Origin of the sequence: Pseudomonas sp. MF6396, from assembly GCF_002018915.1 — a bacterium.
GTDB classification, from domain to species: Bacteria; Pseudomonadota; Gammaproteobacteria; order Pseudomonadales; family Pseudomonadaceae; genus Aquipseudomonas; species Aquipseudomonas palmensis.
Genome location: NZ_MVOK01000010.1, coordinates 1 through 115,343, shown reverse-complemented (window position 1 = coordinate 115,343; position 115,343 = coordinate 1). Strand labels below are relative to the sequence as shown.

Sequence of the window (115,343 nt, the reverse complement as noted above, 5' to 3'; positions counted from 1 at the left end):
CGACATCCCTTACGTGCCGAACAAGCGCGCTGGCGGTTTCTGCTTCGGCTCCAAGATCGCCCCGATCTTCTACAACACCATGGAAGACGCCGGCGCCCTGCCGATCGAATTCGACGTGTCGAACATCCACATGGGCGACGTGATCGACCTGTACCCGCACGCCGGCAAGGTGTGCAAGCACGGTACCGACGAAGTCATCACCACCTTCGAGATGAAAACCCCCGTGCTGCTGGACGAAGTCCGCGCCGGTGGTCGTATCCCGCTGATCGTCGGCCGTGGCCTGACCGAGAAGGCGCGCGCCGAGCTGGGCCTGGGCCCGACCGACCTGTTCAAGCTGCCTGAAGCACCTGTCGACACCGGCAAGGGCTACACCCTGGCCCAGAAGATGGTCGGCAAGGCCTGCGGCCTGCCAGTGGGCAAGGGCGTTCGTCCTGGCACCTACTGCGAACCGAAGATGACCACCGTCGGCTCCCAGGACACCACCGGTCCGATGACCCGTGACGAACTGAAAGACCTGGCGTGCCTGGGCTTCTCGGCCGACCTGGTCATGCAGTCGTTCTGCCACACCGCGGCCTATCCGAAGCCGATCGACGTGACCACCCACCACACCCTGCCGGATTTCATCCGCACCCGTGGCGGCGTGTCCCTGCGTCCAGGCGACGGCATCATCCACAGCTGGCTGAACCGCATGCTGCTGCCGGACACCGTCGGTACCGGTGGTGACTCGCACACCCGCTTCCCGATCGGCATCTCGTTCCCGGCCGGTTCCGGCCTGGTCGCCTTCGCCGCTGCCACTGGCGTGATGCCACTGGACATGCCGGAGTCGGTACTGGTGCGCTTCAAGGGCAAGCTGAACCCAGGCATCACCCTGCGTGACCTGGTTCACGCCATCCCTTACTACGGCATCCAGAAAGGCCTGCTGACCGTCGAGAAGAAGGGCAAGATCAACGCCTTCTCCGGCCGCATCCTGGAAATCGAAGGCCTGGACGACCTGACCGTGGAACAGGCATTCGAACTGTCCGACGCCTCGGCCGAACGTTCGGCTGCCGGTTGCACCATCAAGCTGCCTGAAAAAGCCATTGCCGAGTACCTGAAGTCGAACATCACCCTGCTGCGCTGGATGATCAGCGAAGGCTACGGCGATGCGCGCACCATGGAGCGCCGTGCACAGGCGATGGAAGCCTGGCTGGCCAAGCCCGAGCTGCTGTCGGCCGACGCCGATGCCGAGTACGCCGAAGTCATCGAGATCGACCTGGCCGATATCAAGGAGCCGGTTCTCTGCGCTCCTAACGACCCGGACGACGCTCGCCTGCTGTCCAGCGTCCAGGGCCAGAAGATCGACGAAGTGTTCATCGGTTCGTGCATGACCAACATCGGTCACTTCCGCGCTGCCGGCAAGCTGCTGGACAAGGTCAAGGGTCAGCTGCCAACCCGTCTGTGGCTGTCGCCGCCGACCAAGATGGACGCTCACCAGCTGACCGAGGAAGGCTACTACGGCATCTACGGCAAGGCTGGCGCGCGCATGGAAATGCCGGGCTGCTCGCTGTGCATGGGTAACCAGGCACGCGTAGAGCCGAACTCGACCGTTGTGTCGACGTCGACCCGTAACTTCCCGAACCGTCTGGGCGATGGTGCCAACGTGTTCCTGGCCTCCGCCGAACTGGCTGCCGTTGCCTCGATCCTGGGCAAGCTGCCAACCGTCGAGGAGTACATGGAGTACGCGGCGAATATCGACAGCATGGCTGCCGACATCTACCGCTACCTGAGCTTCGACCAGATCGCCGAGTTCCGTGAAGCCGCTGCGAACGCCAATATCCCGGTCGTTCAAGCGTAAGCTGACTTAGCGTGAAAAGAAGCCCCGCCAATTGGCGGGGCTTTTTGTTGCCTTCTGAAAAGCTTCGCCCCTCAGATCACGAACAGATCCATGAACCGATGCACCGCCGTCGCCTCAAGCCTCGCCTGATCCTTGCACAACGCAAGGATCTCGGCCGAACGCTGCGCAGTAAACCGCGTCGCCAGGTTGGCCTTGAACTTGTCCTCCAGCAGCGGGATGCCCTGGGCGCGTCGGCGCCGGTGCCCGATGGGGTACTCCACCACCACCTGCTCGGTGCTCGACCCGTCGGTGAAGAACACCTGCACCGCGTTGGCGATCGAGCGCTTGTCGGCCTCCAGGTACTCGCGACTGAAACGCGGGTCTTCGACGATCACCATCTTCTCGCGCAAGCGGTCGATGGTCGGGTGCGCCGCATGGAAATCATCTTCGTAATGCTCGGCCACCAGGTTGCCGAAGATCAGCGGCACCGCCGTCATGTACTGCAGGCAGTGGTCCCGGTCCGCCGCGTTGGCCAGCGTGCCGACCTTGGAAATGATGCGAATCGCCGACTCATGGGTGGTGATCACGATGCGCTCGATTTCATGCAGGCGATTGCGCACCTGTGGATGCAGGGTCACCGCCGCCTCGCAGGCGGTCTGCGCATGGAACTCGGCCGGAAAGCTGATCTTGAACAGTATATTCTCCATCACGTAGCTGCCGAACGGCTGCGACAGGCTGAACTCGCGCTTGCCCTCGGGCTTGAGCGCCAGGTCCTTGTTGGTATGGCTGAACAGCACGTCATAGAAGCCCCACTGCGGCGCGGTGAGCACGCCGGGGATGCCCATCTCGCCGCGCAGGGCGATGTCCGCCAGGCGCACCCCGCGACTCGACGCATCACCGGCCGCCCACGACTTGCGCGAGCCGGCATTGGGGGCATGGCGGTAGGTGCGCAGCGCCTGGCCATCGACAAAGGCCTGGGACAGGGCCGCCAGCAACTGCTCGCGATTGGCGCCCATGAGCCGGGCGCACACCGCCGTGGATGCGACCTTGACCAGCAGCACGTGGTCCAGGCCCACCCGGTTGAAAGCGTTTTCCAGCGCGAGCACGCCCTGGATCTCGTGAGCCATGATCATGGCCTCGAGCACCGTGTGCAGGGTCAGCGGCGCGTCGCCGTTGGCCACGCGCTTTTGCGAGAGGTGGTCGGCCACCGCGAGGATGCCGCCGAGGTTGTCGGAGGGGTGACCCCATTCTGCGGCCAGCCAGGTATCGTTGTAGTCCAGCCAGCGCACGATGCAGCCGATGTCCCAGGCCGCCTTGACCGGGTCGAGGCGGTACGCGGTGCCGGGCACCCGCGCGCCATGGGGCACCACGGTACCCTCCACCAGCGGCCCCAGGTGCTTGGTGCACTCGGGAAAGCGCAGCGCCAGCAGGCCGCAACCCAGGGTGTCCATCAGGCAGTTGCGCGCCGTATCCAGCGCCTCCCCCGGCTCGGCCCTGAAGTGCAGGACATAGTCGGCAATGTCCTGCAGGACCCGGTCGTAGTCGGGGCGGTCGTTCAGGTCAACATTGGCACTCATTGTCGTCTCTCTGTTCACATGGGGTGAAAGGAGAGCCGAGCACCGCTGCCTCTAGAAGGTATCGCCAGGTACGCGTACCCAACCCTCCATCAGCACGCGAGCGCTGCGGCTCATGATTGCTTTGGTAACGGTCCAGTCGCCATTCACCTGGCGCGCCTCGGCGCCCACGCGCAAGGTGCCCGAGGGGTGACCGAAGCGCACGGCGCTGCGCTCGCCGCCACCGGCAACAAGGTTGACCAGGGTGCCGGGGATGGCCGCCGCGGTGCCGATGGCCACCGCTGCCGTACCCATCATGGCGTGGTGCAGCTTGCCCATCGACAACGCACGCACCAGCAGGTCGATATCGCTCGCTGCCACGGTCTTGCCGCTGGAGGACTGGTAGTCGGCCGGCGGTGCCACGAACGCCACCTTGGGCGTGTGCTGGCGCTGCGCGGCCTGCTCGACGTGCTCGATCAGGCCCATGTGCACGGCGCCGTGGGCACGGATGGTTTCGAAACGCGCCAGGGCCTCGGGGTCGCCGTTGATTGCGTCCTGCAGCTCGGTGCCGGTGTAGCCCAGGGCCTGGGCGTCGATGAAGATGGTCGGGATGCCGGCGTTGATCAGGGTTGCCTTGAAGGTGCCGACACCGGGCACCACCAGGTCGTCGACCAGGTTGCCGGTGGGGAACATCGAGCCGCCCGCGCCGTCTTCGTCGGCGGCCGGGTCGAGGAATTCGAGCTGCACCCCGGCGGCCGGAAAGGTCACGCCGTCGAGTTCGAAGTCGCCGGTTTCCTGCACTTCGCCTTCGGTGATCGGTACGTGGGCGATGATGGTCTTGCCGATGTTGGCCTGCCAGATGCGCACCACAGCCACACCATTGCGCGGGATGCGACTGGCGTCGACCAGGCCGGCGCTGATGGCGAACGAGCCGACTGCCGCCGAGAGGTTGCCGCAGTTGCCGCTCCAGTCGACGAAGGCCTTGTCGATGGCGACCTGGCCGAACAGGTAGTCGACGTCGTGCCCGGGCTTGATGCTGCGCGACAGGATGACCGTCTTGCTGGTGCTGGAGGTGGCCCCGCCCATGCCGTCGATCTGCTTGCCGTAGGGGTCGGGGCTGCCGATAACCCGCAGCAGCAGCGCATCGCGCGCGGCGCCGGGGAGCTGGGCGGCTTCGGGCAGGTCTTCGAGGTTGAAGAACACGCCTTTGCTGGTGCCGCCACGGATGTAGGTGGCGGGGATTCTGATCTGGGGTACGTGTGGCATGGAAATCTTGTCCTGTAATGTGATCGAGCCACCTGCTCTGTGGCAGCGGGCTCGACCCGCGATGCAAGCGATGCGGTTACAGCCAGTACCGCGTCGCCTGCATCGCGGGTCGAGCCCGCTCCCACTAGGGCGAGGCAAGCTGAGTCTTTTATGCCACCGACGACTCGAGGAAGTCCTGGGCAAAGCGCTGCAGTACACCGCCCGCCTCGTAGATCGACACCTCTTCCGCCGTGTCCAGACGGCAGGTCACCGGCACCTCCAGGCGCTCGCCGTCACGCCGCGTGATCACCAGGGTCAAGGTGGCCCGCGGTGTCCGCTGCCCCACCACGTCATAGGTCTCGCTGCCATCGATACCCAGGGTCTTGCGGTCGGTGCCCGGCTTGAACTCCAGCGGCAACACGCCCATGCCCACCAGGTTGGTACGGTGGATACGCTCGAAGCCCTCGGCCACGATGGCCTCGACACCGGCCAGGCGCACGCCCTTGGCCGCCCAGTCGCGTGACGAGCCCTGGCCATAGTCGGCACCGGCCACGATGATCAGCGGCTGCTTGCGCTGCATGTAGGTCTCGATGGCCTCCCACATGCGCGTCACCTTGCCCTCCGGCTCGATACGCGCCAGCGAACCCTGCTTGACCTTGCCGTTCTCCTGCACCATCTCGTTGAACAGCTTGGGGTTGGCGAAGGTTGCGCGCTGTGCGGTCAGGTGGTCGCCACGGTGGGTGGCGTAGGAGTTGAAGTCCTCTTCGGGCAGGCCCATCTTTGCCAGGTACTCGCCTGCGGCGCTGTCGAGCATGATCGCGTTGGACGGCGACAGGTGGTCGGTGGTGATGTTGTCCGGCAGCACCGCCAGCGGGCGCATGCCCTTGAGCGAGCGCTCGCCTGCCAGCGCGCCTTCCCAGTACGGCGGGCGACGGATGTAGGTGCTCATGGCGCGCCAGTCGTACAGCGGGTCGACCTTGGGTCCGGTGTCTTCGTGCACGGCGAACATCGGGATGTACACCTGGCGGAACTGCTCCGGCTTGACCGCAGCCTTGACCACTGCATCGATCTCTTCGTCGCTGGGCCAGATGTCCTTGAGGCGGATTTCCTTGCCGTCCACCACGGCCAGCACGTCCTTCTCGATATCGAAACGGATGGTACCGGCAATGGCGTAGGCCACCACCAGCGGCGGCGAGGCCAGGAAGGCCTGCTTGGCATACGGATGGATACGCCCGTCGAAGTTGCGGTTGCCCGACAGCACGGCGGTGGCGTACAGGTCGCGGTCGATGATTTCCTGCTGGATCACCGGGTCCAGAGCGCCGGACATGCCGTTGCAGGTGGTGCAGGCGAACGCCACGATGCCAAAGCCCAACTGCTCCAGCTCATCCTCCAGGCCCGCCTCTTTGAGGTACAGGGCCACGGTCTTGGAGCCTGGCGCCAGCGACGACTTGACCCACGGCCTGCGCGTCAGCCCCAGCCTGTTGGCATTGCGCGCCAGCAGCCCGGCAGCGATCACGTTGCGCGGGTTGCTGGTGTTGGTGCAGCTGGTGATGGCAGCGATGATCACCGCGCCGTCAGGCATCTGCCCCGGCACCTCTTCCCATTGCCCGGCAATGCCCCTGGCAGCCAGCTCGCTGGTGGCCACCCGGGCATGCGGGTTGGACGGGCCGGCCATGTTGCGTACCACGCTCGACAGGTCGAACTGCAGGCCACGCTCGTATTCGGCATTGACCAGGCTGTCGGACCACAGGCCGGCGACCTTGGCGTAGGTTTCCACCAGCTTGACCTGGGCGTCTTCACGACCGGTGAGCTTGAGGTAATCGATGGTCTGCTGGTCGATGGAGAACATCGCCGCCGTCGCGCCGTATTCGGGGGCCATGTTGGAGATGGTCGCGCGATCGCCCAGGGTCAGCGCACGGGCGCCCTCGCCGTAGAACTCGAGGTAGGCGCCTACCACCTTGGCCTTGCGCAGGAACTCGGTGAGCGCCAGCACCACGTCGGTGGCGGTGATGCCTGGCTGCGGCTTGCCGGTGAGCTGCACGCCGACGATTTCCGGCAGGCGCATCCAGGACGCACGACCCAGCATCACGTTCTCGGCCTCCAGGCCGCCGACGCCGATGGCGATCACGCCCAGGGCATCCACGTGGGGGGTGTGGCTGTCGGTACCGACGCAGGTATCGGGATAGGCCACGCCCTGCTCGGCGTGGATCACCGGCGACATCTTCTCCAGGTTGATCTGGTGCATGATGCCGTTGCCGGGCTGGATCACATCGACGTTCTTGAACGCCTTCTTGGTCCAGTTGATGAAGTGGAAGCGGTCTTCGTTGCGACGGTCTTCGATGGCGCGGTTCTTCTCGAACGCCTGCGGGTCGAAGCCGCCGCACTCCACGGCCAGCGAGTGGTCGACGATCAGTTGCACCGGCACCACCGGGTTGACCTGGGCCGGGTCGCCGCCCTTGTCGGCGATGGCGTCACGCAGGCCGGCAAGGTCAACCAGTGCGGTCTGGCCAAGGATGTCATGGCACACCACGCGGGCCGGGTACCAGGGGAAGTCGAGGTCGCGCTTGCGCTCGATCAGTTGGCCGAGCGAGGCATCGAGGGTTGCCGGATCGCAGCGGCGCACCAGGTTTTCGGCCAGTACGCGGGAGGTATAGGGCAGCTTGTCGTAGGCGCCGGGGCTGATGGCGGCGATGGCGGCGCGGGCGTCGAAGTAGTCGAGCGTGGTGCCCGGCAGGTGCTTGCGAAATTCAGTATTCATGGACGCGGGACTCAATCACGGATAAGTCGGCGGTGCGCAGCAACGATGGGAAACCTGTAGGAGCCGGCCTTGCCGGCGAAACGGTAGAAGAGACACCGCAGTGCTTCCTTCGCCGGCAAGGCCGGCTCCTACAACAGCAACGCCGGCCTCTCCAAAGGCAAGGCCAGCGCCTTGATCGGTACTGCACGCCAGTCTCAGCGTTGTTCGATTGGCACGAACTTGCGCTGTTCGACGCCGGTGTATTCGGCGCTCGGGCGGATGATGCGGTTGTTGGCACGCTGCTCGAACACATGCGCCGCCCAGCCGGTCAGGCGCGAGCAGACGAAGATCGGGGTGAACAGCTTGGTCGGGATACCCATGAAGTGGTAGGCCGAGGCATGGTAGAAGTCGGCATTGGGGAACAGTTTCTTCTGCTCCCACATGGTCTTGTCGATGGCTTCGGACACCGGGTACAGCACGGTGTCGCCCACCTCGTCGGCGAGCTTCTTCGCCCAGCCCTTGATCACTTCGTTGCGCGGGTCGGACTCCTTGTAGATGGCATGCCCGAAGCCCATGATCTTGTCCTTGCGCTCGAGCATGCCGAGGGTGCCGGCAACGGCTTCCTGCGGGGTCTTGAAGCGCTCGATCATTTCCATCGCGGCCTCGTTGGCACCACCGTGCAGCGGCCCGCGCAGCGAGCCGATGGCCGCCGTCACGCACGAGTACAGGTCCGACAGGGTCGAGGCACACACCCGGGCAGTGAAGGTCGAGGCGTTGAATTCGTGCTCGGCGTACAGGATCAGCGAAACGTTCATCACCTTGACGTGCAGCTCGCTCGGCTTCTTGCCGTGCAGCAGGTGCAGGAAGTGCCCGCCCAGGGTGTCTTCGTCGCTGGTGCAGTCGATGCGCACGCCATGGTGGCTGAAGCGGTACCAGTAGCACATGGCCGCCGGGAACAGCGCCAGCAGGCGGTCGGTCTTCTCGTGCTGCAGGCCGAAGTTGAGCTCCGGCTCCAGGGTGCCGAGCACCGAGGAGGCGGTACGCATCACATCCATCGGGTGGGCGGTGACCGGAATGCGCTCGAGCACTTCCTTGAGCGCCTGGGGCAGGTCGCGCAGCGCCTTGAGCTGGTGCTGGTACTCGCTCAGCTCGGCCTGGGTCGGCAGCTCGCCGTACAGCAGCAGGTAGGCGACCTCTTCGAACAGCGCGTGCTCGGCCAGGTCGCGAACGTCATAGCCACGGTAGGTCAGGCCGGCGCCGGCCTGGCCCACGGTCGACAGTGCGGTTTGCCCGGCCACCTGACCACGCAGGCCGGCACCACTGAGTACTTTTGCTTCGGCCATTGGTTTTCTCCACTTTTGAATTTGTTATGGGAATCGGCTAATTGCGGTGTGCTGCGGTTCAGCTCTTCTTCTGAGCGAACAGTGCGTCGAGCTTCTGCTCGAACACGTGGTAGTCGATGGCATCGTAAAGCTCCATGCGAGTCTGCATGGTGTCGATGACGTTTTTCTGCGTGCCGTCGCGGCGCAGCGCGGTGTAGACGTTCTCGGCCGCCTTGTTCATGGCGCGGAACGCCGACAGCGGATACAGCGCCAGCGACACGTCGGCCGAGGCCAGCTCTTCGGTGGTGTACAGCGGCGTGGCGCCGAATTCGGTGATGTTGGCCAGGATCGGCGCCTTCACGCGGTTGGCGAAGGTCTTGTACATCGACAGCTCGGTGATGGCCTCGGGGAAGATCATGTCGGCACCGGCCTCGATGCACGCCGCAGCGCGATCCAGCGCGGCCTCCAGGCCTTCTACCGCCAGGGCGTCGGTACGCGCCATGATCACGAAGCTGTCGTCGGTACGCGCGTCCACGGCCGCCTTGATGCGGTCGACCATCTCCTGTTGCGAGACGATTTCCTTGTTCGGACGATGGCCGCAGCGCTTGGCGCCCACCTGGTCCTCGATATGAATGGCGGCGGCGCCGAACTTGATCATCGAGCGGACCGTGCGCGCCACGTTGAACGCCGACGAACCGAACCCGGTGTCCACGTCCACCAGCAGCGGCAGGTCGCACACGTCAGTGATGCGGCGCACGTCGGTCAGCACGTCATCCAGGCCGGTGATGCCCAGGTCGGGCAGGCCCAGCGAGCCTGCCGCCACACCGCCACCGGAGAGGTAGATGGCCTTGAACCCGGCGCGCTTGGCCAGCAGCGCATGGTTGGCATTGATGGCGCCGACGACCTGCAGCGGGTGCTCGGCGGCGACTGCATCGCGAAAACGCTGGCCGGGACTGCTTTTCTGACTCATGACTCACCTCGTGGGCTAGGGGCGGTGGCGTCTTTGTAATGACGCTCGATATTGCGCTTGGATGCGCCGATGTGGCGGCGCATCAGTAATTCGGCCAGCTCGCCGTCACGGTCGGCGATGGCATCGAGAATCCGGTGGTGTTCGGCGAACGCCTGGTGCGGGCGGTTGGGCGTGGCGGAGAACTGGATGCGGTACATGCGCACCAGCTGGTACAGCTCGCCGCACAGCATCTGCACCAGGGTGCGGTTGCCGCTGCCCTGGATGATGCGGTAGTGGAAGTCGAAGTCGCCCTCCTGCTGGTAGTAGCCCACCCCGGCCTGGAACGCGGCATCACGCTCATGGGTGTCGAGCACCCGGCGCAACTCGTCGATCTCGGCTACGCTCATGCGTTGGGCAGCCAGGCGGCAGGCCATGCCCTCGAGGGACTCGCGAATCTCGTACAGCTCGATCAGCTCGGCATGGCTCAGCGACACCACCCGCGCCCCTACGTGCGGCACCCGCACCAGCAGGCGCTGGCCTTCCAGGCGGTGGATGGCCTCGCGCAGCGGGCCGCGGCTGATGCCGTAGGTACGCGCCAGCTCCGGCTCGGAGATCTTGCTGCCGGGGGCAATCTCGCCCTTGACGATCGCGGCCTGGATGCGCCGGAAGACGTTTTCGGAAAGCGTCTCCGAATCTTCCTGAAGGGGGGCGGAGGCTTGGGCTGCATCCAGCATATTGTCGACACCTTGAAAATCTGTAGGGCCAAAACTAGCTAATTAAGCCACCCCAGTCAAAGACAAATTCAATATTGTCGACAATCGTCTAAGAACGAACTTCGTGTCTGTCGGTGTTGTCTGACTCCAGCCGCTGGCATCGACACACCAGCGTGGTAGAATGCCGCCGCCTCTGAGGGGGCAAACCCCCACAGCATCGCGTCAGGATTTATGAGACTCACACCCTTTCTACTGTTACTCAGCCTCTGTGGGCTGCCTGCCCTGAGCCAGGCGGCAGACAAGACTGTCTATGGCCTCAATGAATATGCCCGCCTTGTCGATATCGACCTCGAGGTTGCGGCCAAGCTCGACACCGGGGCCAAGACCGCCTCGCTGAGCGCGCGCGATATCAAGCGCTTCAAGCGCAACGGCGAATCGTGGGTGCGCTTCTATCTGGCAATTGACGCAGCCCATTCGCATCCGATAGAACGACCACTGGCTCGTGTCAGCAAGATCAAGCGACGCGCCGGTGACTACAACCCGGACGAAGGCAAGGCCTATACCTCCCGCCCGGTGATCGCGCTGAATATCTGCATGGGTACGGCCCTGCGCAGCATCGAAGTGAACCTGACCGACCGCAGTGCCTTCCAGTACCCGCTACTGATCGGCTCCGAGGCGCTCAAGCACTTCGACGCGCTGGTCGACCCAAGCCTTAAATACGCTGCCGGCAAACCTGCCTGCGCCACTGACGCTCATACCGCAGAGTAATTTCGATGCGCTCTCTTACCCTTCATCTGAAAGTCCTGATCACCCTCCTGGTGTTGCTGGGTGTGTCGATCACGGCGTACCAGATCTTCATGCTCGGCATCCCGGTGACCGAAGACGAAACCGACGACCTGTGGAACATCGATGCCAAGGTCGAGTTCGTCGCCAGCCCCAAGGACCCGATCAAGATCCAGATGTTCGTGCCGCCATTGAGCAACGACTACGTCAGCCTCAATGAGAGCTTCATCTCCAACAACTACGGCGTAAGCGTCAACCGTGTCGATGGCAACCGCAAGGTGACCTGGTCGGCGCGGCGCGCCAAGGGCAACCAGACCCTCTACTACCGCCTGGTACTGACCAAGCGCTACAGCAGCGAAAAGGTCAAGATCAAGGGCCCGACCTTCCGTGACAGCCAGCCGGTCGAAGGGCCGGAGAAGATCGCCGCCGAAGCGTTGATGGCACCTATCCGCCAGCACTCGGCCGACGTCGAGACCTTCGTCAGCGAGACCATCAAGCGGGTCAACAACCCCAACGACGACAACGTCAAGCTGCTGCTGGCCGGCGATGCCTCTTCGCTGAACAAGGCCAAGGTCATCGACCTGCTGCTGTCGATCGCCCACGTACCGGTGGAGAAGGTGCACACCATCCGCCTGCTGGCCGACCAGCCGCAGAGCCCGGAACTGTGGCTGCGCAGCTTCAACGGCAACGACTGGCTGTACTTCAACCCGGACACCGGCGAGCAGGGCCTGCCGGCCGACCGCCTGCTGTGGTGGACCGGCGATGATCCGCTGATCACCGTCGATGGCGGCAAGAAGGTCAACGTCAGCTTCAGCCTGAACAACAGCGAGATGAACGCCATCCGCCTGGCCAAGCTGACCGACGAGAACACCGACGCCGACTTCCTCGAATACTCGCTGTACGGCCTGCCGCTGCAGACCCAGCAGACCTTCATGATCATGGTGATGATCCCGATCGGCGTGCTGGTGATCCTGGTGCTGCGCAACCTGATCGGCCTGCAGACCCTGGGTACCTTCACCCCGGTGCTGATCGCCCTGGCCTTCCGTGAGACTCAACTGGGCTTCGGTATCGCCCTGTTCACGGTGATCACCGCGCTGGGCCTGACCCTGCGCTCCTACCTCGAACACCTGAAGCTGCAGATGCTGCCGCGCCTGTCGGTGGTACTGACCTTCGTGGTGGTGCTGATCGCGGCCATCAGCCTGTTCAGCCACAAGCTGGGCCTGGAGCGCGGGCTGTCGGTGGCACTGTTCCCGATGGTGATTCTGACCATGACCATCGAACGCCTGTCGATCACCTGGGAGGAACGCGGCGGCGGCCATGCCATGAAAGTCGCCATCGGCACCCTGTTCGCCGCCTCGGTCGCGCACCTGCTGATGAGCGTGCCCGAACTGGTGTACTTCGTGTTCACCTTCCCGGCGGTGCTGCTGATTCTGGTGGGCTTCATGCTGGCGATGGGTCGCTACCGCGGCTACCGCCTGACGGAGCTGGTGCGCTTCAAGGCCTTCGTGAAGGCTGACGCCTGATGTTCGGCCTATGGAAAACCTGGAAGGCCCTGGAAGCCCGGGGCATCATGGGTATCAACCGGCGCAACGCGGACTACGTGCTCAAGTACAACAAGCGCAACCTGTACCCGATCGTCGACGACAAGATCATCACCAAGGAGCGGGCGATCAAGGCCGGCATCCACGTGCCGGAAATGTACGGGGTGATCTCCACCGAAAAGGACATCGACAAGCTCGACGAGATCATCGGCGGGCGCAGCGATTTCGTCATCAAGCCGGCGCAGGGCGCCGGTGGTGACGGCATCCTGGTGATCGCCGACCGCTTCGAGAACCGCTACCGCACGGTGTCCGGCAAGATCATCACCCACGAGGAAATCGAGCACCAGGTGTCGAGCATCCTCACCGGGCTGTACTCACTGGGTGGCCATCGCGACCGCGCGCTGATCGAGTACCGGGTAACCCCGGACCAGATCTTCAAGAGCATCAGCTACGAAGGCGTACCGGACATCCGCATCATCGTGCTCATGGGCTACCCGGTCATGGCCATGCTGCGCCTGCCCACGCGCCAGTCCGGCGGCAAGGCCAACCTGCACCAGGGCGCCATCGGCGTGGGTGTGGACCTGGCGACCGGCCTGACCCTGCGCGGTACCTGGCTGAACAACATCATCAGCAAGCACCCCGACACCACCAATGCGGTGGACGGCGTGCAACTGCCCAACTGGGACGGCTTCATGAAGCTGGCCGCCGGCTGCTATGAACTGTGCGGCCTGGGCTACATCGGCGTGGACATGGTGCTGGACCAGGACAAGGGCCCGCTGATCCTGGAACTCAACGCCCGCCCCGGCCTGAACATCCAGATCGCCAACGATTGCGGCCTGACCCTGCGCACCCACGCCGTCGAGGCGCACCTTGAGGAACTGGCCAGCAATGGCATCAAGGAAAGCGTCGAAGAGCGCGTGCGCTTCGCCCAGGAACTGTTCGGCCACATCCCGGCGCAGTAATCTGCCACCGCCCTGGCGCAGCAGCGCACAGGGCGGTCGCCGATCCGCTAGGAGCATCGCCTGCACAGGGCTACAATGCTCGCCCCGCCTCGACAGCTGTTCACCCGAATGCCGACCTGCACACTTCACCCCCTGCCCTACCAGGCCGACCCGGCCGCCTACTTTGCCCGTATCCGCCAGGCACCTGGCGCCGTGCTGCTCGACAGCGCGCGGCCTGGCGCCGTGCGTGGGCGCTTCGACCTGCTCAGCGCCTGGCCATTGTGCACGCTGACCCCGGACGCCGAAGAAGACGGCCAGCACTACCTGCAGCGCCTGCGCGAGCAACTGGCCGGGCTTGGGCGCGCGCACTTGCCGGCAGGTGTCGAGCTGCCGTTCGCCGGCGGCCTGATCGGCTACCTGAGCTACGACTTCGGCCGGCGCCTGGAGCGCCTGCCCGCCATTGCCTGCGAAGACCTGGGGCTGGGTGACGCAAGCCTGGGGCTGTATGCCTGGGCACTGATCAGCGACCATCAGCTGCAACGCAGCCAGCTGGTGTTTCATCCGGCGCTGCCCGCCACCGAACGCGAGCGCCTGGTGGCACTGTTCGAGCACGACGCCCCGACGGCAGCCGGCGCATTCAGGCTTGCTGCGCCAATGCGCGGCGACCTCGCAGCCGAGGATTACCGTCAGGCGTTCGAGCGGGTGCAGCAGTACATCCATGCCGGCGACTGCTACCAGATCAACCTTACCCAACGCTTTCGCGCACCCTGCCAGGGCGACCCGTGGACGGCCTACCAGGCGCTGCGGGCTGCCTGCCCTACGCCCTTCTCCGGCTATCAGGTACTGGCCGATGGCAGCGCGCTGCTGAGCTTCTCGCCCGAGCGCTTCATCAGGGTCAGCCAGGGCGAGGTCGAAACCCGCCCGATCAAGGGCACCCGTGCGCGCAGCAGCGACCCCGTGCAGGATGCCGCCAATGCTGCCGAGCTGCTGGCCAGCACCAAGGACCGCGCCGAGAACCTGATGATCGTGGACCTGCTGCGCAACGACCTGGGGCGCAGCTGCGCTACCGGCTCGGTGCAGGTGCCGGAGCTGTTCAGCCTGGAGAGCTACCCCAACGTGCACCACATGGTCAGCAGCGTGACCGGGCGCCTGGCACCGGGCAAGGATGCGCTGGACCTGATAGCCGGCAGCTTCCCCGGCGGCTCGATCACCGGGGCGCCGAAGATTCGGGCGATGCAGATCATCGACGAACTGGAGCCGAGCCGACGTGCACTGTATTGCGGCTCGCTGCTGTATGTGGACGTGCGCGGGGAGATGGACAGCTCGATCGCCATCCGCAGCCTGCTGGTGAAGGACGGCCAGGTGTGCTGCTGGGGGGGCGGTGCGGTGGTGGCGGACTCGCAGTGGGAGGCGGAGTACGAGGAGTCGATCACCAAGGTCAGGGTGTTGCTCCAGACCCTGCAGGGCCTCTAGAACGCTTCGCCGGCAAGGCCGGCTCCTACAGCGTGCAGGAGCCGGCCTTGCCGGCGAAGGGGGTATTACAGGCTCAACGACCTGTTCGAGGCCTTGATGAACTCTTTCTTCAGCGCCTCGAAATCATGCACCGCCGGGAACTGCGGGAACTCGCGAATCACGTTTTCCGGCGCATGGAACAGGATGCCTGCATCCGCCTCGCCCAGCATGGTGGTGTCGTTGTACGAGTCACCCGCCGCGATCACCCGGTAGTACAGGCTCTTGAATGCCAGCACCGACTGGCGCTTGGGGTCTTTCTGGCGCAGCTGGTAGCCGGTCACACGATCGCTCTGGTCGGTGATCAGGCGGTGGCACAGCAAGGTCGGGAAACCCAGCTGGCGCATCAGCGGCTGCGAGAATTCGTAGAAGGTGTCGGACAGGATCACCACCTGGAAACGCTCGCGCAACCAGTCCACGAACTCGATGGCGCCGTCCAGCGGCTTGAGCGTGGCAATCACTGCCTGGATGTCGGAAAGCTTCAGGCCGTGCTCATCCAGGATGCGCAGGCGCTGCTTCATCAGCACGTCGTAATCGGGAATGTCGCGGGTGGTGGCCCGCAACGATTCGATTCCGGTTTTTTCCGCAAAGGCGATCCAGATCTCCGGGACCAGTACACCTTCCAGGTCGAGACAGGCAATTTCCACAGCTCACTCCTCGAACAACGCTAAAAATGGAAGGCGCACTCTACAGGCGCGCCGTCTAACCCGGCAATTTTTGTTAACATTCGCCCATTACGAGCGCCAAGCGCCATTCAATGACCGGAAGCCGCCTGATGAGCCAACCCTTCGACGTCGCCGCCCTCGCCGCGACCTATGCCAACAAGTCCCCGCAGGACATCCTCAAGCTCGCCTTCGAACACTTCGGCGACGACCTGTGGATCTCCTTCAGTGGCGCCGAAGACGTGGTGCTGGTGGACATGGCCTGGAAGCTGAACAAGAACGTCAAGGTGTTCAGCCTCGACACCGGCCGCCTGCATCCGGAAACCTACCGGTTCATCGACCAGGTGCGCGAGCAGTACAAGCTGCCGATCGAGATCCTTTCCCCTGATCGCAGTGCACTCGACCCCTTCGTGAAGGAAAAGGGCCTGTTCAGCTTCTACAAGGACGGCCACGGCGAATGCTGCGGCATCCGCAAGATCGAGCCGCTGCGCCGCAAGCTGAGCACCGTCAGCGCCTGGGCCACCGGCCAGCGCCGCGACCAGAGCCCGGGCACCCGCAGCCAGGTGGCCGCGCTGGAAATCGACAGCGCCTTCTCCACCCCCGAGCGCACCCTGTACAAGTTCAACCCGTTGGCGCAGATGAGCAGTGAGGAAGTCTGGGGCTACATCCGCATGCTCGAGCTGCCCTACAACAGCCTGCATGAACGCGGCTTCATCAGCATCGGCTGCGAACCCTGCACGCGCCCGGTACTGCCCAACCAGCACGAGCGCGAAGGCCGCTGGTGGTGGGAGGAGTCGACTCAGAAGGAATGCGGGCTGCACGCCGGCAACCTGATTACCAAGGGCTGAACATGCACACCCTGAGCGCAGCACCTCGCCCCACCTGCCAGACATTGCGTCAGCAGTAAGGGCATCGTGGCCAGTGGCTGGGCTACCTGCTCGCGGGGCTATCTGCAGGAGCGCCTTCAGGCCACCGTGCTGGCGGCCTGAAGGCACTGCAAGGGCTTAATGCACTGGCAGTTCGACGCCAGCGAACAGCTCTTCGAGTTCCTGCTTGTTGTGGCACTGGATGGCCTTGGCCATCACTTCACGGGTCAGGTGGGGCGCGAACTTCTCGATGAAGTCGCACATGAAACCACGCAGGAAGGTGCCACGACGGAAACCGATCTTGGTGATGCTGGACTCGAACAGCTCACTGGCATCGAGCACCACCAGGTCGTTGTCGAGCTTGGTGTCCACCGCCATCTTGGCCACGATGCCCACGCCCAGGCCCAGGCGCACGTAAGTCTTGATCACGTCGGCATCGGCCGCGGTGAACACCACCTTGGGGGTCAGGCCGCGATGGCTGAAGGCTTCGTCGAGCTTGGAGCGGCCAGTGAAGCCGAACACATAGGTCACGATCGGGTATTCGGCCAACGCCTCCAGGGTGAGCTTGGGCAACTTGGTCAGGGGGTGACCCTGCGGCACCACCACGCAACGATTCCAGCGGTAGCACGGCATCATCACCAGATCACCGAACAGCTCCAGGGCCTCGGTGGCGATGGCGAAGTCGACGGTACCGTCAGCCGCCATCTCGGCGATCTGCATCGGCGAGCCCTGGTGCATGTGCAGCGCCACTTCAGGGTATTGCTTGATGAACGAACTGATCACCGGCGGCAGGGCGTAGCGTGCCTGGGTGTGGGTGGTGGCGATCGACAGGGTGCCCTTTTTCTCGTTGGAGAATTCCTGGGCGATCTGCTTGATGCTCTCGACCTTGCGCAGAATCTCGCCGGCGGTGGTGATGATGCGCTCACCTGCCGGGGTCACGCGGGTCAGGTGCTTGCCGCTGCGGGCGAACACTTCCACACCCAGCTCGTCTTCCAACAGGCGAATCTGCTTGCTGATCCCCGGCTGGGAGGTATACAGGCTCTGCGCTGTCGCGGAGACGTTGAGGTCGTGGTGCGCCACTTCCCAGATGTAGCGCAATTGTTGAAGCTTCATAGGTATCCCTCAAATCAACTGGGCGTCACCGGCAGCAGCGACGAGTTATAACTATATTAGTGGTTTGAAGAATAAATCTAGAACTATTTCTTCAGCTTTCTTACAACGTCCTACACCGCCTCCCCTATGACTTGCGCCGCCCCAGGTACTGCGCCAGGGGCACCATGTACACAGGCACCGGCGACAGCTGAAGGACGCGTACCGCCGTGCGCCCCAAGGGGATCTCGCTACCGGCGCCCTGGCTGTGGCTGCCGACGATCAGCAGGTCGACGCTCAGGCGCTGGGCCTGCTCCAGGATCACGTCGGCCGGGTCGCCCTGGCGTACCCGCACCGCGCGGATCAGCGCCAGGTCTTCCTTCTCGCCCAGTTCATCCTGAAAGTTCTCCAGCACCCGCTGTTCGATGTTCGCCATCACGGTATTGAGCGCCCGACCGCGCATATGGGACAGGGTATGTTCATCAAGGTAGCTTTCCAGCAGCGATTCGGCGAACTGGCCCATCGGTTCCACGGCATGGACCACGTACAGTTCGGCGCTGAAGCTGCGTGCCAGCGCCAGCGCGTGTTGCATGACATAAGGGGAGTAACAACCGAGGTCGGTGGCACACAGCATCGAACGGATCATTTGACCTCCTAGCTGCCGATACGGCAGGGCAAGGTTCAGCTTAGCAGCGCCAAAACGACGCGCAGAGCCGTCCGGCGCCCTGCCAGGCGGCCTAGCCGGGGGTACGTTCGTTGCTGATGCCGTGGGGCACATGGCCGGTGGCGACCACTGCACTGGCGCGTTCGCAGTGCCCTGCCTGGTCGTCGAAGAACACATCGGCCGCGAACGCCTCGAGAAACGCCGACTTGTCCAGGCCGCCGAGAAACAGCGACTCGTCCAGGCGAATGTCCCATTCGCGCAAGGTGCGGATGACCCGCTCGTGGGCCGGCGCCGAGCGCGCCGTCACCAGTGCGGTGCGAATCGGACAGGCGCCACTGGGGAACTCCTTCTGCAGCACGTTGAGCGCCGCCAGGAAGGCCTTGAACGGCCCGCCGCGCAGCGGCTCGCGGGCCGACTCGCGCTCGCTGGCCTGGAACGCCTCCAGGCCGCCGAGCTGATAGACGCGTTCGGACTCGTCGGAAAACACCACTGCATCGCCATCGAAGGCGATACGCAGCTCCGCGCTGGCCGCACGCCGTGCCCCGCCGGAAAGGATGGTGGCAGCGGCAAAACCGGCGTCCAGTGCGCGGCGCACATCTTCTGCATCGGTGGACAGAAACAGGTGGCAACCAAAGGCGGCCAGGTACGGATACGGACTGCGCCCGCCAACGAAGGCTGCCCGCGAAATGCCCAGGCCATAATGCTCGATGGAATTGAACACCCGCAGCCCGGTGTCGGCGCTGTTGCGTGACACCAGCACCACCTCGACCCGGGCCTGGCCGAGGCTGGCATTGAGGCCCAGCAGCTTTTCCACCAACGGGAACGCATCACCCGGTTGCAGGTATTCGTCTTCGTGCTCGATCTGGTACTGGCGGTAGGCTTCGACACCCTCGGCCAGGAACAGCCGATGGCTCTCGCTGAGATCGAACAGTGCCCGTGATGAAATGGCTACCACCAGTTTGTCGCCAAGGCCTTTGCTCATCGCCGCTCTGCTCCGCACTGCCCTGCATCGGGCGCCATAAGGTCAAACAATCGACACACTATCAGGCCGGGCGCTGCCGCCCGCAACCTGCGAGCGTGTCGGGTGACGGCACTTTTGATCAGAAAAGCCCATACCAATGGGCCAAAGCGGCAGGAAAGCGGGCCCTGCCCATTGTCGAATCACGGTGTAACGCGCTAAGGTTCGGCACCCCGCCGCGTTCAATCATGCTGCTCCGCCGCGCGGGTAGCTGGCGGCCGGCACCCGTGACCTGACGAGTAACACGATGGCTGATTTACCGATCGACGACCTTAACGTTGCCTCCAACGAGACCTTGATCACCCCCGATCAGCTCAAGAAGGACATTCCACTCAGCGCCACCGCCCTGCAGACCGTGACCGCGGGCCGCGAAGTGGTACGCAATATCCTCGACGGCAAGGACCACCGCCTGTTCGTGGTGATCGGCCCCTGCTCGATCCATGACCTCAAGGCCGCACACGAATACGCCGAGCGCCTGAAGGTGCTGGCGGCCGAAGTCGCCGACACCCTGTACCTGGTGATGCGTGTGTATTTCGAGAAGCCGCGCACCACGGTGGGCTGGAAGGGCCTGATCAACGACCCGTACCTGGATGACTCGTTCAAGATCCAGGACGGCCTGCACATCGGTCGCCAGCTGCTGCTGGATCTGGCGGAAATGGGCCTGCCCACCGCCACCGAAGCCCTCGACCCGATCTCCCCGCAGTACCTGCAGGACCTGATCAGCTGGTCGGCGATCGGCGCGCGCACCACCGAATCCCAGACCCACCGCGAGATGGCCTCGGGCCTGTCTTCGGCCGTCGGCTTCAAGAACGGTACGGACGGCGGCCTGACCGTGGCGATCAACGCACTGCAATCGGTTTCCAGCCCGCACCGTTTCCTGGGCATCAACCAGGAAGGTGGCGTATCCATCGTCACCACCAAGGGCAACGCCTACGGTCACGTGGTGCTGCGCGGCGGCAACGGCAAGCCCAACTATGATTCGGTCAGCGTCGCCCTGTGCGAGCAGGCCCTGGCCAAGGCCAGGATCAAGCCGAACATCATGGTCGACTGCAGCCACGCCAATTCCAACAAGGACCCGGCCCTGCAACCGCTGGTGATGGACAACGTGGCCAACCAGATCCTCGAAGGCAACGAGTCGATCATCGGCCTGATGGTCGAAAGCCACCTCAACTGGGGCTGCCAGGCCATCCCCAAGGACCTTGCCGAACTGCAGTACGGCGTGTCGATCACCGATGCCTGCATCGACTGGGAAGCCACCGAAAAGTCCGTGCGCAGCATGCGCGCCAAGCTCAAGGACGTGTTGCCCAAGCGCAACCGCGGCTGAAAGCCATCAACGAAAACGCCGGGCAATGCCCGGCGTTTTCGTTTTCAACAGGGTGTCAGCAGGCTCAGGCCTTGTTGGAATGCTTTTGATGACGTTCCATGTAGCGCTCGACATAGGAGCACGAGGGGATCACGGTGTAGCCCATGTCCTCGGCATAGGCGAGGGCCTTTTCGGTCAGCGCCGCAGCGATGCCTCGCCCACGCAGCGCATTGGGCACGAACGTGCGGTAGATATCCAATGTCTGCTTACCCAGGTCCATGTAGGTCAGGTAGGCACGATGACCGTCCACATTGGTCTCGAACTGATGACCAGCCTGGTCATGGTGGATGGACAACGCCTCGCTCATCACTACTCCTCGCGGGTCTTCTCGTCAGACCCTTACCTTACCGATGTTTGTCCGGCGAAGGAACCTCTACGCCACCCCGTGCCCGTTTGGACAGCGAGAACAGCCTGGTTGTTCTCTGGCAACTGAGCACCCACAAATAGTAGGCGCCCAGTGCACAGATGCTCAAGGTACTTGATCGTAAAAAACCTGCACTTGCAGCATGCGAACACGGCAGCGAGCCACACTGCCAACAGTAGCCGGATGATGTAGTGGTAAGACGAACAATGACACTTGGAGTCACTTTTAGTTCACTACAAAGACGCATTTACAGCGGTGTTTCAGCGCCGCTACAAAAGCGCCTGCATTCTTTTCACACCCCCGCCGGGGCGGCCTGCGCAACCGCGCAATTTTTTTCCGGTTCTTGCGCTCGGTCAGTTTACTTACTACAAGTAATGGGTACTATGTACGCCGGCCAGTTTCTCTTTGTTGAGAGATGGCTCTTTAATAGAAAGTCCTTGAAGGGGAACACGATGAACAACGTTCTGAAATTCTCTGCTCTGGCTCTGGCCGCAGTACTGGCCACCGGTTGCAGCAGCGTCTCCAAAGAAACCGAAGCCCGCCTGACTGCAACCGAAGACGCAGCAGCCCGTGCACAAGCTCGTGCCGATGAAGCCTACCGCAAGGCTGATGACGCTCTGGCCGCCGCTCAGAAAGCTCAGCAAACTGCTGACGAAGCTAACGAGCGCGCTCTGCGTATGCTGGAAAAAGCCAGCCGCAAGTAATAATCCCTCGGGATTGTTAAAAAGCCGACCCACCTGTGGGTCGGCTTTTTTATTGCCTGCAGAACCGTCCTGCGCAAACGACGAGGCCCGCATGAAGCGGGCCTCGTGCAAACACAAGCGGGTTACTGCATTTCGAGCGGAACGCTCGATACCATCGGCGCACTGGCGTCACCCGGCACCGCGATCTCTACCGGGATACCATCTTCGGCCGCCACCACGTCACGCACCATGTCCCAGTTCATGCGCAGGTTGTTGGCCAGGTCTTCGCGCTTGAGCAGGGCATTGATCACTGCCGTGTGCTTGTCGACCACCGACGGGTCGCCCTTGTCATCCAGCGGGGTATGCGCCTCGAGGTAGACCTTGCCACCACTGAGGCCGAACTTGTACGGCTCGTTGATGATGCGCACCGAAGTCCCCACCGGGGCCATGCTCGCCAGTTGCAGCACGTTGTTGTTGAGCATGCGGAAACAGCCATGGCTGGTACGCATGCCGATGCCGAACTTCTTGTTGGAACCGTGGATCAGGTAGCCCGGTACGCCCAGGGTGAACTTGAACGGGCCCAGCGGGTTGTCCGGGCCGGCCGGCACCACGTTGGGCAACGGATCACCGTCGGCGGCGTGCTCGGCCTTGATCGAGGCCGGTGGGGTCCAGGTCGGGTTCGGCGTCTTGGCCGTGACCTTGGTGTTGGCAATAGGCGAACCCCAGCCTTCGCGGCCGATGCCCAGCGGGAAGGTGTGCACCACGTTCTCGCCTTTGGGGTAGTAGTACAGGCGGTACTCGGCAAGGTTGATCACGATGCCTTCGCGCGGGCCCGGCGGCAGGATGAAACGGGTCGGCAGCACGATCTCGGTGCCGGCGCCTGGCAACCAGGGGTCCACGCCCGGGTTGGCCGCGACCATTTCCAGGTAGCCCAGGTCGTTGGCGGTACCGATGTCGGCGAAGGTGTCCTCATACTTGGCCTTGATCACCTGGACCTGGCCGATGACATCCTCGCCCGGCGGCGGCAGGGGGAACTCCAGAGCGGCAACAGGGCCCGCCGCCAGCAGGGCGGCCAGGGACAGGCAACGGGTGACGGCGGGAAAGCGCGGCAACATCCGGGAAATCCTTCGCTAATTCAGGTGGATCAAGCGGGCAATTGTACACCGCCCCCTGCGGGATCGGGAGGCATCCGGGCACAGAACCCTTGCCAAACGTAAAAGATCCGACGTCAGGCCTGCAGCTCGGGCCATACCGGACGCGTGCCGCGCCGCTGCGCCTCGAGGATCGCCCGGCACAGGCGGCACAGGCGCTGGTCACGGTAGATGCTGCGTTCCACACCCGACCAGCGCGGTTGCGCCGGCAACAGGGTGCCACACAGGGTACGGTCGACGGAGCCGCCCAGTTCGAGTTGGCGGGCGATCAGGTGGACGCGACTCTCCTGGCAGGCGAACAGGTCAAGCTGTTCGTCAGGCTCGATCAATTGATAGGCATACAGGGACCAGGCGGGACGCGGCATCGGGGGCTCCAAATCGGGGGCGCAACATTAGCCGAAAGCCGATCAGTATAAAAGCGTCAAAGCAGCGGTTTTATTGATGGCCAGGCATTTTCCAGCAACTGCGCCTGGGCGCCCTGCCCCGGATGGATGCCATCGGCCTGCATCAGCCCGGGCACGCCACCTACCCCTTCGAGAAAGAACGGCACCAGCGGCACGTCCTTTTCCTTGCCAAGATCGGCATACACCTGTGCGAACGCATCGGTGTAGCGCTTGCCATAGTTGGGTGGCAGGCGCATGCCCAGCAGCAGCACCCTGGCACCGGCATCACGGGAGCGATCGATCATCGAGGCAAGATTTTGTTGCAATTGCGCCGGTGCCTGCCCGCGCAGCCCGTCATTGCCACCCAGCTCCACCACCACCAGGCTGGGCTTGTGCTCTGCAAGCAGCGCAGGCAGCCGCGCCTGGCCCCCGGCACTGGTGTCGCCACTGATCGAGGCATTGACCACCTTGTCATCGAAACCCTCGGCCTTGAGCCGCTGTTCGAGCAGGGCAACCCACCCCTGACGGGTATCCAGGCCAAAAGCGGCACTGATACTATCCCCAACGATCAACACCGTTCCTGCCGATGCGCCCTGGGCCATGCACAGCAAGGCCAGGCCTGCACTCAATAACCACACTCGCATTGGATTCTCCATGGGCCCCAGCATCTTGACTGCGCGCAACCTTAGCAAAGTGGTCCCCAGCGCGGAAGGCGACCTGACCATCCTGCACGAACTGAGCCTGGAATTGAAACAGGGCGACAGCCTGGCCATTGTCGGCGCCTCCGGCTCGGGCAAGTCCACCCTGCTCGGCCTGCTGGCCGGCCTCGACCTGCCCAGTGCAGGCTCGGTGACACTGGCCGGGCACGACCTGGGCCCGCTCGACGAAGACCAGCGCGCCCAGGTCCGCGCCGAGCATGTCGGCTTCGTGTTCCAGTCGTTCCAGCTGCTCGACAGCCTCAATGCCCTTGAGAACGTGATGCTGCCGCTGGAGCTGGACGGACGCCGCGATGCCCGCGAACACGCCCGCAGCCTGCTCGAACGGGTCGGCCTGGGCCAGCGCCTGAGCCATTCGCCACGCCAGTTGTCCGGCGGCGAGCAGCAGCGGGTGGCAATTGCCCGCGCCTTTGCCGCCGAGCCTGCGGTGCTGTTCGCCGACGAGCCCACCGGCAACCTCGACAGCCACACCGGTGAACGCATCAGCGACCTGCTGTTCGAACTGAACAAGGAACGCGGCACCACCCTCGTCCTGGTCACCCACGATGAACGCCTGGCGCACCGCTGCGGCCGGCTGATTCGCCTGGAAGCCGGCCACCTGGTCACCCCGCTGGAGCCCTAGATGGCACACCTGTCGTTTCTGCGCCTGCCGCGCCTGGCGTTGCGTCAACTGATGCGCGATGCACGCGCCGGCGAACTGCGCGTGCTGTTCTTCGCCCTGCTGGTGGCCGTGGCCGCCAGCACCGCCATCGGCTACTTCGGCGCCCGCCTGAACGGCGCCATGCTGCTGCGTGCCACCGAGTTCCTTGGCGCCGACCTGGTGCTGCAGGGCAGCGCCCCGGCCACCCCGGAACAGATCCGCAACGGCGAACAGCTGGGCCTGGCCCATGCGAAAGTGGTCGAGTTCTCCAGCGTGATCGCCACCGACAACGGTATCCAGCTCTCCAGTGTCAAGGCTGCCGGCACGGGTTACCCGCTGCGCGGGGAGCTGCGCAGTGCCGCCGAGGCCTACGGGCCGGAGGTGGCCGGCGGTGGTCCGGCGCCGGGCGAAGCCTGGGTCGAGTCGCGCCTGCTGGCGGCGCTGAACCTCAAGATCGGTGACAGCGTCGACGTGGGCATGAAGACCCTGCGCCTGAGCCGCGTGCTGACCTATGAGCCGGACCGCGCCGGCAACTTCTACAGCCTCACCCCGCGGGTGCTGATGAACCTCGCCGACCTGGATGCCACCGGCGTGGTGCAGCCCGGCAGCCGGGTCATCTACCGCGACCTGTGGCGCGGCGAACCCCAGGCCCTGGCAAGCTACACCCAGGCTACCAAGGCGGGGCTTGCCGCCCACCAGCAACTGCGCGACTCGCGTGACGGCAACCAGCAGATCGGCGGTGCACTGGGCAAGGCCGAACGCTACCTGAACATGGCCAGCCTGGTGGCGGTGCTGCTGGCCGGCGTGGCCGTGGCGCTGTCGGCCAGCCGTTTTGCCATGCGCCGCTTCGATGCCAGCGCCCTGCTGCGCTGCCTGGGCCTGTCCCGGCGCCAGGCGCTGAGCCTGTTCTGCCTGCAACTGGCGATTTTGGGTAGCGTGGCAGCCCTGGGGGGCGCACTGCTCGGCTGGCTGGCGCAACTGGGCCTGTTCGCCCTGCTGCAGGGCCTGCTGCCTTCGCAGGTGCCGCCAGGTGGCATCGCCCCGGCCCTGGCCGGGATCGCCACCGGGCTGGTGGCGCTGGCCGGCTTCGCCCTGCCGCCATTGGCAGCGCTGGGCCGGGTGCCGCCGCTGCGGGTACTGCGCCGCGACCTGCTGCCGGTGCCGGCAAGCAGCTGGCTGGTGTATGGCGCAGCACTGTTGGCCCTGGGCCTCATCATGTGGCGCCTGAGCCTGGACCTGCTGCTGACCTTCGCCCTGCTCGGCGGCGGTCTGGTGGCCGCGCTGGTGCTGGGCGGTCTGCTGCTGCTCGGCTTGCGCAGCCTGCGCCGGCTGCTGGCCGGCGCCCCGCTGGCCTGGCGCCTGGGCCTGGGGCAACTGCTCAAGCATCCGCTGGCGGCGGCAGGCCAGTCGCTGGCCTTCGGCATGATCCTGCTGGCCATGGCCCTGATCGCCCTGCTGCGCACCGAGCTGCTCGACACCTGGCAGAACCAGCTGCCCAAGGATGCTCCCAACTATTTCGTGCTCAACATCCTGCCGGACGACAAGGACACCTTCGCCCAGCGCCTGAACGAATTCTCGGTCCATGCCGCGCCGTTGTTCCCGGTGATTCCCGGGCGCCTGACGCTCATCAATGGCGAGCCGGTGCGCGAGATCGTCAGCAAGGAATCCACCGGTGACCGCGCCGTCCAGCGCGACCTGAGCCTGACCTGGGCCGCCGACCTGCCCCAGGGCAACACCTTGAGCGCCGGCCAGTGGTGGCAGGCGCAGCCAACGGCCGATGCCTTGCCCGGCGTGTCGGTGGAGGCGCAGCTGGCCGAGAGCCTCAAGCTCAAGCTGGGCGACACCCTGACCTTCAGCATCGGTGGCCTGGAGCGCCAGGTACAGGTCAGCAGCCTGCGCACGGTCAACTGGGACAGTTTCCAGCCCAACTTCTACATGATCTTCCAGCCCGGCACCCTGCAGGACCTGCCGACCACCTATCTCACCAGCTTCTACCTGGCCCCAGGCCACGACCAGCAGGTGGTGGCCCTGTCGCGAGCGTTCCCGGCAGCCACCATCCTGCAGGTCGATGCGCTGCTGGAGCAGTTGCGCAGCATCCTGGCCCAGGTGACCCTGGCGGTACAGTATGTGCTGCTGTTCGTGCTGGCGGCGGGCCTGGCCGTGTTGTTCGCCGGGCTGCAGGCCACCCTGGACGAGCGCATCCACCAGGGTGCGCTGCTGCGGGCACTGGGCGCCAGCCGCAGCCTGCTGGTCAAGGCCCGGCGCATCGAGTTCGGCCTGCTGGGCGCTGCCAGCGGCCTGCTCGCGGCGCTGGGCACCGAACTGATCAGCCTGCTGCTGTACCGCTACGCATTCGACCTGCACTGGAGCCCGCACCCGTGGCTGCTGCTGTTGCCGGTGATCGGTGCGTTGCTGGTGGGGGGTGCGGGGGTATTCGGCACGCGCCGGGCGCTCAATGCCAGCCCGCTGACAGTGCTTCGCGAGGGCTGATAGACTCGGCGGCTACCTACCCGAGCCTGGAAGCCCATGAGCCGATACCGCCCGCCCCGCACTGCCGGCACCGCACTGATCACCCCACAGGGCGAGGCGCGCATGCGCGCCGAGCTGCATGAACTGTGGCATGTGCGCAGGCCCCAGGTGACCCAGTCGGTCAGTGAGGCAGCAGCGCAAGGTGACCGTTCGGAAAACGCCGAGTACACCTACGGCAAGAAGATGCTGCGCGAAATCGACAGCCGCGTGCGCTTCCTGACCAAGCGCCTGGAAAACCTGAAAGTGGTGAGCGAACGGCCCAGCGACCCGAACAAGGTGTACTTCGGGGCCTGGGTCACGGTCGAGAACGAAGACGGCGAACAATCGCGCTACCGCATCGTCGGGCCCGACGAGCTGGACTTGAAACTGGGCCTGATCAGCATCGATTCGCCCCTGGCCCGCGCCCTGATCGGCAAGGCGCTGGACGCTGAAGTGCGGGTGCAGACACCGACTGGCGAACAGACGGTGTACATCGTCGAGATCGAGTACCCCTGAGCGATCAGGCGCGGGTGATCAAGCCCTGGCGGGCGACGCGGGTCAGGTGGTGGATCACTTCGGCGGCATCGGCCCTCGAGGGCGCCTGCACCACGGCCAGGTCGAAACGGTCGTTACCGAACCGGGCGAGGGTTTCGCAGGAGTCGGCGAACTGGATCAGGAACGCCGTGGCGCGGCCTTTGGGGCGGGGCCAGCCATCGAGGTAGCGCAGCAGGGTCGGCTGGTGTTTGCCGCTCAGCAGAATGCGCGGCGTGCGAGCCGCCTGGCTGGTAGGGAGAGGGGTGAGGCAAACGCTGGTACGTGGGCAACTCATGGTGTACTTCTCTGTGCCTCGCAGATCCCGCTGGGCTGCGGTGCGAGGCGTCACCGAACCAGCGCTTTAGCGGTATTCGGACGACCTGCTGGTGGTCTTCCTGCGCCCCGCAAGTAGCTGTTTAAATCGGCGCAAGCCAGCATCCTAGAGAAGCGCCGGCCCGGCTGTCAACAATGCCATCGTCTGATAAACGACCCGGACGCCGGAAAAACAAGCGAGTTTCTCGCATTCGACGGCGACGCCGGTTCCTGCACCTGTCGGTGCCCCTGAAGGCGCCTGCGTTGCCGCAGAAGCAAGCAGCCGGGTCGGGCACAAAAAAGGGCCTGCAATGCAGGCCCTTTTTTGTGCCACAACGCCAAGGCTCACTTGGCGATCATGCGGTCCACCGACGCCCTGCCCGCCCCTTCCACCAGTACCGCAATCGCGCCACCCAGCAGCGCCAGGGCGAACTCATAGCCGTTGTTGGCCATGAACAGACCGTTGCCGATGTGCACCGAGAAAATCGCCACCAGCAGCAACCCCACCAGCGCCAGGGCCGCCGGGCGTGCCAGCAGGCCGATGACCAGTGCCAGCCCGCCGAAGAACTCGGCACCACCGGACAGCGCCGCCATCAGTGTCGGCGGGGTCAGCCCCAGGCTTTCCATGTACTGCGCGGTGCCTGCCAGCCCGCCGCCACCAAACAGGCCGAACAGCTTCTGCGAGCCATGGGCCATGAAGATGATGCCGATGAAGATGCGCAATACGGTAATGCCCCAGCCGGCACGGGTGAACAATACGGAGTTGATGGCGTTCATGCTGTCTTCCTTAAGCGATGCAGGTGTGTGGTAGAGGTCGCCATCTTAATCATATTTTCAAATGTTAAAATCGCGATTATCTGCACATACAAATCGTAATTTTCGATTACTTGCGTGAGGCCACTTTTCGTCCCCGGGCTTCCAGCGCGTCGCGTTCGCGGTCGAATGCCAGAAAGTACTTGTTGACGCTATTAACATAGCTGACCGGCCCCATTCCCACCTGCTCGAGCGCCACACGCTCTACCTGAAAGAACCACTGGTTGGGGTTCAGGCCGCGTCGCCGCGCCTCGGCCCGCATGGCCTGAACCCGCTCCGGCCCCAGGTTGTAGCCGGCCAGCACGAACGCCATGCGCTCGCGTTCGTTGAGCTGGTTGCTGGAAAAGAACTTGCGCCGGATCAGTGCCAGGTAGCGCGCGCTGGCCTGTACATTGCCATCGACATTGGCGATATCGCTGATCCCCACCCGCTGCGCCGCACCGGGGGTGATCTGCATCAGCCCATGGGCGCCACCTGCGCCCCTGGCCGCCGGGTCGAGGGCCGACTCCTTGAACGCCAGTGCCGCCAGGTTCAGCCAGTCCAGGTTCTGGGCCTGGGCGTGACGCTGCAGCACCGGCCGCAGTTTTTCCAGGCGCTGGCGGTTGGCCTGGGCCAGCGGGTAATGCACCTTGTACAGGCGCCGGTAGATACGCTCGAACGCCACATCCTGATCGGCCGGGGCGTGATACCCCTTGAGGAAGCGATCGACACTGGCGTGCAGCATCGCCGCGTCGCGGCGCACGTACCAATGCATCGCCTCGGGCTGGGCCAGCTGCACCTTGCGCTGCACCAGCAGCTTGGGCATCACCTGCGCCCAGCGCCGGGCAATCGGCTGTTCGACCACGGTCAGGTGGAAGATGCCGGCCTGCACCATCTCCAGCACATCCTCCACCGCAAGGCTGGGGTCCGCCCATTCCACCTTGAGCGGCGCCAGCTTGCGCAGGGCCAGGCGCTGGTTGATTTCGTGGAGGGTATCGCCTGCCGCACTCGAACTGGTCAGGGTCACGGTGCGGCCGGCAAGCTGCTCGACGCGCTGGTAGGTCCGTTCGCCCTTGCGCCCCACCAGCACCAGCGGCACATTCTCCAGCACCGGGTCGCTGGCCATCACCCCGCGGGTGGAACTCAAATCGATCAGCTCGCCGGGCGCCACCAGATCGCCCTCGCCACGCTGCAATGCGCCGATCAACTGGTCCTTGGCCTTGGGGATGATCTTCAGGCGGATCTGCTGACCGTCACGGGCACGCCCGTTGAGGTAGTGCTCGAAGGCGATCATCCGATGGTATTCGATGCCCACCGGCTGGCCCTTGACCTCGCCGGAGCTGTTGCGGCTCTGGTTGACCAGCACGCGCAACACCCGGCTTTCACGGATCTGCGCCAGGTCGCGCACCTTGGCCGCAGGCACCGCCTGCTGCGGGCCAGGCAGGCGTGCGTGGGCCGGGCCGGCGCACAGCAGGCCCACACACAGCAAAAAAAGCCAAAGTGATCGCGTCATCCGGTCTCCGGCAAAGGGCCGCGATTGAGTATTTGACGCCATAATGAGCGGTCGGTCCGTGACAATTGACCGCAAAAGACCGCGACAACTTCTTGAAGTTCTTGGCGTTATTGGTATTTTTCGGCGCTGCCAAGCGCTTTTGCCGCACAACCTGAGGTAGCACCATGCAACTCATCGACATCGGCGTCAATCTGACCAACCCAAGTTTCGACGGCAAGCACGAGGCCATCTTGCAGCGTGCCGAGGCCGCCGGGGTGCATCAGATGCTGGTGACCGGTACCAGCCTGGCCGGCAGCGAAGCCGCGCTACACCTGTGCGAGCAACTCGACCCGCAGGCCCGGCGCCTGTTCAGCACGGCCGGTGTACACCCCCACGATGCCAGCAGCTGGAACAGCGACACCGCGCGCCATCTGCGCGCGCTGCTCGAACAGCCACGGGTGCACGCGGTGGGTGAATGCGGGTTGGACTTCAACCGCGACTTCTCGCCACGCCCGCAACAGGAAAAGGCCCTGGAAGAACAACTGGCGCTGGCGGTGCAGCTGCAGATGCCGGTGTTTCTGCACGAGCGTGATGCCAACGAACGCCTGTTGCAGATTCTCAAGGACTACCGCGACCGCCTGCCCGCCGCCGTGGTGCACTGCTTTACCGGCGAGCGCAGCGCCCTGTTCAGCTACCTGGACCTGGACCTGCACATCGGCATCACCGGCTGGATCTGCGACGAACGTCGCGGCACCCACCTGCACCCGCTGGTCGCCAGCATCCCCACTGGCCGCCTGATGCTGGAGAGCGACGCCCCCTACCTGCTGCCCCGGACCCTGCGCCCCAAACCCAAAAGCGGTCGCAACGAACCGGCCTACCTGCCCGAAGTGCTGCGCGAAGTGGCCCTGCACCGGGGCGAGACACCCGAGCAGGTGGCTGCGCACACCAGCGACTGCGCCCGGCGCTTCTTCGGGCTCCCCGACATAGTTTGACGCATATCAAGATTTGTCTTTGAATTGGCTGGCACACTGATGGCACCTTGCCAAATTGTTTCCGCTCAATCAGAGAAGACCTATCCATGGGTGCCTGGCTCAGCAATATCTCACTGAAGTACAAGTTCTGGGCGGTGAACGCAGTCGCCTTCGTCACAACCCTGTTCGTGGTGCTGTATGCGGTGCACCTGGAAACCCGCGCCAGGGCCGAGACAGCCCAGGCCCGGGTGCAATCCGAAGCCCGCCTGCTGGCCGCCTGGCCCGCCGGCCAGGCCTTGCCGCAGAACGCCACCTGGGTCAGCTTCACACCCGGGCAGGCGCCCACCTTCGATGGCCAGGCGTTGCCGGCCCTGGCCACTGCCCAGGGCTGGGTCGAGCTGAACGGCATGCCGCTGCTGGGCAGCGACCCGCTGATCGGCGCGCAGGTCATCCAGCGCGATGGCCAGCAGATCGCGGTACTGGCCCAGGCCCCGAGCATGGCGCAGGTGTTCACCGACCGCTTCGTCAACTATGCGGTGTGCGTACTGATCCTGATGCTGGCCATGCTGTGCGCCTCGCAGTTGCTGATCCGCTTCCTGCTCAGCCAGCTCAACATCCTCAAGGACGTGATGCTGCACGTCGAGAAGACCGGTGACCTGTCGGCACGGGTGCCGCTGTCCTGCGGCGACGAGATCGGCCAGATGGCCAGCGCCTTCAACGCCATGCAGACCACCTACCACCGCGTGGTCAACACCGTGGCGCGAACCGCCGCGCAGCTGGATGCCGGCGCCGCGCGCCTGGCCGCCAGCATGAACGAGGTGCGCCACGGCATGCTCGGCCAGCAGAGCGAAACCGACCAGGCCGCCACCGCCATCAACGAAATGACCGCCACCGTCTACCACATCGCCCAGCATGCCGGTGCCACACGCGACCTGTCGCAAAGCGCCGACACCCTGGCCGGCAGCGGCAAGGACGTGGTCAGCCGCGTGCAGTCGTCGATCTCGGGGCTCTCCACCGGCGTGCAGCAGACGGCCGAGATGATCCGTCAACTGGCCGAGGACAGCCAGAAGATCAACAGCGTGGTCGGGGTGATTCACAGCATCGCCGAACAGACCAACCTGCTGGCCCTCAACGCGGCGATCGAGGCGGCCCGTGCCGGCGACCTGGGCCGCGGTTTCGCGGTGGTGGCGGACGAGGTGCGCAACCTGGCCAAGCGCGTGCAGAGCTCCACCGATGAAATCACCACCATGGTCTCTGCCCTGCAGGCCGGCACCCGCGATGCGGTGGAGTTCATGACCGAGAGCTCGTTCAAGGCCGACGACTGCGTCAAGCAGGCCCAGGAAGCCGGCGAGGCCCTGGCGGAGATCACCGGCGCGGTGGCGCAGATGCGCGAGAGCAATACCCAGATCGCCGTGGCGGCCGAACAGCAGAGCCAGGTGGCCGAAGAGATGAACCGCGCAGTGGTGAGCATCCGCGACGTGACCGAAGAGACCGTGCAGCAGACCGTCGACTCGGCCACCACCAGCAGCGAACTGGCCACCCTGGCCGGCGAGCTGAACAAGGCCATCGGTCAACTCAAGCTATAAACGCGATAGCCGCGCGCAATTGGCCCCCTGGCGGGGGCCAAACTACGCTTGGGTTATCCGTTTTGCACCTTGAGGAGAACCGTGATGAACAAGCACCTGTTTCACCTGCCCCACTGGCATCACGCCCCTCGTACCCCCACCAACATCGCGCTGCAGCTGATTGCACTGCCGCTGCTGGCCATCGGCGCGCTGCTGGTCTTGAGCGGCGCGCTCGACGCCGACCTGGGCACCCTGGCCGTCGGCGTCATCGGCCTGCTGGCCGGTGTGGCGGTGGAGCGCCAGCGCCAGTGATTCAGGCGAACACGGTCACCGTCTGGCGGCTGATGGCAAGCAAATCACCGGCTCCGTTCCACAAGGCGGCCGCCACATGGCCGTAGCCGTCACGCGCGTAGTCGATCTGGGCGCAGTACTGGCACCAGTCCAGGGGGGTCAGGCTGGCCACCGGCTGCACGAACTCGATGGTCCAGGTCAGGGTGCTGCCGGCAGCGGGCTTGCTCAGGTGCGGCATCAACGCCGGTGGCCAGGCATCGACCAGCGCCAGCAGGTGGGCTTCGGTCACCGGCTCCTCGACCACATCCTCACCGCGCAGGCGCACCCAGCCGCCCATCTCGCGTGACCGGCTACCGCTGAACGGCAAGCCGCCAATGCCCCAGCGCATGGCCAGGTGGCGAATGAACTCGGGGGTCACGCCCTTGATGAAGGGCAACTCGGGGCTGGACTCGCCAAGGCTTTTCATCGGCACCGGCGCCAGCCCTGACACCTGCACCACCGAATCGCGCCCGGCACCGAAACTGCCCTGCACCAGGGTCACCACCTGGCCATTCTGTACCGCGCGCCCCAGCAGCGAGCTGACCGCCTTGCCGTCACGCAACAGCTCCACCTCGAAACTGATCGGCACCCCAGGCTCGGCCGGCCCTACGAAGGTGATGGCCAGCGAGCGCACCGGACGGTCCGGGGCGACCTTGGCGTGCATGGCCTCGTACACCAGCGCCGCCATCAGCCCGCCGAAACAGGCACGCCCCTGGGCCCATTCGGCCGGGATGGTCACCGCCTGGGGCTGCAGGCGCACGGCGGTGAGCAGTTGGGAAAAATTCATCGGGACCTCGACCAGTGGGCAAATGTGGCGATGTTAACCAGCCGCCGCGCCGCGCACAGGCCGCATTTGCGCCAAACACGCGACTTATCGACGTTGGATTTCGCTCAGCAGTGTCTCCAGCGTGCGGTCGGCACGTTGCTCGGCCGCCGCCTGTTGCGCCTGCCAGTGCGCCACGCAGGGCGCCAGGCCAGGCTGCTGCTCGGCCTGCAACAGCCACTGCAACAGGTCGTGCCAGTCGCCCAGATCGCCCTGGGCGCGCTTGAGCCCGCGGCGCAGGGCCGGGCGCAGGCGTTCGAGCTGTGGATAGGCCTCGGCGCCATAGCGCACCCGCTTGATCAGCAGGCGCAGGCGGTGGCGGTCGTGCGCCGGGTCGTTCATGGCAGCCTGCAGGTTGCGCCACTGCTTGTGCAGGCGCTTGCCCACCCGCGCCTCCAGGCGGCGTACCAGGCCCTGGCGCTGGGCCGCGCGCAGGAACATCGGGAAGGCATCGATGATCGCCAGCAGCCGCGCAAGCTCGGCGCTGGCCGCCACCCGGGCAAAGGTGCGGGCCGGGTCGCCAAGCTGCTGGCGGGCCACCTCGGGCAGCCCGCGTTCGAGCAACTGCGCGGCCAGCACCTCGCGATCGCGCAGCGGCGTGGTCAGGCGCCCCAGCTCGGCGGCAGCATCCTCCAGCTTGTCCACCCCCGGCAGCCCGCGCAGGGGCCGCAGCAGGCTGCGCAGGCGACGCACGCTGGTACGCAGGTCATGCAGCGCCTCACTGTCGGTATTGGCCGCCAGGCGCGCCTGGCAGGCCAGCAGACGCACGTGCAGGGTCAGCACCTGGGCGATCACATGGTCGAGCATTGCCGACATGCCTGGTCCTCCCTCAGCGCCCGGCGCGCGATTCACGGATGTAGAAGCGTGCCTTCTCGGCCTTGTTGCTGCAGCCTTCGAAGGCTTCGAACTGCTGCTGGGTCTTGGCGCCGGTCAGCAGCGACAGGGCCTTGGAATAGCTGACCGTGCCGGCGAAGCCCTCGGCCTTGGCCAGGTCCAGCTCCTTCCAGGCCGAATCCAGCTGATTGGCGCAGCTGTCCCGGTACGCCGTCTTGCCGGCGCAGCCGCTCAGTACCAGGGCAATCAGGGGCAGGCAGATCCAGGCTTTCATCGGTGTTACCTCAAAAGGAAAATGTTCGGGGTGGCACTTCGACGGCACGCACGCTGAAAAGTGCCCTGCTCAGCGTAGCCCAGCGCTTGTCACGATTGAAGCACAGCCCTGAATGGGTGCATTGTTAGGCCCACGAGCAGAACAGCCGCAAGGAACGACCATGAGCAAACGCGTAGCACTGGTGCTGGGGTCGGGGGGCGCCCGAGGGTATGCACACATCGGCGTGATCGAGGAGCTGGAGCGGCGCGGCTACGACATCGCCTGCATTGCCGGCTGTTCGATGGGCGCGGTGATCGGCGGCATCTACGCCGCCGGCAAGCTCGACGACTACCGACGCTGGATCGAGAGCCTGGATTACCTGGATGTGCTGCGCCTGGTGGACGTGAGTTTCAGGCTGGGCGCGATTCGCGGCGAGAAGGTGTTCGGGCAGATCCGCAAGATCGTCGGCGAGGTCAACATCGAGAACCTGCGCATCCCCTACACCGCAGTGGCGGCCGACCTCACCAACCAGCAGGAGATCTGGTTCCAGGAAGGCTGCCTGCACCAGGCCATGCGCGCCTCGGCGGCGATCCCCAGCCTGTTCACCCCGGTGGTGCAGGGCAACCGCATGCTGGTCGATGGCGGCATCCTCAACCCGTTGCCGATCATCCCGGTGGTGTCCAGCCACTGCGACCTGATCGTGGCGGTGAACCTCAACTCCACCAACCAGAAGCATTACCAGTTGCCGGTGATCGAGCGGCCGGCAGCGTTCAAGTTGCGCTTCGACAACCTGATCAACTCGCTGGGCTCGCACCTGCCGTTCCGGCGCAAGGCCGCCGAAGGGCTGATCCGCATCGAGCAGGCGGCGCCCAACCCGTGGCTCAGCGATGCGGCCGAGCCCGAGGCGCAGCAGCCCTCGGCGGCGCCCGAGACTGACGGCGCGCCGAAATCGGCGGCCGGCTCGTTCATTGTCGACAACGTGGGCCCGGCTTCGCTGCTGGACCTGATCAACCAGAGCTTCGAGGTGATGCAGACGTCGCTGGCGCAGTACAAGATCGCCGGCTACCCGCCGGATGTACTGATCAACGTGCCCAAGCGGGTGTGCCGGTTCTTCGAGTTCTACAAGGCGCCGGAGCTGATCGCGCTGGGACGCGAGATTGCACGCGATACGCTGGACAACTATGAGGCCGAGAGGCGCTAGGCCGGCGAAGAGGCCCTCAAGCCTGCTCCGGCCCGATCAACCGATACCCCACCCCCGGCTCGGTCACGATGAACCGCGGCGCCGTCGGGTCGTCCCCCAGTTTCTGCCGCACATGCGCCACCACGATGCGCAGGTAGTGGCTGTCCTCCACATGGGTGGGGCCCCAGATATCCTTGAGCAACTGCTGCTGGGTGATCACCCGCCCCGGGTGACGCGCCAGTTGCGCCAGCAATGCATACTCCTTGCGGGTCAGCGCCACCTCCTCGCCCGCCAGCGTCACGCGCCGGTAGGCAAGGTCCACGGTCAACGGGCCGAAGCGCGGTGCCGACTCTTCGGCCACCGCCTGGGGCACCTGGCGCAGCAATGCGCGCACCCGCGCCAGAAACTCCTGGATGCCGAACGGCTTGGTCACGTAGTCATTGGCCCCTCCGTCCAGCGCCTCGACCTTCTGCACTTCGCTGGCCCGCACCGACAACACCAGCACCGGCACCTGGCTCCATTCGCGCAGTTCGCGCAACACCTGCTGCCCGTCCATGTCGGGCAACCCCAGGTCGAGCACCACCAGCTCCGGCCGACCCAGCGCCGCCTGGCTCAGGCCCTCGGCACCGGTGCCCGCCTCCAGCACCTTGTAGCCCTGCGAGCCAAGGCTGATGCGCAGGAACTTGCGGATCTGCGGTTCGTCGTCGATGACCAGCACGGTCGCGGTCTGGCTCATGGGGTCTCGCTGTCCAGTTCAGGTTGGGCCGGAAGCGGCAAGCATAGTGTGATGCAGGTGCCACGGCCATCGATGCCGTCCTCTACACGGATCTGCCCGCCATGGGCGCCGATCATGCCCTGGCAGATCGCCAGCCCCAGCCCCGTGCCCTGCCCGCCCCGGTCCCCGCGCGCAGCGGTGTAGAACATGTCGAAGATGCGCGCCCGGTCCTGCGGCGCAATCCCCGGGCCCTCGTCGGCGACGGCCAGGCACAGCTGCTCGCCTTCCACACTCACCCGCAGTTCGAGGCGCCCGTGGGCCGGCGAGAAGCGCGCCGCGTTCTCCAGCACATTGATCAGGGCCTGCTCGATCAGTGCGGCATGCACGAACAGCAGCGGCAGCTCTGCCGGCACCTCGGTGCGCAACTGCAACGGGGCCAGCACCACGCGCAGGCGGCTCAGGGCGCTGCCGACGATGTCGGTCGGCGCCACCCAGTCGCGCGCGAGCTTGAGCCCGCCATGCCCCAGGCGGGTCATGTCGAGCAGGTTCTGGATGTAACGGTCCAGGCGCTCGGCCTCGTCGCGGGTGCCTTCGAGCAGCTCGCGACGGTCGTGCTGACTGATTGCCTCACCCAGTGCCAGCAGGCTGTCGATGCTGCCGCGCATGGCAGTCAACGGGGTGCGCAGGTCGTGGGACACCGAGGCCAGCAAGGCACTGCGCAACTGTTCGGTTTCGCCGTGCAGGCGCGCCGCCTCCAGCTGATCGGCCAGCCGCGCCCGGGCCAGGGCCTGGGCCAATGGCTGGCTGAGGGCCTTGAGCAGGCGCCGGCGCTGGGCCGTCAGCACCTGGCCCTCGCGCGGGCGTACCCCCAGCAGGGCCAGCGGGCCTTCCTCCACCGACAGCGGCCACCACCACCAGCGCCCGTTGGGCAAGGTGTCGCTGCCAAGGCCGGCGGCCTGGTCATGCTGCCAGGCCCAGTCGGCGGCCGCCCGCTCGGTGTCGTTGAACTGCAGGGCACCGCCGCTGGCCACCTGCAGGCGACCTTCGGCATCGCGTTCGAGCAGGCACATCTGCACGTCCGTCCAGCCCTCCAGGTGGTGGCTGGCGGCATTGAACACCGCCTGGCGGTCGGTGGCCGCGGTCAGCCGGCGGGTCAGGTCCAGCAATTGGCCGGTCTGCTCCTGGGTTTCGCGCAGCGCCTGCAACTGACGCCGCTGGCGCGCCGCCAGGTTGCCGGTCAGGGCGGCCATCAGCAGAAAGAACACCAGGGTCAGCACGTCCTCCTCGCGCTGGATGCTCAGCGAGAAATTCGGCGGTATGAACAGAAAGTCGTAGGCCAGAAACGACAGCGCGGCGCACACCAGCGCCGGGCCCAAGCTGCTGCGCACCGCCACCAGCAGCACTGCTGCCAGAAACACCAGCGAGATGTTGGGCAGCGCCAGCACCCCGGCCACGCCCCAGGCCAGTGCACTGGCCAGCACGGTGGCAAGCAGCGCCAGCAGGTAGTGGCGCCAGGCCCAGGCTCGCGCCACCGGCGCGCTGACCGGTTCTGGCTGTGCGTCGCGGTCGAGCACGTTGATTTCCAGCCCGTGGGCCTCGCGCAACAGGCGCGCCGCCACACCGGCACCGAACCAGCGCCGACGCAGCCGATCACGCGACTGGCCCACCAGCACCAGGCTCGCACGCCGCTCCAGCGCATGCTGGATCAAGGTGTTGGCCACCTCGCCGGCGCGCAGCACCACCACTTCGCCGCCCAGCCGCTCGGCCAGCTGCTGGGCGGCCTGCAGGCGCTGGCGTGCGGTTTCGTCGCGCAGGCGGCCGTTGTCCACGTGCACCAGGCTCCAGGGCAGGTGGCGGCGCTGTGCCACGCGGCTGGCATGACGTACCAGGCGCTCGGCCTGGGCATCGCCATCCACCCCCACCAGCAGGCGCCCACGCAGCGCCGGCGCATCCTGGCCCAGGCTGCGGTAGCCGTGGGCGAGGTCGGCATCGACCTGGGCGGCGGCGGTCTGCATCGCCAGCTCGCGCAGGGCCGTCAGGTTGGTCTGGGTGAAGAACGCATCGATCGCCGCCCGCGCCTGCTCCGGCACGTACACCTTGCCGTCGCGCAGGCGTTCGAGCAGCTCGCGCGGCGGCAGGTCGATCAGCACCAGTTCGAAGGCTTCCTGCAGCACCCAGTCGGGCAGCGTTTCGCGCACCTGCACGCCGGTGATGCCGCGCACATGGTCATTGAGGCTTTCCAGGTGCTGCACGTTGACCGTGGTGTACACGTCGATACCGGCCGACAGCAGCTCCTGCACGTCCTGCCAACGCTTGGCGTGGCGGCTGCCGGGTGCGTTGCTGTGGGCCAGCTCGTCCACCAGCGCCAGTTGCGGGGCGGCCTTGAGCAGGCCGTCCAGGTCCATTTCCTCCAACTGCACGCCACGGTACTCGGAGCGCACCAGCGGCTGTTGCGGCAAACCGCCCAGCAGCGCCTCGGTTTCGCTGCGCCCATGGGTTTCGACGATGCCCGCCAGCACCCTCACCCCCTGGCGCAACTGCGCATGGGCGGCCTGCAGCATGGCGTAGGTCTTGCCTACGCCGGGCGCTGCGCCCAGGAACACCTTGAGCCGGCCGCGCCCCTCGCGCGGCAACTCGGCCAACAACGCATCGGCGCGTTCAGAATCACTCATGGTCGACACACGTCCTTATTTCGAAGCAGGTGCGAGCTGGTCGAGGGCCGCATTCAGGGCCAGGATATTGACCACCGGCGGCCCCACCAGTGGGTGCAGGGTGGACTGCTCCACCAGGGCTTGCAAGGTGGGCAGCGGCAATTGCCGCGCCGCTGCCACCCGCGCCAGCTGATAGGCCACGGCTGCTGGCGGCAGGTGCGGGTCCAGGCCGCTGCCGGAGGTGGTCAGCAGCGCCAGCGGCACCGGGGCTTGTGCCGGCACATACAGCGCCTGGGCCTGCTCGCCCACGCGTTTGGCCAACGCCGGGTTGCTCGGCGCCAGGTTGCTGGCACCGCTGGACACCGTGGCATAGTCGGCCGCCGAGGGCCGCGACTGGAACCAGCCCGCGCCACTGAACGGCTGGGCCAGCAGGCGCGAGCCGCGCACCTGGCCACTGTCGTCGCGCAGCAGGCTGCCGTTGGCCTGCTCGGGGAACGCCACCTGGGCGACCCCGGTGACCACCAGCGGGTACACCGCGCCGGTGATCAGGGTCATCAGCACAATCAGGCTCAGGGCCGGGCGTACTAGCGTCGTCATGTTCATCTCCCAGTTCACACAAGGTGCAGCGCATTGAGCGCCAGATCGATCAGCTTGATCCCCACGAACGGCACCAGCAGCCCGCCCAGACCGTAGATCAGCAGGTTGCGCCGCAGCAGGTGGGCAGCGCTGGCGGCCTGCACCCGTACCCCGCGCAGCGCCAGCGGGATCAGCACCACGATGATCAGCGCGTTGAACACGATCGCCGAGACGATGGCGCTCTGCGGGCTGGCCAGTTGCATCAGGTTGAGCACGCCCAGCTGCGGGTAGATCGCAGCGAACAGCGCCGGCAGGATGGCGAAGTACTTGGCCACGTCGTTGGCAATGGAAAAGGTGGTGAGCGCGCCACGGGTCACCAGCAGCTCCTTGCCCACCTGTACCACATCCAGCAACTTGGTCGGGTCGCTGTCCAGGTCGACCATGTTGGCCGCCTCGCGGGCCGCCTGGGTGCCGTCATTCATGGCCATGCCGACATCCGCCTGGGCCAGCGCCGGGGCGTCGTTGGCACCGTCGCCGCACATGGCTACCAGGCGCCCGTCGTTCTGTTCCTGGCGAATGCGTGCCAGCTTCTTCTCCGGCGTGGCCTCGGCCAGCACGTCGTCGACCCCGGCCTCGGCGGCAATCGCCGCGGCGGTCAGCGGGTTGTCGCCGGTCACCATCACGGTGCGAATGCCCAGTTTGCGCAGCTCGGCGAAGCGCTCGCGAATGCCGGGCTTGACCACGTCCTTGAGGTGGATAACGCCCAGCAGGCGCTTGTCCACGCACACCAGCAACGGGGTACCGCCACTCTGGGCAATGCGGTCGACTTCACGGGCCAGGGCGGCCGGCAGGTCCAGGCGCTGCATGCCGACGAACGCCAGTACCGAATCCACCGCGCCCTTGCGGTAGCGCTGGGCGCCGAAGTCGACGCCCGACAGGCGGGTTTCGGCGCTGAAGGCCACCGGCACCAGGTGTTCAGCGTCGGGTGGGGTGAAGTCATGCAACTGGCGCAGGTAGTCGACGATCGACTTGCCTTCGGCGGTGTCGTCGGCCAGCGAGGCCAGCAAGGCGCCCTCGCCCAGCTCGCGGGCAGTGATGCCGGGGGCGGCGTGCACCGCACTGCAACGGCGGTTGCCGAAGGTGATGGTGCCGGTCTTGTCCAGCAGCAGCACGTGCACATCGCCGGCCGCTTCCACTGCACGCCCCGAACGGGCAATCACGTTGAGCCGTACCAGGCGGTCCATGCCGGCGATGCCGATGGCCGACAGCAGGCCGCCGATGGTGGTGGGGATCAGGGTCACCAGCAAGGCCACCAGAAACACCATCGGGATGCTGCCGCCGGCAAAGTGCGCGAAGGGCTGCAGCGTGACCACTACCACCAGGAAGATCAGCGTCAGGCCGATCAGCAGGATGTCCAGGGCCACCTCGTTGGGCGTCTTCTGGCGTTTGGCGCCCTCGACCAGGGCGATCATGCGGTCCAGGGTCGACTCGCCCGGGTTGCTGGTGATCTGCACCAGCAGCCAGTCGGACACCAGCCGGGTGTTGCCGGTGACCGCAGAGCGGTCGCCGCCAGACTCGCGGATCACCGGTGCGGACTCGCCGGTGATCGCCGCCTCGTTGACTGCGGCGATCCCTTCGATCACCTCGCCGTCACCGGGGATCATCTCCCCGGCATCCACACGCACCACATCGCCCTTGCGCAGGTCACTGGCCGGCACCACCTCGAACTCGCCCGAGGCCATGCGCCGCCGCGCGTTCAGGCCCTGGCTGCCGGCCTTGAGGCTGTCGGCGCGGGCCTTGCCACGGCCTTCGGCCAGGGCCTCGGCGAAGTTGGCGAACAGCACGGTGAACCACAGCCACACGGCGATCTGCACCGATACGCCGGTGGGTACGTCGCTGGGCAGCAGGCACAGCAGGGTGGTGAAGATAGCGGTCAGTTCCACCACCAGCATCACCGGGGCGCGCTTGAGCTGGCGCGGGTCGAGCTTGACGAATGCCTGCACCAGGGCCGGACGCCAGAGCGCGGCGAAGGTGGTGCGGGCAGTGGCGGACGGGGCCGCCTTCACTTCGGAAACAGGCAGGTTCATGGTCGGCTCCTCACAAGCCCAGGCTCAGGTATTCAGCAACCGGGCCCAGGGCCAGGGCCGGCAGGAAGGTCAGGCCACCGATCAGCAGGATGGTCACCAGCAACAGCGTGACGAACAGCGGGCCATGGGTCGGGAAGCTGTTCTGGCCCACCGGCGCGCTCTTCTTCAGCGCCAGGCTGCCGGCCAGGGCCAGCACCGGCAGGATGTAGCCGAAGCGCCCGATCAACATGCCCAGGCCGATCATCAGGTTGTGGAAGGTGGTGTTGGCGCCCAGCCCGGCAAACGCCGAGCCGTTATTGGCACTGGCCGAGGTGTAGGCGTACAGCAACTGGCTGAAGCCGTGCGGGCCCGGGTTGCTGACCGCGGCGGCAGGCCCCGGCAGGCTGGTGGCCAGCGCGCCGAGCACCAACACGCCCACCGGCATCACCAGCAGTGTGGCGACCAGTAGTTGCACCTCGCGGGCCTGCAGCTTCTTGCCCAGGTATTCAGGGGTACGACCGATCATCAGCCCGGCCAGGAACACCGCGATCAGCACGTTGAGCAGCATGCCGTAGAGCCCGGCGCCGACGCCGCCGAAAATCACCTCGCCGACCATCATGTTGACCAGCGCGACCATGCCGCTGAGCGGGTTGAGGCTGTCGTGCATGTTGTTCACCGAGCCGTTGGAGGCCGCGGTGGTGGTCACGCTCCAGAGCACGCTGGCGGTGGTGCCGAAGCGGCTCTCCTTGCCTTCCAGCGGCGCGGTCTGCTCCACCAGCGGGCTGTTCAGGGTGGGGTTGGGCTGGTACTCCGACCACAGCGCGGTGGCGCCGCCGATCACGAACAGCGCAAGCATGCAGGCGATGATCGCGCGGCTCTGGCGCAGGTCCTTGACGTAGTGGCCGAAGGTGAACACCAGGGCCACCGGAATCAGGATGATCGAGGCCACCTCGAACAGGTTGCTCCAGGCGCTGGGGTTCTCGAACGGGTGCGCCGAGTTCACCCCGAAAAAGCCGCCGCCGTTGGTGCCCAGCTGCTTGATCGCGATCTGGCTGGCAGCCGGGCCCAGCGGGATCACCTGGTCGGCGCCCTGCAGGGTCAGTGCATGCACATAATCGGTGAAGGTCTGCGGCACGCCCTGCCATACCAGCAGCAGCGCCAGCAGCAGGCACAGCGGCAGCAGCCCGTAGAGGGTGGCGCGGGTCATGTCGACCCAGAAGTTGCCCAGGGTGCTGGCCGAGCGTCGAGCAATGCCACGACACAGCGCGACCAGCACGGCAAGGCCGGTGGCGGCGCTGACGAAGTTCTGCACGGTGAGGCCGAGCATCTGGCTCAGGTAGCTGAGCGAGGCTTCGCCGCTGTAGGACTGCCAGTTGGTGTTGGTCATGAAGCTGACGGCGGTGTTGAACGCCAGCGACCACTCCTGGCCGGGCAGGTGCTGCGGGTTCAGCGGCAGGTGCCCTTGCAGCAGCAATACGGCAAACAGCAGCCCGAAGCCTGCAAGGTTGAAGGCAAGCAGCGCCAGGGCGTACGTCTTCCAGCTCTGCTCGGTGGCAGGGTCGACCCCGGCCAGCCGGTAGCAGCCCCGCTCCACCGGCCCCAGCAGCGGGCTCAGCCAGGTGCGCTGGCCTTCCATCACCTTGTAGTAGAAGCGGCCCAGCCAGGGCGCCGGCAGCAGCACCAGGGCGAAAAAGCCCAGCAGCAATGCGTAATCGTAACTGTGCATGGCTGCTCCTAACCGCGATCGGCGCGCAGCAGCGCGGCCATCAGGTACACAAACAACGCCACTGCCAGCAGCAGTGACACCCCGTCCAGAATGCTCATGAAGAATCTCCGTCCCGCGGCACGGTGCCGCTGACGGTGATTGTCGGGAGGGGGGGCGTAAAGGAGCGAGAGGGCTAGCGAGGGTTGGGTATAAAGAATGCGTAAAGAGAGCGAATCGGCATGGCTGGGACGCCCCGTTGGCCGGCAGGGCCGGCGCCTGGCAAGCGCGGCCCGGCCAGCCAGGCCGGTGCGATCAGGCCCGCGGCGGGTGCTGCGGCTCGCTGCGGGTCCAGTCCAGCAGCAGGCTGTAGGCCACTGCCAGCAGCGTGGGGCCGATGAACAGGCCGATGAAGCCGAACGCCAGCAACCCGCCAAACACCCCCAGCAGCACGATCACCAGCGGCAGGTTGCCGCCCCGGCTGATCAGGTAGGGCTTGAGCACGTTGTCCACGCCACTGATGATGAACGTGCCCCAGATCCCCAGGAACACCGCCATGCCGTACTGGCCCTGCCACGCCAGCCATGCGGTGGCCGGCACCCAGGCCAGCGGCGGCCCCATTGGGATCAGGCTGAGCAGGAAGGTCACCAGGCCCAGCACCAGCGCGCCCGGCACCCCGGCGATCAGGAAGCCGATCAGCGCCAGCAGGGCTTGCGCCGCTGCGGTGCCGATCACGCCGTTGACCACCCGTTGCACGGTGCCAGCCACCAGGTCCAGGTAGTATTCGGCGCGCTCGCCGATCAGGCGGTTCAGCAGGCGCAGCACGAAGGCCGACAGCCGCGGCCCGTCACGGTAGAAGAAGAACACGAACACCAGGCTCAGGGTCAGTTCGAGAATCCCGCCGCCGATCTGCGCACTGCGGGCCAGCAACCAGTTGCCCACCTGCCCCAGGTGTGGCTTGATCGCCGCCAGCATGGCCGCGCCCTGCTGGTCGAGGGTGTCCCAGAAGCCGACCAGGCGCTCCCCCACGAAGGGTATGCCGCCCAGCCAGGCCGGCGCATCGGGCAGGCCGTCGACCTGCACGTCGCGCACGAATGCGGTGGCATCACGAATATGGTCGGCCAGGTTGAAGCCCAGCCACACCAGCGGCAATGCCACCAGCAGCATCCACACGCCCGTCAGTACACTCGCCGCGAGGGTTTCGCGCCCGCCGAGCACGCGCGTGAGCAGGCGCATCAGCGGCCAGCTGGCATAGGCCAGGATCGCCCCCCAAAGCAGCGCGGAAATGAACGGGGCCATGACCCACAGACCGGCCCCCAGCAGGCCGATAAGGATGATCTGCACCAGCAGGCGATCGTTGTTGAGCATAGCGGCCCCGGTCAGCGGATCAGTTCGACATGCAGCCCGGCAGCCGGCTGCGTACCCACTTCAAGCCGTGCTGCGCGCACCCCGGCCTTGACCAGTTGCTCGCGCCAGGCCTCGGCCTGGGCGCCGGTCAGGGTCACGCGCAAGGTACTGTTCAGGTTGAGGCTGCGCGACAGCAGGTTGACCCAGGCCGGCTGCGGTTCGCCCTTGAGGTCGGCATAGTCGAGCTTGCCGGTGCTCAGCAGTTCGCGCTGCACGGTGGCCGGCGTGGGCAACACCTCGCCCAGCGGTGCGTTGGCCACGAACTCCTCGACATGCAGGTACGCGCGCCGATTGCCCTTGGTGATGCTGTACAGCGCAACCAGGGTGTCGCTGGAGGCGCCGGAGCGGCGCAACAGAATGAACGCCTGCTGATTGTCGGCACCGGTCAGGTTGAATCGCCCGGCCAGCTGCGCCGACCACAGGCTGCTTTCACCGCAGTCCTGCCCCTGGCACCAGAACAGCGGATAGCCACCTGCGGTCTGCAAGGCTTCGCGGGCGGCGGTAAAGGCTTCGTTGGCACTGCGCTCGGCCGGCAGCTGGTAGGTGGCATAGCTGACCTTGCCGCGGCCCTCGACCTTGCCCTCCATGCGTACCACATTGCTGATCTTGCGCAGCGAACCGAGGGGGTACACCCGCTCCTGTTCCTGCTCCAGTTCCTGCGCACTGGTCTGGCCCACTACCTTGGCATCCACCGGAATCGGCAGTTGATCGGCCATCAGTGGCGTGCTGGCAAGCACGGCCAGGCCGGCAAGGCCTGTTCGAATCAGACGCGAAATACTCATTGGCGGGCCATGGCGCTAAGGGCCTCGATGGCGAAAAAAGGTGCAACGGTGTCGCGCTTGGTCATGGTTGTCTCCCTGTTCAACCCGCCAAGCCTCGACAGTTGCCCGCCGCAAGTCAAGAAATGGCAAAGAAGCGATTGAAACAGTCTGCAACAAGGCTGGCGCCCGACTCGTCGTTCAGGTGCAGGTGATGCCCGCCCGGCAGCTGTTCCAGCTTGAAGGGTAGCTGCTCGAGCAGGGTGGTGTTGCGCGCCAGCATGCCGTCGGCGGCCACCACCAGTTGGGTCGGACAGGCGATGCGGCGCACGAAGGTCAGCGCCTGTTCTTCGCTCATGCGCAGCGGCGACGGCAGGGTCAGGCGGCTGTCGCTGCGCCAGGTGTAGCCACCCGGCACCGGCATCAGGCCGCGCTGGGCCAGCAGCTCGGCGGCCTCGCGGGTGACCGCGACCATGCCCTGCATGCGCGCCTGCACCGCCAGCTCCAGGGTCGGGTAGACGGTCTTGCCCTTGCCGCCCTGGCGCAACTGCGCCTGCAAGGCCATGCCCATGCGCTCGGCCGTGTCCTGGGGGCCGGCGCCGGGCGGAATCACCCCGTCGATCAGCGCCAGGCGGGTGACCCGCTCGGGCAAGGCACCGGCCAGGATCACCGAGATGATCGCCCCCAGCGAGTGCCCGAGCAGGGCAAACCGTTGCCAGCCCAGTTGCTCGGCTACCCGCAGCACGTCGTGGGCGTAGTCCCACAGCGCGTAGCCGGCGCCCACCGGCCGATGGTCTGAATAGCCATGCCCGGCCAGGTCCAGTGCCACGATGCGCAGCCCATGCAGCCGGGGCGCCAGGCGCGCGAAGGTGTTGGCGTTGTCGAGCCAGCCATGCAGGGCGATTACCGGGATGCCCTGCTGCGGGCCGAACAGGTGCGCTGCCAGTTTGATGTGCCCCAGGTTCAGGCGCACTTCCTCCACGCCACTCATTGCACCGCCTCCTGCCAGCGATCGAACAGGCCCTTGATCAGGCTCGCGGTGTCATGCGGGCGCTCCAGCGGAAACATGTGCCCGCCCGGCAGGCTGTGGAACTCGCCCCTGGGCATGCTGCGCACGGCATACGCGTGGTGGCGGCGTACCACGCGGCTCTGGCTGCCACGCACCATCGCCAGCGGCAGCGTCAGCTGGCGGGCCGGGCCGGGGCTTACGTGGGGCAGGCTGCGATAGATGCTGATCTCGGTGGCCGGGTCGAAGCGCAGGCGCAACTGCTCGCCCTCGTCCTGCAGGCCATGTTCCAGATAAGCCTCGAAGCAGTCGGGGTCGAACTGTCGAAACAGCGCCTTGCCGGTGAAGTAGGCCCGGGCGCTCTCGCGGTCGGCGAACGCCTCGCGGCGTCCCAGGGTGCGGCCGGCCGGGGTGATGCGGTCAATGAAGCCAAAGCGCTTGGCCAGCTGGATCAGCCACTCGTCGGCTCGGGTCAGCACCGGCGAATCGAGCATCACCACCCCACGGTAGTACTGCGGGCAGCGCATCGCCGCGTGCAGGTGCAGCACCCCGCCCAGCGAGTGCCCTACCCCCCACACCGGCTCGGGCTGCTGCTCCAGGTGATGGATCAGTTCATCGACCAGGTTCTGCCAGTTGTCGTTGACCGGAAAGCGCGGGTCGTGCGCGTGCTGCGGCAGGTGGGGGACGTGATAATCGGGGGCCAGCGCAGCGAACAGCTTGCCGTAGGTGGCCGAGGGGAAGCCGTTGGCATGGGCGAAGAAGATCTGCTGCGTCATGGTCGCCTGTCCGCGAAGGGGAATCGGGCCATTTTCCCCGCCGCAGCAACACCCGGCAACATCCGTACAGGCCAGGGAGCACGACGATCAGGTCAATTCGCGTCGAAGCTGGCAATCGAACGGCGCAGGCAGGCCTGCAGGTACAGCAACTGGTACTCGAGCGCATCACGTGCCTTGCGCTTGTGCTCGCGGCTCAGTTCGGCCCGGCGCAGTGCCAGGCAGGTGGCCTGCAACTGATGCCCCATCAGGCGGCCCGTCTCGCGCAATTGCCTGAGCTCGCGCAGCCCCTCCAGGCGTCGCATCAACTCGTCGAGCTTGGCCTCGGCACTGTCCTTGAGCACGTTGTACTCGGCAAAATCCAGCGCCTGGGCACGCTCGACCTGGCGCACGATGTCGTAGAAGTAGGCCGAGCCTGCCATTTCCGGATCCGGTGTGTTCATCGCCAAACTCCTGTTCGCGCCCCCGATGGGTCCTGGGGGCACGCTAGCAAGGCAGCGCATGGGCAACAACTGGTAGAAATATCAGGTCGCCGGTGGGTTGTCGCCCAGCGCGATGACGGCGATGGTCAGGCGCGAGATGCAGTTGAGCTTGCCGTCTTCGGTGCTCAGGCGGATGTCCCACACATGGGTGCTGCGGCCAATGTGCACGGGCCGGGCAGTGGCCGTGACGCGCCCGCTGCGCACACCGCGCAGGTGGTTGGCGTTGATCTCCAGGCCCACGCAATAGAAGCGCGTGGTGTCGATACACAGGTAGCTGGCCATGGAGCCGACGCTCTCGGCCAGCACCACCGAGGCGCCGCCGTGCAGCAGGCCGAACGGCTGGTGGGTGCGCTGGTCGACGACCATGCTGGCGCTCAGGGAGTCGTCGGTGAAGCCTTCGAAGCGAATATCCAGCACTTCGCCGATGGTGCCTTTCTGGCGGGCGTTGAGCTGGTCGATATCGGGTTGGGTTTTCCAGAGGCTCATGCAGCATTCCTTGTCGTGGTTGGCGATCAGGTGGGAGTGAGACTGCGCAGTGTCATCAGCCCGGCCAGGGGGTGGTCGCCGTCGAGTTCGGCCAGGCTGGCGGTGCCCATGGGTGCGGGGTCCTTGCGGTGGCCATGTTCGAGCAGGCACACCAGCGTGCCCACCAGCGGTTGATGGCTGACCAGCAGCACCTGCTCCACCCCCAGCCTGTCCAGCTCGGCGATGACCTGCTGCGGGTCGCTTTCGGGGGTGAGCCAGGGCACGGTCTGCACCGGCTTGTCCAAACCCAGCGCCTCGTGGACCAGCGCAGCGGTCTGCTGCGCGCGTACATAGGGGCTGGCCAGGATCACCTGCGGCGCGCAGCCGAGCAACTGGGCGGCACTGCGCAGCACCTGCTCGCGACCGTGGGCGGTCAGCCGGCGTTCGGCGTCGCTGTTGGCGCGGGGCTCGGCTTCACCGTGGCGCAGTACCCACAGCCTCACAGCTTGGGCTCTTCGTCACGCGCCGGGTGTGGCGCAGGCGGCACGCTGTGGGCGGTTTCGCCTTCCGGCGCGCGCGGGGTGGGCCAGTCGGCGAACGGCCAGGGCTTCTGGTCGGTGTGGAAACTGCCGAAGCGACCGATCTGGGCCAGAAACTGGCTCAGGCTGTCGCCGAAGTTCATCAGGCTGGCACTGGGTGCGCCGTAGATCAGCCGGTACACCAGTTGCACCACCACCAGGCCACCCAGCAGCAGCTCGGCCAGTTGCCATACCAGTAGGAACACCAGCATCCACAGCACACGCAAGATGATCGATTCGCGCTGCGCCTGTTTTGGGGACTCGTTCATGCCCTGCTCCTGTAATTCAGTTGAAACCGCTGGTGGAAATGAAGTCGACGTCGGTTTTCGGCTCGCCGCGCATCAGCAGCTCGATCACCTGGCTCAGGGTCCGGCCTTCGAACAGGATGGCATGCAGGCCGGCTACCAGCGGCATGTACACCTGCACTTGCTCGGCCTTGGCCTTGAGCACCTTGAGGGTGTTGACCCCTTCGGCCACCTCGCCCAGGCGGTTTACCGCCTCGTCCAGGCTCAGCCCCTGGCCCAGGGCATGGCCGACCTGGTAGTTGCGGCTCTTGGGCGAAGAGCAGGTGACGATCAGGTCGCCGACACCGGCCAGGCCCAGGAACGTCATCGGGTTGGCGCCCTGGCTGACGGCGAAGCGGGTCATCTCGGCCAGCGCGCGGGTGATCAGCATGCTCTTGGTGTTCTCGCCCATGCCCAGCGCCACCGCCATGCCGGCGATGATGGCATAGACGTTCTTCAGGGCGCCGCCCAGCTCGACGCCAAAGCGGTCGTTGCTGGCATAGACACGGAAAGTACGCCCGTGCAGCACGGCCTGGACCCGCTGGCACAGCTGCTCGTCCTCGCTGGCGACCACGGTGGCGGTCAGCGCGTGCTCGGCGACCTCGCGGGCCAGGTTGGGCCCGGAGAGCACGCCGATGCGCGCCTGTGGGGCGATCTCTTCGAGAATCTGGCTCATCAGCTTGAAGGTGTGCGCCTCGATGCCCTTGGTCAGGCTCACCAGCAGCTTGTTGCTCAGCAGCTCGGCATGGGGCGCCAGCACGCTGCGCAGGGCGCTGGACGGCAAGGCGACGAAGATCAGCTCGCAGGCCTGCAGGGTGGCCAGCAGGTCGTTGACCGGCTCGACGCCCGGGTGGATCTTCACGCCCTTGAGGTAGCGCGGGTTTTCGCGGTTGTTGCGCATGGCCTCGGCTTGCTCGGGGTCGCGCATCCACTGCCGTACCTCGACACCATTCTCGGCCAGCAGGTTCGCCACGGCGGTACCAAAGCTCCCGCCTCCAAGAACTGCAACAGGCTGCTGTTCAGTCATATCCAATCCGTTAAAACCAATAAAGTGGCGACCCCCGCATTATACGGAGGGTTAAGGCCACGGCCAGCGCCAGATGTGCGATTGGACCGCAGCAATGCGGGTTTGATCGCTGGAAAAAGCCGGCTACTCGGTTAACATGCCCGCTCGATACCCGCCATCAAGGCCGCGCCGTGCATCTTGGCCCTCCCCCCTCGCGCCCGCTGGTTCTGCTGACTGCCCTGCTGGGCGGTCCGGCGGTGGCGGACGACCTGTTCGTCGACAGCCAGGCGCTGCCGCAGATCCTGACCGCCACCCGCCTCAGGCAGTCGCCGGCGGCGGTGCCCGGCAGCATGAGCGTGCTCGACAGTGAGCTGATCCGCGCCAGCGGCGCGCGCAACGTACCCGAACTGCTGCGCCTGGTGCCCGGCATGATGGTCGGCTACGGCGCGGGCAACCAGCCGGCGGCCAACTACCACGGCAGCAGCGTCAACGATGCGCGGCGCATGCAGGTGCTGGTCGATGGCCGTTCGGTGTACCGCGCGGGGCTGGCGACGGTGGACTGGGGCGATATACCGCTGGCACTGGAGGATATCGAGCGCATCGAGGTGTTCCGCGGGCCCAACACCGTCAGCTATGGCGCCAATGCACTGATGGCGGTGGTCAACATCCTCACCCGCAGCCCGGCCGACAGCCATGGCACGCGGCTCAAGGTGATCCGCGGCCAGCGCGGCATCGACGACTGGTACGCCAGCCAGGGCCTGGGCTGGGAAGGCGGCGACCTGCGCCTGTCGCTGTCGGGCCAGCAGGACGACGGCTTTGACCACAACGCGCAGGGCCAGCACTACCGCGATGGCCGCCGCCTGACCCGCCTGAGCCTGAGCGCCAGCCATGCGCTGAACGCCGAGCAGAGCCTGGACTGGCAGTTTTCCGCCAAGGAAGGCAGCGAGCAGCGCCCCTATGCCTATACCCCGGTGTTCCCCGGCGTTAGCGGCGCAGGGGCGAACGCCGACGTGAATGCCAAGGACTACGCCGCCTCGGTACGCTGGAACATCGACCTGGACCCGCGGCACAGCCTGTACCTGCAGGGTTCGGCGCTGCACTGGGATCGCCAGCAGGTGTGGAGCGCGTGCGATGCGGCCATCGCCTTCAGCCCGCAACTGGCGCAGCTGTGGCGGCTCAACCCGGGCTATACCGAACGCCTGGCCCGCAACATCGACGCGCCGATTCCTCCCGGCAGCGACCAGGAGCAGGCGCTGGCCCGCGAGGTCCGCCAGCAGTGGCACAACGGCGGTGCCAACCCGGTGTGCGGCGACATCGACCAGAGTACCCGCGAAAGCCGCCTGGACCTGGAGCTGCAGGACACCCTGAGCCTGAGCGACAGCCTGCGCCTGGTCAGCGGAATCGCCTACCGCTACGACCGGGCCGACTCGCAGACCTACTACGATGGCAGCCTCGACGACACCACCTGGCGCCTGTTCGGCCAGCTCGAGTGGCGCGCCGACGAACACTGGATCGTGCAGGGCGGCGCGATGTTCGAGGATACCCGGCTGGCGGGCAGCTCGCTGGCCCCGCGCCTGGCCGTGAACTACCTGATCACCCCGCGCCACGGCCTGCGTGCGGTGTACTCGGAGGCGGTACGCTCGCCGGACATGTTCGAGAACAACGTCAACTGGAGCTACCGCGTCGACAACCTGCGCCCGGCCGCCTTCGGCCAGCGCCACGCCGAGTACTTCGTCACCACCCGCGGCCCGGGCGACCTCGACCAGGAACGCATGCGCTCGCAGGAGCTGGGCTACAACGGCTTTTTCAGCGAAATCGGCCTGAGCCTGGACATCAAGCTGTTCCATGACCAGCTCACCGGCATGGTCAGCGAACCGCTGCGCAACAACCGGCCCATCCCCAGCAACGCCAACAAGGCGCGTTTCACCGGCAGCGAGGCGCAACTGGACTGGCAACTGCGCAGTGCCGACCGCCTGCGCCTGACCTACGCCTATGTGGATGCCTGGGCCAGCAACCCCGATGACCGCCACCTCAGCGCACGCAACAGCGGCTCGGCCGGCTGGCTGCGCGACTGGGGCCGAGGCTGGTCGAGCGCAGTGTTCTACTACGGCGACGACGCCCTCAACCAGTACCGCTTCGAGCGTGTCGACCTGCGCGTGGCCAGGCGCATCCCCATCCGCAACGCCAGCCTCGAGCTGGCCGGGATGCTTCAGCAACGCCTGGATGACGAGCCCACCAGCAACTGGCAGAACCGCTACGACAGCCGGCAGGTGCTGTACCTGAGCGCGGAGCTGGAATTCTGATGCGCCTGCTGCACGCTTGCCTGGTGCTGATGCTGGCGTGGCCGCTGAGCGCACTGGCGGCCGCAGACATTCTGGTTACCGCCGCCCAGGGCAATGCAGGCGTGCGCGACTTCGTCACCGCCCTGCGCGCGCAGCGCCCCACCGATCACGTGCGCTTCACCGCCGTGTCAGAACTGCCTGCCGGGCACAGGCTCAAGCCGGGCACGCGCCTGATTCTGCTCGACCTGGCCGCACTGGACTGGCGCCTGAAACAGGCCGAAGGCCCGCCGACGCTGGCCTTGCGGGTCAGCCGGGTACAGGCCAGCCGGCACCTGGGCGACCGACGCCCGTCCTACCTGAGCCTGCTGTGGAGCGACCCGCCGCCCGCGCGTCAGTTGCGCCTGTCCCACTACCTGCTGCCCCAGGCCAGGCGCATTGGTGTGCTATATACCGAGAACAGCCGGTTCCTGCTCGACGAGCTGCGCCAGGCGGCCAAGGCGCTGCGCCTTGAGATCATCGCCCAGGCCTGGCCCGACCCGCGTGACAATCGGCCGCTGCAGGCCGTGCTCAAAAACAGCGATGTGCTACTGGGCCTGGACGACCCACTGCTGTACAACGCCACCACGGCCAAGCACCTGCTGCTGAGCAGCTATGCACGCCAGGTCCCGCTGATCGGTCCGAATGCCGGGTTCGTGCGCGCCGGCGGGCTGGCCAGTACCCTGAGCGACCAGCATGACTGGCTGGCGGTGCTCGACCGCCTGCTCGACCAGCCGCCGGCGGCCTGGCCGCGGACGTTGTACCCCGAGCGATTTCGCGTGGCCGGCAACCAGCAGGTGGCCCGAGCCCTGGGCATCGAGGCGATAGACCCGGTGGCCGCACAGCAGGCCGTGGCCGCAGGAGAGAAGCACCGATGAAAAAACTGACCTGGGACATCAGTACCCGCACCCAGATCATCAGCCTGGGGCCGGCCCTGCTGCTGACGTTGCTGCTGATCAGCTTCTTCACCTTCGTGCGCATCCAGGACTTGCGCCAGGAGCTCAACCATACCGGCCAGCTGATCGCCAACCAGCTGGCACCGGCCTCGGAATACGGGGTCATTTCGGGCAATGACGAAGTGCTCGAGAGCCTGATGCGCGCCACCCTGACCATCCCGCATGTGCGCTTTCTCGAAGTGCAGGACAGCGAAAACCACCTCCTGGTGTATGTCGAGCAGGCCGACGAGCACGAGAACCGCCCCCAGCAGGTCGAGGTGTTCCAGGCGCCTATCCGCCTGCAGCGGATCTTTCTGGACAGCGATTTCCTGCACAACGGTGGCTCGGCCTCGACCCGCAAGGACGATTACCTGGGCCGGGTGATCGTGGGCATGTCCGATGACGCCTTCAACCAGCGCCAGCAGGAAATCGTGATCAAGGCCGCGATCCTGGCCCTGTTCGCCCTGCTGTTCACCTTCATCCTCGCACGGCGCCTGGCGCGCAGCCTGTCGCGTCCGATCAGCGACATGGGGCACGCGGTCAAGGCCATCCAGAAAGGCGACTTCAATGCGCCGCTGCCGGTGGTCGACGACAGCGAGCTGGGCCACCTGGCCCGCCACATCAACAACCTGGCCAGCGGCCTGGCACAGGCCAGCCACGAGCAGCAACAGGCCATCGCCCAGCTGATCCAGGCCCGCGAGGAAGCGGAACAGGCGAACAAGGCCAAGTCGGACTTCCTGGCGATGATGAGCCACGAGCTGCGCACCCCCATGAACGGGGTGCTGGGCATGCTGCAACTGCTGCAGACCACCGCGCTGAGCGAAGAACAGAGCGAGTACGCGGCCGTGGCCAGCGAGTCCACCGGCCATCTGCTCAAGGTGATCAACGACATCCTCGACTTCTCGCGGATCGAGCGCACGACGCTGGAGCTGGAGCACATCGAGTTCAACCTGGCCGAGCTGCTGGGCAGTTGCACACAGTCGTTCCAGCATGTCGCCCAGCAGCGCGGATTGCTGCTGCTGGCGCCACTGCCGCCGGGCATGGAACAGTTGCGCGTGGCCGGCGACCCGACCCGCATCCGCCAGGTGCTGGTGAACCTGATCGGCAACGCGCTGAAGTTCACCGAACACGGCAGCGTGCAGATCGAACCGCGCTGGCAGGTACTGGACCGACAACTGATCTGGTTCACCTGTGCGGTGCGCGATACCGGCATCGGTATCGACAGCGAGCGCCTGGAAACCATGTTCGTTGCCTTCCAGCAGGCCGACAGTTCTATTTCACGACGTTACGGCGGTACCGGCCTGGGGCTGTCTATCGCCCGCACCCTGACCGAGCGCATGGGCGGCACGCTGCGTGCCGAAAGCCGTGAAGGCAGGGGCTCGACCTTTACCCTGGAAATGCCGCTGGCGCTATGCATGCAGCAGAACCCCACGCTGCCTGCGCCCAGGGCCGACAACAGTGACCCTGGCCAGGGCCGGCGCATCCTGCTGGTGGAGGACAACCCGGTGAACCAGGCCGTGACCCAGGCCATGCTGCGCAGCCTGGGGTTCGAGGTGTGCGTGGCCGCCGATGGCGCCCAGGCGGTGGCGCTGGCCAGCCGCCAGCGCTTTGCCGCCACGCTGATGGATTGCCGCCTGCCGGTCATCGACGGCTACGAGGCCACCCAGCGCATCCGCCAGATCCCCCATGCCGCAGCCATGCCGATCATCGCCCTGACTGCCAACGCGCTGCAGGGCGATCGCGAACGCTGCCTGGCTGCCGGCATGAACGACTACCTGACCAAGCCGTTCAAACGCATTGATCTGCAGCAGATTCTGCAACGCTGGCTGCCCGCACAGGCATCTGTGACTGGCGATAAATGCTAAAGTGCGGCAGTCTTACAGACTGAACCGGGCCCTTGCCGGGCTTGTCATAAAAATTTCAGTGCACAAGTGTACATCTTCGTCCCCTGTGCTGTGACTTTCACTACAACGCAATAGTCTATGTGTAGGCTGCCGCCCCAAGCCTGAGGCTTTTGGGTCGGTCGGGAAGATCTACCCCGTGCCGCACGGTGACTATTGAGGAGCTCGCATGACCAAACAAAACGCCTTTACCCGGGAAGACCTGCTGCGCTGCAGTCGCGGTGAGCTGTTCGGCCCAGGTAACGCGCAACTGCCCGCCCCTAACATGCTGATGGTGGATCGCATCACGCACATCAGCCAAGAGGGTGGCAAGTACGGCAAAGGTGAGTTGGTCGCCGAGCTGGATATCAGTCCAGACCTGTGGTTCTTCGCCTGCCATTTCGAAGGCGACCCGGTGATGCCAGGCTGCCTGGGCCTGGATGCCATGTGGCAGCTGGTCGGATTCTTCCTGGGCTGGCAAGGCCTGCCAGGCCGTGGCCGGGCCCTGGGTTCGGGCGAAGTGAAGTTCTTCGGTCAGGTACTGCCGACCGCCAAGAAAGTCACCTATAACATCCACATCAAGCGCGTCCTGAAAGGCAAGCTGAACATGGCCATCGCCGATGGCTCGGTCAGCGTCGACGGCCGCGAGATCTACACCGCCGAAGGCCTTCGGGTCGGTGTATTTACCTCCACTGAAAATTTCTAAGGGTTATTCGCATGCGCCGCGTCGTAATCACAGGTCTGGGCATCGTATCGTGCCTGGGCAATGACAAAGAGACCGTCTCCGAAAACCTGCGTAAAAGCCGTCCGGGCATCCGTTTCAACCCGGAATACAAGGAAATGGGGCTGCGCAGCCAGGTTTCCGGTTCCATCGACCTCAACCTCGAAGAGCTGATCGACCGCAAGGTCTATCGCTTCGTCGGCCACGCAGCCGCCTACGCCTACCTGGCGATGCAGGACGCGATCAAGGACTCGGGCCTGAGCGAAGAGCAGGTGTCCAACCCGCGCACCGGTCTGATCGCCGGTTCCGGCGGCGCCTCGACCCTGAACCAGATGGAAGCGCTGGACATCCTGCGCGAAAAAGGCGTCAAGCGCGTCGGCCCATACCGCGTTACCCGCACCATGAGCAGCACCGTGTCGGCGTGCCTGGCCACCCCGTTCAAGATCAAGGGCCTGAACTACTCCATCGCCTCGGCGTGCGCCACCAGCGCGCACTGCATCGGTACCGCGATGGAACAGATCCAGATGGGCAAGCAGGACGTGGTGTTCGCCGGTGGCGGTGAAGAAGAGCACTGGAGCCAGTCGTTCCTGTTCGACGCCATGGGCGCACTGTCCAGCAAGCGCAACGACACCCCGGAAAAAGCCTCGCGCGCCTACGATGCCGACCGTGACGGTTTCGTCATCGCCGGCGGTGGCGGCATGGTAGTGGTCGAGGAGCTGGAGCACGCTCTGGCCCGTGGCGCGAAGATCTACGCCGAAATCGTTGGCTACGGCGCGACCTCCGACGGTTACGACATGGTTGCCCCAAGTGGCGAAGGCGCGATCCGCTGCATGCAGCAGGCGCTGTCCACCGTCGACACCCCGATCGACTACCTGAACACCCACGGCACCTCGACCCCGGTCGGTGACGTTGCCGAAATGAAGGGTGTGCGTGAAGTGTTCGGCGACAAGGCCCCGGCCATCAGCTCCACCAAGAGCCTGTCGGGCCACTCGCTGGGCGCTGCCGGCGTTCACGAGGCGATCTACTGCATGCTGATGATGGAAGGCAACTTCATTGCCGGCTCCGCCAACATCGACGAGCTGGACCCGGAAGTGGCCGACCTGCCAGTTCTGCGCGAAACCCGCGAAAATGCCAAGATCGACACCGTGATGAGCAACAGCTTCGGTTTCGGCGGCACCAATGCCACCCTGGTGCTCAAGCGCTGGGCTGGCAAGTAAGCAAGGGCTCGCCCCTGCTGTAGAAACGCCCCGACAGGTTTGGGGCGTTTTTGTTCGCGGCTTTCGGGGCAATTGGCCGGCAAGGCCGGCTCCTGCAGGGCACGCGATGCCTGTAGGGGCCGGCCTTGCCGGCCAAAGGCGTTACACCGAAAACCTGCCCACCAGCGTATTGAGCTCGATGGCCAGCTGCGACAACGCCTGGCTCGCCGCGCTGGTCTGGTTGGCACCCGCCGAGCTCTGCAGCGCCAGGTCGCGGATGTTGGTCAGGTTGCGGTCCACCTCCCGCGCCACCTGTGCCTGCTGCTCGGACGCACTGGCGATCACCAGGTTGCGCTCGTTGATCAGGCTGATGGCCGTGGCAATCTCTTCCAGCGCCGTACCCGCCGCATGCGCGCCATCCAGGGTGCCCTGGGCACGCTGGTTGGTCTGCTGCATGCCCTCCACCGCCCGTTCGGTACCCTCCTGGATGCCACCGATCATCTGTTCGATTTCCCGTGTCGACTGCTGGGTACGATGGGCCAGTGCCCGTACCTCGTCGGCCACCACTGCAAAACCGCGCCCGGCATCCCCCGCCCGCGCCGCCTCGATGGCCGCGTTCAAGGCCAGCAGGTTGGTCTGCTCGGCGATCGAACCGATCACATCCAGCACCTTGGTGATGCCGTGCACCTGCTCGGCCAACTGCCCGACTTCCGCGGCATTGGCGGTAACGCCATCGGCCAGCGCCTCGATCGACGCCACCGTCAGGCGCACCTGCTCGCGCCCCTGACGGGCAATGCGATCGGACTCGGTCGAGGCCTGGGAGGTGGCCACCGCATTGCTCGCCACCTCTTCCACCGCGGCGGTCATCTGGTTCACGGCAGTAGCGGCCTGCTCGATTTCCTGGGTCTGCTGGTGCAGGCCGCGGGTGGCGTCCTCGGTCACTGCGCTGAGCTCTTCGGACGCCGAGGCCAGTTGGTTGGACGAATCGGAAATACGCCCGATGGTATCGCGCAGGCTCTGCTGCATCTGCTTGAGGGCCGCCTGCAGGCGCGCCGGTTCGTCACTGCCCTCCACGTTGATCTGCGGGGTCAGGTCGCCGGTGGCGACCACCTCGGCCACCTGCAGCGATTGCGCCAGCGGGCGCACGATACTGCGGGTCAGGGTCAGCGCCAGCACCACGGTGAGCACCAGTGCGGCCACCAGCAGACCGATCACCCACACGCGGGCACGCTCGTACACCGTGCCGGCAAGCTCGGTGGCCATGTTGGCGTGATGGTTGTTGAGGGCGATCAGCTCGTTGAGGGTGGTGGTGAGCTGATCGGCCAGCTGGTTCATCTCACCGTTGACCAACGCCACCGCCTCCGTTGTCTGGCCCTGCAGGGCCATCTGCGCTACCCGTGCCTGATAGCTCAGGTACTGCTGCTCGAGCTTGAGGTAGCGGTCGAACAGCGCCTGCTCCTCGGGCAATGCAATCAGGGCCTGGTAGCGTTGCTGTTCCTTGCCCAGCTCGCCCTTGATCTGCTCGATGCGTGAATGGGTCTGCTGCTGCGCGGCGTTGTCGCTGTTGAGCAGCAGGCGCAGGGTCAGCGCCCGTATCCGGAACATGTCCTGGCTGATCTGCCCCACCGAGATCACACTGGGCAGCCAGTTGCTGTCGACCTGTTCGGACTGCTGGCGCATGCTGCTCATCTGCAGGAGCGAGAAGGCCCCCAATGCAAACACCAGCAACGCTACCAGACCAAACCCCAGACCTGCCCGCGGCGCAATGTTCAAACGTCTCAAGCTCATCTTCCGGTTCCCTCCAAAAGCGCTGCATCGGTCATGCAGCTGACGTGCTTATTAGAAGGTATCGGCCCTTGAGATTTTTGCGTAAGACGAAAAAGTGATATCAAAACGCCTTGTCATTGCGAGCGCAGGCGGCGCATGCCTCATTGCACGATGAAGCGCTGTTCGGCCAGCAGGCGGTCCCCCTGGAACACCATGAAGTGCCACTGGCCCGGTACCACTTCGTGGTGCTCGGTAAATTCATAGGCCATGACATCCTGCGCGGCCCCCGGTACCAGCTTCTGCACCACCTCGAATTTGTCATGGCGCTGGCCGTCGGGGGTGATCACCCCGGGGGTCAGGTACAGCAGCGTCAAGGGCGTGTCTTCGGCCACCTTGCCTTCAAGGCGATAGCGCAGGCCGAATTTGCTGCCAAGACGGGCCGGCACCCGGTCGGTGTGCTCCAGGGTCTGGCTGGTCTGGGTCAATACCCGTTCACCGGGCTGGAAGTCCTGGTGGCGGGTCTGGAACACGCCGTACTCCACCGGCCCCTGCACCCGCACCTCTGCACCGGCCACCGCACTCACCAGCATCAGCGCGGCCAGGGCGCCCAAACGACTCTTCGACATACTGCTCTCCATCAGGTTGATGGCGGCAGGCTATGGGGCTTGTATGACAGGCTGATGACATCAGCGTGACCTGGGCAGTACCGCGAGAAAGTTGTCCTTGGCCACCTTGTGCGCCACGGCCTCGGGCAAGGCATCCAGGAACCGGTCGAACCCGTGCAGTTGCTCGCCCAGGCTGGCGAAGCGGCCGACCACATCGGAACCGAGCATGAAACGCTCGGGGAAGCGCTCCACCAGCGCAACCCATTCGGGCCGTGGCACGCCCTTGTCGTCCAGCAGGTAGGGTTGGAGCACGCTCCACGACAGGTCGATGTACAGGTTCGAATAACGCTCGAGCATGCGCGTCAGGGTCGGCAGCAGAAAGTCCAGCTGGGTCTGGTGGCGGTGAATCTCCATGCTGGTGCCGGCGTGGGCCCAGATGAAACGGGTATCGGGGTGCTCGCGCAGGGGCTGCTCGATCTCTTCCAGGTACAGCGGGTTGCGTTCGCGCTTGGAGGTGATGTTGGAGTGGATCAGCACCGGCATGTCGTGCCTGGCCGCCAGCTGATAGATGAGGCCCAGCGCCTCGTTGTTGGCCCGTGGCGTGTCGCCGCTGGTCAACGCCGTCAGGTCGTCGTGGCGGGTGAATACTTCTCCGATGCCCTGCCACAGGCCGGGAAACAGCTCGAGCATGCGCTCGATATGGGTGGCCGCGTTCTTGTCCACCGGGTTGAAGCCGGTCAGAAACGGGTGAAAGCGCTGGCGCTGCTGCTCGGGCAACTGTTGCAGCGCCGCTGCCACATAGATGTCGGTGGCGCTGTACCAGTAGGCTGCGGCATCATCGCCGGCGTAGTAGCGCGGGCGCTTGGGCTCGTCTTCATGCCATTTCTTGGCCACCGCCACACCCGAGATCATCGACTGATCGATACGCGCCGCATCCATGGCCTTGAGCAACTCGTCCATGCCGGCGCTTTCCTGAAAGAAATCGACATAATGCAGGTGCGCGTCGCTGTAGCGGTACTCCCGCGCCTGGGCCATGCCCGACAGCGTCACCGACAGCAACAGGCACCCCAGCGTCCTGGCCCACATCGCAATCCCCTTGTGCAATTGACCCAGGGTAGACCTGCCGCCGGGCGCAACGGTTCAGCCCGGGCACCGGGCAGGTTATGCTTCCAATTATTTCCATCGCCCTGGTGCCCCTGATGAACCCTCCCCTGGTAATCCGCCCGCGCGCCGAATCCGTCGAAGGCCAACCCATCCTGCGCCCGCTGCCTTCGGCACGGCGGCGTAGCGTCGGGCCGTTCGTGTTCTTCGATCACATGCTGGCGACCGACTACCCGCCCGGGCGTGGCATGGACATTCGCCAGCACCCGCACATCGGCCTGTCCACCCTCACCTACCTGTTCGAAGGCCAGTTGCAGCACAAGGACAGCCTGGGCTCGGATCAGCGCGTGAGTGCCGGCGAGGTGAGCTGGATGACCGCCGGCAGCGCTGTGGCGCATATCGAGCGCACCCCGCCGGAGCTGCTGGGTCAGCCCAAGCGCCTGCACGGGCTGCAGGTGTGGCTGGCCTCGCCGAAGGATCACGAACAGGGGCCGGGGCACTACAGCCATCACCCGGCGGCCAGCTTGCCGAGCAGCGATGCGCTGGGGGTGAGTATCCGCATGATCGCGGGCACGGGGTTTTGCCTGACCTCGCCAGTGCCGGTGTTGTCAGCGACCCTGTATGCCGAGGTGCGCATGCAGGCGGAGAGCACGCTGCTGATTCCCGCCGAACACGCTGAACGGGCGGTTTATGTACTCGACGGTGAGGCGAGCCTTGATGATCAGCCACTGGAGCCGTGCAGCCTGGTGGTGCTGCCCGAAGGCGAAGCGATGAGCCTGTACGCCGACAGCGAATGCCACCTGGTGATCATTGGCGGCGACGCACTGGACGGGCCGCGGCGGATGAACTGGAACTTCGTCGCCAGTGACCCGGCGCTGATCGAGCAGGCACGGGCACGCTGGGCGGCCGGGGATTGGCCGGTGGTACCGGGCGAGATCGGGCGAATCGAGTTGCCTTGAGATTCGCCGGCAAGGCCGGCTCCTACAGAGGCAGGAGCGGGCTTGCCAGCGAAGAGGCCATCAGGCCTGGAACACTTCCCGCAGCAGGGTGTGCATCGCCTGGAACGCGCGCTTGGACGTCCTGGCGTCGTACTTCATCTTGCCTGGCACGTTCGCTGCGGGGTCGGTGAACGAATGCACCGCGCCTCCGTAGCTCACCAGTTGCCAGTCAGCCTTGGCCGCATCCATCTCGGCCTCGAAGGCAGGCAGTTGCTCGCGCGGCACGAGCGGGTCGGCTGCACCGTGCAACACCAGCAACGCTGCCGACACCTTGCCCTCCTGGGCCGGCAGCGGCGTGTCCAGCGTACCGTGGAACGACACCGCAGCGCGCAGACGCTGGTCTTCACGGGCCAGCTCCAGTGCGCAGCAACCGCCGAAGCAGAAGCCGAAGGTGGCCAGCTTGCCCGGCGCAAGCACTGCCTTCGATTGCCCCAGCAACTGATCCAGCGCCGCCTTCATGCGTTTGCGCAGCTCGACCCGATCATTTTTCAGCGGCATCATCGCCGCCCCCGCTTCATCCATGTTGGATGGGCGCAGCGTCTGCCCATACAGGTCAGCCAGCAGCACCACATAGCCCTGGGCCGCCACCTCCCTGGCAATGCGCTCAGCGCCCTCGCCGATGCCCATCCAGTTCGGCGCCATCACCAGGCCCGGCTGTTCCTTGGCGCCGTGGGTATACACCAGGCGGCTTTCGTACACCTTGCCGTCAAGCTTGTACACCAGCGACTCGATCGTCACGTTGCTCATGAACCCCTCCTTGCACAATGAAAAAAGCCCGCCGAAGCGGGCTTTCCTGCAACTGCTTACGCCGACAGTTCGACCAGCAGCTTGTTCAGTCGACGCACATACGCCGCCGGATCCTTGAGGCTGTCGCCCGCCGCCAGGGCGGCCTGATCGAAGAGGATATGCGAGAAGTCGGCGAAACGGTCTTCGCTCTGCTCGTTGTCCAGCTTCTCGATCAGCGGGTGACCCGGGTTGAATTCGAAGATCGGCTTGGAGTCCGGCACCTTCTGCCCGCTGGCTTCGAGGATCTGGCGCATCTGCAGGCCCATGTCCTGTTCACCGATGGCCAGGATCGCCGGCGAATCGGTCAGGCGGTGCGACACGCGCACTTCGCTGACGGTATCGCCCAGCGCGGCTTTCAGACGCTCGACCAGGCCTTCCTTGTCCTTGGCCACTTCTTCCTGAGCCTTCTTGTCCTCCTCGGAGTCCAGCTTGCCCAGGTCCAGGTCGCCACGGGCCACGTCGACGAAGCCCTTGCCGTCGAACTCGCTCAGGTAGCTCATCAGCCACTCGTCGATGCGGTCGGTCAGCAGCAGCACTTCGATGCCTTTCTTGCGGAAGACTTCCAGGTGCGGGCTGTTGCGTACCTGCGCGTAGGACTCGCCGGTGAGGAAATAGATCTTGTCCTGACCTTCCTTGGCACGTGCCAGGTAGTCGGCCAGGGACACGCTCTGCTCGCCGCTGTCGTCATGGGTGGAGGCAAAGCGCAGCAGGCCGGCGATCTTCTCCTTGTTGGCGAAGTCTTCCGCCGGGCCTTCCTTGAGCACCTGGCCGAAGTTCTTCCAGAAGCCCTTGTACTGCTCAGGCTCGTTCTTGGCCAGCTTCTCGAGCATGTCCAGCACGCGCTTGGTCAGCGCCGACTTCATCGAATCGATGATCGGGTCTTTCTGCAGAATCTCGCGCGACACGTTCAGCGACAGGTCGTTGGAGTCGACCACACCCTTGATGAAGCGCAGGTACAAGGGCAGGAACGATTCGGCCTGGTCCATCACGAACACGCGCTGCACGTACAGCTTCAGGCCGCGTGGCGCTTCACGCTGGTACAGGTCGAACGGCGCACGGGCCGGCACGTACAGCAGCGAGGTGTACTCCAGCTTGCCTTCGACCTTGTTGTGGCTCCAGGCCAGCGGGTTTTCGAAATCGTGGCCGATGTGCTTGTAGAACTCCTGGTATTCCTCGTCCTTGATCTCGGTACGCGGACGGGTCCACAGCGCGCTGGCACGGTTGACGGTTTCCCACTCCACGGCCGGCTGCTCTTCGCCTTCGGCGGCAGTCGCTTCCTTGGGCAGTTCGATCGGCAGGGCGATATGGTCGGAGTACTTCTTGATGATGTTGCGCAGGCGCCAGCCATCGGCGAATTCGTCTTCACCTTTTTTCAGGTGCAGCACGATGCGCGTACCGCGCTCGGCCTTGTCCACGGTGGCGACTTCGAACTCGCCCTCGCCCTTGGACGACCAGTGCACGCCCTCGCTCGCCGGAGTACCGGCGCGGCGGCTGTAGACATCGACCTGGTCGGCGACGATGAACGCCGAGTAGAAGCCCACACCGAACTGGCCGATCAGGTGCGAGTCTTTCTTCTGGTCACCGGTGAGGTTCTTCATGAAGTCGGCAGTGCCGGACTTGGCGATGGTGCCCAGGTGGGTGATCACGTCATCGCGGTTCATGCCGATGCCGTTGTCTTCCAGGGTGACGGTGTTGGCCGCCTTGTCGAAGCTCACGCGAATCTTCAGGTCGCTGCCGCCCTCGAGCAGCTCGGGCTTGGCCAGGGCTGCGAAGCGCAGTTTGTCGACGGCGTCGGAGGCGTTGGAAATCAATTCGCGAAGGAAGATTTCCTTGTTCGAGTACAGCGAATGGATCATGAGGTGCAGCAGCTGCTTCACCTCGGTCTGGAAGCCCAGGGTTTCTTTTTGAGTTTCCACACTCATGGTCTTCAACACTCCGATCTGATGGCAGTAGTCACTCGGGCCGACGGCCCCCGCGGGGCAGCGTCCGGCCTTTCGTGGCGGGATGAACAGCAGATGGGGGCTGGCATATCTATTTCAAGGGCACGGGCAGTTCTTTGATCTTGAAATGCGCACGGGCCGTGGCGATGGGCTGGTCCGGGTCGCCCTGCCAGGCGGTGATCGCGACGTTGGTCACCCGCCGCCCCTGGCGCCACAGCTGGCACCGCGCATAGGTATCGCGGTACAGGCCGGCGCGCAGGTAATCGATGGAAAAGTCGATGATCCTGGGAATACTCGCGCTTTCGCTGAAAATCAGCAGGTACAGCGCCGCCGACAGTTCCATGAACCCGGCGATCACCCCCCCATGGATCGCCGGCAGCAACGGGTTGCCGATATTGTCGGCACTGGCCGGCAGGCAGAACAGCAGGTCGTCGCCGTCACGGCTGCACTGGATGCCGATCAGGCTGGCGTAGGGGATCAGTTGCAGCAATGGCGCGTAGTTGCCCTGGGCATGCGCCTGGCGCAGCTGTGCATGCACGTCCGCGGGAATCATTGCGCTACCGCCTTGAGCTGCCGGCCAAAGCCCAGGCCGCCCTTGATGTCCTTGCCCAGGCGCATGTAGGTGCCCACCACCTGGGCAATCGGCTCGCCGGGGTCGTCCTGGTAGGCGCAGCCGCGGATGAAGATCACATCGCGGGTGACCCGGTAGCACTGCGCCTGCCCATACACGGCCTTGTCGGCCTGCCCCGGGTGCATGTAGTCGATGCGCAGGTCCAGGGTCGGGCACACCTCGAACTCGGCCAGGGCGCACAGGGTGGCCATGCCCAGCGCAGTGTCCATCAGCGTGGTGATTGCACCGCCATGGATCGCACCGCTCTGCGGGTTACCCACGATCTGCGGCGAGTACGGCAGGCACAGCGTGATGCCGTCGGCATCGGCGCGCTCTACGCGCATCTTCAACAACTGGCAATGGCGCAGCGCCGAAAGAAAACGTTCGGCCTGGGCCATCAACGGTGACGGTTCATTCACGGTCAGCTCCTTGTGCAATAACTCAGGTGCTGCATAAGCCTGAGGGAAAGTCTATATGGATCCGGCACTTATATATGTGCAAACGACGCGGAACTTATGTCGCTTACTTGAACTCAGATAATTCAAGCAACTCTATTCCACAAGGAGAAACACCCCATGCGTAAACCCATTGCCTTTGCCGTTATGCTGGCCGCCGCCCTGGGCCTCGCTGCTTGCGATAAAGCCAGCGAAAACAAAGCCCAGGACGCTCAAGAACATGCCGAGCAAGCCCAGAAGAAAATGGACGACGCTCAGGATAAGATGAACGACGCCGCCAAAGAAAACGCCGAAGCCGCCAAAGACAGTGCTGAAGCCGAACAAAAGCGTGCAGAAGAAAACAACCAGGCCGCTCCTGTGACGCCAGCACCAGAAGCCGCCCCGGCAGAACCTGCCAAGTAAGCAACTGCGCTTTAATGAAAAAACCCGACTCAGGTCGGGTTTTTTCATGTCAGGCCAGAAGTTGGCGAAAGGTCGGGCTGAGCATCAGCAACAATGAACAGATCAGCCCGATCGACCAGACCAGGCTGCGCTGCCACGCAAAGTCATACCAATACAGCGGCAGGTAGATGATCCGCGCGATCACGAAGATGATCGCCAGGGTATCGATCAGAAAACCCTGGGTCTGGGTGGTGTGCGCCATCAATACACCTACGGCGAACAAAATGAATGCTTCGAAACTGTTCTGGTGCGCCGCCACCGCCCGGGCGCCCATGCCGGTCAGTTGCGCCTGCTGGCTGCGCGGCAGGTGGTTGTCGTAGCTGCCCTGTTGCTTCATCGCACGCGCCACCGGCACCCGCGCCACATAGATCAGCAGTGCGCTGATCAACACACACCAGAACGGAATACTCATGCGACCGGTTCCTTGTTCGGCTCAGGCAATGGCGCCTCTGTAGGGGTATAGACCATCACGTCGAGCACGTCGGAATGAAACTCGCGGCGGTACAGCACCAGTACTACCCCGGTGCTCATCAGCACCAGCAGCCAGGGGCTGATGAACCAGCTGAGCAAGGCCATGCCGAAATAGTACGAGCGCAGCCCGAAGTTGAACTGGTTGGCCGCCAGCGAGATCACCCGCGCCCCGCGCAGAGCGAAGGCTTTGCGCTCCTGCTCGCTGACCTGACGCTCGCCGATCATCGGTGCCGAGCCCACCAGCACGGCGGCGAAGTTGTACTGGCGCATGCACCAGCTGAAGGTGAAGAAGGCGTACACGAACACCATCGCCAGGCATAACAGTTTGATTTCGGACATGCCCTGGGATGTCTGCTGTACCAGAGGCAGGTCGGCCAGCAGCGACCAGGCGCGGTCCGAGGCGCCCAGCACGGTGAGGATACCGGCCAGGATGATCAGGGTGCTGGAGGCGAAGAACGATGCGTTGCGCTCCAGGTTGCCGATCACGCTGGCGTCGGCGATGCGGTTGTCGCGCAGCAGCATGCGGCGCATCCAGTCCTCGCGGTACAGGTGCATGACGCTGGCCAGGCAGGCGGTATCACGGGCCTTCCAGCTGGCGTAGCGGGTGTAGCCGCCCCAGCAGGCAACGAACCAGCAGGCGGCAAACAGGTTGATCAGGTTGTTCTGGATGAAGCTCATGGCGCTCCCGAAGAAATGGCACAGGATGGTGCATTGTCCGCCTTTCGACGCTGCCAGCGGCAAAAAGACACGTGGCCCCGAGACGAAAAAGCCCCGCATCCGAATGGATGCGGGGCTCTTCAGAGGCTGGCCCGGCAGGCGATCATGGCTTGTGGCCCTCGCCTGCCGCGGCCGACACTCAGGCGACCGCTTCGCGCGGCTTGCCGAGCATGCGGTCAAGCACCACGGCAACAGCCAGCATCGCCACCGAAGGCACCAGCCAGGCCAGGCCCTGCTCGCTCAGCGGCAGGTGCGCCAGCGACTCCGGCAGCCAGCCAGCGAGGTTGGCGCCCTTGAGCGCGTCGATCACGCCGAACAGCAGCGACACCGCCATGACCGGGGCCATGATGCGGGTCTGGGAGTTCCACAGGTTGCCGCAGAAACTCAGCGCCACCAGCACGATGCAGGGCGGGTAGATTGCCGTGAGCACCGGGATCGAGAACGCGATCAGCTTGGTCAGGCCCAGGTTCGACACCACCAGCGAGAAGCCGGCCAGCAGCACCACCAGCATACGGTACGACAACGGCAGTACCTGGCTGAAGTACTCGGCGCAGGCGCAGGTCAGGCCCACGGCGGTGACCAGGCAGGCCAGCGCGATCAGTACAGCCAGGAAGCCACTGCCCAGCGAACCGAAAGTGTGCTGTACATAGGCATGCAGCACCGCCGCGCCATTGCTCGCACCGGCGGCGATCTCGTGGCTGCCCGCACCCAGGCGGAACAGGCTGATGTACACCAGCGCCAGGCCGACACCGGCAATCAGGCCGGCGATGATGGCATAGTGGGTGATCAGTTGCGGCGAGTCGACGCCACGCGAGCGGATCGCGTTGACGATGACGATACCGAACACCAGCGCGCCCAGGGTATCCATGGTCAGGTAGCCATTGATGAAGCCCTGGGAGAACGGCGCGGCGACATATTCAGGTTGCGCCACCCCCATGGTCCCGGCCGGCAGCATGAACGCGGCGATGCCCAGCGCGGCCAGCGCGATGATCTTCAGCGGGGCCAGGAAGCGCCCGACAGTATCGAGCAGCTTGCCCGGGTACATGGACACGGCCAGCACCACGGCAAAGTACACCAGGCTATAGATGAACAACGCGGTCGGGCTCTCGCCGGTCAGCGGTGCCACACCTACCTCGAAGGACACGGTCGCGGTACGCGGGGTGGCGAACAGCGGGCCTACGGCCAGGTACGCGGCAGCCGCCAGCAGGCCACCGGCCACCTTGCCGATCGGGCTGCTCAGCGCGTCCATGCCGCCACCGACCTTGGCCAGTGCCACCACGGTGATCACGGGCAGGCCCACGGCAGTGACCAGAAAGCCCAGGGCGGCCAACCAGACGTAGGGGCCCGATTGCAGGCCGACGATAGGCGGGAAAATGATGTTGCCTGCGCCCACGAATAACGCGAACGTCATAAAACCAAGCGCCAGGATGTCCTGGCCTTTCAAGACTTTCATTAAGGAAATACCACACTTCTGAAATCGGGATTTAGAGAGGGACTTCCCCTTGGGTGAGGGAAATGCTGCCTGCCCGGATGGAGCAGACCCGTTTAGCGTGTAGCTCCCTTTTGGGGTGCTGGCACAAAATGAGGGCACAGGTTAACGAATCTGGCCGCAAAACGCACTGCCAGAGGGGTGCTTGTCCGATGAGCGAATATGCATGTCGCGTGGATGACCGACTTTTATGCAAGAACGCGCTGTCTGCTTCGCCGGCAAGGCCGGCTCCTACAGGGGGCAGCGTACACCAGAAAGCACAAAGGCCACCCGAGGGTGGCCTTTGCCGAAGCGTGGAAGGTCAGCCGCAGCTTACTTCTTCACTTCCCAACCGGTCAGCTCGGCCAGGGCCTTGCCGATGTCGGCCAGCGAACGCACGGTTTTTACACCGGCGTCCTGCAGGGCTGCGAACTTCTCGTCTGCAGTACCCTTGCCGCCCGAAATGATGGCGCCAGCATGGCCCATGCGCTTGCCCGCTGGGGCAGTCACACCGGCGATGTAGGAAACCACTGGCTTGGTGACGTTTGCCTTGATGTAGGCAGCCGCTTCTTCTTCAGCCGAACCGCCGATCTCGCCGATCATCACGATCGCCTCGGTCTTCGGGTCTTCCTGGAACAGCTTCAGGATGTCGATGAAGTTCGAACCCGGGATCGGGTCGCCACCGATACCGACGCAGGTGGACTGACCGAAACCGGCGTCAGTGGTCTGCTTCACGGCTTCATAGGTCAGGGTGCCGGAACGCGACACGATACCGACCTTGCCTGGCAAGTGGATGTGACCTGGCATGATGCCGATCTTGCACTCGCCCGGGGTGATGACGCCTGGGCAGTTAGGGCCGATCAGGGTAACACCCAGCTCGTCGCACTTGACCTTGGCATCGAGCATGTCCAGGGTAGGAATGCCTTCGGTGATGCACACGATCAGCTTGATGCCGCCGAACGCTGCTTCCAGGATCGAGTCCTTGCAGAAAGGAGCCGGTACGTAGATGACCGACGCGTCGGCGCCGGTAGCAGCTACTGCTTCTTTCACGGTGTTGAACACCGGCAGGCCCAGGTGAGTGGTGCCGCCTTTGCCTGGGGTCACGCCGCCAACCATCTTGGTGCCGTAGGCGATGGCTTGCTCGGAGTGGAAGGTACCCTGCGAGCCGGTGAAGCCCTGGCAGATGACTTTGGTGTCTTTATTGATCAGGACGCTCATTACTTGCCCTCCGCAGCTTTGACAACTTGTTGAGCAGCGTCGGTCAGGCTGGTTGCCGCAATGATGTTCAAACCGCTTTCTGCCAGTACTTTGGCGCCCAGTTCAGCGTTGTTGCCTTCCAGACGAACAACAACCGGCACTTTAACGCCAACTTCTTTCACTGCACCGATGATGCCTTCGGCAATCATGTCGCAACGAACGATGCCGCCGAAGATGTTGACCAGTACGGCCGCGACATTGCTGTCGGACAGGATGATCTTGAACGCTTCGGTCACGCGCTCTTTGGTAGCGCCACCACCTACGTCGAGGAAGTTGGCTGGCTTGCCGCCGTGCAGGTTGACGATGTCCATGGTACCCATGGCCAGGCCGGCACCGTTTACCATGCAGCCGATGTTGCCTTCCAGGGCCACGTAGTTCAGCTCGAAGCTGGCAGCGTGGGCTTCACGAGGATCGTCCTGCGACGGGTCGTGGAAGGTTTTCAGCTTGGGCTGACGGTACATGGCGTTGGCGTCGATGTTGATCTTGGCATCGAGGCAGTGCAGATCGCCGTCGGCCTTGATCACCAGCGGGTTCACTTCCAGCAGTGCCAGGTCGTGCTCTTTGAACAGCTTGGCCAGACCGACGAAGATCTTGGCGAACTGAGCAACCTGCTTGCCTTCCAGACCCAGCTGGAATGCCAGCTCGCGACCCTGGAATGGCTGAGCGCCAACCAGTGGATCGATAGTGGCCTTGATGATTTTTTCCGGAGTGTCGTGAGCGACTTTCTCGATGTCCACGCCACCTTCGGTGGAGGCCATGAACACGATACGACGGCTCGAACGGTCAACGACAGCGCCCAGGTACAGCTCTTTAGCGATATCAGTGCACGATTCAACCAGGATCTTGGTGACTGGCTGACCATTGGCATCGGTCTGGTAGGTAACCAGACGCTTGCCCAACCACTGGGCAGCGAACGCCTTGGCGTCTTCTTTGCTGCGAACCAGCTTTACGCCGCCCGCTTTACCGCGACCACCGGCGTGAACCTGGGCTTTTACAACCCACTCGGTGCCACCGATCTTGTCGCAGGCTTCTGCTGCAGCTTCAGGGGTGTCGACTGCGAAACCCTTGGAAACTGGCAGGCCGTATTCAGCGAACAGCTGCTTACCCTGATACTCGTGAAGATTCATGCTTTTTACCGTCTTCGTTAGGTACTGCGCTTCGGCGCTGCGCTCCTGTGGAGTGCCGCGCCACCTGTGACCGCTTGCCCCCGGTATGCTCCGGGAGTTCGAGTCCGGCGGACTTTCCGCGGTGAGCCATGCACGCAAGACTCACGACGGGCCGTCCGCCGTGGTTTCTTATTGTTTAACGCTTCTTGCGGTTGGCTACGTGGATGGCACCGCCATTCACGGCCAGAGCGGCTTCGTGCAGCGCTTCAGACAAGGTCGGATGGGAGAAGACCATCATGCCCAGGTCTTCGGCGCTGGAGCCGAATTCCATTGCGATTGCACCCTGCTGCACCAGTTCGGCAGCGCTTGGGCCAATGACGTGTACACCCAGAACGCGGTCGGTCTTGGCATCGGCGATGACCTTGACGAAACCACCGGTGTCGTTGGCCGCCATCGCACGGCCGCTGGCCGCGAACGGGAAGGTGCCCACGTTAACCTCAACGCCTTCAGCCTTCAAGGCTTGCTCGGTTTTACCGACCCAGGCCATTTCCGGGTGGGTGTAGATAACCGATGGGATCAGGTCGTAGTTCATCTGGGCCTTGTGGCCCTTGATGCGCTCGACGACCATGATGCCCTCTTCCGAGGCCTTGTGCGCCAGCATCATGCCACGTACCACGTCACCGATGGCGTAGACGCCCGGTACGCTGGTAGCGCAGTAGTCGTCAACGAACACGAAACCGCGCTCGTCGATGGTCACGCCGCTGTCGGCAGCCAGCAGGTCGGTGGTCACAGGGCGACGGCCGACTGCAACGATCAGCCTGTCGAAGGTGATCTTCTGCTCGCCGTTGGCGTCGGTGTAGGTCACTTCGACTTCGTCGCCGTTGACCTTCGAGCCGGTCACGCGAGCGCCCAGCTTGATGTCCAGACCTTGCTTGGTCAGGGTCTTCAGGCCTTCCTTGGCAACAGCGGTGTCGGCTGCCATCAGGAAGGTGTCCAGGGCTTCGAGCACGGTCACCTGGGCACCCAGGCGCGACCATACCGAACCCAGCTCCAGGCCGATGACGCCGGCGCCGATCACGCCCAGGCGTTTTGGCACGGTCTGGAATTCCAGGGCGCCGGTGGAGTCGACGATGACTTTCTGGTCGACCGGAGCCGGCGGAATGTCGATCGGACGCGAACCGGAGGCCAGGATCACGTTCTCGGCTTCGATGATTTCGGTGCTGCCGTCAGGCTTGGTGACTTCGACTTTCTTGCCGGCCAGCAGTTTGCCGTGGCCCTGGATCGAAGTGACGCCGTTGGCCTTGAACAGGGTGGCAACGCCGCCGGTCAGGTTCTTGACGATGCCAGCCTTGCGGCCAACCATCGCAGCCACGTCCATCTTCACTTCGCCAGTGGAGATGCCGTGCACGTTGAAGCTCTCTTTGGCTTCCTTGTACTTCCAGGAGCTGTCCAGCAGCGCCTTGGACGGAATGCAACCCACGTTCAGGCAGGTACCGCCGAGGGCCAGTTTGCCTTCGCCGTCAACGTACTTCTCGATACAGGCAGTGCTCAGGCCGAGCTGGGCAGCCTTGATCGCGGCTACATAGCCGCCAGGACCTGCACCAATCACTACCACGTCGAATTTCTGGGTCATAAAAGATTCCTTTTAGCGTCAAGCGGCAAGCTGCAGGCGGCAAGGCGAACACGCTTCTGCTCGAAGCTTGTCGCTTGCAGCCTGCAGCTGTTTATCAGATGTCCAGCAGCAGACGAGCCGGGTCTTCCAGCAGGTTCTTGATGGTCACCAGGAACGTCACGGCTTCTTTGCCATCGATCAGGCGGTGATCGTAGGACAGTGCCAGGTACATCATCGGACGGATCACGACCTGGCCGTTGACGGCCATCGGACGCTGGATGATGTTGTGCATGCCCAGGATTGCAGCCTGCGGCGGGTTGACGATCGGGGTCGACATCATCGAACCGAAGGTACCACCGTTGGTGATGGTGAAGGTACCGCCGGTCATCTCGTCGATCGACAGTTTGCCGTCACGGGCCTTCTTGCCGAAGGTGGCGATGCCGCCTTCGATTTCGGCCAGGCTCATCTGCTCGGCGTTACGCAGTACCGGTACCACCAGGCCGCGGTCGCTGGACACGGCAACACCGATGTCGGCGTAGCCGTGGTAGACGATGTCGCTGCCGTCGATCGAGGCGTTGACAGCCGGGAAGCGTTTCAGCGCTTCGGTGGCAGCCTTGACGAAGAACGACATGAAGCCCAGGCGCACGCCGTTGTGGGACTTCTCGAACAGGTCCTTGTACTTCGAACGCAGTGCCATGACTTCGGTCATGTCGACTTCGTTGAAGGTGGTCAGCATCGCCATGTTCGACTGTGCTTCGACCAGACGCTTGGCCACGGTGGCACGCACGCGGGTCATCGGCACACGCTTCTCGGTACGGTCGCCAGTGGCGACAACCGGGGCAGCGGCAGCAGCGGCCGGCTTGGCAGCAGCGGCAGCCGGAGCGGCCTTCTTGTTGGCGACGGCAGCGACGACGTCTTCCTTGGTGATGCGACCGCCTTTACCGGTGCCAGCGACGCTGGCCAGGTCGATGGCGTTTTCTTCGGCCAGCTTGCGTGCGGCAGGCGCAGCAATCGGGTCGTCTTCGCCAGCGTCGGCCGGAGCGGCAGCCTGGGCAGGTGCGGCGGCAGCGGCGGCCGGAGCAGCAGCTGGTGCAGCGCCTTCATTGATCGAACCCAGCACTTCGTCGGACAGCACGGTCTCGCCTTCGCCCTTGACGATGTCGCCCAGCACGCCATCGGCGGTGGCCAGCACTTCCAGGACGACCTTGTCGGTCTCGATGTCGACGATCAGCTCGTCACGCTTGACGGCTTCGCCCGGTTTCTTGTGCCAGGTGGCAACGGTGCCATCGGCAACCGATTCCGGGAAAGTAGGGGCTTTGATCTCGATAGCCATTATCAGTGGTTCCTTAAATTCGGTTTCTGGTGCGCGATGGCATTAAACGGTGAAGGCAGCTTGCAGCAGTTTTTCCTGCTGTTCGGCGTGCATCGAAGCGTAACCACAGGCAGGTGCTGCCGAGGCGTCACGACCGGCGTACTCAAGGACCAGGTCCTTGTTGTGACGGCTCAGGATGCGACGCATGTGGTGCTGGCTGCTGTACCACGCGCCCTGGTTCATCGGCTCTTCCTGACACCACACCACGTCCTTCAGACCGGTGTAAGGCGCAAGGATTTCAACCAGATCGTCTTCAGGGAACGGATACAGTTGCTCGATACGCACGATAGCGATGTCTTCACGGCCTTCGGCACGGCGTTTTTCCAGCAGATCGTAGTAGACCTTGCCGCTGCACAGCACCAGGCGCGTCACCTTGGCCGGATCGAGGCTGTCGATTTCCGGAATGACGGTCTGGAACGAGCCTTCGGCCAGTTCTTCCAGGGTCGAGATGGCCAGCTTGTGGCGCAGCAGCGACTTGGGTGTCAGCACGATCAGCGGCTTGCGCAGCGGACGGATGACCTGACGACGCAGCAGGTGGTAGATCTGAGCCGGCGTGGTAGGTACGCAGACCTGAACGTTGTGCTCGGCACACAGTTGCAGGTAACGCTCCAGACGCGCCGAGGAGTGCTCAGGCCCCTGCCCTTCATAACCGTGTGGCAGCAGCATGGTCAGACCGCACAGACGGCCCCACTTGTGCTCGCCGCTGGTGATGAACTGGTCGACAACCACCTGGGCACCGTTGGCGAAGTCGCCGAACTGGGCTTCCCAGATCACCAGCGCATTGGGCTGGGTGGTCGAGTAGCCGTATTCGAACGCCAGTACCGCCTCTTCGGACAGGAACGAATCGTACAGGTCGAAACGTGGCTGGCCCGGGAACAGGTTCTGCAGCGGGATATAGGTGCTGGCGTCCTTCTGGTTGTGCAACACCGCATGGCGGTGAGAGAAGGTGCCGCGACCGATATCCTGACCCGTCATGCGGATCGGGTGACCTTCGAAGGCCAGGGTGGCGTACGCCATGGTTTCGGCGTAACCCCAGTTGATCGGCAAGCCACCGGCCTGCATCTTCTGGCGATCTTCGTAGATCTTCGAGACCTGGCGCTGAACCACGAAGCCTTCCGGCAGCTCCAGCAACTTGGCCGAGAGCTCCTGCAGGGTCTTGAGGTCGAAGCGGGTGTCGTGACGCGCGGTCCAGGCGTGGCCCAGGTATGGACGCCAGTCGACGAACAGCTCCTTGTTCGGCTCCTTGACCAGGCTTTTCACAACATGCAGGCCGTTGTCCAGCGCATTGCGGTACTCGTCGACCTTGGCCTGGACGCGCTCGGCATCCAGACGACCGGCCTGGGTCAGCGCATCGGCGTACAGCTCACGGGTGGTGCGCTGCTTGCTGATCTGCTGGTACATCAGCGGCTGGGTGCCGTTCGGCTCGTCGGCCTCGTTGTGGCCGCGACGACGGTAGCAGACCAGGTCGATGACCACGTCACGCTTGAACTGCATGCGGTAGTCGACCGCCAGCTGGGTCACGAACAGCACCGCTTCCGGATCGTCGCCGTTGACGTGCAGGATCGGCGCCTGGATCATCTTGGCGACGTCGGTGCAGTACTCGGTGGAACGCGAGTCCAGCGGGTTGCTGATGGTGAAACCAACCTGGTTGTTGATCACGATGTGCACGGTGCCGCCGGTCTTGAAACCGCGGGTCTGCGACATCTGGAAGGTTTCCATGACCACGCCCTGGCCAGCGAAGGCCGCGTCGCCGTGGATCGAGATCGGCAGTACCTTGTCGCCAACGCTGTCGTTGCGGCGGTCCTGACGGGCACGCACCGAACCTTCCACCACTGGCGAGACGATTTCCAGGTGCGAAGGGTTGAACGCCATGGCCAGGTGAACTTCACCGCCGGCGGTCATCACGTTGGACGAGAAGCCCTGGTGATACTTCACGTCACCGGAACCCAGCTCGACCTTCTTCTTGCCTTCGAACTCGTCGAACAGCTCGCGCGGGTTCTTGCCGAAGGTGTTGACCAGTACGTTCAGGCGACCACGGTGGGCCATGCCGATCACGACTTCCTTGGTGCCATAGGAACCGGAGCGCTGGATCAGCTCGTCCAGCATCGGAATCAGGCTTTCGCCGCCTTCCAGGCCGAAACGTTTGGTGCCCGGGTATTTGGTACCCAGGTATTTCTCCAGGCCTTCTGCCGCGGTAACGCGCTCGAGCAGGTGGCTCTGGATGTCTGCGGAAAATTCAGGACGCCCACGCACGCTCTCCAGACGCTGCTGGAACCAGCTGCGCTGCTCGGAGTCGACGATGTGGGTGAACTCGGCGCCGATGGTGCGGCAATATGTCTGCTGCAACGCCTCGAAGATTTCGCGTAGGCTCGCTTCCTCTTTGCCGATGAACAGGTCGCCGGCACGGAAGGTCGTATCAAGATCGGCATTGGTCAAGCCGTAATGATTGATCGACAGGTCTACTGGCGCAGGGCGCTGCCACAACCCCAGGGGGTCGAGCTTCGCGGCTTGGTGGCCGCGCATACGGTAGGCCTGGATCAGTCGCAGCACTTCAACCTGCTTCTTCTCGTGTTCACTGCTCACGCTACCGGCGGAAACCGGTTGGGCGCGGCGCTGGTTCTTTGCCAGCAGTACGAAATGGTCGCGGATCGTCGAGTGCGATACATCGGTGGCAGTGCTGCCTTCGGCGGGCAACTTCTGAAAGTAAGTGCGCCACTCTTCTGGCACAGCGTTAGGGTCGTGCAGGTAGAGCTCGTAGAGCTCTTCCACATAGGCAGCGTTACCACCTGAAAGGTGGGCGCTGTTCCACATGCGCTGCATCACGCTTTCTTGCATGCTTGGTCACCCTCGGTTAGGGGCCTCGATCGGCAAGAACCACAGCAAGCTGAGTTGAGTCCGTATGCAGCGACTGAACCAAGCCACCGAGAGTTCCGCAGATTTACCGGGTACCAGCCCGGACGCCCCTGCTGGTCTCATATCTTCATAGGTAAAAGCTCGGGCTTTTGGCCTTTGCTCAAGTTGCACCTCGGTGCGGGCAAGGGCCCGCACTTCGGTGTGCTACGGGTACAACACTTTTGAATCAGGTGCCGCTTTGCAGCAGCATGTTACGTACGTGGCCGATTGCCTTGGTCGGGTTCAGACCTTTGGGGCAAACGTTTACGCAGTTCATGATCCCGCGGCAGCGGAATACGCTGAACGGGTCATCCAGGGACGCCAGGCGCTCCTGGGTCTTGGTGTCACGGCTATCGGCCAGGAAGCGATAAGCTTGAAGCAGAGCGGCCGGACCCAGGAACTTGTCCGGGTTCCACCAGAACGACGGGCAGGAAGTCGAGCAGCAAGCGCACAGGATGCACTCGTACAGACCGTCCAGCTTCTCGCGCTCTTCCGGGGACTGCAGGCGTTCGATCGCCGGCGCCGGGGTATCGTTCTGCAGGAACGGCTTCACCTTCTCGTACTGCTTGTAGAAGATGCTCATATCAACGACCAGGTCACGGATGACCGGCAGGCCGGGCAGCGGACGCACGACCAGCTTGTTCTTCTTCACCACCGCCGACAGCGGGGTGATGCAGGCCAGGCCGTTCTTGCCGTTGATGTTCATGCCATCGGAACCGCACACGCCTTCGCGGCACGAACGACGATAGGAGAAACCTTCGTCCTGTTCCTTGATCAGTGCCAGCACATCCAGAACCATCAGGTCCTTGCCGCCGGTATCGACTTCGAACACCTGGGTCTTAGGTGCCGAGTCGGTGTCGGGGTTGTAGCGATAAACTTCGACTTTCAACATAGTGGCCACCCTTAGTAAGTCCGGACTTTAGGCTCGAACGTCGGAACGGTTTTCGGCGAGAAGTTGACTGCACGCTTGGCAACCCGCTTTTCACCCGGGAAGTACAGGGTGTGGCACAGCCAGTTTTCGTCGTCACGGTCTTCGAAGTCTTCACGGGCATGGGCACCGCGGGACTCTTTGCGCACTTCAGCAGCGATTGCAGTGGCTTCAGCGACTTCCAGCAGGTTCTGCAGCTCCAGCGCTTCGATACGCGCGGTGTTGAAGGCCTGGGACTTGTCGTTGATCTTGACGTTGGCGATACGCTCGCGCAGGCCAGCCAGCTGTTCGATACCCTTCTGCATGTATTCGCCGGTGCGGAACACGCCGAAGTAGTTCTGCATGCAGCTTTGCAGCTCGCGACGCAGGGTTGCCACGTCTTCGCCGTCGGTACGCTCGTTGAGCTTGTTCAGACGGTTCAGCGCGACTTCCACGTCGGTGTCGCTGGCGTCGCGGTATTCGATACCGTCGCTCAGGGCCTTTTCCAGGTGCAGGCCGGCCGCACGGCCGAACACCACCAGGTCGAGCAGCGAGTTGCCGCCCAGGCGGTTGGCGCCGTGAACCGATACGCAAGCCACTTCACCGACCGCGAACAGCCCTTCGATGATGGTGTCTTCGCCGTCGGCGTTCTGCGAGATCGCCTGGCCATGAATGTTGGTGGCAACGCCGCCCATCATGTAGTGGCAGGTTGGAACGACGGGTACGGGTGCAACGACCGGGTCGACGTGCGCGAAGGTCTTGGACAGCTCGCAGATGCCTGGCAGGCGGCTGTGCAGCACTTCCTCGCCCAGGTGGTCGAGCTTGAGCATCACGTGGTCGCCGTTCGGGCCACAGCCGTTGCCGGCGATGATCTCTTTGACCATGGAGCGGGCCACAACGTCGCGACCGGCGAGGTCCTTGGCGTTTGGCGCGTAGCGTTCCATGAAACGCTCGCCGTGCTTGTTGATCAGGTAACCACCTTCACCACGGCAGCCTTCGGTAACCAGTACACCTGCGCCGGCGATGCCGGTCGGGTGGAACTGCCACATCTCGATGTCCTGCACCGGCACGCCGGCACGCAGGGCCATGCCGATACCGTCGCCGGTATTGATCAGGGCGTTGGTGGTGGAGGCGTAGATACGCCCTGCACCGCCGGTGGCCAGTACGGTGGCCTTGGCGCGAATGTAGACGGTCTCGCCGGTTTCGATGCAGATCGCGATCACGCCGACGAAGGCGCCGTCCTGGTTCTTGACCAGGTCAACCGCGTACCACTCGTTGAGGAAGGTGGTGCCGGCTTTCAGGTTGCCCTGATAGAGGGTGTGCAGCAGCGCGTGACCGGTACGGTCGGAAGCGGCGCAGGTACGGGCGGCCTGGCCACCTTTACCGTAGTCCTTGGACTGGCCACCGAACGGACGCTGGTAGATACGGCCGGTTTCGGTACGCGAGAACGGCAGACCCATGTGGTCCAGCTCGAACACCGCAGCCGGGCCTTCCTGACACATGTATTCGATAGCGTCCTGGTCACCGATGTAGTCGGAACCCTTGACGGTATCGTACATGTGCCAGCGCCAGTCATCGTTCGGGTCGGCCGAAGCGATGGCGCAGGTGATGCCACCCTGGGCCGATACGGTGTGCGAACGGGTCGGGAACACCTTGGTGATCACGGCGGTCTTGTGGCCGCCTTGAGCCAGCTGCAGCGCAGCGCGCATGCCGGCACCGCCACCACCAATGATGATGGCGTCGAAGGAAATCGTTGGAATGTTAGCCATGAATCAGATACCCCAGAGAATCTGCACACCCCAGACGAAGTACGCGAACATCGCGACACCACATACCGCCTGGAACAGGAAACGAACTGCAGTCGCCGACTTGCCCAGCGCCATCGGCGTCAGGTAGTCGGTGGCAATGGTCCACATGCCGACCCAGGCGTGAGCGCCCAGGGCAACGAGGGCCAGCAGACTGAAGATCCGCATCGCGTTATGGGAGAACAGGGCGTGCCACTGGGCATAGTCGATGCCAGGGTGCGCCACCAGGTAGCCGATCAGAAAAATGAAGTAAGCCGCGAGAACGACCGCAGAAACGCGCTGCGCCATCCAGTCATAGAGGCCCGAACGCGACAGGTTCGTGACATTAGTTACCATATCCAAACTCCCGCCAGAACGATCACCACCACGGAAATGGCGATAACGATTTTCGAGCCCAGTTTGCCGCCTTCCAGCGTCTCACCGATGCCCATGTCCATAATCAGATGGCGCACACCGGCAACCAGGTGATACAGCAAGGCGGACAGAAGGCCCCACGCCACGAATTTGGCCAGCGGACTGGTCAGGCATGCCTTCACCTCGGCAAAACCTTCCTCGGAACTCAGGGATTGGCTCAATGCGTACAGCATGATGCCCAGGCCCAGAAAGAGGATGATGCCGGAAACACGGTGAAGAAATGACGTAACGCCGGTAATGGGGAGTTTGATGGTCCTTAGGTCTAGGTTTACAGGTCGTTGGCTTTTCACGGCTTTTTTCACACTGAAGAGCCCCTAGCAAGCAGGGCAAAGTTGTTGGTAAGTGTACTGGTCAGGTACCCACCACCCAGGGAGTGACGACCCCAGAAAAGCGGGCTTTAAAGCCCCTGGCGGTCGGGTGCCGAGTATAGACAGTTAGGCTACTAATGACAACGTGAAGCCCTAGCCCAAATAGCGCATTGCCTTTGGCGAACAAAAGGCGTAAACGGGCCGCAATTTCGCGGAAAAACAGCGCCCAAAGCCCTTTACAACCGTGCTTTAGGCAAATTGACATTCGAATTTATCTCACTATAGTGGTGCGGGCCCTGCGTGGGGGGTCTGTCTGATGATTTCAAGCATTAATAGGAGGCCACATGGCTGACAAAAAAGCGCAGTTGGTCATCGAGGGCGCAGCCCCCGTCGAGCTGCCCATTTTAACCGGCACCGTTGGTCCCGATGTTATCGACGTTAGAGGGTTGGGGGCCACGGGTCACTTCACTTTCGACCCTGGTTTCATGGCGACCGCATCGTGCGAGTCCAAGATCACCTACATTGACGGCGACAAGGGCATCCTGCTGCATCGCGGCTACCCGATCGAACAGCTCGCCGAGCAATCCGACTACCTGGAAACCTGCTACCTGCTGCTCAACGGCGAACTGCCGAATGCCGAGCAGAAGGCTCAGTTCGTCAGCACCGTCAAAAATCACACCATGGTGCACGAGCAGTTGAAGTCGTTCTTCAACGGCTTCCGCCGCGACGCCCACCCGATGGCCGTCATGTGCGGCGTGGTTGGCGCCCTGTCGGCGTTCTATCACGACTCGCTGGACATCAATAACCCGCAGCACCGGGAAATCTCGGCAGTGCGCCTGGTCGCCAAGATGCCGACCCTGGCCGCGATGGTCTACAAGTACTCCATGGGCCAGCCCATGATGTACCCGCGCAACGACCTGACCTACGCCGAAAACTTCCTGCACATGATGTTCAACACCCCGTGCGAGATCAAACCGATCAGCCCGGTGCTGGCCAAGGCAATGGACCGGATCTTCATCCTCCACGCCGACCACGAACAGAATGCGTCGACCTCCACCGTACGCCTGGCAGGCTCCTCGGGCGCCAATCCGTTCGCCTGTATCGCTGCCGGCATCGCTGCACTGTGGGGCCCTGCCCACGGCGGCGCCAACGAAGCCGTGCTGACCATGCTCGACGAAATTGGCGATGTCTCGAACATCGACACCTTCATCGCCAAGGCCAAGGACAAGAACGACCCGTTCAAGCTGATGGGCTTCGGTCACCGCGTCTACAAGAACCGCGACCCGCGTGCCACCGTGATGAAGCAGACCTGCGACGAAGTGCTGCGCGAGCTGGGCATCACCAACGATCCGCAGCTGGAACTGGCCATGCGCCTGGAAGAGATCGCCCTGACCGATCCGTACTTCATCGAGCGCTCGCTGTACCCGAACGTCGACTTCTACTCGGGGATCATCCTCAAGGCGATCGGCATCCCTACCAGCATGTTCACCGTGATCTTCGCCCTGGCGCGGACCGTCGGCTGGATCTCGCACTGGAAGGAAATGCTCTCCAGCCCGTACAAGATTGGCCGTCCGCGCCAGCTTTACACCGGCTACGAGTCGCGTGACATCGTCAAACTGGAAGACCGCAAGTAAGCCAAACGGCTCGCCTGCAACAACAAGAAAGGCTGCCCTCGGGCAGCCTTTTTTGTTGCGTAACGCTTCATGCAGGAGGAGCAAGCCTTGGCGGCCCCTACAGTTGAGACATATTCCAGCCAACCATCAAACTGTTACGGTTTCTCCGCCCGCTCCTTCAACGCCTTGAGCGTATTGAACGGCGCATCCACCACGAACTTGTTCGCCACCATCGCTGGCACACTGCCGCCTGGCTCGGTGTGCACCTGGTATGTCACCTCGGTAGTGTCACCCTTGGGCACCAGCTTCCAGAAACCCTGCACTTCAGCCACCCGCACATAGCCTTTTTCTTCCGGCAGGTACTTGGGCACACCCTCCAGCTTGCGGGTCAGGCTGCCGTCAGCACCTTCGCTGGTGGTTACATGGATGATCGAATCGCGCGGGGTGACCGGCCACGGCGTATTGAACTGGGTGTAGGTCCAGCTCTGGTCACCCTCGTGCTTGAGCAGCTTCTGGCTCTTGCACTCGTGAATCCAGGCACAGGCCCCGGCCACGTCTTCCTGCAGCGCCCGGACCTTGGCCAGCGGCGCCTTGATGGTCGTCACGCCCTGATAGGCCTTGTAGTTCGAACCACTCACTTCGCTCAGCGATACCTTGATGCCATCCCCTTCCTTGGCAACCTTCCAGTCTTCAGCCTGCGCCACCGACATGAACATCGCACTCAGACCACAAATCACCGCTACCCGCTTCATCGAACCCATCGTGTTGTTTTCCTTGTTTGCGAAGTTCCACTCACTCAAGCCGCCGTCACTTGCTCCAGCCAGCCGATGATCCTGATCGCCTCGTCGCGATCATTGCCGCAGGTGTCCACCTCCGCCTGGAAGCCCGAGCACACCGCCGGCCGTTCAGGCTGGCCGAACAGGCTGCAGAGGTTGTGCTCGGACAGTTGCACACAGCGTTCGCCAGCCGGCTTGCCGTGCGGCATGCCAGGAATGGGCGAGCTGATGGAAGGGGCAATGCAGCAAGCGCCACAGCCTTCACGGCAGTTCATGACGACATGGACCTCGGCCTAACAAATGATGGGTGAATGGGGATAGTAACCGCTAAAACAGGTGTTTGAAATTACCGCTCAGATGAAATATCGCCGCGCAGAATGTGACCGGCAGGTCGAGCAGCGTTTATTGCTTGAACTCGAAATCGATGGCTGCACCCTCAATGTCCTGACGGGCATCATTGCGCAACTGCAATTGCATTTCATTGCTGATCAAGCGGCCATTGAGCTGGAACGGGCTGTCCGCGGCAGGCTTTTCTTCGAACAACGACGGCAGCAGCGGACGTCGCACACGGACTTCCTCCTGACTGCTCGGCTGCAGGTCCTTGACCATCTCCGGGGGCAGGCTCAGATCCAGGCGCGCCTTGGGCAAGGGCGCGGCAATCACCTCGGAGGCCTTGCGCTTGCCCGACTTTACCGCCTTGGCCGGCGTCTTCCTGGGGTCGCCAGCCTTGGTCTTGGGTTGCGCCTTGGGCTTGGCCTGTGGCTTGGCACTCGCTTTTACCGGGGCCTGGGTCGAAGGCTTCCGGTCCGGTGCCGGGGCAGCCGACGCCTGTGCCAGCAGTATCGGCCCCGGTCCGGGCACAGCCAGTGCCGGGCCCGTTGCACACAGGCCCAGCGCACACAACATCACGGCAGCACAGCTCAACGCTTTCATAGGCAACGAGACGTATTCATGAGTCGCACATGCTCCCTGTTCCTGCAGTCGCTGGCAAGCCCGCGATCTAGAGGTATCCGCCCGAGACGGTTTCCTGGCAAAGCTGATGGGCCAGCATCCCCAATGTCAGCAGCGCCCGCTCAGCCTCGCGGTTCCACGGAATGCCGCAGTTGAGACGAATGCAGTGGTTGAACTGCTCCGTGTTACTGAAGATCAGCCCGGGCGCGATGCTGATGCCCTGCTGCAAGGCACGTACATGCAACTCCTGGGTGTTGACCCGCCCCGGCAGGCTGACCCACAGGATGAAGCCCCCGGTAGGCCGGCTCATCTGGGTGCCTTCCGGAAAGTGCTGCTGTACCGCCAGCTGGTAGGCACTGAGGTTCTTGCGATATTCCTGGCGAATGTAGCGCAGATGACGGTCATAGCCACCATTTTCAAGGTAGGCCGCCACCCCCATCTGCGTCACGCTGCACGCCGAGTGCGTGGTAAAGGTCTGCAGTCGCTGAATTTCCTGCTGATAGTTGCCCGCGATCATCCAGCCGATACGCACCCCCGGCGACAGAGTCTTGGAAAAGCTCGAGCAATAGATCACCCGCCCCAGCCGGTCGAAGGCCTTGAGCGCCTTGGTGCGCCCTTGCTCGAACATCAGCTCGCCGTAGATATCGTCCTCGACGATCTGGATATTGAAATCCGAGGCCAGGCGCAGCAACTGCTTCTGGCGTTCCTCGGGAATGGTGCCGCCCAGCGGGTTGCTCAACCGCGCAGTCAGCACCAGCGCCTTGATCGACCACTGGTTGGCCGCCAGTTGCAGGGCCTCCAGGCTGATGCCGGTGGCCGGGTCGCTGGGGATCTCGATCACCTTGAGCCCCAGCAGGTCCGCCAGTTGCAGCAGCCCGTAATAGGTGGGCGACTCGGCGGCGATCAGGTCGCCTGGCCGGGTCAGCACCCGCAACGACATCTGCAGCGCATCGACGCAACCGTGGGTCACCACCACTTCGGACGGGTCGACCACCACCCCGGCGTCGCGCATGCGAATGGCGATCTGCCGGCGCAGCGGCTCGAAACCCGGGCTGAACATGTAGCTGAACGCGCGCGGGCTCTGGAACCGCGTGACCTTGGCCAGTTGCTGGTGCAGCGCGCGCACCGGCAGGTAGTCCACATGCGGAACCGCCGCCCCCAGCGGGAACACCCCATCACGCCGGGCTTCGGTCAGTACCTGCTGGATGATGCTGCTACGCGTGACCAGCCCTGGACGCTCGACCCGCGCGATGTCCGGGGTCTGCGCAGTCAGGGCCGGGGTCTGGTGGACGTAGTAGCCCGATTGCGGCCGCGCGCGAATCAGCCCCTGGTCCTCGAGGTTGGCATAGGCCTGCAGCACGGTGGCATGGCTGACATTGAGCTGCGAGCTCATCTTGCGTACCGACGGTACGCGCTCACCGGGCTGATAGACGCCGCGACGGATGTCTTCCGCCAGTTGCTGGGCGATGCGCTGGTAGAGCAACAGATTGGTCATGGGACGGATCTCGAAACGCGGGCTATCTAATTGTTCTTGTACAGTCGGCGAAGAATACCGGAACAGTGCATAAGTGTACGGGCACAGATGCCAGAATAGTCGACTACACAGTTGTGTGACAGCGGGTTTTTCAAGCTTTGCGGCATAAAAAAACCGGTGACTATCACCGGTTTTTTGTTTACCTCGACCTCAGCGCGGCGCGCCCAGGTGGCCTTTCTCGTCGGAAAACACGATCTCCACCCGACGGTTCTGCGCCCTGCCCCGCTCCGAGGCATTGGCCTCGATCGGGTACTGGTCGCCATAGCCTTCGACCTGGATGCGTTTTTCGTCGACGCCCAGGTCGACCAGCATGTCCGCCACGGCCTGCGCACGATCACGCGACAGCGTCAGGTTGTCCTCGGGAGTGCCGGTGCTGTCGGTATACCCCTCGATGCGCACAACGCGCCGGGGGTTGAGCTGCAGAAACTGCACCAGCTTGAGCACGGTACGGCTGGCGGAGTTCTTCAATTCGGCCTGCCCGGTATCGAACAGCACGTCACCCAGGGTCATCACCAGGCCACGGTCGCTCTGGGTCGTGGCCAGGCTGACGATCTGCGCCTCCAGCCATTTGCCCTGCTGCTGCACGCTGACCAGCTTGGCTTCGCGCAGGGCCAGTTGCAGGCGCTGGCGCTCCAGTTCGAGCTTGGCCAGGCGCTCCTGATTGAGCACCAGGTTGCTGTGCTCGCGGGCAATCTCGCTGTAGCGCTGACTCAGGTAGGCGTAATGGCGCACGTCCGCACCACTGCCCACGTAGCTGGACAACCGCTCGGCACGGGCCAGCGACTCGCCGGCGCGGATCACGTCACGCGGCGCACTGCGCAGCACATTGGAATCGTCCTTCACTGCCTGGAAACTGGCGGCGGCCTGGTCGAGGGCGGTTTCGCTGCGCTCGCTGGCGCAGCCCTGCAACCCCAGCACACCTGCACACAACACGGCCACCAAGGGCTTGATCGAACTCACTGTTGCTCCCCCAACTGCTTGCGCAGACGATTGACCCGCGATTGCAGCAGCGACAGCTGCTCCTGACTCTTGAGGGTCAGCACCCGGGCTTCGGCCAGCCGCGCATCAAGTTCGGCCTGCTCGGCGCGCAGCCGCGCATCACGGTACGACTCGCTGGCCATGTTGCTGCGGGCGCGGGCAAGCTTGTCTTCGGCCAGCTTCAGCTCGGCCACTTCGTCGGTGGCACCGACGGCCTTGGCCTGCTCCAGCGCCTGTTCGGACAGGCGCATCTGCTCGTGGGGCGCCGGATCGGCAGCGCAACCGGCCAGGGCCAGTAACGCCATGGCAGCGAAAAGCGGTTGAGTTCTCACACAATCTTCCTACTGTTTGGGGGCGTCGAGCGGTTGCTGCAGCTGCGCCTTCCAGCGCTCGACATTGCGTTGCAGTACTGCCTGAGGCACGCCTGAGGCCGGCAATTCTGTCAGTTTTTTGGCCAGCTGTCCGCGCAACCAGGCGTCATTGCACGCCGAATTGTGCGACAGCGCCAGGTACAGCCCGGGGCGATCCAGCGGCAGGCCGCGGGCGATCAGGTCGTTGGCCATGCCAAGGGTCTGCGCCATGGCCATGCCGGCGTAACGCCCGGCCAGCACATAGTCGACCTGGCCAAGCAAAAGCTTCTGGAATGCCTGGGTCAGGTTCTGCGCCGGCGCCAGCTTCAACTGGTCCTTGGCAAACTGGGCGAACGCCGGGGTCAGTCTGGCCTTCTCCGAGATCGCGCCCTGGTGCTGGTGCAGATCGGCCAGGCCGTCGTAGGCCAGCGTGGAGTCGTGCCGGGTCCACACCAGGTAGTCGTTCTGCAGCAGCGCCGGGTGGATGAAGTCGACGCGGGTCAGGTCTTCAGTGGCCAGCGGCGCATCCACCAGCAGGTCCATGCGTCCGCTGCGCACTTCATCCTGCGCCTCGTTGCGCTTGCCTGCGTACAGCACCTCGACCTTCAGCCCAAGCTCCGTCGCCACCTGCTTGAGCAGGTCGACGTTGGCGCCAATCAGGTGCCTGGGGTCCTGCGGGTCGCGCCAGGCATAGGGCGGCGCATCGGGGCTGCCGGTCGCCACCAGACGCTCGCACTTGCCCACCGCCAGCGCCGCCGTGGGCAAGCAGGCAAACCCCAGCAATCCCGCCATCGCCATTCGGCCAAGCCACCCCATGCACATGCCTCCCTTGCGTCGCGAAATAAAAAAGCCCGATCAAAAGACCGGGCTCTTTATAAGTGAAGCGGCTGGATTAAACCAGCTTCTCCAGCTCAGGTACGGCTTCGAACAGGTCGGCGACCAGGCCGTAGTCGGCCACCTGGAAGATCGGCGCCTCTTCGTCCTTGTTGATCGCAACGATCACCTTGGAGTCCTTCATGCCGGCCAGGTGCTGGATCGCGCCGGAGATACCGACGGCGATGTACAGCTGCGGCGCAACGATCTTGCCGGTCTGGCCGACCTGCATGTCGTTGGGCACGAAGCCTGCGTCGACCGCGGCGCGCGAAGCACCCACGGCGGCGCCGAGCTTGTCGGCCAGCGCGTACAGGTGCTTGAAGTTGTCACCGTTCTGCATGCCGCGACCGCCGGAAACGACGATCTTGGCAGCGGTCAGTTCAGGACGATCGGACTTGGCCAGCTCTTCGCCGACAAATGCCGACTTGCCCGCATCGTGGGCAGCGCCAACCGCTTCGACAGCAGCCGAACCACCTTCGGCGGCAACGGCGTCGAAGCCGGTGGCACGCACGGTGATGACCTTGACCGCAGCGCTCGATTGCACGGTGGCAATGGCGTTACCGGCGTAGATCGGACGCTTGAAGGTGTCCGCCGACTCGACCGCGATGATCTCGGAGATCTGGTCGACGTCCAGCAGCGCGGCAACGCGCGGCAGGATGTTCTTGCCGTTGGAGGTGGCTGGTGCCAGCACGTGGCTGTAGGCCTTGCCAAGCTCGGCCACCAGCGGCGCGACGTTTTCCGGCAGCTGGTGCGCATAGGCAGCGTTGTCGGCTACCAGCACCTTGGCCACACCAGCGATTTTCGCGGCAGCTTCGGCAACGCCACCCACGTTCTGGCCAGCGACCAGTACGTGGATATCGCCACCGATTTTCGCGGCGGCAGCAACGGTGTTCAGGGTCGCCGGGGCAACGGCGCCGTTTTCGTGTTCAGCGATAACCAGGATAGTCATTTAGATTACCTTCGCCTCGTTCTTCAGTTTCTCGACCAGTTCAGCCACCGACTTGACCTTGATACCAGCGCTGCGTGCAGCTGGCGCTTCGACTTTCAGGGTCTTGTTGGTAGAGGCGGTGGAAACGCCCAGCGCGTCCGGAGTCACAGTCTCCAGCGGCTTCTTCTTGGCCTTCATGATGTTCGGCAGCGACGCATAGCGCGGCTCGTTCAGACGCAGGTCGGTGGTCACGATCGCCGGCAGGTTCAGTGCAACGGTCTGCAGGCCGCCATCGATTTCACGGGTGACGTTGACCTTGTCGCCGGCCATTTCCACCTTGGAGGCGAAAGTACCCTGGGCATAACCGGTCAGCGCAGCCAGCATCTGGCCGGTCTGGTTGTTGTCGCTGTCGATGGCCTGCTTGCCAAGGATGACCAGCTGCGGCTGCTCCTTGTCGACCACAGCCTTGAGCAGCTTGGCCACGGCCAGCGAGGTCAGCTCTTCAGCCGACTCGACCAGCACGGCGCGGTCGGCACCCAGTGCCAGGGCGGTACGCAGCTGCTCCTGGGCAGTGGCCGGGCCGACGGTAACGACGACGATTTCGCTCGCCACGCCCTTCTCTTTCAGGCGCACGGCTTCTTCTACGGCGATTTCGCAGAAGGGGTTCATGGACATCTTGACGTTAGCAAGGTCTACGCCGGAGTTGTCCGCCTTGACGCGAACCTTGACGTTATAGTCGACCACTCGTTTGACAGCTACAAGAACCTTCATGGATTCCTCGTTACTCTCCGGTGAAAAGAATGTCGCCTGGGCAGAACCGGGCGATTGCGCGTGGGTACAAGGGCACCTCCAAAAACGAACGCGAGCAGGTGAAATTCAACTGACTGTGCAGTCTGTTCTCGACGCTTGCGCGCAAAACCCGTGGGTCATTGTTTGTCGTGGCGTGTAAACTCCACTACAAAGGCGGGTCCTGGCGTAACTGCCCTGCTTTTTGCCTGGTTTTTAGGGGTGCTCCTGCATCCGACGGTCAGCCTACGGCGAGCGTAAAACCGCCCGTATCTTGACCGTAACGCCCAATCCGGTCAATACGGCAAACCAGCCAGCTTCAAGCCGTGCGTCTTTGATTTTACTGGGCTGCGGCAAATTCAAACAAACGTTTGTATTGGACCTCGCAAGTGGTGTAGATATAATGCGCGGCCAAGAGAAAGCGGTGTAGTCCGTCATCACCCGAGCTACACACCCGGGTACTTCGAAATGACCGCCTGACACCCGCCAACAAAGAAAAACCGATGAGCCTTGAGTAGGAGAGAACCTGTGGAACGCGAATACATGGAATTCGACGTGGTCATCGTCGGCGCTGGCCCGGCAGGCCTGTCCGCCGCCTGCCGACTGAAGCAGAAGGCCGCCGAAGCCGGTAATGAAATCAGCGTCTGCGTGGTCGAGAAAGGCTCCGAGGTCGGTGCACACATTCTCTCCGGTGCGGTGTTCGAGCCGCGTGCCCTGAACGAACTGTTCCCGGACTGGAAAGAACTCGGCGCGCCACTGAACACCGAGGTCAAGCGCGACGACATCTACGTGCTGCGCGACGCCAGCAGCTCGGTCAAGGTGCCCGATCTGTTCGTGCCCAAGACCATGCACAACGAAGGCAACTACATCATCTCGCTGGGCAACCTGTGCCGCTGGCTGGCCCAGCAGGCCGAGAACCTGGGCGTGGAAGTCTACCCAGGCTTCGCTGCCCAGGAAGCGCTGTTCGATGAAAACGGCGTGGTCCGCGGGATCATCACCGGCGACCTGGGTGTCGACCGCGAAGGCAACCCCAAGGAAGGCGTATACACCCCCGGCATGGAACTGCGCGGCAAGTACACGCTGTTCGCCGAAGGCTGCCGTGGGCATATCGGCAAGCAACTGATCAAGCGCTTCGACCTGGACAACGCCAGCGACGTGCAGCACTACGGCATCGGCCTCAAGGAAATCTGGGAAATCGACCCGGCCAAGCACCAGCAAGGTCTGGTGATCCACACCGCCGGCTGGCCGCTGGACGTGATGAGCACCGAGAACACCGGCGGCTCGTTCCTGTATCACCTGGAAAACAACCAGGTGGTGGTCGGCCTGATCGTCGACCTGTCGTATGCCAACGCCTACCTCTCCCCGTTCGACGAGTTCCAGCGCCTCAAGCACCACCCGGTACTCGCCCAGTACCTGGAGGGTGGCAAGCGCATCAGCTATGGCGCCCGTGCCCTGGCCAAGGGCGGCCTGAACTCGCTGCCGAAAATGGTATTCAAGGGCGGCGCGCTGATCGGCTGCGACCTGGGCACCATGAACGTGGCCAAGATCAAGGGCAGCCACACCGCCATGAAGTCCGGCATGCTTGCAGCCGAAGCGGTGGCCGATGCGCTGCTGGCCGGTAGCGAGGGTGGCGACGAACTGACCGCCTACGTCGACGGCTTCAAGGCCAGCTGGCTGTACGAAGAACTGTTCGCCAGCCGCAACTTCGGCCCGGCGATGCACAAGTTCGGCCCGATGCTCGGCGCGGCATTCAACTATGTCGACCAGAACTGGTTCGGCGGCAAGCTGCCGTTCACCCTGCACGACACCAAGCCGGACTACGCCTGCCTCAAGCTGGCGGCCGACTCGAAGAAGATCGATTACCCCAAGCCCGATGGCAAGTTGAGCTTCGACAAGCTGAGCTCGGTGTTCCTCTCCAGCACCAACCATGAAGAAGAGCAGCCGTGCCACCTGAAGCTGACCGACCCGAGCATCCCGATCGGCACCAACCTGCCGTTGTACGACGAACCGGCGCAGCGCTACTGCCCGGCCGGCGTATACGAGGTGATCAGCCAGGAAGACGGCAGCAAGCGCTTCCAGATCAACGCCCAGAACTGCGTGCACTGCAAGACCTGTGACATCAAGGACCCTTCGCAGAACATCACCTGGGTCACCCCGGAAGGTGCTGGCGGCCCGACTTACCCGAACATGTAAGTACCGCCCACAAAAAAAGCCCCCACGCCTTGCGGCGCTGGGGGCTTTTTCATGAAGGCGTTCGAGCAAACGGTCTCACACCTTCGCCAACACCAGTTCATCCCCGGCCCGCAGGTCCTCCCGCGCACTGAAGTACACCGCCGTGAGCAGGCCCACCGTGCCCATCAGCAGGCAGAACCCCACACACACCCATGGGCTCCACGGCATCAGCGCAATCAGCATCAGCGGCGTGGTGCTGGCCCACAGCGCATAGGCCAGGTTGTAGGTAAAGGAAATCCCCGACACGCGAATGGCCGGCGGAAACAGCCCGACCATCACCGACGGCACCACCCCCACCACACCACAGGCCAGCCCTGCCAGCGCATAGGCCACCCCGGTCCAGCCCCAGCCGCCGATCAGGCTGGCATACAACGCCCCCACTCCCAGCGGCAGCAACAGGCTGTAGACCATCAGCGCGCGCCAGGCACCTACCCGGTCCACCAGCAAGCCGGCCAGCACGCAACCGATGTTCAAGAACACGATACCCAGCGCGCTCAGGGCGAAGGTGTCGGCCGCGCTCATGCCGAAGCGCTGCTGCATCACCGTCGGGGTAATCACCACCAGCACCACCCCCGCCGAGGTCAGCACGCAGGTCAGCAGGGCCGCCGGTACCAGCGCGCGGCGGTGCTCGCGCAGCACCGTGCGCAGCGGGAAGGCCACCGGTTGTTCACGCCGCTCGCGCAGCGCCAGGAACACCGGCGTCTCGCTCAGCCAGCGGCGCAGCCACACCCCGATCACGCCGAACACCCCGCCCAGCAAGAATGGATAGCGCCAGGCGTAGTCCAGAATCTCCTGGGCGGTGAACACCTGGGCCAGCGCCGTGGCGGTCAGCGCGCCCAGCAGGTAGCCGAACGTCAGCCCGGCCTGCAGAAAACCCAGCGCATAGCCCCGCCGCCCGGCCGGCGCATGCTCGGCGACGAAGGTCCAGGCGCTTGGCACCTCGCCGCCCACCGCCGCGCCCTGCAGAATGCGCAGGCCCAGCAGGATCAGCGGCGCCGCGTAGCCGATGTCGGCATAGGTCGGCATCACCCCGATCAGCAGGCACGGCAGCGCCATCATCAGGATGCTCAGGCTGAAGACCTTCTTGCGCCCCAGGTGATCGGCAAAATGCGCCATCAGGATGCCGCCCAGCGGCCGCGCCAGGTACCCGGTGACGAAGATCCCGAAGCTCTGCAGCAGACGCAGCCACTCCGGCATCTCGGGCGGGAAGAACAGCTGGCTCAGGGTCAGCGCGAAGAACACGAATATGATGAAATCGTAGATCTCCAGCGCACCGCCCAGCGCCGCCAGGCCCAGGGTCTTGTGGTCTGCGCGTGACAACGACGGTCGGGGGGTAGCGATGGCACTCATGGGCGTTTCCGCAAATCGGCAAACGCAAGAGGATAGCAAAACACTGCGGCCAATGGCCCGACAAGCTTCAGGACGGTCGACAGAACACGGTCTGGGCAAAATTGGTGCGCCGCGGCAGGTGGCCCGTACGGGCGCCCAGGCCACCGCTCAGCTCCATCTGATCGATTACCACCGGCGCATCGATGATCGCCATGAAGGACTCCAGCGCCTCGCTGTCTGGCACCTTGGGCAGGCTCAGGCTCACCGCCTGGCGCTGTGACACCGGTACTGCAGGTACCTTCAGGTGCTGAGAGTGATACAGCAAGGCATGCTGGATCGGCAGGCTCGCCTTGCAGAAGCGCGCCATGTCCACGCCCGCGTGGCTGGCCAGATCGATGTTGCCGATCAGCAGATTGAAGGGCTGCAGGGCCGCCTGCACCAGGCGCTGCAGTTCGACGAAACTCTCGACCGGGGCAATGCGGTAATAGCCCAGTCCATTGAGCATCTTCTCCAGTTGCAGCAACTGGCTGGGGTGCTCGTCGGCGATCAGGATGCGCATCGATTTGTTTGGCATCGTCCGGACCTGGCAGAAGGTAAAGGGAGTTAGCGTCCTTGACCCTACAGCGACAATCCACGACTGCAAGTTGCTGCAAACATCGCGCCTGAACAGAGGTCTGCCACTGATACTTGTAGGGAATCGCGCATAAATCAAGGAACAGCCCGAACTTTCACCCTGGATCGCAGCCCCGCGCTCAGGATTCCCACTCGCGCATGCGCACGCGGCAGTGCTTCATCGCATTGACGATGTGCTTCTCCACCAGGCTGCGGGAAATGCCCAGGCGCAAGGCGATCTGCTGATGCGACAGGCCATCGAGCTTGCGCAATATGAAGCTGTCGCGGCATGTCGGGCTGAGTTCGGCCAGCGCACGCTGCATCAATGCCAGGCGCTGATCGCCATGCATGGCGTGCAAGGGGGTCGGGCTGTGCCAGCGCTCGTCGGTATCGAGCACCTCCAGGGGTTCGACCTGGCGGATCCGCTCGCGTCGATGGCCATCCACCACCAGGTTCAGTGCAGTACGGTAGAGAAACGCGCGAGGGTGCTCGATAGGTTGCGAATCAGCCCGCTCCAGCACCCGCAGGTAGGCGTCATGGGCGACGTCTTCGGCCGCGTGGCGGCTGCCCAGGCGCGACATCAGAAAGCTCACCAGCTCTCGATAGTAGTGTTCCACAACAGTACCTGTGCGCGACGTTGCCGAGGTTGAACCCGCTGGGTCGTATGGCTCGACACAATAACACTAATTAATATTATTCTCATCAAGCGACTCGGTCATACTCTCGCTCATGTTGCCCTGGTGCGGGCTGGCCCAGCCACGCACCGGTTTAAATTACCTCGAATACCGCTCGTTTAACTTGCAGCCTTCCATGCCTGCCGAGCGCGTGTTCGTCACCTCCTGGCATGGATCAACCCCTGGTTGGAAGCCCGCATGAAACGCCCGAAAAACAAACGCCGCCTGCTCGTGTGCTGCCTCGGCCTGCTCGCCCTGGGCACGCTGGTCGCCTGGAAAACCCTGCCTGGCAACGACCAACTGGCCACCGTGGCGGTCACCCGCGCCAACATCGAAAGCAGCGTCACCGCGCTGGGCACCCTGCAACCCAGACGCTACGTCGATGTCGGTGCCCAGGCTTCCGGGCAGATCCGCAAGATCCACGTCGAAGCCGGCGACTCGATCGAGGAAGGCCAGTTGCTGGTCGAGATCGACCCCTCCACCCAGCAGGCCAAGCTCGATGCCAGCCGCTTCGCCATCGAGAACCTGCAGGCCCAGCTCCAGGAACAGCGCGCCCAGAACGAACTGGCCCGCCAGAAGTACCAGCGCCAGCAGAGCCTGGTGGCCAATGGCGCCACCCGCGAGGAAGACGTACAGACCGCGCGCGCCGAACTCAAGGCCACCCAGGCCCGCATCGACATGTACCAGGCGCAGATCCGCCAGGCCCAGGCCACCCTGCGCAGCGACCAGGCAGAACTGGGCTACACGCGCATCTACGCGCCGATGTCCGGTACCGTGGTGGCCGTCGATGCCCGCGAAGGCCAGACCCTCAACGCACAGCAGCAGACCCCGCTGATCCTGCGCATCGCCAAGCTCTCGCCGATGACCGTGTGGGCCGAGGTCTCCGAAGCCGACATCGGCCACGTCAAGCCGGGCATGAACGCCTACTTCACCACCCTCAGCGGCGGTAGCCGGCGCTGGGCCAGCACCGTGCGCCAGATCCTGCCGATCCCGCCCAAGCCGCTGGGGGAAAGCGGCCAGGGCGGCGGCAGCCCGAACACCTCGAGCAAAAGCGGCAGTGGCCGCGTGGTGCTCTACACCGTACTGCTGGACGTCGACAACGCCGACAGCGCACTGATGGCCGAGATGACCGCCCAGGTATTCTTCGTGGCCAGCCAGGCCAGCAATGTCCTCACCGCCCCCATCGCCGCCCTGCACGGCGGGCTCAGGGACACCACGCAGATGGCCAGGGTGGTGGCCAGCAACGGCCGCGTCGAGGAACGTCAGGTACGCACCGGCATCAGCGACCGCCTGCACATCGAGATCCTCGATGGCCTGAGCGAAGGCGACCGCCTGCTGATCGGCCCGCTAGAAGGCAGCGAGGGTTGAATGCAGACGCCACTGATCCAGCTCAAATCCATCAGCAAGTCTTACGGCGGCGCAGGCACGCCGCGGGTCGACGTCCTGCATGGCATCGACCTGTCCATCCATGCCGGTGAGTTCCTCGCCATCGTCGGCGCCTCGGGCTCCGGCAAGTCGACCCTGATGAACATCCTCGGCTGCCTCGACCGCCCCACCAGCGGCCACTACCTGTTCGCCGGCGAGGACGTCGCCCACCTCGACAGCGACGCCCTGGCCTGGCTGCGCCGCGAGGCCTTCGGTTTCGTGTTCCAGGGCTATCACCTGATCCCCTCCTGCTCGGCCCAGGAGAACGTCGAGATGCCCGCGATCTACGCCGGCACCCCGGCGCCGGAGCGACACGCGCGCGCCGCTGCGCTGCTCGAGCGCCTGGGCCTGGGCCAGCGTACCGCCAACCGCCCGCACCAACTGTCCGGCGGCCAGCAACAGCGGGTGTCGATCGCCCGCGCACTGATGAACGGCGGCCACATCATCCTCGCCGACGAGCCCACCGGGGCGCTGGACAGCCACAGCGGCGTAGAGGTCATGAAGCTGCTGGACGAACTGGCCAGCCAGGGCCACGTGGTCATCCTCATCACCCACGACCGTGCGGTGGCTGCCCGCGCCAGGCGCATCATCGAGATCAGCGACGGCCGGATCATCAGCGACTCGGCGCCGGTCCCGCTGGACCAGCCGGTGGACGCTCCGCCGGGTGCCCTGCAGGCCGTCGACCTGCGCGAACGCATGGCCGACGGCAGCGAATATGCCGGGGCCTGGAAGGGCGAGTTGGTCGATGCCGTGCAGGCCGCATGGCGCGTCATGTGGATCAACCGTTTTCGCACTGCCCTCACCCTGCTCGGCATCGTCATCGGCGTGGCCTCGGTGGTGGTGATGCTGGCGGTGGGCGAAGGCAGCAAGCGCCAGGTGATGGCGCAGATGGGCGCGTTCGGTTCCAACATCATCTACCTCAGCGGCCACGCTCCCAACCCGCGTACACCGCCTGGGGTCATCACCCTGGAAGACGTCGCCGCCGTGGGCAGGCTGCCGCAGGTCCAGCGCATCATGCCGGTCAACGGCTCCACCGCCGGCGTGCGCTACGGTAATGCCGACTACACCAGCTACGTAGGCGGCAACGACACCAACTTCCCGGCCATCTTCAACTGGCCGGTGGTGCAAGGCAGCTATTTCACCGAAGCCGACGAGCGCAACGCCAGCGCCGTCGCGGTCATCGGCCACAAGGTGCGCGAAAAGCTGCTCAAGGACGCCGCCAACCCCATTGGCGAATACATCCTGATCGAGAACGTGCCCTTCCAGGTGGTGGGTGTGCTCGCCGAAAAAGGCGCAAGTTCAGGCGACCAGGACAGCGACGACCGTATCGCGGTGCCCTATTCGGCCGCCAGCATCCGCCTGTTCGGCAGCCAGAACCCCGAGTACGTGGCCATTGCCGCCGCCGATGCACGTCGCGTCAACGAGGCCGAAAAGGCCATCGACCAGTTGATGCTGCGCCTGCACAACGGCAAGCGCGACTACGAGCTGACCAACAACGCCGCCATGATCCAGGCCGAAGCCCGCACCCAGGGCACCCTGTCGCTGATGCTCGGCGCGATTGCCGCCATCTCGCTGCTGGTGGGCGGCATCGGCGTGATGAACATCATGCTCATGACCGTGCGCGAGCGTACCCGCGAGATCGGTATCCGCATGGCCACCGGTGCCCGCCAGCGCGACATCCTGCGCCAGTTCCTGACCGAGGCGGTGATGCTCTCTGTGGTCGGCGGCCTCACCGGCATCGGCCTGGCCCTGCTGGTGGGGGGGGCGCTGCTGCTCAGCGAGGTGGCCGTGGCGTTTTCCCTGACCGCCGTGCTCGGTGCATTTGCCTGCGCCCTGGTCACCGGCGTCATCTTCGGCTTCATGCCTGCCCGCAAGGCCGCCCGGCTCGACCCGGTGGCAGCCCTTACCAGCGAATGAACACACTATGAAAGCGCCATTGACCCTACTTGCCGCCAGCCTGTTGCTCGCGGCCTGCGCCAGCCAGGCGCCGCGCCCGGACAGCGGCCTGCAGCTACCGCCACGCTGGCATACCGAACACCTGGACGCGGCCGGCACCCTCGACCGGCAATGGTGGACCACCTTCGGCAGCCGCGAACTCGACCAGTTGATCGACCAGGCGCGGGTGGGCAGCCATGACCTGGCCGGTGCCGTCGCCCGTGTGCGCCAGGCCCAGGCCAGTGCCGTGATCGCAGGCGCCGCGCTGCTGCCCGAACTCAATGCGGGCCTCAACGCCACGCGCCAGAAGCGCATGTACGCCTACCGCTCAAGCACCCTGGACAACAGCACCGCCAACAAGGCCACCAACAGTTACCAGGCCACCCTGAGCGCCACCTACGAGGTGGACTTCTGGGGCGGCAAGCGCGCCGGTCGCGACAGCGCCCGCTTCAGCCTGCAAGCCAGCGAGTTCGAGCGCGACACCGTCGAGCTGACCCTGCTCAGCGGCGTGGCCGACCACTACACGCGCTGGCTGGCCCTGGTCGAACAGCAGCGCATTGCCGAACAGAACCTGGACAACGCCCAGAGCGTGCTGCACCTGGTGCAGAGCCGCTACGACTCGGGCTCCGCCACCGCACTGGAACTGGCCCAGCAGAAGAGTCTGGTGGCCGCGCAACAGCGCCAGCTGCCACTGCTGGCCCAGGACGCCGAGCAGACATTGATCAGCCTGGCCGCCCTGCTTGGCCAACCGCGCCAGCAACTGCAGCTGGATCGTGAAGCCTTCGCCCGGCTGAGCTGGCCGGACATTGCCGCCAGCCTGCCGAGCGAGCTGCTTACCCGCCGCCCCGACATCGCCAGCGCCGAAGCCCAGCTGGCCGCAGCGCAAGCCGATGTGCAGGTGGCGCGGGCCAACATGCTGCCAGCACTGACCCTGACTGCTACCGTCGGTTCGGGCGCCTCCCACGTCGACGACATGCTGCGCAACCCGGTGTACAACCTGGGTGCCGGGCTGGTGGCGCCGATCTTCAACGGCGGGCGCCTGAAGGCCGAGCGCGACAAGGCCACGGCACGCCAGCAGGAACTGCTGGAAACCTACCGCGGCGCGATCATCAATGGCTTTGCCGACGTAGAGAAGGCCCTGAACAGCATTCGCGGGCTGGACCAGCAGCGCCAGTGGCAAAGCGAAGAGCTGGCCCAGGCGCAACGCGCCTTCCAGATTGCCCAGAGCCGCTACCAGGCAGGTGCCGAAGACCTGCTCACCGTGCTGGAAACCCAGCGCACGCTGTTCGCTGCCCAGGACGACAACGTGCAATTGCGCCGCTCGCGCCTGCAGGCCAGCATCGCGCTGTACAAGGCGCTGGGCGGCGGCTGGCAGGCAACCCCCCAGGTACGCTAGGGCACACCGGCAGGCAGCGCCTTACACCTGGCGCTGCCTGACCTTCAGGTGACGGGCGTACCACGGACGCTGCGGCACCCGGCGAACCAGGCTGGCCAGCCCGTCTTCGTCGCTGTAGGTGATGCGCAACGCCAGCTTCATGGTCTCCGGGTCCATCTCCACGCTCTTGCCCACCTGCAGGCCCGGCACCGTGCTGCAACCGTGGGTGATCGGGCCCAGCCAGGGGTCGGCCACCTCCACCCAGCGCCCGGGCGCGAACCACGCCACCCCGTTGACCTCGCGCCGCACCACCTGGCCGGGGTGAAAGCGCTCATGGGCGCGGTACCAGTCCTCGATACGGTCATCGATCCAGCCATGGAAGCGCCAGAACACCGGGTTGACGTGGGACGAGAACGGGTCGCCGAGAAAATCGTTTTCGGGCCCGTACCAGCGCGGCGCAAAATCGCTCGGGGTGCGCGCATAGGGCACCGGTGCACCGTTGACCGGGTCACGCGGCACCGACGCCCAGCGCATGTGCAGCCAGTCGTGCAACCCCAGTTCCACCTCCGAGCCGAACTGCCCCAGGGTCAGGCGCGAAAGATAATGCGGGTCGCTGTAGCGTGACTCCCACAGCTCGAAGTTAGCATGGAAAACCTCACTGCTCTTGATGTCCTTGACCCACTGGGTGTATTCGTCATCGCCCTGCGCCAGCCAGGTGGGCGGCAAGGCGTTGCCATCCTGGTTGTCGAAGTAGCGCAAAAAGCCTGCGCGGTCACGCGCCAGTTCCGGCTGCGGCATCGGGAAGCGCGGCCAGGACGGCAGGTCCTGCATCGAACGTGCGGTACCGAGCATGTGCCGGTGCATGAAAAAGAAGTCCTCGCCCGAACCGTTGCGATCCTTGCGCGGGCCGCGGGCATCGCGCTCATGGTCACGCGGACCGGGCTGCCAGCCGATGGCACGCAACGCCTCGTGCTGCTTGGGTGCCAGCTTGTGCCACTTGTCCCGCGAGGCATGCCACAACTGGTGGAACAGGCGATGCTCGGGGGAGATCAGCCACGCCAGCAACGTCGGGTTCAGCGCGGTGCGCTCGCGAGCTTCGGGGAAGGTCCGCTTGCGCGCCACAAAGCGGTGGTTCTGCTCGGGCAGGGCCAGCGGGCGCTGCAGGTCCAGCACCTGGCCGGTGAGCGTGGCAGTGCCGGCGTTACCGAAATCGCCCCATACCTCATCGAGCAGCACGCGACACTCATAGCGCGCCAGCCCCGCAGTGTCCGCTGTGGGTATCAGCCGCCAGCTCAACACATTCGGTGCACCCGGCATCAGGTCGCCCACCACCCGGTAGCGGGGCTCGGCGTCACTGCGCAGGCGCTCGGGCGTGTCCAGGCATCCGCGCAGGCCGCGGCCACGCGGAGCAATATCCAGCAACAACTCCAGGGACGTGTGTTCAAGCCCTTCCAGGCCGACATTGCCGCCTTCCAGCTGCCAGATGCCACGCAGGGTATCGGCCAACTGCTGGCCGGCGGTATCGGGCAAGTCGACGGTGGCCTCCCCGGGGGTGATCGGAAATTCCTCGCGTGTCAGCTCGCGGTGCGCGTACAGCGCCCCAGGCACCGCCACGCCCGTCAGTGCAACACCCGCAATGAACCCTCGTCGAGAAATCGTCATTGACCTACCTGTGTGTCTCGCGTTGCGCCATGGAGCATGGCGTTGTCGAAGCTAGAACGTTGTGCACACAGGGAAATTTAGCCAGCAAGCGGCTCCGGGCGGCCCGCACAGGGCGCAGGCGACGGCTAAATTTCTGCCGATTGCGCTCGTCCTCACCAGATAGCAAAGGCCTCGTGCCTGAACCTCGACGGTGAACCTGACTGAGACCACGATGACCACACCACGCTGGAAAAAAGCCTTGTACATCAGCCTGGCCACCGCGCTCACCGCCGGTGCCGGGGTGGCCGCCTGGACCTACTTCGGCCCCAGCGCCGGCTACCCCCGCGAGGTGGTCAAGCAGGCCAATGAACTGCAGGATCGCCTGCTCTCGTTCGACAGCCACATCACCCTGCCGGCCAACTTCGGCATGGAAGGCAATGAAGCCGACAAGGAAGGCAGCGGACGCTTCGACCTCGTCAAGACCGCCCGCGGGCGCCTGTCCGGCGCCGCGCTGACCATTTTTGCCTGGCCCGAAATGTGGAACGGCCCCAACGGTCCGCACCGGCCCACCGAAGGCTTCGTGCAGGAAGCACGCAACCTGCAGGAGGTGCGCTACAAGTCGATCATGGCGATGGTGCGCGACTACCCCAACCAGGTGGCCATTGCCTACACCCCACAGGACATGCGGCGCCTGCACGGCGAAGGCAAGTTCGCGGTGTTCATCAGCATGCTCAATGCCTACCCGCTGGGTACCGACCTCGACCTGCTCGACCTGTGGGCTTCGCGCGGCATGCGCATGTTCGGCTTCAGCTACGTGGGTAACAACGCCTGGGCCGACTCCTCGCGCCCGCTGCCGTTCTTCAACGACACCGCCGACGCCCTTGACGGGCTGTCGCCCCTGGGCCGCCAGGCGGTACAGCGGCTCAACGACCTGGGCGTGATCATCGACGTCTCGCAGATGTCCACAAAGGCCCTGGAGCAGGTGGCCCGGCTCAGCCGCACGCCGCTGGTGGCGTCCAACTCCGCTCCACGGGCGATGGTCGACATCCCGCGCAACCTCAGCGACAAGGAGATGCAACTGATCAAGGACAGCGGCGGCGTGATCCAGGTGGTGGCCTTCTCCACCTACCTCAAGCCCCTGAGCCAGAAGACCCAGGACAAGCTCAACGCCCTGCGTGCGCGCTTCGACCTGCTGCCGCTGCCCAACCTGGCGGTGGCCCTGATGCCCGGCGACCCGATCATCGCTGCCTGGCCCGAGCAGCGCTTCGGCCAGTACGCCAGCGAGCTGTACGGCATTCTCGAAGAAGAGCCGCCGGCCTCGCTCAAGGAGTTCGGTGACGCCATCGACTACACCGTGCGCAAGGTCGGCATCGATCACGTTGGCATCAGCTCGGACTTCAACGAGGGCGGTGGCGTGGACGGCTGGCGCGATGTGGGCGAAACCCGCAACGTCACCGCCGAACTGCTCTCACGCGGCTACTCCGAGGCCGATATCGCCAAGCTCTGGGGCGGCAACTTCCTGCGGGTGTGGGAACAGGCGCAAAACGCCGCCCGCCCTGTAGCCGCCTCTTCCCGTTGACTCGCCAGCGAGCCCCGTCATGACCGATCGCCGCACCCTTCTCAAGTACGCCGGCCTGCTGGCCGCCAGCCTGCCGCTGGGCAGCCAGCTGTTGCCCGGCGCCCTCGCCGGCCCGTCACTGCCCGGCAACGGCAGCGATGCCTGGGCCGGCTTTCGCAGCCTGTTCGAGCTCGACCCCGATTACGCTCATTTCGCCAACTTCCTGATCACCTCCCATCCCAAGCCCGTGCGCGATGCCATCGAAGACTATCGCGCAAAACTCGACCGCCACCCCGCGCAATGGGTCGACTGGGAAACCCAGGCCGAATGGAAGCGCGAAGGCGAAGTGCGCGACTGGGCCGCCCGCTACCTGGAGGTCAAGCCACGCCAGATCGCCCTCACCGGCAGCACCACCGAGGGCCTGGGCCTGATCTACGGCGGCCTTAAGGTGGCCGCCCACCAGGAGATCCTGACCACCGAACACGAGCATTACTCCACCCGCAACAGCCTCGCCTACCGCGCCACCCGCGAGGGCACCCAGGTGCGCAAGATCCGCCTGTTCCGCGACCCGCAGCGGGTCTCGGACGACGAGGTACTGGGCAACATCGCCGCCGCGATCCGCCCGTCCACGCGGGTACTGGGCATGACCTGGGTGCACTCGGGCAGCGGCGTCAAGCTGCCCATCGGAGCCATCGGCGAGCTGGTACGCGAACACAACCGCAACCGCGACGAGCAGGACCGCATCCTCTATGTGGTCGACGGCGTGCACGGTTTTGGCGTGGAAGACATGCGCTTTGCCGACCTAAAGTGCGACTACTTCATCTCCGGTACCCACAAATGGATGTTCGGCCCGCGGGGCACCGGCATCATCTGCGCTGCCTCCACCGAGCTCAAGGACCTGGTGCCGACCTTCGCCACGTTCTCCGAGAACGAGGACTTCGCCACCATCATGAGCCCCGGCGGCTACCACGCCTTCGAGCACCGCTGGGCCCTGGGCAAGGCCTTCGAGTTGCACCTGCAGGTAGGCAAGGCGCCGATTCAGGCGCGCATCCACGGGCTGAACGACTACCTCAAGCAACGCCTGGCCGAGTACAAGGCGATCGAACTGGTCACCCCGCGCAGCCCGCGTCACTCGTCAGGCTTCACCTTCTTCCGGGTCAAGGGCCAGGACGCCGACGAGGTGGCCGCGTACCTGACTCGCCACCGCATCGTGGTGGATGCGGTGTCCCGCGACGTGGGCCCGGTGGTGCGCGCTGCGCCCGGCCTGCTCAACACCGAAGCGGAAATCGATCGCCTGATCAGCGTGCTGGGCCAACGCCTGCGTGCCTGATCGCGCCCTTTCATCTTGTAGCCAACAGCTGACGGAACCTGCCATGCCTCACCATCGTTCAACCCCGTACCCGCGCATGTCGCGCACCCTTGCACAGCTGTCGTGCAGTGCCGCGCTCGGCCTGGCACTGTGCGCGGGCGCCCAGGCGGCAGATTCCCCTCGCCAGCCGGGCCAGGTATTCACCGACTGCAAGGACTGCCCCGAAATGGTGGTACTGCCCGCCGGCAGCTTCACCATGGGCACCGAGCCCGGCGAGACCGGCCGTGAGGACGACGAAGGGCCGCTGCACACCGTGACCTTCGCCAGGCCCTTTGCCATCAGCCGCTACCAGGTCACTGCCGGCGAGCTGGACGCCTACATCCGCGAAACCGGGGTGAAGATCGCCGACGGCGACACCCGACCCGGGCGCGCCTGCACCGCCAGCAAGCCGACCTACAAACAGGGTCCGCGCCAGCCAGCGGTGTGCGTCAGCTACTTCGACGTGCAGGACTACGCCCGGTGGCTGTCGAAAAAGACCGGCCACACCTACCGCATGCTCAGCGAGGCCGAGCGTGAGTACGGCGCACGCGCCGGCTCGCGCGGACCGTTCCCGTTCCCGTTCGATGACAACGACGAAAAAAAGTACAGCATCGCCCGGCACGCCAACACCTACGGGCCTGCCGACGGCTACCCGTACACCTCCCCGGCAGGCAGTTTCCCGCCCAATGCCTTCGGCGTGTACGACATGCACGGCAACGTCTACGAGTGGGTCGCCGACTGCCTCAACACCAGCTATGAAGGCGCCCCCGCCGACGGCAGCGCGTGGCTGACCGGCAACTGCGACATCCGCATCATGCGCGGCAATGACTGGGGCGAGGCGCCGGTGTTCTCGCGCTCGGGCAACCGCAACAGCCGCGCCCCCGATGTACGCGGCGACTACCTGGGTTTTCGCGTTGCCCGCGAGCTCTGACCGCCCCCTCAACCACGTGTGATTCGGGAGACTCGAATGACCAGCAAACCTCGCGGGGCCATCAGTGAACTGTTCGGCCTGCTCAAACCCTTCTGGCCGCTGGTAAGCCTGTCGATCGGCCTGGGCATGCTCGGCGGCCTCAGCGTCACCGCGCTGCTGGCCACCATCAACAGCGCCCTGCACAACGAAAGCGGCCTCACCCAGGGGCTGGTGCTGGGCTTTGCCGGGCTGTGCCTGATGGCCCTGCTCAGCACCATCCTGTCCGATATCGGCAGCAACTACGTGGGCCAGCACATCATCGCCAGGCTGCGCCGCGAACTGGGCGAAAAGGTCCTGGCTGCGCCCATCGACCAGATCGAACGCTACCGCAGCCATCGGCTGATCCCGGTACTGACCCACGACGTCGACACCATCAGCGACTTCGCCTTCGCCTTCGCGCCACTGGCGGTGTCCCTCACCGTGACCCTGGGCTGCCTGGGCTACCTGGCGAGCCTGTCGTGGCCGATGTTCCTGGTGATGCTGGTGGCCATCGGGCTGGGCACCACGATGCAGTTCGTCGCCCGCGCCTGGGGCATGCGCGGTTTCGAGGCCGCGCGTGAAGCCGAGGACGACCTGCAAAAGCACTACAACGCCATTGCCGAGGGTGCCAAGGAACTGCGCATCCACCGCCCGCGCCGCCAGCGCATGTTCCTGCACGGCATCCGCAACACCGCCAACCGCATCTGCGACACGCAGATCCGCTCCATCAACACCTTCGTGATCGCCAAGAGCCTGGGCTCGATGCTGTTCTTCGTGGTCATCGGCCTGGCGCTGGCCTTGCAGTCCTGGTGGCCCAGCGCCGACAAGACGGTGATGAGCGGCTTCGTGCTGGTGCTGCTGTACATGAAGGGCCCGCTGGAGCACCTGATCGGCACCCTGCCGATCATCAGCAAGGCACAGATCGCCTTCCGCCGCATTGCCGAGCTGTCCAAGCAGTTCTCCTCCCCCGAGCCCCACCTGCTGCTCGACGACCAGAGCCAGCCGGCCACGCCGCTGCATAGCCTGGTCCTGAATCAGGTGAGCTACAGTTTCGCCCCGGTGCCGGGCAGCGAGCCATTCCGCCTGGGCCCGGTGAACGTAAGCATCCAGCAGGGCGACATCGTGTTCATCGTCGGCGAGAACGGGTGTGGCAAGACCACCCTGATCAAGTTGCTGCTGGGCCTGTACGCGCCGCAGTCAGGCAGCATCGAGCTCAATGGCCAGGCGGTGACGGCGGCCAACCGCGATGATTATCGGCAGATCTTCACCACCATCTTTGCCGACTACTACCTGTTCGACGACGTGATCCAGGGTGACAAGCCGGTGCCCGAGGATGCTGCGCGCTACCTCAGACGACTGGAGATCGACCACAAGGTCAGCATTCGCGATGGCGTGTTCAGCACCACCGATCTGTCCACCGGGCAGCGCAAGCGCCTGGCGCTGGTCAGTGCCTGGCTGGAAGAGCGACCGGTGCTGGTGTTCGACGAATGGGCGGCCGACCAGGACCCGACCTTCCGGCGAATTTTCTACACCGAGCTGTTGCCTGACCTCAAGCGCCTGGGCAAGACCATCATCGTCATCTCCCACGACGACCGTTACTTCGACATTGCCGACCAGCTGATCCGCTTGCACGCCGGCAAGGTCGTGAGCGAACTGCAGCCGGCCTGAGCAAACCTGCCTGCCACAGGCCAGGTGCGTTGCAGCAGGTGGAGAAGCCGGCCTTGCCGGCTCCCACATCGGTTGCAACGCGCCACGGCCTGAAACCAGCGCTGCCACCCCCCTGCGCTAAATCCCGCCCCGCCCACTTCGTCTGACAGCTAGATGCCATCGCCTGAAAGGCAATGAGAAGTTTTTTTATTTCCGGTTTTTCAGCGGTCACGCGTCTTACCCACATTCGAAAAAAACTGCTGACACTTACCTTCCCAACCACTTGAGCCAACCAAGACAAGAGCATCGCCATGCCAACACGACACTGCTTGCAGCCCCTGACCACTGCGTTGCGCCTGCGCCACGCCTTCAAAGCCACGTTGCCCGCGGTCGGGCTGGGCATGGCGTTCACCCTGGCTGCACAGGCGCAGACCCAGGAGTGGCAGCTGGACATCCCCGCCGGCCCGCTTGGCCGCTCGATCCAGGAACTGAGCCATCAGACCGGCCTGCAGATCCTGTTCAACCCCGAAGAGATCAACGGCCTGCACGCGCACGCCGTCAAGGGTCGCTACCCGCTTGAAGAAACGCTGCAGATCATGCTTCAAGGCACCGGTGTGCGCTACAGCGTGCAGGACAACGCCATCTACTTCAGCGGCGCACGCTCGGGGGCCGATGCCGACCAGATCAACCTGGAACCGTCGCTGGTGTCAGGCAAGTTCACTGAATCGGCGTGGGGGCCGGTACAGGGATATGTCGCCAAACGCAGCGCCACCGGAACCAAGACCGACACCTCGATCCTGGAAACCCCGCAGACCATCAACGTGGTCACCCAGGACGAGATGACCGCCCGCGGCGCCCTGTCCGTCACCCAGGCACTGCGCTATACCCCCGGCATCCAGGTCGAGGGCTTCTCGGCACGGGTCAAGGCCTTCGATGAACCCACCTCCCGCGGTTTCAGCCCCACGCCGATGTATCTGGACGGCCTGCACCTGCCCTATGGCGGCGGCAGTACCGGCGGTGCGCTGCAGGTCGACCCCTACCTGCTCGAACGGGTCGAGGTTCTCAAGGGCCCCGCCTCGGTGCTGTACGGCCAGAACCAGCCCGGCGGCATCGTCAACATGGTCTCCAAGCGCCCCGGTGTCGAGCCCATCCACCAGGTGGTGCTGGGTACTGGCAGCTATGATCGGCGCTACGGCGCATTCGACTTCGGCGGCAAGCTCGACGAGCAAGGCACCTTCCTGTACCGCCTCACCGGCCTGGCCAACGACAGCAACTCCGAAGTCGACTATGCCGAACAGAAGCGCATGCTGCTGGCTCCCAGCTTCACCTGGAACATCAACGACGACACCAGCCTGACCTTCTACGGCCAGTACCAGAAAGACAACGACGTGCCCGAGCCCCAGGGCCTGCCGGCAGTGGGCACGGTATTCAAGAACCCCAACGGCAAGCTCGATCGCAACACCTTCATCGGCGAGCCCGGGCTCAACGCCTACGACCGTGAACAGTACGTCTTCGGCTACGAGCTGACCCACCAGATCGACGATGTCTGGAGCCTGCGCCAGAACGCGCGCTACGCCTACGTCGATGACCGCTTCGCCGCAGTGCTGCACGGCTACAGCTTCATCGCCAACCCCGCCACGGGGGTCAACAACCAGCGCTACACCGACCGCTACGCCATCGACTGGAAGCAGACCAACAAGGTCTTTGGCATCGACAACTCGGCCCAGGCCGTGTTCAACACCGGCGACGTCAACCACACCGTGCTGCTGGGCCTGGACTACTACCACTTCAACTCCAAGTTCCTCGGCCGCTACGACCGCAACCCGCCAGGCATCGACCTCTACGACCCGCACTACGGCCAGCCGCTGGACTTCAGCCAGGCAGCCGCCAACCCCTGGGACGACACCATCACCCAGACCGGCGTCTACGTTCAGGACCAGCTGAAATGGAACCGCTGGTTCCTTACCCTGGGCGGGCGCTTCGACTGGGCCAAGATCGATTACGACCACCCGCTGTACGTCAAGCCCTCCACCACCCGCGATCAGCAGTTCTCCGGCCGCGCAGGCTTTGGCTACCTGTTCGACAACGGCATCACGCCCTACTTCAGCTACTCCGAATCGTTCCAGCCGGTGGCCGGCACCGCCAACGTGGACGGCAAGACATTCGAGCCTTCCACCGGCAAGCAGTACGAAGTGGGCATCAAATACCAGCCGCCAGGTTCTGACAGTTTCATCCAGCTCTCGGCCTACCAGATCGACAAGAAGAACGTGCTGACCAGCGACCCGGCCAACCCCGGCTTCAACAACCAGGCCGGCGCCATGCGTTCGGTGGGCTTTGAACTCGAAGGCAAGGCGGCGCTGACCGACAACCTCAACCTGATCGCCTCGGTATCACGGGTCGACGCCGAGTTCACCAAGGACAACGATGGCCTCAAAGGTCGTCATCCGGTCGGCGTATCGCCGCTGACCGCCTCGGCCTGGGTCGACTACCAGATGCCGGCAGACACCGCCCTGGTCGGCCTCGGCTTTGGCGTCGGAGTGCGTTATGTGCGCAGCAGCCCGGGCACCAGCTATGCCTGGAGCGAATTCAACGTCCCGTCGTTCAACGTGTACGACGGCATGATCTCCTACGACCTGGAACGCTCCCCGTTGCACATCAAGGGCGTGAAAGTGCAGGCCAACGTGGAGAACCTGGACAACAAACTGTATGTCACCCGCTGCAGCGGCATGTTCGAGTGCACCTACGGCCAGGGCCGCACGGTGACCGCCAACCTGACCTACGACTGGTAAATCGACACCCACGAAAAAAGGCGCCTCGGCGCCTTTTTGCGTTGAGCAGCCCGCGGACCTCAGGCCGATTGCAGCCAGTGCTCGACCTCGGCATAGATCCCCGCGACCCGCGACGAAATCCCTCCCATGCGCAGGAAATCGTGGGTCAGGCCCTGTTCCACCCGTAGCGTCACGTCGGTGCCCGAGGCCTGGAGGCGCTGGGCATAGGCCTGCCCCTCGTCGAACAGCGGGTCGTATTCGGCCAGGCTGACATAGGTACGGATCATCGGCTCGGCGTGCCCGGCCAGCAACGGCGAGGCGCGCCAGTCGCCGCGCAGGGCCGGGTCGGGGCAGTAGTGGGCGTAGAACCAGCGCAGGGTCTGGCTCTCGAGCAGGTAGTCCTCGGCATAGCGCCGATGCGAATCACGCTCGCGGGTAATGTCCGTGACCGGGTAGAACAGCAACTGCGCACTGGGCGCAAGCCGGCACAGGCCTTGCTGTGCGCTCAGTGCCAGCACCGTGGCCAGGGTAGCACCGGCGCTGTCGCCCGCCACACTGATCCGCCGGCTGTCGATAGCCAGTGATGTCGCCTGCGTCGCCAGCCAGTCGGCGGCATCCAGCGCATCGTTGACCGCCGTAGGGTAAGGGTGCTCCGGCGCCAGCCGATACCCCAGCGCAAGCACCGCATGGGTACCGCTGCTGGCCAGGCGCCGGCACACCGCATCATGCGAGTCCAGGCTGCCAACCACATTGCCACCACCATGAAAGTACAGGATCGCCGGTTGCAGGCCGGGGCCACGTCGAGCATGCCGGTACAGGCGCAGCGGCACCGCCTGGGCATCGCGGCTCGGTACACTCAGCTCGACCACCTGCAGGTCGCCTGGCGGCGCAGGGTCCAGGATGCCCGAGGCCGAGGCGAAGTCGCTGCGCGCCTGCGCTACCTGCAGTTCATGCATGGGCCGGGTCTTGCCGCTCAGGCGTCCCAGTTGAACCAGCTCGAGGAAACCTTCCAGGTCAGGGTCCAGGGCCATCTTCTTTTATCCTTGCCAATCAGTGAACAGAAATGAAAAGCCGCCCCGATCGAGGGGCGGCAGGGCTCAGCCAGCAACAGTCAGGTCGTCGGTCAGTCGTCGGCCCAGGCTGGCCAGCCAGTCCGGATGCCTGAGGATGTCGTAGTGGCCGGCGGCGATGGCCAGGTCCTCGACGCTGCCGTCGATGCGTACCCCCTCGGCACGAGCACCGGCCCACCAGCAACAGGCACCCGCGGCTGTCAGCGGCAGCTGGTTCAAGCGCGTCGACAGCGCCTTCAGGTGCATGGCCACGGCAAAGGTGTGCGCCAGCTCCGCGCTCTCGACCTCGGCAAATGCCGAGCTGGGCAGCCCTGCACGCACGCTGTCGATCAGCGCGTGCAAGGTTGCCACCTGCGCACCGGCCGGCACTGCGGGCAATGCCAGATCCGCCTTCGCTGCCTGCAGCACCACGCCCAGGAAGCTTCGCAGATCCTCGCCCCAGTCAGTGTCCGGCTGCGCCGGCGAGGACGTCGGGATGAAGCTGTCGACCAGGCCAAGGAACGTCACCTGCTGCCCCTGGCTTTCCAGCTCCTGGGTCACCAGACTCGCCAGCGCACCGCCCAACGACCAGCCCAGCAGCCGGTACGGGCCCTCGGGCTGTTTCTGGCGAATGTACTGGGCATAGTCGATGGCCATCGACTGCAGCGATTCGTCCACCCAGCCAGGGTCCAGCAGCATGCGGCACTGCAGGCCGTAGACGCTGCAGCGCCCCTCCAGGCGGCGCGCCAGCGGCTCGTAGTCGAACACCGTACCGAAGCCGGCATGCAGGCAGAACAACGCAGGTCCGTGCTCGACCGGGGTGTTGAGCAACAGCAGCGGGTCGAGGTTCTGCTCCTGCAGTGTCGAATAGCCGGACAACTCGCCAATCGTCGGCCCGGCCATCACATCGCGCAGCTTGAGTTCGATGTCCAGGTCGGCGCAGGCGCGCACCCTGGACAGCATCTTCAGCACACGCAGCGAGTCGCCCCCCAGCTCGAAGAAGTTATCGTCGATACCCACGTTGTCCACTTCCAGCACGTCCTGCCAGATGCTCGCCAGCGTGCGCTCCAGCGCATTGCGCGGTGCACTCCGGGGCCGGCTGGCCAATTGCGGGGCCGGCAAGGCATTGCGATCGAGCTTGCCATTGGGCGTCAACGGCAGGGCCGGCAGCAGCATGACATGGGCCGGCACCATGTAGTCGGGCAACTCGCTGCGCAGCGCCTCGCGCAGTTGCTCCACGCCAGCGGCCTGGGCCGTGGCCACGACGTAGGCCAGCAGTTGCTTGCTGCCCTGGGTGTCACGTGCAATCACCACCGCTTCGCGCACCCCCGGCTGATTGCGCAAGCGCGCTTCAACTTCGCCCGGCTCGATACGAAAACCGCGAATCTTGACTTGGTTGTCCAGGCGCCCCAGGTAATCGATCACCCCGTCGGCGCGCCGACGCACACGATCACCGCTGCGGTACAGACGGGCACCGGCGGCGAACGGATCGGCCACGAAGCGCTCGGCCGTCAGGGCCGCGCGGCGGTAGTAGCCGCGCGCAACCCCCAGGCCGCCGATGTACAACTCACCGGCCACGCCATCGGGCAGCGGGTTGAGGTCTTCGTCCAGCACATACAGCGTGCGCTGGCCCACCCGCTCGCCGATCGGTGCATACACCGCCTCGCACTGCCCGCTGGCCGGCACCTTCCACAGCATCGGCGTGACCACCGTCTCGGTCGGCCCGTAACCATTGACCAGCCACTGCGGACGCAGCACCCGCTTGACGTCTTCGAACAGCGCTTGCGGCACGGCATCGCCGCCAAAGCAATAGACGCGCACCGGTGGCGCCGGCAGGTGCTGACGCTCGGCGCACTCCACCAACTGCTGCAGGTAGGCCGGCGGGAAGCACGCGATATCGATGCGCTGTGCCCCAAGCACCTGCAAGGTTTGCTCGGCGGTCCACAGGTGGTCGTCACGCACCACCAGGCAGCCACCGGCCTGCAGGGTCGACAGCCAGCGCTCCTGCGCGCCGTCGAAGGCAAACGACATGAACAGCAGTTCGCGGGTCTTCTCGCTCATTTCGTAGCGCTCGGCAATCGCGCGGCAGTGCATGCGGATCTGCCCGTGGCTGACCGCTACCCCCTTGGGCTTGCCGGTCGAGCCGGAGGTGTAGATCAGGTACGCCAGGTTGTCCGGCTGCACTACCACCTGCGGGCAACCGCCCGCCTGGCCATGCAGGTCCAGGCGGTCCAGTTCCAGGGTGCAGGCCACGCCGGCGAAGCGCTGGCTCAGCGTGCTGTGGGTCAGCAGCAGGTGCATGCCAGAGTCCTCGACGATCCAGGCCAGACGCTCCTGCGGGTAGTCGATATCCAGCGGCACATAGGCCGCGCCACTCTTCATCACCGCCAGGAAGGCAACCAGCGTGTGCACTGAACGCTCGAGGGCGATGCCTACGCAGGTTTCAGCACCCGCACCCTGTGCCAGCAGGTACTGCGCCAGACGGTTGGCCTGCTCATCGAGCTGGGCATAGCTCAGTTGCTGGTCGGCGCAGATCACCGCAATAGCGTCGGGGCGCCGACCGGCGTGGGCCGCGATATCGTCTGCCAGCAACCCAGGGGCCGCGACAGGCAGTGCTGCCAGCTCGTTGCGCCTCTGCAGAAGCCGCGCCTGCGCCGGGGTCAGCATATCCAGGCTGCCCAGCGTGGCCTGCGGGTTGTCCAGCATTGCCCCGAGCAGGCGTTCGAAGTTGCCCAGAATGGCTGCGGTGGCCGCCTCGGTAAACCGGTTCTGCAGGTACAGGAACTCGACTGTCAGGGTCTGGCCCAGGTTCACCGCAAGGTCCATGGCATAGTTGGTCACGTCACGGGTACTGGCCTGGCCGAACTGCAGGTCGTTGTTGCTGGTTTCCTGCAGGCGCTCGTCCACCGGGTAGTTCTCGAACACCACGATGCTGTCGAACAGCGCCTGGCCCGGTCGCCCGGCCCAGCGCTGCACATCGGCCAGTGCCGCATGCTCGTGATCACGCAGTTCCAGGTTGTGCCCCTGCAACTGGGAGAGCCAGTCGCTGACGCGCTGGTGCGGCTGCGGGGTCTGCACCACCGGCAGGGTATTGATGAACAGCCCAAGCATCTCGTCGACACCCGCCAGCGTCGCCGGGCGCCCGGCAACGGTGGCGCCGAAGCACACGGTGCGCTGCCCGGTATAGCGCTGCAACAGCAGCAGCCATGCAGCCTGCACCAGGGTGTTCGGGGTCACCCGCAGGTGCTGGGCCTGGGTGCGCAGGTGCTCGGTGCGTGCCTGGTCCCAGCGCAGGTACAGCGCCGCGTGGCCGCCCAGCCCCAAGTCCGGCTGCGGGGCCACGTTGTCGGCCAGCAACGTGGGGCCTTCCAGCTCGGCCAGGTGGGCGCGCCAGAACTGCTCCAGTTGCCCTTGCGACTGGCGTCCCAGCCACTCGATGTAGTCACGGTAGCGTCCCACCCCGGTGTCGCTCGCACGGCCGTGGTACGCCATGAACACCTCGGCGAACAGCCGGGAGCTGCTCCAGCCATCCATCAGGATATGGTGGCAGGTCCACAGCAGGTGACTACGCTGCGCGTCGAGCCTGACCAGGGTCAGGCGCAGCAAGGGTGCCGTGGCCAGGTCGAAGCCTTCGCCAGCGTCCGCCGCAGCCAGCGCCTCGAGGTCCGACGGAGCCACCTGGCGGTCGCGCCAGTCGAGCAGACGCACAGGCAGCTCGGCGTGGCGATACACCACCTGCAACGGCTCGGCCAGTTGTGACGCGGCGCAGAAGCCGGTGCGCAGAGTCTCGTGACGAGCCAGCACGCTGCCCCAGGCCGCAATGAACCGGGCACTGTCCAGGCCATCGACCGATACCGCGATCTGGTTGATGTACAGCGCCGTCTCGGGGGCCTGCAGGGTATGGAACAGCATGCCCTGTTGCATCGGCGACAGCGGGTAGATGTCTTCGACATCGCCCAGCGCTACCGGCAGGCTGTCCAGTTGTGCCTGGGTCAGCCTGGCCAGCGGGAAGTCCGAAGGCGTCACGCCAGCCGTATCGTGTGCAATGCAATGCGCAATCAGCGCCTGGAGTTCAGCGGTATAGGCCTGGGCCAGAGTCTGGATGCTGGATTCGGCGAACATCCGATGGCTGAAACTCCAGCTCAGGGTCAACTCGCCGCCATACACCTGGCCGTTGATCGACAACCAGTTGCCCAGCGGTGCTTCGGAGCTCTGGCTGTCACCGGCAGACTCGCGGGCCGGGGTGAAGAACCCGCCCTCCCCCTGCTCGTCGGCAAAGCTGGCGTCGAACTGGCCCAGGTAGTTGAAGGTGATGCGCGGCACCGGCAGCGCGGCCAGGGCTTCACGGGCCTGCGCGTCGCCCAGGTAGCGCAGCGCGCCGAAACCGATGCCCTTGTCGGGTACCGCGCGCAGTTGCTCCTTGATGCGCTTGATCGAGCCGTCGAGGCTGTCGACGGGGCTGAGCCTGACCGGGAACATGCTGGTGAACCAGCCCACCGTGCGGGTCAGGTCGATCTCGTCGAACAGTTCTTCGCGACCGTGGCCTTCAAGCTGGATCAGCACCTCATCGCGCCCGGTCCAGCGCGCGATCACCCGCGCCAGGGCGGTCAGCAGCAGGTCGTTGACCTGGGTGCGGTAGGCCGCCGGAGCCTGCTGCAGCAACTGGCGGGTGGTAGCCTGATCAAGCCGCGTCTGCGCCCGGGCCATATGCACGTTCTGCAGCGATCCCTGCGGGTTGTCGCAGGGCAGCTCGGCACTAGCGCCCGCCAGTTCGCTGCTCCAGTAGGCCAGTTCACCTTGCAGGTCGGCCGCGTGCGCCTGCAGGCGCTGCGCCCAGGCCTGGGTCGAGCTGGTCTTGGGTGGCAGGTTCACCACCTGGCCGGCGGCCAGTTGGGTATAAGCGCTCTGCAGGTCTTCAAGCAGGATGCGCCACGACACGCCGTCCACCACCAGGTGGTGGATGGCCAGCAACAGGCGCTGGCTGCCATCGGGCAGGGTCGCGAGTACCGCGCGCAGCAGCTCGCCGCGCTCAAGATCAAGGCTGCGCTGGGCCGTTTCACACAGCCCCTGCAAGGCCTCGGCGTCGGCCACCGGCTGCGTCCACAGCAGTTCGCGCACACCGCCAGGGGCGCCATACTCTGCCGCCCACGCGCCATCGGCCT

General features: G+C 64.7%; 101 protein-coding genes (1 of these 101 running past the window's edge). 32 read left to right on the top strand and 69 right to left on the bottom strand.

All coding sequences use genetic code 11. The features are described from left to right. Positions 1–1,834, top strand: partial view of a bifunctional aconitate hydratase 2/2-methylisocitrate dehydratase gene (gene acnB / locus MF6396_RS12600; RefSeq protein WP_054915695.1) — the 3' portion only. Its footprint begins 776 nt before the window's first position; the window shows 1,834 of its 2,610 coding nt (coding positions 777–2,610); its start codon lies beyond the left edge, outside the window; its stop codon occupies positions 1,832–1,834. A gap of 71 nt (positions 1,835–1,905) precedes the next feature. Here the strand turns inward: acnB and prpD are convergent, their stop codons facing one another. The 6 genes from prpD to MF6396_RS12570 form a co-directional block, all read right to left on the bottom strand. After that, a complete protein-coding gene (prpD, locus tag MF6396_RS12595; protein ID WP_078480487.1) occupies positions 1,906–3,390 on the bottom strand; it encodes a 2-methylcitrate dehydratase in 1,485 nt (494 codons plus the stop codon). A gap of 51 nt (positions 3,391–3,441) precedes the next feature. After that, positions 3,442–4,632, bottom strand: coding sequence for a 2-methylaconitate cis-trans isomerase PrpF (gene prpF, locus MF6396_RS12590; RefSeq protein ID WP_078480485.1), 1,191 nt, complete (start codon positions 4,630–4,632; stop codon positions 3,442–3,444). 148 nt (positions 4,633–4,780) lie between these two features. Then, positions 4,781–7,369 carry a Fe/S-dependent 2-methylisocitrate dehydratase AcnD gene (gene acnD / locus MF6396_RS12585; protein ID WP_078480484.1) on the bottom strand — a complete coding sequence of 863 codons (2,589 nt, stop codon included), beginning with the start codon at positions 7,367–7,369 and terminating at the stop codon, positions 4,781–4,783. Positions 7,370–7,563: 194 nt separating this feature from the next. Beyond that, complete coding sequence (prpC, locus tag MF6396_RS12580; protein WP_043863074.1) at positions 7,564–8,691, bottom strand: bifunctional 2-methylcitrate synthase/citrate synthase; 1,128 nt, start codon at positions 8,689–8,691, stop codon at positions 7,564–7,566. Between the two features lie 58 nt (positions 8,692–8,749). After that, on the bottom strand, positions 8,750–9,640 hold the full coding sequence (gene prpB / locus MF6396_RS12575) for a methylisocitrate lyase (RefSeq protein ID WP_043863075.1): 891 nt from the start codon (positions 9,638–9,640) through the stop codon (positions 8,750–8,752). Further along, positions 9,637–10,353 (bottom strand): GntR family transcriptional regulator, encoded by a 717-nt coding sequence (locus MF6396_RS12570; RefSeq protein ID WP_043863076.1) that lies wholly within the window; start codon positions 10,351–10,353, stop codon positions 9,637–9,639. The genes prpB and MF6396_RS12570 overlap by 4 nt, the downstream gene beginning before the upstream one ends. Positions 10,354–10,563: 210 nt before the next feature. Between MF6396_RS12570 and rloA the strand changes: the two genes are divergently transcribed. The 4 genes from rloA to pabB all read left to right on the top strand — a co-directional run bounded on the left by rloA (position 10,564) and on the right by pabB (position 15,070). Continuing rightward, positions 10,564–11,100 (top strand): retropepsin-like aspartic peptidase RloA, encoded by a 537-nt coding sequence (gene rloA, locus MF6396_RS12565; protein ID WP_043863077.1) that lies wholly within the window; start codon positions 10,564–10,566, stop codon positions 11,098–11,100. A 5-nt stretch (positions 11,101–11,105) separates the two neighbouring features. Then, the gene (gene rloB / locus MF6396_RS12560; protein ID WP_043863078.1) at positions 11,106–12,638 is read left to right on the top strand and encodes an osmotic stress tolerance membrane protein RloB; all 1,533 of its coding nucleotides are present in this window, start codon (positions 11,106–11,108) and stop codon (positions 12,636–12,638) included. Beyond that, on the top strand, positions 12,638–13,618 hold the full coding sequence (locus MF6396_RS12555) for an alpha-L-glutamate ligase-like protein (RefSeq protein WP_043863079.1): 981 nt from the start codon (positions 12,638–12,640) through the stop codon (positions 13,616–13,618). The genes rloB and MF6396_RS12555 overlap by 1 nt, the downstream gene beginning before the upstream one ends. Positions 13,619–13,726: 108 nt before the next feature. Continuing rightward, a complete protein-coding gene (pabB, locus tag MF6396_RS12550; RefSeq protein ID WP_078480535.1) occupies positions 13,727–15,070 on the top strand; it encodes an aminodeoxychorismate synthase component I in 1,344 nt (447 codons plus the stop codon). 65 nt (positions 15,071–15,135) lie between these two features. Here the strand turns inward: pabB and thrH are convergent, their stop codons facing one another. Beyond that, positions 15,136–15,753, bottom strand: a complete 618-nt coding sequence (thrH, locus tag MF6396_RS12545; protein ID WP_043863081.1) for a bifunctional phosphoserine phosphatase/homoserine phosphotransferase ThrH — start codon at positions 15,751–15,753, stop codon at positions 15,136–15,138. Positions 15,754–15,881: 128 nt separating this feature from the next. Here thrH and MF6396_RS12540 point away from each other — a divergent pair, with 128 nt between their 5' ends. Next, a complete protein-coding gene (locus tag MF6396_RS12540) occupies positions 15,882–16,616 on the top strand; it encodes a phosphoadenylyl-sulfate reductase (protein WP_054915690.1) in 735 nt (244 codons plus the stop codon). Between the two features lie 156 nt (positions 16,617–16,772). Here the strand turns inward: MF6396_RS12540 and cysB are convergent, their stop codons facing one another. From cysB to MF6396_RS12525, 3 genes are all read right to left on the bottom strand, one after another. Further along, positions 16,773–17,747 (bottom strand): HTH-type transcriptional regulator CysB, encoded by a 975-nt coding sequence (gene cysB, locus MF6396_RS12535; protein ID WP_043863083.1) that lies wholly within the window; start codon positions 17,745–17,747, stop codon positions 16,773–16,775. 124 nt (positions 17,748–17,871) lie between these two features. Then, positions 17,872–18,369: a universal stress protein gene (locus MF6396_RS12530; RefSeq protein WP_043863084.1), complete on the bottom strand. Its 498-nt coding sequence runs from the start codon at positions 18,367–18,369 to the stop codon at positions 17,872–17,874. Positions 18,370–18,460: 91 nt separating this feature from the next. After that, entirely contained in the window at positions 18,461–19,369 is a 909-nt protein-coding gene (locus MF6396_RS12525; protein WP_043863085.1) for a 5'-nucleotidase, read from the bottom strand. 283 nt (positions 19,370–19,652) lie between these two features. Between MF6396_RS12525 and MF6396_RS12520 the strand changes: the two genes are divergently transcribed. Then, entirely contained in the window at positions 19,653–20,729 is a 1,077-nt protein-coding gene (locus MF6396_RS12520) for a 3-deoxy-7-phosphoheptulonate synthase (RefSeq protein WP_043863086.1), read from the top strand. 64 nt (positions 20,730–20,793) lie between these two features. On the opposite strand, the gene MF6396_RS12515 is transcribed toward MF6396_RS12520, so the two are convergent. Further along, entirely contained in the window at positions 20,794–21,075 is a 282-nt protein-coding gene (locus MF6396_RS12515) for a GNAT family N-acetyltransferase (RefSeq protein WP_043863087.1), read from the bottom strand. Between the two features lie 509 nt (positions 21,076–21,584). Here MF6396_RS12515 and oprI point away from each other — a divergent pair. Beyond that, on the top strand, positions 21,585–21,836 hold the full coding sequence (gene oprI, locus MF6396_RS12510) for an outer membrane lipoprotei OprI (RefSeq protein ID WP_037058464.1): 252 nt from the start codon (positions 21,585–21,587) through the stop codon (positions 21,834–21,836). 122 nt (positions 21,837–21,958) lie between these two features. On the opposite strand, the gene MF6396_RS12505 is transcribed toward oprI, so the two are convergent. From MF6396_RS12505 to MF6396_RS12495, 3 genes are all read right to left on the bottom strand, one after another. Next, positions 21,959–22,930, bottom strand: a complete 972-nt coding sequence (locus MF6396_RS12505) for a L,D-transpeptidase family protein (RefSeq protein WP_043863088.1) — start codon at positions 22,928–22,930, stop codon at positions 21,959–21,961. A 113-nt stretch (positions 22,931–23,043) separates the two neighbouring features. Continuing rightward, the gene (locus MF6396_RS12500) at positions 23,044–23,331 is read right to left on the bottom strand and encodes a hypothetical protein (RefSeq protein WP_043863089.1); all 288 of its coding nucleotides are present in this window, start codon (positions 23,329–23,331) and stop codon (positions 23,044–23,046) included. 56 nt (positions 23,332–23,387) lie between these two features. Beyond that, a complete protein-coding gene (locus MF6396_RS12495) occupies positions 23,388–23,993 on the bottom strand; it encodes an arylesterase (protein ID WP_078480483.1) in 606 nt (201 codons plus the stop codon). 10 nt (positions 23,994–24,003) lie between these two features. Here MF6396_RS12495 and MF6396_RS12490 point away from each other — a divergent pair, with 10 nt between their 5' ends. From MF6396_RS12490 to greB, 3 genes are read left to right on the top strand one after another with little or no spacing between them, the layout of a single operon-like run. Continuing rightward, complete coding sequence (locus tag MF6396_RS12490) at positions 24,004–24,687, top strand: ABC transporter ATP-binding protein (RefSeq protein ID WP_043863091.1); 684 nt, start codon at positions 24,004–24,006, stop codon at positions 24,685–24,687. Further along, positions 24,688–27,195, top strand: a complete 2,508-nt coding sequence (locus MF6396_RS12485; protein WP_078480482.1) for an ABC transporter permease — start codon at positions 24,688–24,690, stop codon at positions 27,193–27,195. Between the two features lie 36 nt (positions 27,196–27,231). Further along, positions 27,232–27,729 carry a transcription elongation factor GreB gene (gene greB / locus MF6396_RS12480; protein ID WP_043863093.1) on the top strand — a complete coding sequence of 166 codons (498 nt, stop codon included), beginning with the start codon at positions 27,232–27,234 and terminating at the stop codon, positions 27,727–27,729. A gap of 4 nt (positions 27,730–27,733) precedes the next feature. Here greB and MF6396_RS12475 read toward each other — a convergent pair whose 3' ends face one another. The 3 genes from MF6396_RS12475 to MF6396_RS12465 all read right to left on the bottom strand — a co-directional run bounded on the left by MF6396_RS12475 (position 27,734) and on the right by MF6396_RS12465 (position 30,364). Continuing rightward, a complete protein-coding gene (locus tag MF6396_RS12475; RefSeq protein ID WP_054915688.1) occupies positions 27,734–28,042 on the bottom strand; it encodes a hypothetical protein in 309 nt (102 codons plus the stop codon). Positions 28,043–28,404: 362 nt separating this feature from the next. Then, entirely contained in the window at positions 28,405–28,836 is a 432-nt protein-coding gene (locus tag MF6396_RS12470) for a DoxX family protein (RefSeq protein ID WP_043863095.1), read from the bottom strand. Positions 28,837–28,942: 106 nt separating this feature from the next. After that, the gene (locus tag MF6396_RS12465; protein ID WP_078480481.1) at positions 28,943–30,364 is read right to left on the bottom strand and encodes a transglycosylase SLT domain-containing protein; all 1,422 of its coding nucleotides are present in this window, start codon (positions 30,362–30,364) and stop codon (positions 28,943–28,945) included. Between the two features lie 164 nt (positions 30,365–30,528). Between MF6396_RS12465 and MF6396_RS12460 the strand changes: the two genes are divergently transcribed. The 3 genes from MF6396_RS12460 (at position 30,529) to MF6396_RS12450 (ending at position 33,191) form a co-directional block, all read left to right on the top strand. Then, positions 30,529–31,335: a TatD family hydrolase gene (locus MF6396_RS12460; RefSeq protein ID WP_043863097.1), complete on the top strand. Its 807-nt coding sequence runs from the start codon at positions 30,529–30,531 to the stop codon at positions 31,333–31,335. Between the two features lie 86 nt (positions 31,336–31,421). Next, on the top strand, positions 31,422–32,900 hold the full coding sequence (locus tag MF6396_RS12455; protein ID WP_054915686.1) for a methyl-accepting chemotaxis protein: 1,479 nt from the start codon (positions 31,422–31,424) through the stop codon (positions 32,898–32,900). 84 nt (positions 32,901–32,984) lie between these two features. Then, a complete protein-coding gene (locus MF6396_RS12450; protein ID WP_052504289.1) occupies positions 32,985–33,191 on the top strand; it encodes a hypothetical protein in 207 nt (68 codons plus the stop codon). 1 nt (position 33,192) lies between these two features. On the opposite strand, the gene MF6396_RS12445 is transcribed toward MF6396_RS12450, so the two are convergent. From MF6396_RS12445 to MF6396_RS12435, 3 genes are all read right to left on the bottom strand, one after another. Then, positions 33,193–33,996 (bottom strand): acyl-CoA thioesterase, encoded by an 804-nt coding sequence (locus MF6396_RS12445; RefSeq protein WP_078480477.1) that lies wholly within the window; start codon positions 33,994–33,996, stop codon positions 33,193–33,195. Between the two features lie 84 nt (positions 33,997–34,080). Further along, entirely contained in the window at positions 34,081–34,848 is a 768-nt protein-coding gene (locus MF6396_RS12440; RefSeq protein WP_043863100.1) for a CHAD domain-containing protein, read from the bottom strand. Between the two features lie 13 nt (positions 34,849–34,861). Further along, positions 34,862–35,140: a hypothetical protein gene (locus tag MF6396_RS12435; protein ID WP_043863101.1), complete on the bottom strand. Its 279-nt coding sequence runs from the start codon at positions 35,138–35,140 to the stop codon at positions 34,862–34,864. A gap of 160 nt (positions 35,141–35,300) precedes the next feature. Here MF6396_RS12435 and MF6396_RS12430 point away from each other — a divergent pair, with 160 nt between their 5' ends. Beyond that, positions 35,301–36,320, top strand: a complete 1,020-nt coding sequence (locus MF6396_RS12430; protein ID WP_078480475.1) for a patatin-like phospholipase family protein — start codon at positions 35,301–35,303, stop codon at positions 36,318–36,320. A gap of 16 nt (positions 36,321–36,336) precedes the next feature. On the opposite strand, the gene MF6396_RS12425 is transcribed toward MF6396_RS12430, so the two are convergent. From MF6396_RS12425 to MF6396_RS12355, 15 genes are all read right to left on the bottom strand, one after another. After that, complete coding sequence (locus MF6396_RS12425; RefSeq protein WP_043863103.1) at positions 36,337–37,035, bottom strand: response regulator; 699 nt, start codon at positions 37,033–37,035, stop codon at positions 36,337–36,339. Further along, positions 37,032–39,686, bottom strand: coding sequence for a sensor histidine kinase (locus tag MF6396_RS12420; protein WP_043863104.1), 2,655 nt, complete (start codon positions 39,684–39,686; stop codon positions 37,032–37,034). The genes MF6396_RS12425 and MF6396_RS12420 overlap by 4 nt, the downstream gene beginning before the upstream one ends. Before the next feature lie 15 nt (positions 39,687–39,701). Continuing rightward, a complete protein-coding gene (gene kdpC / locus MF6396_RS12415) occupies positions 39,702–40,262 on the bottom strand; it encodes a potassium-transporting ATPase subunit KdpC (protein ID WP_078480533.1) in 561 nt (186 codons plus the stop codon). Positions 40,263–40,276: 14 nt separating this feature from the next. Next, positions 40,277–42,328, bottom strand: coding sequence for a potassium-transporting ATPase subunit KdpB (gene kdpB, locus MF6396_RS12410; protein ID WP_078480474.1), 2,052 nt, complete (start codon positions 42,326–42,328; stop codon positions 40,277–40,279). A gap of 10 nt (positions 42,329–42,338) precedes the next feature. Beyond that, a complete protein-coding gene (gene kdpA / locus MF6396_RS12405) occupies positions 42,339–44,033 on the bottom strand; it encodes a potassium-transporting ATPase subunit KdpA (RefSeq protein WP_078480473.1) in 1,695 nt (564 codons plus the stop codon). An 8-nt stretch (positions 44,034–44,041) separates the two neighbouring features. Then, complete coding sequence (gene kdpF, locus MF6396_RS12400; protein WP_043863107.1) at positions 44,042–44,131, bottom strand: K(+)-transporting ATPase subunit F; 90 nt, start codon at positions 44,129–44,131, stop codon at positions 44,042–44,044. 193 nt (positions 44,132–44,324) lie between these two features. Continuing rightward, the gene (locus tag MF6396_RS12395) at positions 44,325–45,377 is read right to left on the bottom strand and encodes an AI-2E family transporter (RefSeq protein ID WP_043863108.1); all 1,053 of its coding nucleotides are present in this window, start codon (positions 45,375–45,377) and stop codon (positions 44,325–44,327) included. An 11-nt stretch (positions 45,378–45,388) separates the two neighbouring features. Continuing rightward, a complete protein-coding gene (locus tag MF6396_RS12390) occupies positions 45,389–46,198 on the bottom strand; it encodes a DUF4892 domain-containing protein (protein WP_043863109.1) in 810 nt (269 codons plus the stop codon). Positions 46,199–46,313: 115 nt separating this feature from the next. Continuing rightward, entirely contained in the window at positions 46,314–47,165 is an 852-nt protein-coding gene (locus MF6396_RS12385; RefSeq protein WP_078480472.1) for an alpha/beta hydrolase, read from the bottom strand. Beyond that, positions 47,162–47,956, bottom strand: a complete 795-nt coding sequence (locus MF6396_RS12380; RefSeq protein WP_078480470.1) for an alpha/beta fold hydrolase — start codon at positions 47,954–47,956, stop codon at positions 47,162–47,164. Before MF6396_RS12380 ends, MF6396_RS12385 begins: the two co-directional genes overlap by 4 nt. Positions 47,957–48,048: 92 nt before the next feature. Next, a complete protein-coding gene (locus MF6396_RS12375) occupies positions 48,049–48,396 on the bottom strand; it encodes a hypothetical protein (protein ID WP_043863112.1) in 348 nt (115 codons plus the stop codon). Between the two features lie 81 nt (positions 48,397–48,477). Further along, positions 48,478–48,921: a hotdog fold thioesterase gene (locus tag MF6396_RS12370; protein ID WP_043863113.1), complete on the bottom strand. Its 444-nt coding sequence runs from the start codon at positions 48,919–48,921 to the stop codon at positions 48,478–48,480. Between the two features lie 26 nt (positions 48,922–48,947). Then, positions 48,948–49,403, bottom strand: a complete 456-nt coding sequence (sixA, locus tag MF6396_RS12365) for a phosphohistidine phosphatase SixA (RefSeq protein ID WP_078480469.1) — start codon at positions 49,401–49,403, stop codon at positions 48,948–48,950. Continuing rightward, a complete protein-coding gene (locus MF6396_RS12360) occupies positions 49,400–49,747 on the bottom strand; it encodes a DUF4389 domain-containing protein (protein WP_078480467.1) in 348 nt (115 codons plus the stop codon). The genes sixA and MF6396_RS12360 overlap by 4 nt, the downstream gene beginning before the upstream one ends. Before the next feature lie 16 nt (positions 49,748–49,763). Then, positions 49,764–50,789: an NAD(P)H-dependent glycerol-3-phosphate dehydrogenase gene (locus MF6396_RS12355; RefSeq protein WP_043863116.1), complete on the bottom strand. Its 1,026-nt coding sequence runs from the start codon at positions 50,787–50,789 to the stop codon at positions 49,764–49,766. A 170-nt stretch (positions 50,790–50,959) separates the two neighbouring features. Between MF6396_RS12355 and MF6396_RS12350 the strand changes: the two genes are divergently transcribed. From MF6396_RS12350 to fabB, 5 genes are all read left to right on the top strand, one after another. Further along, positions 50,960–53,071 (top strand): TonB-dependent receptor plug domain-containing protein, encoded by a 2,112-nt coding sequence (locus MF6396_RS12350; protein ID WP_078480465.1) that lies wholly within the window; start codon positions 50,960–50,962, stop codon positions 53,069–53,071. Continuing rightward, positions 53,071–53,964, top strand: coding sequence for an ABC transporter substrate-binding protein (locus MF6396_RS12345; protein WP_078480464.1), 894 nt, complete (start codon positions 53,071–53,073; stop codon positions 53,962–53,964). Before MF6396_RS12350 ends, MF6396_RS12345 begins: the two co-directional genes overlap by 1 nt. Continuing rightward, positions 53,961–55,886, top strand: coding sequence for an ATP-binding protein (locus MF6396_RS12340; protein WP_078480463.1), 1,926 nt, complete (start codon positions 53,961–53,963; stop codon positions 55,884–55,886). Before MF6396_RS12345 ends, MF6396_RS12340 begins: the two co-directional genes overlap by 4 nt. Positions 55,887–56,091: 205 nt before the next feature. Then, positions 56,092–56,607 carry a 3-hydroxyacyl-[acyl-carrier-protein] dehydratase FabA gene (fabA, locus tag MF6396_RS12335; RefSeq protein WP_043863120.1) on the top strand — a complete coding sequence of 172 codons (516 nt, stop codon included), beginning with the start codon at positions 56,092–56,094 and terminating at the stop codon, positions 56,605–56,607. An 11-nt stretch (positions 56,608–56,618) separates the two neighbouring features. Then, on the top strand, positions 56,619–57,839 hold the full coding sequence (gene fabB, locus MF6396_RS12330) for a beta-ketoacyl-ACP synthase I (protein ID WP_054915677.1): 1,221 nt from the start codon (positions 56,619–56,621) through the stop codon (positions 57,837–57,839). Between the two features lie 141 nt (positions 57,840–57,980). Here fabB and MF6396_RS12325 read toward each other — a convergent pair whose 3' ends face one another. The 3 genes from MF6396_RS12325 to MF6396_RS12315 form a co-directional block, all read right to left on the bottom strand. After that, positions 57,981–59,606, bottom strand: coding sequence for a methyl-accepting chemotaxis protein (locus MF6396_RS12325; protein ID WP_078480461.1), 1,626 nt, complete (start codon positions 59,604–59,606; stop codon positions 57,981–57,983). A gap of 140 nt (positions 59,607–59,746) precedes the next feature. After that, positions 59,747–60,211, bottom strand: coding sequence for a DUF3859 domain-containing protein (locus tag MF6396_RS12320; protein WP_078480459.1), 465 nt, complete (start codon positions 60,209–60,211; stop codon positions 59,747–59,749). Between the two features lie 60 nt (positions 60,212–60,271). Further along, positions 60,272–61,276, bottom strand: coding sequence for an amidohydrolase family protein (locus MF6396_RS12315; RefSeq protein WP_043863124.1), 1,005 nt, complete (start codon positions 61,274–61,276; stop codon positions 60,272–60,274). A 113-nt stretch (positions 61,277–61,389) separates the two neighbouring features. On the opposite strand from MF6396_RS12315, the gene MF6396_RS12310 reads away from it, so the two are divergent. Further along, on the top strand, positions 61,390–62,250 hold the full coding sequence (locus MF6396_RS12310) for a pirin family protein (RefSeq protein ID WP_078480458.1): 861 nt from the start codon (positions 61,390–61,392) through the stop codon (positions 62,248–62,250). A 60-nt stretch (positions 62,251–62,310) separates the two neighbouring features. On the opposite strand, the gene MF6396_RS12305 is transcribed toward MF6396_RS12310, so the two are convergent. The 4 genes from MF6396_RS12305 to MF6396_RS12290 all read right to left on the bottom strand — a co-directional run bounded on the left by MF6396_RS12305 (position 62,311) and on the right by MF6396_RS12290 (position 66,023). Then, on the bottom strand, positions 62,311–63,036 hold the full coding sequence (locus tag MF6396_RS12305) for a dienelactone hydrolase family protein (protein WP_043863126.1): 726 nt from the start codon (positions 63,034–63,036) through the stop codon (positions 62,311–62,313). A gap of 56 nt (positions 63,037–63,092) precedes the next feature. Beyond that, entirely contained in the window at positions 63,093–64,997 is a 1,905-nt protein-coding gene (gene htpG, locus MF6396_RS12300) for a molecular chaperone HtpG (RefSeq protein WP_078480456.1), read from the bottom strand. A 109-nt stretch (positions 64,998–65,106) separates the two neighbouring features. Continuing rightward, on the bottom strand, positions 65,107–65,568 hold the full coding sequence (locus MF6396_RS12295) for a PaaI family thioesterase (protein WP_043863128.1): 462 nt from the start codon (positions 65,566–65,568) through the stop codon (positions 65,107–65,109). Next, positions 65,565–66,023: a PaaI family thioesterase gene (locus tag MF6396_RS12290; RefSeq protein WP_078480455.1), complete on the bottom strand. Its 459-nt coding sequence runs from the start codon at positions 66,021–66,023 to the stop codon at positions 65,565–65,567. Before MF6396_RS12290 ends, MF6396_RS12295 begins: the two co-directional genes overlap by 4 nt. 177 nt (positions 66,024–66,200) lie before the next feature. Between MF6396_RS12290 and MF6396_RS12285 the strand changes: the two genes are divergently transcribed. Continuing rightward, a complete protein-coding gene (locus MF6396_RS12285) occupies positions 66,201–66,482 on the top strand; it encodes a hypothetical protein (RefSeq protein ID WP_043863130.1) in 282 nt (93 codons plus the stop codon). A gap of 49 nt (positions 66,483–66,531) precedes the next feature. On the opposite strand, the gene MF6396_RS12280 is transcribed toward MF6396_RS12285, so the two are convergent. The 12 genes from MF6396_RS12280 to sdhC form a co-directional block, all read right to left on the bottom strand. Continuing rightward, positions 66,532–66,933, bottom strand: coding sequence for an MAPEG family protein (locus MF6396_RS12280; protein ID WP_078480454.1), 402 nt, complete (start codon positions 66,931–66,933; stop codon positions 66,532–66,534). Beyond that, complete coding sequence (locus tag MF6396_RS12275; protein WP_054915669.1) at positions 66,930–67,670, bottom strand: DUF599 domain-containing protein; 741 nt, start codon at positions 67,668–67,670, stop codon at positions 66,930–66,932. Before MF6396_RS12275 ends, MF6396_RS12280 begins: the two co-directional genes overlap by 4 nt. 178 nt (positions 67,671–67,848) lie before the next feature. Beyond that, positions 67,849–69,162 (bottom strand): branched-chain amino acid transport system II carrier protein, encoded by a 1,314-nt coding sequence (brnQ, locus tag MF6396_RS12270; protein WP_078480452.1) that lies wholly within the window; start codon positions 69,160–69,162, stop codon positions 67,849–67,851. 348 nt (positions 69,163–69,510) lie between these two features. Continuing rightward, the gene (sucD, locus tag MF6396_RS12265; RefSeq protein WP_038613108.1) at positions 69,511–70,395 is read right to left on the bottom strand and encodes a succinate--CoA ligase subunit alpha; all 885 of its coding nucleotides are present in this window, start codon (positions 70,393–70,395) and stop codon (positions 69,511–69,513) included. After that, the gene (sucC, locus tag MF6396_RS12260; RefSeq protein ID WP_043863134.1) at positions 70,395–71,561 is read right to left on the bottom strand and encodes an ADP-forming succinate--CoA ligase subunit beta; all 1,167 of its coding nucleotides are present in this window, start codon (positions 71,559–71,561) and stop codon (positions 70,395–70,397) included. The genes sucD and sucC overlap by 1 nt, the downstream gene beginning before the upstream one ends. Positions 71,562–71,736: 175 nt before the next feature. Further along, positions 71,737–73,173, bottom strand: coding sequence for a dihydrolipoyl dehydrogenase (gene lpdA, locus MF6396_RS12255; protein ID WP_043863135.1), 1,437 nt, complete (start codon positions 73,171–73,173; stop codon positions 71,737–71,739). A gap of 94 nt (positions 73,174–73,267) precedes the next feature. Continuing rightward, positions 73,268–74,485: a 2-oxoglutarate dehydrogenase complex dihydrolipoyllysine-residue succinyltransferase gene (gene odhB, locus MF6396_RS12250; protein WP_054915668.1), complete on the bottom strand. Its 1,218-nt coding sequence runs from the start codon at positions 74,483–74,485 to the stop codon at positions 73,268–73,270. Positions 74,486–74,527: 42 nt separating this feature from the next. Continuing rightward, on the bottom strand, positions 74,528–77,359 hold the full coding sequence (locus tag MF6396_RS12245) for a 2-oxoglutarate dehydrogenase E1 component (RefSeq protein ID WP_043863137.1): 2,832 nt from the start codon (positions 77,357–77,359) through the stop codon (positions 74,528–74,530). Between the two features lie 244 nt (positions 77,360–77,603). Beyond that, a complete protein-coding gene (locus MF6396_RS12240) occupies positions 77,604–78,308 on the bottom strand; it encodes a succinate dehydrogenase iron-sulfur subunit (RefSeq protein WP_043863138.1) in 705 nt (234 codons plus the stop codon). Between the two features lie 11 nt (positions 78,309–78,319). Further along, entirely contained in the window at positions 78,320–80,092 is a 1,773-nt protein-coding gene (sdhA, locus tag MF6396_RS12235) for a succinate dehydrogenase flavoprotein subunit (protein WP_043863139.1), read from the bottom strand. Between the two features lie 3 nt (positions 80,093–80,095). Further along, a complete protein-coding gene (gene sdhD, locus MF6396_RS12230; RefSeq protein WP_043863140.1) occupies positions 80,096–80,464 on the bottom strand; it encodes a succinate dehydrogenase, hydrophobic membrane anchor protein in 369 nt (122 codons plus the stop codon). Continuing rightward, positions 80,458–80,844: a succinate dehydrogenase, cytochrome b556 subunit gene (gene sdhC / locus MF6396_RS12225; protein ID WP_088515660.1), complete on the bottom strand. Its 387-nt coding sequence runs from the start codon at positions 80,842–80,844 to the stop codon at positions 80,458–80,460. Before sdhC ends, sdhD begins: the two co-directional genes overlap by 7 nt. 350 nt (positions 80,845–81,194) lie before the next feature. On the opposite strand from sdhC, the gene gltA reads away from it, so the two are divergent. Further along, positions 81,195–82,484, top strand: coding sequence for a citrate synthase (gene gltA, locus MF6396_RS12220; RefSeq protein WP_043863142.1), 1,290 nt, complete (start codon positions 81,195–81,197; stop codon positions 82,482–82,484). Positions 82,485–82,618: 134 nt separating this feature from the next. On the opposite strand, the gene MF6396_RS12215 is transcribed toward gltA, so the two are convergent. The 9 genes from MF6396_RS12215 to MF6396_RS12175 form a co-directional block, all read right to left on the bottom strand. Continuing rightward, positions 82,619–83,224, bottom strand: a complete 606-nt coding sequence (locus tag MF6396_RS12215; RefSeq protein WP_043863143.1) for an START domain-containing protein — start codon at positions 83,222–83,224, stop codon at positions 82,619–82,621. A gap of 35 nt (positions 83,225–83,259) precedes the next feature. Continuing rightward, positions 83,260–83,514: a YkgJ family cysteine cluster protein gene (locus tag MF6396_RS12210; protein ID WP_043863144.1), complete on the bottom strand. Its 255-nt coding sequence runs from the start codon at positions 83,512–83,514 to the stop codon at positions 83,260–83,262. A 127-nt stretch (positions 83,515–83,641) separates the two neighbouring features. Next, a complete protein-coding gene (locus MF6396_RS12205) occupies positions 83,642–84,172 on the bottom strand; it encodes a hypothetical protein (protein WP_043863145.1) in 531 nt (176 codons plus the stop codon). A gap of 67 nt (positions 84,173–84,239) precedes the next feature. After that, the gene (locus MF6396_RS12200; RefSeq protein ID WP_078480451.1) at positions 84,240–85,685 is read right to left on the bottom strand and encodes an aminotransferase-like domain-containing protein; all 1,446 of its coding nucleotides are present in this window, start codon (positions 85,683–85,685) and stop codon (positions 84,240–84,242) included. 189 nt (positions 85,686–85,874) lie between these two features. Further along, complete coding sequence (locus MF6396_RS12195; protein ID WP_043863147.1) at positions 85,875–86,684, bottom strand: OmpA family protein; 810 nt, start codon at positions 86,682–86,684, stop codon at positions 85,875–85,877. After that, positions 86,681–87,034, bottom strand: coding sequence for a DUF4398 domain-containing protein (locus MF6396_RS12190; RefSeq protein WP_043863148.1), 354 nt, complete (start codon positions 87,032–87,034; stop codon positions 86,681–86,683). Before MF6396_RS12190 ends, MF6396_RS12195 begins: the two co-directional genes overlap by 4 nt. Before the next feature lie 9 nt (positions 87,035–87,043). Continuing rightward, entirely contained in the window at positions 87,044–87,850 is an 807-nt protein-coding gene (locus tag MF6396_RS12185; protein ID WP_244988700.1) for a substrate-binding periplasmic protein, read from the bottom strand. Positions 87,851–87,944: 94 nt separating this feature from the next. Then, positions 87,945–88,874 carry an electron transfer flavoprotein subunit alpha/FixB family protein gene (locus tag MF6396_RS12180; RefSeq protein ID WP_043863150.1) on the bottom strand — a complete coding sequence of 310 codons (930 nt, stop codon included), beginning with the start codon at positions 88,872–88,874 and terminating at the stop codon, positions 87,945–87,947. Then, positions 88,875–89,624 carry an electron transfer flavoprotein subunit beta/FixA family protein gene (locus MF6396_RS12175; protein WP_058541860.1) on the bottom strand — a complete coding sequence of 250 codons (750 nt, stop codon included), beginning with the start codon at positions 89,622–89,624 and terminating at the stop codon, positions 88,875–88,877. Between the two features lie 543 nt (positions 89,625–90,167). Here MF6396_RS12175 and MF6396_RS12170 point away from each other — a divergent pair. Next, positions 90,168–91,832: an electron transfer flavoprotein-ubiquinone oxidoreductase gene (locus MF6396_RS12170; RefSeq protein WP_043863152.1), complete on the top strand. Its 1,665-nt coding sequence runs from the start codon at positions 90,168–90,170 to the stop codon at positions 91,830–91,832. A gap of 75 nt (positions 91,833–91,907) precedes the next feature. Here MF6396_RS12170 and MF6396_RS12165 read toward each other — a convergent pair whose 3' ends face one another. The 3 genes from MF6396_RS12165 to MF6396_RS12155 all read right to left on the bottom strand — a co-directional run bounded on the left by MF6396_RS12165 (position 91,908) and on the right by MF6396_RS12155 (position 94,429). Then, entirely contained in the window at positions 91,908–93,221 is a 1,314-nt protein-coding gene (locus MF6396_RS12165) for an MFS transporter (RefSeq protein WP_078480448.1), read from the bottom strand. 67 nt (positions 93,222–93,288) lie between these two features. Next, positions 93,289–93,774: a histidine kinase gene (locus MF6396_RS12160; RefSeq protein WP_078480447.1), complete on the bottom strand. Its 486-nt coding sequence runs from the start codon at positions 93,772–93,774 to the stop codon at positions 93,289–93,291. 178 nt (positions 93,775–93,952) lie between these two features. Beyond that, on the bottom strand, positions 93,953–94,429 hold the full coding sequence (locus tag MF6396_RS12155) for a sigma-70 family RNA polymerase sigma factor (protein ID WP_043863155.1): 477 nt from the start codon (positions 94,427–94,429) through the stop codon (positions 93,953–93,955). Positions 94,430–94,684: 255 nt separating this feature from the next. Between MF6396_RS12155 and MF6396_RS12150 the strand changes: the two genes are divergently transcribed. Genes MF6396_RS12150 through MF6396_RS12140 form a run of 3 tightly spaced genes read left to right on the top strand, consistent with a single transcriptional unit; the run spans position 94,685 to position 99,242 of the window. After that, the gene (locus MF6396_RS12150; protein WP_078480445.1) at positions 94,685–95,854 is read left to right on the top strand and encodes an efflux RND transporter periplasmic adaptor subunit; all 1,170 of its coding nucleotides are present in this window, start codon (positions 94,685–94,687) and stop codon (positions 95,852–95,854) included. Further along, positions 95,855–97,828, top strand: a complete 1,974-nt coding sequence (locus MF6396_RS12145) for a MacB family efflux pump subunit (protein WP_043863157.1) — start codon at positions 95,855–95,857, stop codon at positions 97,826–97,828. A gap of 7 nt (positions 97,829–97,835) precedes the next feature. Then, the gene (locus MF6396_RS12140; RefSeq protein ID WP_058541858.1) at positions 97,836–99,242 is read left to right on the top strand and encodes an efflux transporter outer membrane subunit; all 1,407 of its coding nucleotides are present in this window, start codon (positions 97,836–97,838) and stop codon (positions 99,240–99,242) included. Positions 99,243–99,263: 21 nt separating this feature from the next. Here MF6396_RS12140 and pvdP read toward each other — a convergent pair whose 3' ends face one another. Next, complete coding sequence (pvdP, locus tag MF6396_RS12135; RefSeq protein ID WP_058541857.1) at positions 99,264–100,883, bottom strand: pyoverdine maturation tyrosinase PvdP; 1,620 nt, start codon at positions 100,881–100,883, stop codon at positions 99,264–99,266. A gap of 211 nt (positions 100,884–101,094) precedes the next feature. On the opposite strand from pvdP, the gene pvdM reads away from it, so the two are divergent. From pvdM to MF6396_RS12110, 5 genes are all read left to right on the top strand, one after another. Next, positions 101,095–102,441: a pyoverdine-tailoring dipeptidase-like protein PvdM gene (gene pvdM, locus MF6396_RS12130; RefSeq protein ID WP_043863160.1), complete on the top strand. Its 1,347-nt coding sequence runs from the start codon at positions 101,095–101,097 to the stop codon at positions 102,439–102,441. 19 nt (positions 102,442–102,460) lie between these two features. Next, positions 102,461–103,750, top strand: coding sequence for a pyoverdine-tailoring periplasmic protein PvdN (gene pvdN, locus MF6396_RS12125; protein ID WP_043863161.1), 1,290 nt, complete (start codon positions 102,461–102,463; stop codon positions 103,748–103,750). 76 nt (positions 103,751–103,826) lie between these two features. Continuing rightward, positions 103,827–104,699 carry a dihydropyoverdine dehydrogenase gene (gene pvdO, locus MF6396_RS12120; RefSeq protein ID WP_078480532.1) on the top strand — a complete coding sequence of 291 codons (873 nt, stop codon included), beginning with the start codon at positions 103,827–103,829 and terminating at the stop codon, positions 104,697–104,699. A gap of 36 nt (positions 104,700–104,735) precedes the next feature. Beyond that, positions 104,736–106,385: a cyclic peptide export ABC transporter gene (locus MF6396_RS12115; protein WP_058541855.1), complete on the top strand. Its 1,650-nt coding sequence runs from the start codon at positions 104,736–104,738 to the stop codon at positions 106,383–106,385. Positions 106,386–106,675: 290 nt separating this feature from the next. Then, positions 106,676–109,153, top strand: coding sequence for a TonB-dependent siderophore receptor (locus tag MF6396_RS12110; RefSeq protein ID WP_043863163.1), 2,478 nt, complete (start codon positions 106,676–106,678; stop codon positions 109,151–109,153). A gap of 59 nt (positions 109,154–109,212) precedes the next feature. Here the strand turns inward: MF6396_RS12110 and MF6396_RS12105 are convergent, their stop codons facing one another. Both MF6396_RS12105 and MF6396_RS12100 read right to left on the bottom strand, forming a co-directional pair. Then, positions 109,213–110,163, bottom strand: a complete 951-nt coding sequence (locus MF6396_RS12105; RefSeq protein ID WP_078480444.1) for an alpha/beta hydrolase — start codon at positions 110,161–110,163, stop codon at positions 109,213–109,215. 66 nt (positions 110,164–110,229) lie between these two features. Then, the coding region (locus MF6396_RS12100) for a non-ribosomal peptide synthetase (protein ID WP_153046088.1) at positions 110,230–115,343 on the bottom strand (5,114 nt) is incomplete at its 5' end.

Bases quoted from the DNA above. Each gene is read 5' to 3' on its own strand.
- prpD (WP_078480487.1), bottom strand. From the start codon at position 3,390: ATGAGTGCCAATGTTGACCTGAACGACCGCCCCGACTACGACCGGGTC.
- prpF (WP_078480485.1), bottom strand. From the start codon at position 4,632: ATGCCACACGTACCCCAGATCAGAATCCCCGCCACCTACATCCGTGGC.
- acnD (WP_078480484.1), bottom strand. From the start codon at position 7,369: ATGAATACTGAATTTCGCAAGCACCTGCCGGGCACCACGCTCGACTAC.
- prpC (WP_043863074.1), bottom strand. From the start codon at position 8,691: ATGGCCGAAGCAAAAGTACTCAGTGGTGCCGGCCTGCGTGGTCAGGTG.
- prpB (WP_043863075.1), bottom strand. From the start codon at position 9,640: ATGAGTCAGAAAAGCAGTCCCGGCCAGCGTTTTCGCGATGCAGTCGCC.
- MF6396_RS12570 (WP_043863076.1), bottom strand. From the start codon at position 10,353: ATGCTGGATGCAGCCCAAGCCTCCGCCCCCCTTCAGGAAGATTCGGAG.
- rloA (WP_043863077.1), top strand. From the start codon at position 10,564: ATGAGACTCACACCCTTTCTACTGTTACTCAGCCTCTGTGGGCTGCCT.
- rloB (WP_043863078.1), top strand. From the start codon at position 11,106: ATGCGCTCTCTTACCCTTCATCTGAAAGTCCTGATCACCCTCCTGGTG.
- MF6396_RS12555 (WP_043863079.1), top strand. From the start codon at position 12,638: ATGTTCGGCCTATGGAAAACCTGGAAGGCCCTGGAAGCCCGGGGCATC.
- pabB (WP_078480535.1), top strand. From the start codon at position 13,727: ATGCCGACCTGCACACTTCACCCCCTGCCCTACCAGGCCGACCCGGCC.
- MF6396_RS12540 (WP_054915690.1), top strand. From the start codon at position 15,882: ATGAGCCAACCCTTCGACGTCGCCGCCCTCGCCGCGACCTATGCCAAC.
- cysB (WP_043863083.1), bottom strand. From the start codon at position 17,747: ATGAAGCTTCAACAATTGCGCTACATCTGGGAAGTGGCGCACCACGAC.
- MF6396_RS12530 (WP_043863084.1), bottom strand. From the start codon at position 18,369: ATGATCCGTTCGATGCTGTGTGCCACCGACCTCGGTTGTTACTCCCCT.
- MF6396_RS12525 (WP_043863085.1), bottom strand. From the start codon at position 19,369: ATGAGCAAAGGCCTTGGCGACAAACTGGTGGTAGCCATTTCATCACGG.
- MF6396_RS12520 (WP_043863086.1), top strand. From the start codon at position 19,653: ATGGCTGATTTACCGATCGACGACCTTAACGTTGCCTCCAACGAGACC.
- MF6396_RS12515 (WP_043863087.1), bottom strand. From the start codon at position 21,075: ATGAGCGAGGCGTTGTCCATCCACCATGACCAGGCTGGTCATCAGTTC.
- oprI (WP_037058464.1), top strand. From the start codon at position 21,585: ATGAACAACGTTCTGAAATTCTCTGCTCTGGCTCTGGCCGCAGTACTG.
- MF6396_RS12505 (WP_043863088.1), bottom strand. From the start codon at position 22,930: ATGTTGCCGCGCTTTCCCGCCGTCACCCGTTGCCTGTCCCTGGCCGCC.
- MF6396_RS12500 (WP_043863089.1), bottom strand. From the start codon at position 23,331: ATGCCGCGTCCCGCCTGGTCCCTGTATGCCTATCAATTGATCGAGCCT.
- MF6396_RS12495 (WP_078480483.1), bottom strand. From the start codon at position 23,993: ATGCGAGTGTGGTTATTGAGTGCAGGCCTGGCCTTGCTGTGCATGGCC.
- MF6396_RS12490 (WP_043863091.1), top strand. From the start codon at position 24,004: ATGGGCCCCAGCATCTTGACTGCGCGCAACCTTAGCAAAGTGGTCCCC.
- MF6396_RS12485 (WP_078480482.1), top strand. From the start codon at position 24,688: ATGGCACACCTGTCGTTTCTGCGCCTGCCGCGCCTGGCGTTGCGTCAA.
- greB (WP_043863093.1), top strand. From the start codon at position 27,232: ATGAGCCGATACCGCCCGCCCCGCACTGCCGGCACCGCACTGATCACC.
- MF6396_RS12475 (WP_054915688.1), bottom strand. From the start codon at position 28,042: ATGAGTTGCCCACGTACCAGCGTTTGCCTCACCCCTCTCCCTACCAGC.
- MF6396_RS12470 (WP_043863095.1), bottom strand. From the start codon at position 28,836: ATGAACGCCATCAACTCCGTATTGTTCACCCGTGCCGGCTGGGGCATT.
- MF6396_RS12465 (WP_078480481.1), bottom strand. From the start codon at position 30,364: ATGACGCGATCACTTTGGCTTTTTTTGCTGTGTGTGGGCCTGCTGTGC.
- MF6396_RS12460 (WP_043863097.1), top strand. From the start codon at position 30,529: ATGCAACTCATCGACATCGGCGTCAATCTGACCAACCCAAGTTTCGAC.
- MF6396_RS12455 (WP_054915686.1), top strand. From the start codon at position 31,422: ATGGGTGCCTGGCTCAGCAATATCTCACTGAAGTACAAGTTCTGGGCG.
- MF6396_RS12450 (WP_052504289.1), top strand. From the start codon at position 32,985: ATGAACAAGCACCTGTTTCACCTGCCCCACTGGCATCACGCCCCTCGT.
- MF6396_RS12445 (WP_078480477.1), bottom strand. From the start codon at position 33,996: ATGAATTTTTCCCAACTGCTCACCGCCGTGCGCCTGCAGCCCCAGGCG.
- MF6396_RS12440 (WP_043863100.1), bottom strand. From the start codon at position 34,848: ATGTCGGCAATGCTCGACCATGTGATCGCCCAGGTGCTGACCCTGCAC.
- MF6396_RS12435 (WP_043863101.1), bottom strand. From the start codon at position 35,140: ATGAAAGCCTGGATCTGCCTGCCCCTGATTGCCCTGGTACTGAGCGGC.
- MF6396_RS12430 (WP_078480475.1), top strand. From the start codon at position 35,301: ATGAGCAAACGCGTAGCACTGGTGCTGGGGTCGGGGGGCGCCCGAGGG.
- MF6396_RS12425 (WP_043863103.1), bottom strand. From the start codon at position 37,035: ATGAGCCAGACCGCGACCGTGCTGGTCATCGACGACGAACCGCAGATC.
- MF6396_RS12420 (WP_043863104.1), bottom strand. From the start codon at position 39,686: ATGAGTGATTCTGAACGCGCCGATGCGTTGTTGGCCGAGTTGCCGCGC.
- kdpC (WP_078480533.1), bottom strand. From the start codon at position 40,262: ATGACGACGCTAGTACGCCCGGCCCTGAGCCTGATTGTGCTGATGACC.
- kdpB (WP_078480474.1), bottom strand. From the start codon at position 42,328: ATGAACCTGCCTGTTTCCGAAGTGAAGGCGGCCCCGTCCGCCACTGCC.
- kdpA (WP_078480473.1), bottom strand. From the start codon at position 44,033: ATGCACAGTTACGATTACGCATTGCTGCTGGGCTTTTTCGCCCTGGTG.
- kdpF (WP_043863107.1), bottom strand. From the start codon at position 44,131: ATGAGCATTCTGGACGGGGTGTCACTGCTGCTGGCAGTGGCGTTGTTT.
- MF6396_RS12395 (WP_043863108.1), bottom strand. From the start codon at position 45,377: ATGCTCAACAACGATCGCCTGCTGGTGCAGATCATCCTTATCGGCCTG.
- MF6396_RS12390 (WP_043863109.1), bottom strand. From the start codon at position 46,198: ATGAGTATTTCGCGTCTGATTCGAACAGGCCTTGCCGGCCTGGCCGTG.
- MF6396_RS12385 (WP_078480472.1), bottom strand. From the start codon at position 47,165: ATGAGTGGCGTGGAGGAAGTGCGCCTGAACCTGGGGCACATCAAACTG.
- MF6396_RS12380 (WP_078480470.1), bottom strand. From the start codon at position 47,956: ATGACGCAGCAGATCTTCTTCGCCCATGCCAACGGCTTCCCCTCGGCC.
- MF6396_RS12375 (WP_043863112.1), bottom strand. From the start codon at position 48,396: ATGAACACACCGGATCCGGAAATGGCAGGCTCGGCCTACTTCTACGAC.
- MF6396_RS12370 (WP_043863113.1), bottom strand. From the start codon at position 48,921: ATGAGCCTCTGGAAAACCCAACCCGATATCGACCAGCTCAACGCCCGC.
- MF6396_RS12360 (WP_078480467.1), bottom strand. From the start codon at position 49,747: ATGAACGAGTCCCCAAAACAGGCGCAGCGCGAATCGATCATCTTGCGT.
- MF6396_RS12355 (WP_043863116.1), bottom strand. From the start codon at position 50,789: ATGACTGAACAGCAGCCTGTTGCAGTTCTTGGAGGCGGGAGCTTTGGT.
- MF6396_RS12345 (WP_078480464.1), top strand. From the start codon at position 53,071: ATGCGCCTGCTGCACGCTTGCCTGGTGCTGATGCTGGCGTGGCCGCTG.
- MF6396_RS12340 (WP_078480463.1), top strand. From the start codon at position 53,961: ATGAAAAAACTGACCTGGGACATCAGTACCCGCACCCAGATCATCAGC.
- fabA (WP_043863120.1), top strand. From the start codon at position 56,092: ATGACCAAACAAAACGCCTTTACCCGGGAAGACCTGCTGCGCTGCAGT.
- fabB (WP_054915677.1), top strand. From the start codon at position 56,619: ATGCGCCGCGTCGTAATCACAGGTCTGGGCATCGTATCGTGCCTGGGC.
- MF6396_RS12325 (WP_078480461.1), bottom strand. From the start codon at position 59,606: ATGAGCTTGAGACGTTTGAACATTGCGCCGCGGGCAGGTCTGGGGTTT.
- MF6396_RS12320 (WP_078480459.1), bottom strand. From the start codon at position 60,211: ATGTCGAAGAGTCGTTTGGGCGCCCTGGCCGCGCTGATGCTGGTGAGT.
- MF6396_RS12315 (WP_043863124.1), bottom strand. From the start codon at position 61,276: ATGTGGGCCAGGACGCTGGGGTGCCTGTTGCTGTCGGTGACGCTGTCG.
- MF6396_RS12310 (WP_078480458.1), top strand. From the start codon at position 61,390: ATGAACCCTCCCCTGGTAATCCGCCCGCGCGCCGAATCCGTCGAAGGC.
- MF6396_RS12305 (WP_043863126.1), bottom strand. From the start codon at position 63,036: ATGAGCAACGTGACGATCGAGTCGCTGGTGTACAAGCTTGACGGCAAG.
- htpG (WP_078480456.1), bottom strand. From the start codon at position 64,997: ATGAGTGTGGAAACTCAAAAAGAAACCCTGGGCTTCCAGACCGAGGTG.
- MF6396_RS12295 (WP_043863128.1), bottom strand. From the start codon at position 65,568: ATGATTCCCGCGGACGTGCATGCACAGCTGCGCCAGGCGCATGCCCAG.
- MF6396_RS12290 (WP_078480455.1), bottom strand. From the start codon at position 66,023: ATGGCCCAGGCCGAACGTTTTCTTTCGGCGCTGCGCCATTGCCAGTTG.
- MF6396_RS12285 (WP_043863130.1), top strand. From the start codon at position 66,201: ATGCGTAAACCCATTGCCTTTGCCGTTATGCTGGCCGCCGCCCTGGGC.
- MF6396_RS12280 (WP_078480454.1), bottom strand. From the start codon at position 66,933: ATGAGTATTCCGTTCTGGTGTGTGTTGATCAGCGCACTGCTGATCTAT.
- MF6396_RS12275 (WP_054915669.1), bottom strand. From the start codon at position 67,670: ATGAGCTTCATCCAGAACAACCTGATCAACCTGTTTGCCGCCTGCTGG.
- brnQ (WP_078480452.1), bottom strand. From the start codon at position 69,162: ATGAAAGTCTTGAAAGGCCAGGACATCCTGGCGCTTGGTTTTATGACG.
- sucD (WP_038613108.1), bottom strand. From the start codon at position 70,395: ATGAGCGTCCTGATCAATAAAGACACCAAAGTCATCTGCCAGGGCTTC.
- sucC (WP_043863134.1), bottom strand. From the start codon at position 71,561: ATGAATCTTCACGAGTATCAGGGTAAGCAGCTGTTCGCTGAATACGGC.
- lpdA (WP_043863135.1), bottom strand. From the start codon at position 73,173: ATGACCCAGAAATTCGACGTGGTAGTGATTGGTGCAGGTCCTGGCGGC.
- odhB (WP_054915668.1), bottom strand. From the start codon at position 74,485: ATGGCTATCGAGATCAAAGCCCCTACTTTCCCGGAATCGGTTGCCGAT.
- MF6396_RS12245 (WP_043863137.1), bottom strand. From the start codon at position 77,359: ATGCAAGAAAGCGTGATGCAGCGCATGTGGAACAGCGCCCACCTTTCA.
- MF6396_RS12240 (WP_043863138.1), bottom strand. From the start codon at position 78,308: ATGTTGAAAGTCGAAGTTTATCGCTACAACCCCGACACCGACTCGGCA.
- sdhA (WP_043863139.1), bottom strand. From the start codon at position 80,092: ATGGCTAACATTCCAACGATTTCCTTCGACGCCATCATCATTGGTGGT.
- sdhD (WP_043863140.1), bottom strand. From the start codon at position 80,464: ATGGTAACTAATGTCACGAACCTGTCGCGTTCGGGCCTCTATGACTGG.
- gltA (WP_043863142.1), top strand. From the start codon at position 81,195: ATGGCTGACAAAAAAGCGCAGTTGGTCATCGAGGGCGCAGCCCCCGTC.
- MF6396_RS12215 (WP_043863143.1), bottom strand. From the start codon at position 83,224: ATGGGTTCGATGAAGCGGGTAGCGGTGATTTGTGGTCTGAGTGCGATG.
- MF6396_RS12210 (WP_043863144.1), bottom strand. From the start codon at position 83,514: ATGAACTGCCGTGAAGGCTGTGGCGCTTGCTGCATTGCCCCTTCCATC.
- MF6396_RS12205 (WP_043863145.1), bottom strand. From the start codon at position 84,172: ATGAAAGCGTTGAGCTGTGCTGCCGTGATGTTGTGTGCGCTGGGCCTG.
- MF6396_RS12200 (WP_078480451.1), bottom strand. From the start codon at position 85,685: ATGACCAATCTGTTGCTCTACCAGCGCATCGCCCAGCAACTGGCGGAA.
- MF6396_RS12185 (WP_244988700.1), bottom strand. From the start codon at position 87,850: ATGGCGATGGCGGGATTGCTGGGGTTTGCCTGCTTGCCCACGGCGGCG.
- MF6396_RS12180 (WP_043863150.1), bottom strand. From the start codon at position 88,874: ATGACTATCCTGGTTATCGCTGAACACGAAAACGGCGCCGTTGCCCCG.
- MF6396_RS12175 (WP_058541860.1), bottom strand. From the start codon at position 89,624: ATGAAGGTTCTTGTAGCTGTCAAACGAGTGGTCGACTATAACGTCAAG.
- MF6396_RS12165 (WP_078480448.1), bottom strand. From the start codon at position 93,221: ATGAGTGCCATCGCTACCCCCCGACCGTCGTTGTCACGCGCAGACCAC.
- MF6396_RS12160 (WP_078480447.1), bottom strand. From the start codon at position 93,774: ATGCCAAACAAATCGATGCGCATCCTGATCGCCGACGAGCACCCCAGC.
- MF6396_RS12150 (WP_078480445.1), top strand. From the start codon at position 94,685: ATGAAACGCCCGAAAAACAAACGCCGCCTGCTCGTGTGCTGCCTCGGC.
- MF6396_RS12145 (WP_043863157.1), top strand. From the start codon at position 95,855: ATGCAGACGCCACTGATCCAGCTCAAATCCATCAGCAAGTCTTACGGC.
- MF6396_RS12140 (WP_058541858.1), top strand. From the start codon at position 97,836: ATGAAAGCGCCATTGACCCTACTTGCCGCCAGCCTGTTGCTCGCGGCC.
- pvdP (WP_058541857.1), bottom strand. From the start codon at position 100,883: ATGACGATTTCTCGACGAGGGTTCATTGCGGGTGTTGCACTGACGGGC.
- pvdM (WP_043863160.1), top strand. From the start codon at position 101,095: ATGACCACACCACGCTGGAAAAAAGCCTTGTACATCAGCCTGGCCACC.
- pvdN (WP_043863161.1), top strand. From the start codon at position 102,461: ATGACCGATCGCCGCACCCTTCTCAAGTACGCCGGCCTGCTGGCCGCC.
- pvdO (WP_078480532.1), top strand. From the start codon at position 103,827: ATGTCGCGCACCCTTGCACAGCTGTCGTGCAGTGCCGCGCTCGGCCTG.
- MF6396_RS12115 (WP_058541855.1), top strand. From the start codon at position 104,736: ATGACCAGCAAACCTCGCGGGGCCATCAGTGAACTGTTCGGCCTGCTC.
- MF6396_RS12110 (WP_043863163.1), top strand. From the start codon at position 106,676: ATGCCAACACGACACTGCTTGCAGCCCCTGACCACTGCGTTGCGCCTG.
- MF6396_RS12105 (WP_078480444.1), bottom strand. From the start codon at position 110,163: ATGGCCCTGGACCCTGACCTGGAAGGTTTCCTCGAGCTGGTTCAACTG.